Below are 94672 nucleotides of genomic sequence, written 5' to 3'. Positions count from 1 at the left end.
CTGCGGCAGGTCTCGGGTCTGCGGTCTGCCTCGGGTCTGCGAGCTGTCCCGGTCTGCGGCCGGTCTCGGGCCTGCGGCCGGTCTCGGGTCTGCGGCCGGTCCTGGATCTGCGGCGGGTCTCGGGCCTGTGGCCGGTCCCGGGTCTGCGGCCTGACACGGGGCTGCGGCCCGTTCTGGGTCTGCGGCCCACGGCCCGTCCCGGCAGCCCTGCGATCGGCCCTGGCCTGGGCCTACGTCGGCCTGGGTCTCCGGCAGCCCCGGGGCTGTCCCGATGTGGGTCCCGATGTGGGGCGCTTCCTCGGTTGCGTAGGTGGGCGGCCTCGCGGGACGGCTCACTCCCAGGCCGTCGATGTTCGATGGCGCAGTGCGCTGTATGCGGCACGGGAGGGCCCCGCCGCGTCGGGACAGCGGTTTCCGGGGTGTGGCCCGGCCGGGGTTACTCGGGCGAGGAGGCCTGGGGCGGTATGCGGGTCAGGGTGGGGCGGAGGGGTTTGCCGAGCCGGTGGTGTGCGTACGGGGAGTCGTCGAACGGCTCGATCTCCACGTAGCCGCGCCTGGCGTACAACCGCTCGGCCTCCACCAGGTCGCGCCGGGTGTCGGAGCGCACCGCCCGTGCCCCCATGCCGAGCGCCGCGCACTCCGCGGCGGCCACCAGCAGCCCTCCCAGGCCGCCCCGGCGGGCCGCGGGGGCGACCCAGACGCCGCGTATCTCGGCGGTGGCCCGCGCGATCATGAGGACGGCCGCGCAGCCGGCGACGGTGCCGTCGGCCTCGGTGCGGGCCAGCAGGAGGTGTCCGTCGGGTGGCACCAGGCCGTGGCCGGGGTGTTCGGCGAGGGCCGCCGCGATCTCCTGCTCGGTCGCCGGACGCCCTCTGCGGCGGCTCTCCAGTTCGGCGGCGTACGCCCGTAGGGCTGCGACGGCTTCGGGGCTGTCGATGGGTTCGGGTCGGATCGTCCACGTCACGCCGCCCATTGTCGACCGGCGGTCAACCGTCGTGCCGGGCACGTGCGTTGGCGTACCGGGGCGACTGTCGTACCCCGCTGTCAGACTCCCGGCATGAGTGAACAGCGCACCGCAGACGCCGTCCCGGCCCACTTCGCCGCGGCGTGGGAGCAGGACACCCGCACGCCGCTTCCCCTGGAGGGAGACGAACGGGAGCTGCTCACCCGCTACCTGGACCACTACCGCGAGACGCTCCTGCTCAAGTGCACCGGTGTGCCGACCGAGGCCCTGTCGCAACGCGTCGTGCCCCCTTCGGGGTTGAGCCTGCACGGGCTGCTGCGGCACCTGGCCGGCGTGGAGCGCTGGTGGTTCCGCATCCAGCTTGCCGGGGAGAAGCTGCCGTTGCTGTACTACTCCGACGACGACCCCGACCAGGACTTCGACTCCCTCGACGGGGACCCCGCCGAGGCGCTGGCCGTGTGGCGGGCCGAGTGCGCGCGCTCCCGCGAGATCGTCGCCTCCATGGAGCTGGACGCCGCGGGGGTGCATGCCCGCACGGGCCGCCCCGTCACCTGTCGCCGGGTCCTGATCGGCCTGATCGCGGAGTACGCACAGCACTGCGGACACGCGGACCTGCTGCGGGAGCGGATCGACGGGGCGGTGGGCCGCTGAGAGCTGCGCATGGCCCGGGGCGACCTGCGACACTGAAGCGGTGAACGATGCTCCACGGACCCGCGCCTCCACCCCCGTGCCCGCGGCCTCGGACCGGGGCCCGGCCGCCGGCGCGAGGGCGTCCGCCCGCGTGCAGGACGTGGACGCAGCGGCGGCGGTGGAAGCGGCAGGGGTGCGGGGGCGGGCCGAGATCGACCTGGCTGCCGTACGGGACAACGTGCGCACGCTGCGTGGGTACGCGCCGCGCGCCGAGCTGATGGCGGTGGTGAAGGCGGACGGCTACGGGCACGGCGCGCTGCCGTGTGCCCGCGCCGCACGCGAGGCGGGTGCCGGCTGGCTCGGCACCGCCACCCCCCAGGAGGCGTTCGCCCTGCGGGACGCCGGTGACCGGGGCCGCCTCCTGTGCTGGCTGTGGACACCGGGCGGGCCCTGGCAGGACGCCCTCGTCCGCGACATCGACGTCTCGGCGAGCGGTCTGTGGGCGCTGGAGGAGATCGTGGCCGCAGCCCGTGCGACCGGGCGGACGGCCCGCGTCCACCTCAAGGCGGACACCGGGCTGGGCCGCAACGGCTGCCAGCCCGCCGACTGGCCCCGCCTCGTAGCGGCTGCCCGCGCGGCCGAGGCGGAGGGCGCGGTCAAGGTGACCGGCGTCTGGTCCCACTTCGCCTGCGCCGACGAACCGGGCCACCCGGCCAACGCGGCCCAGCTCGCCGCCTTCCGCGAGGCCCTCGCCGTCGCGGAGCGGGCCGGGCTCGACCCGGAGGTACGGCACCACGCCAATTCGCCGGCGACGCTCACACTTCCCGACTCCCACTTCGACCTGGTACGGCCGGGCGTCTCCGTCTACGGCCTCTCCCCGTCCCCCGAGGTCGGCACCGCCCAGGAGCTCGGGCTGCGCCCGGCCATGACGCTGAGCGCCTCGCTCGCCCTGGTGAAGCGGGTGCCGGGCGGTCACGGTGTCAGCTACGGGCACACCTACACCACGCCGGGCGAGACCACCCTCGGGCTCGTCCCGCTCGGCTACGGCGACGGCCTGCCCCGGCACGCCTCCGGCGCCGGCCCGGTCCTGGTGGCCGGGAAGTGGCGGACGGTCGCGGGGCGCGTGGCGATGGACCAGTTCGTCGTCGACCTCGGCGGGGACGGCGCGGCGGCCGGTGACCGCGCCGTCCTCTTCGGCCCCGGTGACCGGGGCGAGCCGACCGCGGAGGGCTGGGCCCGTGCAGCCGGCACCATCTCCTACGAGATCGTCACCCGCATCAGCGCACGGGTCCCGCGGGTATACGCCCACGAGGACGTGCGGCGGGCGGACGGGTAGGCGAGCCACCGGCGGCAGCACACATCGCGCAGCACCGGACACGGGTGAGGCACGGGTACGGGCGACGGACGGGGGCCGGGAGATGAGCGGAGTGCGGGGTACAGCCACGGCCGCGGGCAGGGGCGGGAGCGTGCGCGGCGGCACGTGCCGAGGGGTGACCGAGGCGGTCGGGGAGGTGGCCTGGTGACGGACGACGGTGACGTGGCGGGCCGCGCCGCGCGGGAGGTCGCCGCGCTCGGGACACCGACGGGGACGCAGGACGCGGCCGAGGCCGTGGCCGCCGCGCGGCGCGCGTGGCGCACGGCGGCGGCAACCGCGGCGGGTGCCCGTACGCCTGCGGGGACGCCGTCCGTCCCGGCGGGGCCCGGCGGCGGGGCGGGCTGGTCGCGCCGGGCGGGGCTCGCCGGAGCCGCCATAGGCGTCGTCGCGGCGGGGGTGGCTCTCGAACGCCTGACGGTGCACCGCGCCGTCCGCCGCAAGGCGCGGCTCGCTCTCGACGCCACCGCGCCGTACGGCTCCCTGCGCGGTACGCCCGGCCGGGTGGCGGCCGAGGACGGCACGGAGCTGTACTTCGAGACCGAGGAACCGGAGGACTTCGAGGAGGACCACCCGGACCCGGCCCGGACACCGGCACCGCAGGAGCAGGAGCAGGAGCAGGAGCAGGAGCAGGAGCAGGAGCAGGCCCCCCGGGCCCGGGCTCAGGTGGGCGGGCCTCCGCTGACCGTGGTCTTCTCGCACGGGTACTGCCTCAACCAGGACGTGTGGCACTTCCAGCGAGCCGCGCTGCGCGGCCGGGTCCGGTGCGTGTACTGGGACCAGCGCAGCCACGGCCGCTCGGGGCGCGGTCCGGCGGGGGAGCGGGTCTCCATCGACCTGTTGGGCCGGGATCTGAAGGCCGTGCTCGACGCCGCCGCGCCGCAGGGTCCCGTGCTGCTGGTGGGTCACTCGATGGGCGGGATGACGCTGATGGCGCTGGCCGCCCAGTACCCGGAGTACGTCGAGGAGCGCGTCGCGGGCGTCGCCCTGCTCGGTACCAGCGCGGGCGGCCTCGCGGAGGAGAACCACGGCCTTCCGGCGGCCGGCGCGCGGGCGGTACGCCGGGTGGTGCCCGGGGTGCTGCGGGCGCTGGCCGCGCGTGCGGAACTGGTGGAGCGCGGGCGACGGGCGAGCGCGGACCTGTTCGCGGGGCTGGTGAAGCGGTACTCGTTCGGCAGCCCCCGGGAAGTGGATCCCGGGGTGGCACGGTTCGCCGAGCAGCTGATCGAGTCGGTGCCGGTGGACGTGGTCGCGGACTTCTATCCCGCCTTCGTGGAGCACGAGAAGAGCGCGGCGCTGACCGCCTTCGACGGGGCGCGGGGACCGCACGTCCTGGTCCTGGCGGGGGACCGCGATCTGATGACCCCGAGCGTGCACAGCGAGCGCATCGTGGCGGCTCTGCCGCGCGCCGCCTTCGTGCTGCTGGAGGCGACGGGACACCTGCTGATGCTGGAGCGTCCCGAGGAGGTCGGCGCCCACCTGGACGCGTTGCTGGCGCGTACCATCCGGACGCATGGAAGCACCGCACGACCAGCATCACGCGCCGCCCCCGCAGACCGCCAGGGCAGGCCGCCCTGCCCCTGACGGCGCCCCGTCCGACGCCTCGGCAGGCGAGCCCGCCGCCGCCCGGAACGAGGTGAGGGTCACCGTGCCCGCCGCGGAGGACATGCGGGCGCTCGGTGTACGCCTCGCGGGGCTGCTCAGGGCCGGTGACCTCGTCATGCTCACGGGTGAACTCGGGGCGGGCAAGACGACGTTGACGCGGGGCCTGGGCGAGGGCCTGGGGGTGCGCGGCGCCGTGACCTCTCCCACGTTCGTCATCGCCCGGGTCCACCCCTCCCTGACGGACGGTCCGCCGCTGGTCCACGTGGACGCCTACCGGCTCGGCGGCGGGCTGGAGGAGATGGAGGACCTGGACCTGGACGTCTCGCTGCCCGAGTCGGTGGTCGTCGTGGAGTGGGGTGAGGGCAAGGTCGAGGAGCTGACGGAGGAGCGGCTGCACGTCGTCATCTCCCGGGCGATGGGGGAGGACGGCGGCGAGGCCGACGACGTGCGGACCGTCACCCTGGCCGGGGTGGGGGAGCGCTGGGCGGCGGAGAACCTCCGGGCCCTCGGCTGAGCGGACCGGGCCCGGCGCGGTGCCCACCGTGCCGACAGCGTGTCGGCAAGATGTTGCGCGGTCGACGGGGGGCGTGGTCCCATGGGAGCTGAGAGCACGGTTAGGTATACCTAAGTGCCACCGTGTCGATGCCCCTGGAGGAGCCATGACCGCACAGCATCCCGGGCAGCGGCCTGAGCGGGACGAAGCGGTGCCCGCTGACGGAAGGGCACCGGTGCCCGACACTCCGCCCATGAGCGAGCTGCTCGCGTCCTGTGCTGCCGCGGCTGCCGTGTCGAGCCCTCCGTCGCGTGCGGAGTCCACCGACGGAGCCGGGCAGCACCCGGGCCCGGACCGCCGCTGAGGCGACCGTCGGCACGCCGCCGCCGGACGCCCCGGGCGCGAAGCCCTCGCCGGACCACGCCCGCCCGGGTCCGCCCGGTTCGCTCGAGGTCCGGCCGCGGCAGGCGCCGGCGTCCAGCACCCGCGAGCGGCGGGCGCCTGCCGCGGGTGATGCACCGGTGACATCCGTGAACGCTGACCGCCGAGCCTGCCGGGAAACGACCAGCGCCGAGTGCCCGGTCATGGTCAGCGTCGGGCCGTTCGCGAGCGACCGGCGCCGAGTGCCCGGGAACGACCGGCGCAGGGGAACGCTCAGGGCCGAGTGCGCGAACGAGCCGAGTGCGCGAACGACCAGCGCCCGCCGACGGACGGCGGGCCGGCGCGGGCCTACCGTCAGCGGACCACCACGACGGGGGTGCCGATGGTGGCGTGCAGCCACATGGCCTCGCCGTCGGCCCGCTTCTCGCGGATGCCGCCGGTCTTGCGGGAGGCGCCCGGGTCCGGGGTGGACCCGTCCAGCGAGGCGCTGAACCCGATGGTGACGCCGCCGACGTCGGCGAACCGTACGACGTTCTCCACGGGCACCCCGTCGGAGCCCTTCACATGGGAGGAGCGCGAGGTGACCTTGTAGGTACCCGGGCGGGGGTCGACCGAGCTGGGCGCCACCTCGAAGGCGCGGGACGTCCTGCCGTCCTTGCCGACCAGCCAGACCTGGTGCCGCTCCAGGGCGTAGACGACGCGGCGCCCTTGGCCGGAGCCGGACGGCGGCGCGGTCCTCTGGGCGGACGGAGCGCGCCTCTTGGCGTCCCCGCCCTTGCCCTCGCCGCCGGGGGAGGGCTTTCCCGTGCCGGCCGAGGAGGGCCGGTCGACGCGGTCCTGGGCGGCCGAGGCCTGGTAGGCGAAGAATCCGATCACGGCGAGGGCTGCCGCCGTCAGCCCGGCCACGACCACTCCCGCGCTGCCGCCGCTGCTGCGTGCCACCGTGCGCCGCCACCTCTCCTGCGAGCCTCGGCGAACCCCTTCGCCGTCCGCCGTCGACGGTAGCAGCAGGCGCGGCACGGGCGCCGTGGCGAGACCGGTCGTGGCCGTCGGGTGACCGAAGAGGGAACTTGGAGTAACGCCCGTGCTTGTGTTCGCATGTGGCGATGACCCCCCACGGATCATCGCCACACTCCACAACTCCCATACCGAAAATCCCCACCCCCGGCGAGGGGGAGCCCCACGCCCCCCGCCGTCCGGCCAACCCCTACGAGGAGCTGGCGGCGCTCGCCGACGACCCGGGCGGCTCGCATCCGGGCGACGGGGCGTACGACAGTGCGGCGTACGACGGGGGCTACGACGGCGGTCTGCGCGGGTTCGGTATCGGGGTGCGTTCGGAGTACGACGAGCCGGCCTACGAGGACCGGATGCCCTACCTGCGGGCCGTCCGGCGGCGGCGCCGCTCCCGGGTGCGGCGGACCGTGAAGCTGGCGATCCTGTGCTGCACACTCCTGGCCTTCCTCGCGGTCGGAGACCGCTGGGCCGCCCTGTACGCGGAGGGCAAGGCCGCGGAGAAGGTGCAGCAGTCGCTGCACCTGCACGCCCGCCCCGAGGTGCACATCGAGGGCTTCCCGTTCCTCACCCAGGTGGCGCGCGGTCGCCTCGACCACGTCGAGACGAAGATCCCGGACGTGCCCGCGGGCCGCGTCTCCGTCGCCCAGGTCAGCGGCGACGTCGACGACGTGAAGATCGTGGGGGACGCGCCGTCCGCCATCAAGGGCGCGGTGCTGGGCCGGATGAAGGGGGACGTCCTGCTCGACTTCGACGACCTCGACCGCGAGCTGGGCACCTCGCAGGTCGCGTTCACCGCGGGGGGCCGCCACACGGTGCACGCCGCGGGCGAGCTGCCCGTCGGCGGCACGGTGGTCAAGGTCCGCGCCCGCGCCCATCTGCAGCGCACCGGCGACCACGGGGTGGGCACCACGGTGGACGAGATGCGGCTGGTGGTCCCCAAGCTGTTCAGCTTCACGCCGGGCACCGGCAAGGAAGCCGGCCTGCGGCTCTCCCGCCCGCTGGCCGAGCGCATCCAGCGCGACGCGGCCAAGGCACGGGCGCTGTTCGGGGTGCGGTCGATCGCGCACCGGTTCGGCCTCACCCCCGAGCGGGCGCAGCGGGTACGGCACAGCGAGCGCGAGCTGCACCGGCTGACGGGAGCGCCGCGGTTCGTGGACAAGGTCATGCGGCTCAACATGCTGGACGTCGTCGTCGCCCACCCCGAGCTGCTGGAGAAGGTCGGCATCGACCCGTCGCTGGTGGCGGCGCTCCGCAAGATCGAGGAGCCGAAGCTCGCCGACAAGCTGGCGCTCCACCTGACCCTGCCGGACCTGCCCGGGGACGTGCGGCTGCGCGGCGTCTCCGTGGCCAAGGAGGGCATCCGCGCCGAGCTGACGGGCTCCGACATCCCGTTCGGCAAGGCCGCCGTCGGCCAGGGCGGCGCCCGCAACGGGTGAGGCAGCCGCCTCCCGGAACGGGTGAGAAAAGGGACGAGGGGCCAGGGGCGGGGCGCGGGAGCCGTAGGCTGGTCGGGTGTTGATGCTCGCCCTGGATACCGCCACCCCCGCCGTGACCGTCGCCCTCCACGACGCCGACGGCGACCGCACCCTCGCCGCCGCCCACCAGGTGGACGCCCGCCGGCACGGCGAGCTGCTGCTGCCCTGCGTGCAGCGGGTGCTGGAGGAGGCAGGGCGGAAGCCGGCCGAGGTCACCGACCTCGTCGTCGGTGTCGGCCCCGGCCCCTACACCGGGCTGCGGGTCGGCCTGGCCACCGCCGAGGCGTTCGCGGCGGCGCTCGGGCAGCGGGTGCACGGGCTGTGCTCGCTGGACGGCATCGCCTACGCCTCCGGGCTCGCGGAGCCCTTCGTCGTGGCCACCGATGCGCGCCGCAAGGAGGTCTACTGGGCGCGGTACGCCGACGCCCGGACGCGGACCGGCGACCCGGCCGTGGACCGGCCCGCCGACCTCGACGACCTCACCGATGCCGCGGCCGCCGACGGAAAGGTCACCGGGCTGCCGGCCGTCGGCGCGGGGGCGGTGCTGTACGAGTCCGTCTTCCGCGGCGTACGCCGGGACCTGCCCACCGACCAGTCCGCCGCGGCGCTGGCCCGGCTCGCCGCCGAGCGGCTGGCACGCGGCGAGCAACTGCTGCCGCCCCGCCCGCTGTACCTGCGGCGGCCCGACGCCCAGGTGCCCGCGGGCTACAAGGTGGTCACCCCGCGGTGAGCTCCCCCGAGGCGGCCGGCAGCGAGGTCACGCTCCGCGAGATGCGGTGGTGGGACATCGAACCGGTACTGGAGCTGGAGGGCGCGCTCTTCCCGGAGGACGCCTGGTCGGCGGGGATGTTCTGGTCGGAGCTGGCGCATGCGCGCGGCCCCGCGGCGACCCGCCGCTACCTGGTGGCCGAGGCGCCGGACGGTGCCCTCGTCGGGTACGGCGGGCTGGCGGCGGTCGGCGGCACCGGCGATGTCCAGACCATCGGCGTGCTGCCCGGGTACCGCGGCACCGGCCTCGGCTCCCGGCTGCTGCGCGCCCTGCTGCGGGCGGCGACCGACTTCGAGTGCGCCGAGGTGCTGTTGGAGGTGCGGGTCGACAACGCGCCCGCGCAGCGGCTCTACGAGCGCTTCGGTTTCGTCCCCGTCGGGGTGCGGCGCGGCTACTACCAGCCGGCGAACGTCGACGCGCTCGTGATGCGGCTCGCCGACCCCGCCTCGTACGCCGCCGCTGCCGACGCCTCCGGCGACCTGCCGGCCAACGCCCTGCACGACGCGCCCCGCGACGGCCCTGCGTCCGGCCCTGCGGACCCGCGTCCCGCCACCTCCGTGCCGACCACTCCGACCACTCCGACCGCGCACCAAGGAACGAACACCCATGGCTGACGAACCGCTCGTTCTCGGCATCGAGACCTCCTGCGACGAGACCGGCGTCGGAATCGTGCGCGGCCGCACGCTGCTGGCCGACGCCGTCGCCTCCAGCGTCGACACGCACGCGCGGTTCGGCGGCGTCGTCCCGGAGATCGCCAGCCGGGCGCACCTGGAGGCGATGGTGCCGACCATCCAGCGCGCGCTGGACCAGGCCGGTGTCGCCGCCACCGACCTCGACGGCATCGCCGTCACCGCGGGCCCCGGCCTCGCCGGCGCCCTGCTGGTCGGCGTCTCCGCCGCGAAGGCCTACGCCTACGCGCTGGGCAAGCCCCTCTACGGCGTCAACCACCTGGCCTCGCACATCTGCGTCGACCAGCTCGAACACGGCGCCCTGCCCGAGCCGACCATGGCGCTGCTGGTCAGCGGCGGCCACTCCTCGCTGCTGCTCGCCCCCGACATCACCGCCGACGTCCGCCCGCTCGGCTCCACCATCGACGACGCGGCGGGCGAGGCCTTCGACAAGGTGGCCCGCATCCTGAACCTGGGCTTCCCCGGCGGCCCCGTCATCGACAAGTACGCCAAGGAGGGCGACCCGGCCGCCATCGCCTTCCCGCGCGGTCTGACCGGACCCCGCGACGCGCCGTACGACTTCTCCTTCTCGGGCCTCAAGACGGCTGTCGCCCGCTGGATCGAGGCCAGGCGCAGCGCCGGCGAGGAGGTGCCCGTCGCCGACGTGTCGGCCTCCTTCCAGGAAGCCGTCACGGACGTGTTGACCCGCAAGGCCGTGCGCGCCTGCCGCGACGAGGGCGTCGACCACCTGATGATCGGCGGCGGTGTCGCGGCCAACTCGCGGCTGCGGGCCATGGCGGAGGAACGCTGCACCGCCGCGGGCATCACGCTGCGGGTGCCGCGCCCCAAGCTGTGCACCGACAACGGCGCCATGGTGGCCGCGCTCGGCGCCGAGATGGTCGCCCGCGACCGGGCCGCCTCCGCCTGGGACCTGCCCGCCGACTCCTCCCTCCCGGTGACCGAGCCCCACGTCCCGGCCCCCTCCCGCGACGGCCACGACCGCGGGCACACCCACTCCCACGACCACGTGCACGAGGTCAGCCGGAAGAACCTCTACGCCTGATGCCGACGACAGCCCTCATGTGGGAGGCCAAGGCCGCCCCCGGTGCCGCCCCCGCTCTTGTGGAGTGGGCCCGCGCCGCCGAGTTGGCCCCGCCGCCCGCCCGCCGCGAACACTTCACCGCCCCCGGCGACCGGGTCCTCGTCATCACCTGGTGGCCGCGCCCCTACGACGCCGAGATCCCCGAACTGCCGGACCCGCCCGAGGAGCTGACGGCCCGTCCGGTGCACCGGTGGCGGTTCGAGCAGGTGTGAGCGCGCACGGCGGGCAGCGCCGCGGCCGGGTCAGCGGGGCAGCGGGTGGCCCAGCAGCATGCTGGGGGCGCCGGCGACGCGGGTGAGGAAGACGGTGCACGACCCGGGTGCCGTCTTCGGGTCGAGCTTCAGCTTCCGGCGCAGCTCCTCCGGTTCGACGGCCGAGCCGCGCTTCTTGACCGTCACGGCGCCGACCCCGCGTTCCCTCAGCAGGGCGCGCAACTTCTTGAGGTGGAAGGGGAGGACGTCGGTCAGCTCGTACCCGGTGGCGTACGGGGTCGGCCGCGGCGGCCCGTCCGCCGTCACATAGGCGATCGTCGGGTCGATCAGACGCCCGTCCACCCGTGCCGCCACCTCGGCGACCAGGTGGGCGCGGATCACGGCGCCGTCCGGCTCGTAGAGGTAGCGGCCCACCGGGCCGGGCTCCGGATCGGGCAGCCCTTGCCCCACCAGGGTGTCGCCGCGCGGCAGCAGCGTGGCCCGTACCCCTCCCGCACCGCCGCTCTCGCCGGTGAACCACAGGACGGCTTCCTTGACGTCGCCGCCGTAGGAGATCCACTCCGCCCCGGCCTCCTCCGGCACCGCCTCGTGCGGGATGCCAGGCGCCACCTTCAAGGCGGCCACCGGCGCGGCGCGAGCCCGCTCCACGGCCCAGCTCAGCGGCGGGGAGTACGCCTCCGGGTCGAAGATCCGGCCGCGGCCGCCCCGCCGGGCGGGGTCGGCGAAGAGCGCGTCGTAGCCCTCGGCCGCCACCTCCCGCACGTCGGCGCAGCGCACCTCGACACGGTCGGCGACGCCGAACGCTGCCGCGTTGGCGCGCGCGACCGCGCAGGTCAGCGGGTCGCGGTCGACGGCCAGCACGCGGATGCCCGCACGGGCGAGGGCGAGCGCGTCCGCGCCGACACCGCAGCACAGGTCCACAGCGCTACGGGCGCCGAGTGCGGCGAAGCGGCGGGCCCGGTGGTCGGCCACCGCCGTGCGGGTGGCCTGTTCGAGCCCGTCGGGCGTGAAGTACAAGGTGTGGGCCTGCTCCGCGCCGAACTTCGGCTCGGCGCGGGTACGCAGCCGGTTCTGGGTGAGCGCCGCGGACACCAGCGCGGGCGCGTACCGCTGCCGCAACCGCGTGGCCACGGCCAGCTCCTCGCCCGGGGCCACCCCCCGCACCTGACGCAGCAGATCCTGCCCCTCGTCGGACAGCAACCCGGCGAACACCTCGACATCCACCCCGCCATTCTCCCGTGCCGACCGGAGGGCCGCGCCGTTAGGGTGGGGGCGTGAAGTGAGGGACTCCGCGCGCCGCCGCACCTGTGACACGCCGAGCGAGCCCCGCCAGGGGCCCCGGCGCCGATGCGGCGCGCCCTACCGCCCGCCTTCACTTCGTCGATCGGACACTCCGTGCCTGACACCCGCTCCCTGACCGACGTGGCATTCCTCGGCCATGTCGCCGACCGGCTCGCCGGTCTGCCCGCCGTGCACGCCGTCGCTCTCGGCGGCTCCCGCGCCGAGGACACCCGCACCCCCGACCCCGGAAGTCCGCACGGCGAGGACGAGCGGGACTGGGACTTCGCCGTCTACTACCGCGGCGCCTTCGACCCCGCCGACCTGCGCGCCCTCGGCTGGGAGGGCGAGGTGTCCGCACTCGGCGCGTGGGGCGGGGGCGTCTTCAACGGCGGGGCCTGGCTGACCGTCGACGGGCGGCACGTGGACGTCCACTACCGGGACCTCGACATCGTCGAGCACGAGCTGGCCGAGGCCCGCGCGGGACGGTTCCACTGGGAGCCGCTGATGTTCCACCTCGCCGGCATCCCCAGCTACCTCCTGGTGGCCGAACTCGCCGTCAACCGGGTGCTCCACGGCACACTGGAGCGGCCCCGCTACCCGGAGGCCCTGCGCGCCGCCGCCCCGCCGGTGTGGCGGGACCGCGCGGCGCTGACCCTCGGGTACGCGAAGGGGGCCTACGCGCGGCGCGGGCGGCCCACCGAGGTCGCGGGTGCGCTGGCGACGGCCGCCATGGAGACCGCCCACGCCGTACTCGCGGCCCGCGGCGAGTGGATCACCAACGAAAAGCGGCTCCTTCGGCGGGTGGGGCTGGACACCGTGGACGCCCTGCTGCCGGGGCTCCGCCCGGACCCCGAGGCGCTTGAAAACGTGCTGGTCGAGGCGGAGGCACTCTTCGAGGGTGCGACCTGAGACGGCCTGTGCCGACCCCGGCACGGGTGGCCGGAAGGCGCGCTTCCCGGGGCGGGAAAGCGCCCCTCCGGGGGCGGCGCGCGCCGGTGTGGCTAGCACTCGGCTTGACCGAGTGCTAGCGCCGCAATAATCTCAACCTTGGCACTCTCCCCGTGGGAGTGCCAGCAGTACGCGACGGGCAGATCCGGCACCCGCGACGGCGGATCCACCTGGTCGCCACCCCAGACATAAGACCCCATTTGAGATCTCCGAAGGGGGAGGTCGGATCGTGACGACCGCCAGTTCCAAGGTTGCCATCAAGCCGCTCGAGGACCGCATCGTGGTCCAGCCGCTCGACGCCGAGGAGACCACGGCCTCGGGCCTGGTCATTCCGGACACCGCCAAGGAGAAGCCGCAGGAGGGCACCGTCCTGGCCGTCGGCCCGGGCCGCTTCGAGGACGGCAACCGCCTGCCGCTCGACGTCCAGGTCGGTGACATCGTGCTGTACAGCAAGTACGGCGGCACCGAGGTGAAGTACAGCGGCGAGGAGTACCTCGTGCTCTCGGCCCGCGACGTCCTCGCGATCGTCGAGAAGTGACGCAGCCGCAGCAGCCGTAGCAGTTTGCAGCGAACCGCGCCCTGGTGCCCGCTCCCGATGAGGTAGCAGGGGCCAGGGCGCAGCTCGTACGAGTCGTGCGAGACGTGTGAGAGGACACAACAGCTTCCATGGCGAAGATCCTGAAGTTCGACGAGGACGCCCGTCGCGCCCTCGAGCGCGGCGTCAACAACCTGGCCGACACCGTCAAGGTGACCATCGGCCCCAAGGGCCGCAACGTCGTCATCGACAAGAAGTTCGGCGCCCCGACCATCACCAACGACGGCGTCACCATCGCCCGTGAGGTCGAGGTCGAGGACGCGTACGAGAACCTGGGCGCGCAGCTCCTCAAGGAGGTGGCGACCAAGACCAACGACATCGCGGGTGACGGCACCACCACCGCCACGGTGCTGGCCCAGGCGCTGGTCCGCGAGGGCCTGCGCAACGTCGCCGCGGGTGCCTCCCCGGCGGCCCTGAAGAAGGGCATCGACGCCGCGGTCGCCGCCGTCTCCGACGAGCTGATCAAGACCGCCTCGCCGATCGACTCCAAGGAGGACATCGCTTCCGTCGCCGGGCTGTCCGCGCAGGACAAGCAGGTCGGTGAGCTGATCGCCGAGGCGATGGACAAGGTCGGCAAGGACGGTGTCATCACCGTCGAGGAGTCCCAGACCTTCGGCCTGGAGCTGGACTTCACCGAGGGCATGGCCTTCGACAAGGGCTACCTGTCCCCGTACTTCGTCACCGACCAGGAGCGTATGGAGGCCGTCCTCGACGACCCGTACATCCTGATCCACCAGGGCAAGATCAGCTCCATCCAGGACCTGCTGCCGCTGCTGGAGAAGGTCATGCAGGCCGGCGGCTCCAAGCCCCTGCTGATCATCGCCGAGGACGTGGAGGGCGAGGCCCTCTCCACCCTCGTCGTCAACAAGATCCGCGGCACCTTCAACGCGGTGGCCGTCAAGGCTCCCGGCTTCGGTGACCGCCGCAAGGCGATGCTCGGCGACATGGCGACGCTGACCGGCGCCACCGTCATCGCCGAGGAGGTCGGCCTCAAGCTCGACCAGGCCGGTCTCGACGTACTGGGCAGCGCCCGCCGCGTGACCGTCACCAAGGACGACACCACCATCGTCGACGGCGCCGGCAAGGGCGAGGACGTGCAGGGCCGCGTCGCCCAGATCAAGGCGGAGATCGAGACCACCGACTCCGACTGGGACCGCGAGAAGCTCCAGGAGCGCCTCGCCAAGCTGGCCGGCGGCGTCTGCGTCATCCGCGTCGGTGCGGCCACCGAGGTGGAGCTCAAGGAGAAGAAGCACCGCCTGGAGGACGCGATCTCCGCGACCCGCGCGGCCGTCGAGGAGGGCATCGTCTCCGGCGGTGGCTCGGCCCTCGTGCACGCCGTCAAGGTGCTGGAGGGCAACCTCGGCAAGAGCGACGACGAGGCCACCGGTGTCGCCACCGTGCGCCGCGCCGCCGTCGAGCCGCTGCGCTGGATCGCCGAGAACGCGGGCCTGGAGGGGTACGTCATCACCTCCAAGGTCGCCGAGCTGGAGGCCGGTCAGGGCTTCAACGCCGCCACCGGCGAGTACGGCGACCTGGTGAAGGCCGGTGTCATCGACCCGGTGAAGGTGACCCGCTCCGCGCTGGAGAACGCCGCGTCCATCGCCTCGCTGCTGCTGACGACCGAGACGCTGGTCGTCGAGAAGCCGGCCGAGGAGGACGAGGCCCCCGCCGGTCACGGCCACGGCCACGCCCACTGAGGCGTTCCGCCACCACGAAAGGGCGCACCCCGCACGGGGTGCGCCCTTTTCGCGCGCCGGAGGCCCGGTGCGGGCTCCTGCCGTCGGGCTCCGCGGACTGCGCGCGCGGGCTCTACTGGGGGCCGAATGTGCGCCCCGTCGTCGAGGACACCCGGCCCAGCATCCCCTGCGGGATGAGGCGGGAGGCGCCCAGCAGTGCCTTGTAGCGGGGGTCGGGGATGGACAGCGACCGGCCCCGTGCCAGGTCGTGGAGAGCGGTCTCCACCACCTTGTCGGCGTCCAGCCACATCCAGCGGGGGATGTTCCCGGTGCCCATGCCGGCCCGCTCGTGGAACTCGGTGCGGACGAACCCGGGGCACAGCGCGAGCAGCCGCACGCCCTGACCCGCCAGATCCTTGGCCGCGCCCTGGGTGAACTGGGTGACCCACGCCTTGGAGGCGCCGTACGTCCCGCGGGGGAAGAACGCGGCGACCGAGGCGACGTTGATGACACCGCCGCGCCCCCGCTCGCACATCGAGGCGGTGGCGGCGCTGGTGAGCCGCAGCACCGCCTCGCAGTGCACCTTGAGCATCGTCAGCTCGTCGGCCAGCGGGACGTCGAGGTAGCGGCCCTTGTTGCCGAACCCGGCGTTGTTGACCAGGAGATCGACGGGGTGCGCGGTGTCGCCCAGCCGCTCCTCGACGGCCGCGATGCCCTCGTCCGTCGACAGGTCGGTGGTGATGACGTCGGCCTCCACCCCGTGCCGGTCGTGCAGCTCGGTCGCCTCGCGCCACAGGCGGTCGGTGTCGCGCGCGGCGAGCACCAGGTGGTAGCCGCTGGAGGCGAGCCGGCGCGCGAAAGCCGCGCCGATCCCGGCGGTGGCTCCCGTAATCAGTGCAGTCGTCATGCGGTCACGCTATCGGCCCGGCTCCGTGGGCCCGGCCCCAGGCGACGGCGCCCTGACATGGTGTCAGGCCCCGGTGCGCCGCAGCGCCCGCTCCCGCGCCTCGGGGTCCAGCGGCTCGCCCGCCGCCAGGATGCGGGGCAGCAGCTCCGGCTCGCCCGTCAGGGACCGGAAGAGGAAACTGACGGTGACCTCGTGGTCGGGACGGTGCACGACGGTGACCGCGTCCCCCACCTGCAGGCGGCCCGGGTCGAGCACCCGGAGGTAGGCGCCGGGGCGCCGGCGCGCGGTGAAGCGGTGCAGCCACCTCTCCTCGGCCAGCCGGCCCGCGAAGGTGCGGCAGGGGAGCCGCATGGAGCACACCTCCAGCAGCGGTCCCGTACCGGGAGCCCCGATCTGCCAGCGTTCGCCGATGCGCGCCCCGTCCACGTCGACGCCCACGGTGGTGAGGTTCTCACCGAAGAAGCCGTTGGCCAGCGTGCGGCCCAACTCGCCCTCCCAGTGGTCGAGTTCCTCCCGGGAGTAGGCGTAGACGGCCTGCTCGTCGCCGCCGTGGTGCCGCTTGTTCCCGATGGTGTCCCCGGCCAGCGCGCTGCCGCCGGTGCCGCGGGGGCCGGGCGCGGAGACGGCGACCGGCTCCGTGGTGGGCTGCTTGTCGATGCCGGTCCGCTTGTCCGGGGCGTCGCTGTACTCGGCCCTGTAGGGCTTGGCCAGGTTCACGGAGAGCAGCTTCATGGCCCGAGGCTAGCCGTGCCCCACCCAAGCCGCGAACACGTTTCCCCGCTGCTCCCCAAGGTGTCCTTATGGGACGGACGTATGCTCGAAGCATGATCGAGGCACGACATCTGCGGGTGCTGCGCACGGTCGCCACCACCGGATCCTTCTCCGCCGCGGCGCGCGACCTGGGCTGCACCCAGCCCGCCGTCAGCCAGCAGATGAAGGCGCTGGAGTCCGCCGCGGGCACCCCGCTGCTGGTGCGGACGGGCCGCGAGACGCGGCTCACCGAGGCGGGCGAGGCGCTGGTACGGCACGCCGCGGGCATCCTCGCCGGGCTGACGGCCGCCGAGGAGGAGGTCGCAGCACTGGCCGGGCTGCGCGCGGGTCGGGTACGCCTGGTCTCCTTCCCCAGCGGCAGCTCCACGCTGGTGCCGACGGCGGTGGCGGCGATGCGCACCGACCATCCGGGCACCCGGATCTCCCTGGTGGAGGCCGAGCCGCCGCGCTCCGTGGAGATGCTGCGCGCCGGCGACTGCGAGATCGCGCTGGCCTTCCGCTACGGCGCCGCCCCCGAGTGGGACGACCTGGTGGAGTACCCGCTGCTCACCGACCGGCTGGTCGGCCTGGTTCCGGAGGGGCACCCCTTCGCGGACGCCGAGGAGGTCGGCATCGGCACCCTGGCGGAGGAGCCGTGGATCGCCGGCTGCCCCCGCTGCCGACGGCACCTGGTCGAGGTGTGCGAGGGGGCCGGCTTCACGCCGCGGATCGACTTCGCGACCGACGACTACCCGGCGGTGGTCGGCCTGGTCGGCGCGGGCCTGGGCGTGGCCGTCCTCCCGGAACTGGCCGTGGAGTCCGTACGTCCCCGAGGCACCCGTGCGGTACGGGTCAGCCCCGCCGTGCAGCGCGAGGTGGTGGCCCTCACCCTGCCCGACCTCGCCCGGGTCCCCGCCGTCGACGCGATGCTGCAACGCCTGACCACCGCGGGCCGCCGCTGAGACGGCGCCGGGCCGGTGGCGACGCGGGGTGGGCGCTCCCGGGCCGGGCACCCTGTCGGGGCCCCACGCGGGGGAGGAGCGCGGCTGGCCGTGGCGGCCTCTCAGAACTCGCCGACCCTCTCGGGCACCTCCAGCCCCTCTTCCGGGACCGGACTCCCGGCTCTGTCGACTCCTTCGCAACCCCCGGCTCTCTCGGGACTCCCGGCCCTTCCGGGACTCTCGCCGTTCTCGGGGGCCTGCGCGGCGCGGGGTGCGCCCTCGTCCTCGTGGCCGTCCAGGACCTCGGCACCGCGGCCCCACGGATGCCCGTGGCCCCCAGGTGCAGCGGGGGTCGGCCGGTTCCGGGCCCGGCCCAGCAGTTCCTCGCGCTCGTCCTCGGTGAGCCCGCCCCACACGCCGTAGGGCTCGCGCACCTGGAGGGCGTGCGCCGCGCACTCCGCGCGCACCGGGCAGCGCATGCACACCTCCTTGGCGGACGCCTCCCGCGCACTGCGGGCCGCGCCGCGCTCCCCCTCGGGGTGGAAGAACAGCGAACTGTCCACCCCCCGGCAGGCGGCCAGAAGCTGCCAGTCCCACAGATCCGCGTTGGGTCCAGGAAGGCGGGAGAAGTCTGCCATCGCGTCTCTCCTGAGTGCTGCTGGGGGTGATCTGTCACTCGTGCGTAAATATGACTCTTTCGCGAATCTAGCGACCGATCCCGCAAAACGGAAGAAATGCAGCTAAATAGGGCACTGCGGGAGAGAAGGTGTGGCTGCCACTGCAATGCCGGGATGTTGCTGCTCTGTGCACGGTTGCTCACGTAGAGTGCTGAGAGCGGTGCCGGGAAGCCGTAACTCTTTCGGGTGACCGTCGTTGAGACAGCGAAAGCGATTGACGCGGAACCGGCCGGGGCGCGCACGTGCCACGCACCTCCGAGACCGCCGATCGCGCAGGTGACGATTCTTCCCAAGCAGCCTGGAGGCTCAAGGTGATGCGCATCAGCAGCGGAGGGCGGTCATGACATCCGTCCTCGTATGCGACGACTCCCCGCTCGCCCGAGAGGCCCTGCGCCGCGCGGTGGCGACCGTGCCCGGCGTCGAGCGTGTGACGACGGCGGCCAACGGCGAGGAAGTCCTCCGCCGCTGGGGCGCCGACCGGTCCGATCTGATCCTGATGGACGTCCGGATGCCCGGCCTGGGCGGAGTGGAGACCGTGCGACGGCTGCTCTCCGCCGACCCCGGGGCCCGCATCATCATGCTGACGGTCGCCGAGGACCTCGACGGCGTGGCCCTGGCCGTCGCCGCGGGTGCGCGCGGCTACCTGCACAAGGACGCGTCCCGCGCCGAGCTGCGCGCGACCGTCACCCAGGCGCTGGCCGACCCCACCTGGCGGCTCGCCCCCAGGCGGCTGCGCTCGGCGGAGATGGGTGCCGCGCCGACCCTGACCGCGCGGGAGATCCAGGTGCTGGAGGGCATGAGCCACGGCCGCTCGAACGCGGAGATCGGGCGCGAGCTGTTCCTGTCCGAGGACACGGTCAAGACGCACGCGAGGCGGCTCTTCAAGAAGCTCGGCGCCTCCGACCGGGCGCACGCGGTGGCACTCGGCTTCCGCTGGGGCCTCGTCCGCTAGGTCCGCCGGCACCCCGCACGGCCGGGACCCGCACCCCTTCCCGGCGACGGGCACTGCGGCGCCCCGTCCGGCGCGGAACCCCGACCGGCGCGGGCACCCCGGCCGCGGTGCCGTCCGACCGCCGCCGGCGCCGTGGTGCGCGGACCTCCCGGACCGTCCGCCCCCGCCTCCCGGCTGTCAGCGCGCCGGCCGGGACGGCACCCTGGAACGCGGCGCTGTTACCGCGGGTTCTCCCGCGCCTCCGGGAAATCTCGCGCGTGACGCATGCTTGTTGTATGGAGTTCCTCGGGAACCGGTCGGTCAGGCGTGAGGGGAGGGCGTGGACATGAGGGCCAGTGCGCCTGCTCATAACGCTTCGGCTCACATCCACGGGCGCGGTGCGGCGGACGGCGCGGCGCCGGTGCACCATGGACCGATGCGCGACGACGAGAACGGGCCGCCGCCCGGGGCCGCGACCGGCCCGGGGCCCGTCGTCGCAGACGCCGACACGGCGGCCTCCGCCGCCGAACCCGCCGCGGAGCCCGCCGAACGTGGCGAGGCGGCCCGGGTCGCGCGGATCAGCCAGCTCGTCCAGCGCGCCGTCGAGGGGGACCGGCAGGCCACCCACGATCTGCTCGCTCAGGTGCACCCGCTGGCCCTGCGCTACTGCCGTACGCGGCTGACGCGGCTGCCCGGTGACGCCCGCCACTTCGTGGACGACCTCGCACAGGAGGTCTGCATCGCGGTGCTCTGCGCGCTGCCGCGCTACCGCGACACCGGCAAGCCGTTCGAGGCGTTCGTGGTCGCCATCGCCCAGCACAAGGTGGCCGACCTCCAGCGTGCGGCCATGCGCGGGCCGGGTTCGACGGCCGTGCCCTCGGACGAGATGCCCGAGCGTCCCGACGACTCCCTGGGCCCGGAGGAGCGGGCGCTGTTGAGCAGCGACGCCGAGTGGGCCAAGAAGCTGCTCGCCGCCCTGCCGGAGCACCAGCGCGAGCTGGTGCTGCTGCGGGTCGCCGTCGGGCTGACCGCGGAGGAGACCGGGCAGATGCTGGGCATGTCACCGGGGGCCGTGCGCGTCGCCCAGCACCGGGCACTCAGCAGGCTGCGCGCGCTGGCGGAGCAGTAGCCTCCGGCGTCCGCGAGAGGTTTTCCACAGGCGGTCCGGTCACTCCCGCCGGGCCGATAGCATGGACGGTGCGGCTGGACAAGCAGCGTCTCCGCTCGCGCGGGGGTGATCCGGGAAACCGATCCGGGAAAGGTGTCATGACTGAAAACGTCGACGGGGTGCCCGCCAAATTCGCCACTCTGGGCCTGACATACGACGACGTCCTGCTGCTGCCGGGCGAGTCCGACATGGCCCCTCATGACATCGACACCGCGTCGCACGTCTCGCGCAACGTCCGCGTCAACGTGCCCCTGCTGTCCGCCGCCATGGACAAGGTCACCGAGGCCCGGATGGCCATCGCCATGGCCCGCCAGGGCGGCGTCGGCGTCCTGCACCGCAACCTGTCGATCGAGGCCCAGGCCAACCAGGTCGACCAGGTCAAGCGGTCCGAGTCCGGCATGGTCGCCGACCCGATCACCATCCGGCCCGACGCCACGCTGGAGGAGGCCGACGCGCTGTGCGGCCGCTTCCGCATCAGCGGCGTCCCGGTCACCGACGCCGGGGGCAAGCTGCTGGGCATCGTCACCAACCGCGACATGGCCTTCGAGCTGGACCGCAGCCGCCAGGTGCGTGACGTCATGACGCCGATGCCGCTGGTCACCGGGCAGGTCGGCATCTCGCGCGCGGAGGCGATGGAGCTGCTGCGCCGCCACAAGATCGAGAAGCTGCCGCTGGTCAACGGCGAGGGCACGCTCAAGGGCCTCATCACGGTCAAGGACTTCGTCAAGGCCGAGCAGTACCCGAACGCCGCCAAGGACGGCGAGGGCCGCCTGGTGGTCGGCGCCGCGGTGGGGGTCGCCGGTGACGCGTACGACCGGGCGCAGGCCCTCATCGAGGCGGGCGTCGACTTCGTCGTCGTCGACACCGCGCACGGCCACTCCCGGATGGTCGGTGACATGGTCGCCAAGATCAAGTCCAACCATCCGGGCGTCGACGTCGTCGGCGGCAACATCGCCACCCGGGACGGCGCCAAGGCGCTCATCGACTCCGGGGTGGACGGCGTCAAGGTCGGCGTCGGCCCCGGTTCGATCTGCACCACCCGCGTCGTCGCGGGTATCGGCGTTCCGCAGGTCACCGCCATCTACGAGGCGTCGCTGGCCGCCCAGGAGGCCGGTGTCCCGGTCATCGGCGACGGCGGCCTCCAGTACAGCGGGGACATCGCCAAGGCGATCGTCGCCGGTGCCGACACGGTGATGCTGGGCAGCCTGCTGGCGGGCTGCGAGGAGTCGCCGGGTGAGCTGCTGTTCATCAACGGCAAGCAGTTCAAGTCCTACCGAGGCATGGGCTCCCTCGCCGCGATGCAGACCCGCGGCGACAGCAAGTCCTACTCCAAGGACCGCTACTTCCAGGAAGGGGTCAGCGGGGACGACAAGCTGATCCCGGAGGGCGTCGAGGGACAGGTCGCCTACCGCGGCCCGCTCGGCGCCGTCGTCCACCAACTCATCGGCGGCCTCAAGCAGTCGATGTTCTACGTCGGCGGGCGTACCGTCCCCGAGATGAAGGACCGCGGCCGCTTCGTCCGCATCACCGCGGCCGGCCTCAAGGAGAGCCATCCGCACGACATCCAGATGACGACCGAGGCGCCGAACTACGCGCGGCGTTGAGGGTTTCGGCCGGGGGCCGGGGGTTGTCTCCCGGGAGGTGGGGCCAGATGACGACCGAGGCACCGCATGACGCGCGGCGTTGAGGGTTTCGGCCGGGGTTCGGGAGTTTGTCCCCCGGGTCGTGGGCCGGAGCACGACCGAGGCGCCGAACCACGCGCGCGGGGCACCCAGCCCGTATGCCCTGAGTGAGAGGGTGCCGGGCTGGGGCCCGCCCGGGGGACCGGGGATACTGGGCGCGGCATACGCAAGTGAGAGGCAGTAGACGTGACTGAGATCGAGATCGGGCGCGGCAAGCGCGGGCGGCAGGCGTACGCCTTCGACGACATCGCCGTGGTGCCCAGCAGGCGCACCCGCGATCCGAAGGAGGTCTCGATCGCCTGGCAGATCGACGCCTACCGCTTCGAGCTGCCGTTCCTCGCCGCCCCCATGGACTCGGTCGTCTCGCCGCGCACCGCCATCCGCATCGGCGAGCTCGGCGGCCTCGGCGTCCTCAACCTGGAGGGCCTGTGGACCCGGTACGAGGACCCCGAGCCGCTGCTCGCGGAGCTCGCGGAGCTGGACGAGGCCGCGGCGAGCCGCCGGATGCAGGAGATCTACGCCGCGCCCATCAAGGAGGAGCTGATCGGGCAGCGGATCAAGGAGGTCCGTGACTCCGGTGTCGTGACGGCCGCGGCCCTCTCTCCGGGCCGTACCGCCCAGTTCTCCAAGGCCGTCGTGGACGCGGGCGTCGACCTGTTCGTGATCCGCGGTACGACGGTCTCCGCCGAGCACGTCTCCGGTGCGGCCGAGCCGCTGAACCTCAAGCAGTTCATCTACGAGCTGGACGTGCCGGTCATCGTCGGCGGCTGCGCCACCTACACCGCCGCCCTCCACCTGATGCGGACCGGCGCCGCCGGTGTGCTGGTCGGCTTCGGCGGCGGTGCCGCACACACCACGCGCAACGTGCTGGGCATCCAGGTGCCGATGGCGACCGCGGTCGCGGACGTCGCCGCGGCCCGCCGGGACTACATGGACGAGTCCGGTGGCCGCTACGTGCACGTCATCGCCGACGGCGGCGTCGGCTGGTCCGGCGACCTGCCCAAGGCGATCGCCTGCGGCGCGGACGCCGTCATGATGGGCTCGCCGCTGGCCCGCGCCACGGACGCCCCCGGGCAGGGACACCACTGGGGCATGGAGGCCGTCCACGCGGACGTCCCCCGGGGCCGCCGCGTGGACCTCGGTGCGGTCGGCACTCTGGAAGAGGTGCTGTTGGGCCCCTCCCACACCCCGGACGGTTCCATGAACTTCTTCGGCGCCCTCCGGCGGGCCATGGCCACCACGGGTTACTCCGACCTGAAGGAGTTCCAACGCGTCGAGGTCACGGTCTCCCCCTCCCGTTGACGCCCGGTCTCCCATGGACGTCTTGACCCGCGCGAGAGCCACCGGCCGAACCGAGGTGCTCCGCCCCGGGGCGTCCCCGCGCAGTGGACGAGCGGGAGTTCTTGCGGAAGGGGGCTCCCAGGGGGCGAAGCCCCCCACCCGTGAGAGGGTGCCCCCTCACAGCCGGTGCGCCGCACCAGTGGGACTGACCCCCCGGGTATCGAGCAGCAGCTGTGCCTTCGCGGCAAGCCCTTGCAAGTCGTACACCCGATGGTTCTGCAACAGCAGCGTGAGGTCGGCCGCCGCCGCAGCCTCGTACAGCGAGTCGGCCCGCGGCACGGGTTGCCCGGCGACCCGCCACTGCGACACGTACGGATCGTGGTAGCTCAACTGCGCGCCGAGCTCTTTCAAGCGCCCGGCGACCTCCCGGGCAGGGGCCCCCTCCTGGCTGGCGAGGTCGGGCTTGTAGGTGACCCCCAGCAGCAGCACCCGCGCCCCCCGCGCGGACTTGCCGTGCTCGTTCAAAAGCGCAGCGGCCCGCTGCGAGACGTACCGCGGCATGCGGTCGTTGACCTCCTGGGCGAGCTCCACCATCCGCAGCGGATAGCCCGGTGAACGCCGGTGGAAGGCGAGGTAGTTGGGGTCCACGGGGATCCCGGGCCCCCCGACGCCGGGCCCCGGCCGGAACGCCTGGAAGCCGAACGGCTTCGTCTCGGCGCACCGCACCACGTCCCACAGGTCGATGCCCAGGTCGTGGCAGAAGACGGCCATCTCGTTCATCAGCGCGATGTTGATGTGCCGGTAGTTGGTCTCCAGCAGCTTGCTGGTCTCGGCCTCGCGCGGGCCGCGGGCGCGGACGACCTTGTCGGTGAGCCGCCCGTAGAACGCGGCGGCCGCCTCCGTGCAGGCGGGGGTGAGTCCGCCGATGACCTTGGGGATGGCGGCATAGCCGTATCCGCGGTTGCCCGGGTCGAGCCGGCTGGGGGAGCAGGCGAGGTGGAAGTCGCGTCCGGCGCGCAGCCCGGAGCCCTCTTCCAGCAGGGGGCGCACGACGTCCTCGGTGCACCCCGGGTAGACGCTGGATTCGACGATCACGGTGGTGCGGGGCCGCAGCCGTGCGGCCAGGGTGCGTGCGGCGGTGCGCACGGCGCTCATGTCGGGCGCGCGGTGGGCGCCGAGCGCGGTGGGGGCGCAGATGACGGCCGTGCGGACCCGGCCGAGGACGGCCGGGTCGGTGCTGGCGCGGAACCCCTTGGCGAGCATCCGCCGCACTTCTGCGGCGCTGAGCGGGGCGTCGTGGGGCGGGCGGCCCGCGCCGATGTCGGCGACGGTGGCGTCGTCGGGGTCGTAGCCGAGGGTGCCGATTCCGTTCGCCGTGGCGGCCTGGGCGAGCGGCAGCCCCGAATGGGTGAGTCCCAGCACGGCGAGATCTGCGGGCATGACAGCGGTCTTCCCTTCCCCTGGTCGTCCCGGTCCGGTCCCCGGGCAGCACCGGCCCGGGCGGCACCGGGAGTGGCGAGCGGCGCACATTAAGGTTAAGAGCCCATATGACAGACAAGTCGGATTGCGCGCTCAGCGGGGCCGGGGCCCGGCCAAAGTCGCGGGAATGGGGGACCATCGACAGGGGGACCACGGGGGGCGGTGGCCGAGGACCGACGCGAGCAGCATGGGAGGCAGCAGTGAGGACAGCGGCACTGGGACCGGAACAGCGCGCAGGGGTGCTCGGGAGGATGGCCGAGGCCGAGCTCGACGTGCTGGTGATCGGCGGCGGCATCGTCGGCGCGGGCACGGCGCTGGACGCGGTCACCCGCGGCCTGTCCACCGGCATCGTGGAGGCCCGGGACTGGGCCTCGGGCACCTCCAGCCGCTCCAGCAAGCTCATCCACGGCGGGCTGCGCTATCTGGAGATGCTGGACTTCGCACTGGTGCGGGAAGCGCTCAAGGAGCGCGGGTTGCTGCTGGGGCGGCTCGCGCCCCACCTCGTCAAGCCCGTGCCCTTCCTCTATCCGCTCCAGCACCGCGCCTGGGAACGGCTGTACGCGGGCACGGGTGTGGCGATGTACGACGTCATGTCCGTCTCCTCCGGCCACGGCCGTGGCCTGCCGAGGCACCGTCACCTCTCCCGCCGTCACGCCCTGCGCGTCTCCCCGGCGTTGCGCAAGGACGCGCTGGTGGGTGCCTTGCAGTACTACGACGCACAGGTGGACGACGCCCGCTTCGTGGCCACCCTGGTGCGCACCGCCGCCGAGTACGGGGCGCATGCGGCCAACCGTGCGCGGGTGGTCGGCTTCCTGCGGGAGGGCGAGCGGGTCGTCGGGGCGCGCATCGAGGATCTGGAGCTGGGCGGCGTCCACGAGGTGCGGGCCCGTCAGGTCGTCAACGCGACCGGCGTGTGGACGGACGACACCCAGGGGCTGATCGCCGAGCGCGGCCAGTTCCACGTCCGCGCTTCCAAGGGCATCCACCTGGTGGTGCCCAAGGACCGCATCAATTCCTCCACGGGCCTCATCCTGCGCACCGAGAAGAGCGTGCTGTTCGTCATCCCCTGGGGGCGGCACTGGATCGTCGGCACCACCGACACCGACTGGGACCTGGACAAGGCGCACCCGGCGGCCTCCAGCGCCGACATCGACTACCTGCTCGACCACGTCAACACGGTGCTGGCGGTGCCGCTGACCCGGGACGACGTGGAGGGCGTCTACGCGGGCCTGCGCCCGCTGCTGGCCGGGGAGTCGGAGGCCACCAGCAAGCTGTCGCGCGAGCACACGGTCGCCCACCCGGTTCCGGGCCTGGTGGTCATCGCCGGTGGCAAGTACACGACGTACCGGGTGATGGCCGAGGACGCGGTGGACGAGGCCGTGCACGGGCTCGACCACCGGGTGGCGGACTGCGTCACCGAGGAGGTGCGGCTGGCGGGTGCCGAGGGCTATCACGCGCTGTGGAACGGCCGGGCCCGGCTCGCGGAGAAGGCAGGACTGCATGTGGCACGGGTGGAGCATCTGCTGGGCCGCTACGGCTCGATGGTGCAGGAGGTCCTCGACCTGATCGCCCGTGACCCCGCGCTGGGCGAACCGCTGCCGGCCGCCGACGATTACCTGAAGGCGGAGGTCGTCTACGCGTGCACGCACGAGGGCGCCCGCCATCTGGACGACGTCCTCACGCGCCGTACCCGCATCTCGATCGAGACGTTCGACCGGGGGGCGCTGAGCGCCCGCGAGTGCGCGGAGCTGATGGCGCCGGTGCTCGGCTGGGACAGCGACCAGGTCGACCGTGAGGTCGAACACTACGAGAAGCGGGTCGAGGCCGAACGCGAGTCGCAGTTGCAGCCCGACGACCAGACGGCGGACGCCGCGCGGCTGGGGGCGCCCGACATCGCTCCGGTGTAGTTCCGTAGGGCCCGCGCGCGGGTCTGTGCGAGTCTGTCCCGCACGGGGGATCCGGCTTCCGGGTCCCCCGTTGGACTGGTCGTTCCCACAAGGGCTGTTGAGCGTGTGAACCCCGGTGAGAAGTGGTGGGGCTGTGGTGTAACCGTGCTGCCCCCGTACACGTCTTGTCAGGGCGATGGTTCACAATGAAGGCTCTGCCGGGGGCGGGCTCTCACGCAGAGGGGACACAAGGGGATTCATGAGCGAGGACGCGGGACGGCTGGTAGGCGGGCGCTATCGGCTCGGGGATGTCCTCGGGCGTGGCGGCATGGGCACCGTCTGGCGCGGCGAGGACGAAATCCTGGGCCGCCGCGTCGCGGTGAAGGAGCTTCGGTTCCCCTCCAGCGTCGACGAGGAGGAGAAGAAGCGACTCATCACCCGGACCCTGCGTGAGGCCAAGGCCACCGCCAGGATCCGCAGCAGCAGCGCCGTCACCGTCTTCGATGTCGTCAACGAGGACAGCAGGCCCTGGATCGTCATGGAGCTGGTCGAGGGCCGCTCGCTGGCCGACCACATCAAGAAGGAAGGCCCGCTGGAGCCGCAGCGCGCGGCCGAGGTCGGTCTCGCCATCCTCGACGTGCTGCGCGCGGCCCACCGCGAGGGCATCCTGCACCGCGACGTCAAACCCTCCAACGTGCTGCTGGAGGACGGCACGGGGCGGGTGGTCCTCACCGACTTCGGCATCGCCAAGGTCGAGGGCGACCCGTCGGTCACCTCCACCGGCATGCTGGTGGGCGCCCCCTCCTACATCTCTCCCGAACGCGCCCGCGGCAAGCCGCCGGGTCCGCCCGCCGACCTGTGGTCGCTGGGCGGCCTGCTGTTCGCGGCCGTGGAGGGCCGCCCGCCCTACGACAAGGGCTCCGCCATCTCCACGCTCACCGCCGTGATGACCGAGCCCGTCCCCGTCCCCGAACACGCGGTCGAGCTGCGGGAGGTCATCGCCGGGCTGCTGGTGAAGGACCCGGACAAGCGGCTCGACGTCAACGGGGCCCGGCTGCTCCTGGAGCCCGTCGCCCAGGGCCTGAAAAGTCCGCTGAGCCGCGGCGACTCCGACCCGACCCGCACCTCGCTGCTGCCCCAGGTGCAGGCGCCGTCTTCGCCGTCCTCGCCCTCTGCGCCGTCCTCGGCCTCCCCGGCTCCGCCGTCCTCCGGCAAGGGCGGGACGCGGTCCGGCGGCCCCGCCTACAGCCCCGGGACGACCGGCGGCAGACGTAAGCGGCGCTCCGAGGGCACCAGTTCGGGCGAGCGGCTGCGCGGCGCGTTCAAGTCGGTACGGAACGCCGCCGGGGCCGTCGGTGCCGGTGGCGCCGCGGCGGGCACGAGCGGTTCCGGGCGAGGTACGGAGCCCGGCGCCGATTCCGGCTCGCCGCGTTCCGGCGGCAGGCGTGGCGGACCGGCCGGCCACGGGGCGCCCACGGCCTCGGCGGGCGGCTCCCCCGTGCCGCCCGCACCGTCGACCCCGCCACCGTCGGCCCCCACCACGCCTCCGCGGCCCACCGCGCCGCCCGCCAAGCCCTTGAACCCGCCGTCCTCGGCCACGCCTTCGTCCTCCCCACCCGCCAAGGGCAGCGGCGCGGGCACGCGTGCAACGGGGTCCTCCACGGCCACGGGAAGCGGGGCCGGTACCGCCTCCGGCACCGGCTCCCGGGCCGGGTCGGGCAAGGGGACCGGCGCCGACTCCGGCACGGGCTCCGGTGCTGCCTCGTCGGCGGGCGGTGCCTCCGGTTCCGGCAGCACCTCCGGGGCCGGGAAGGGGAAGAAGCCCGGTCAGGACGCCGGTGCGGCGTCGCCCGGAACCGGGGCCGGTACGGCTTCGCCTTCCTCGACGGGGACCGGCGGCCCGGCGGAGCCCGGAACCGCGGGCGCCAAGACGGGTAAGGACTCCAAGAGCGGGGCGGGTTCCCGGCCGGGTGCGGGCTCGGGCGGCAGTGCGACGGCCGGTGCGCGTACCGGCCGTACGGGCCCCGACGCGGCCGACAGCGGTGCGGGGGCCCGCAACGGGGCCGGGGCGGCAGCCGGTTCCGCCGGGAGCGCAGGCACCAGCACCCGCAGCGGTGCCGACACCACCGGCAGCGGCACCCGAGCAGGCTCAGGCGCCGGGACGGGTACCGGTGCCGCCGAGACGGGAGCCGGAACCGGGTCCGGTACCGGAGCGGGTGCCGGTGCTGCCGGGGCGGGCCCGTTGCCGGGCGCCGGGAGCGGCAGCCGGGCGTTGCCGCCCGAGAGCGGGGGCAGCGACGCCATCACCTCGCTGCGCGACCTGCGGGACCTTCCGGAGCTCCGCAAGGGCCTCCCACGCCGGACACTGGCGCTCGTGGCGGCGGCCGTGGTCGCTGTCGTCGTGATCATCGTGCTGCTCGTGGTGAACCTGGGCGGCGGCAAGGACGACGACGCCGGAAAGCCCGACTCCGTCTCCACCGGTGCCGACCAGGGCAGTGGCGCCGAGAAGGGCGGGGAGACCGCTTCCGACGCCGACCGGGACGAGGAACCCGCGAAGGGCGAGAAGGATCCCAAGAGCGACGGCGACGGTGGCGACAAGGACAAGAGCAAGGACAAGGGCGGCGACAAGGGCGAGTCGGCCGGCTCGGGGCTGCCGGACGGCTACACCGAGGTGAAGGACGACCGTTTCCACTTCTCCGTGGCGATGCCCGAGGGCTGGAAGCGGTACGCCATAGCCGGCGCCGACTCGGGCGGCAAGTACGCGGCCGGGAAGGGCGCGTACCCGAGGATCCAGATCGACCACACCGGCAAGCCGGGCTCCGACGCGGCCAGGTCCTGGCGGCAGTTGGAGCCCGCGACCAGGAGCCAGAGCCAGGGCTACAAGTCGCTGGGCATCAAGTCGGTCGAGTGGCGCGGATATCCGTCCGTCGCCGACTGGCATTTCCTCCGTAAGGAGGACGGCAAGAAGGTCCATGTCCTCAACCGGGGCTTCAAGGCCGACGGCAAGAACGGCTACGCGGTACTCATCACGTGCGAGGCCGACGCCTGGCAGGACACCGAGTGCCGGACGCTCCGCGAGACGGCGTTCAAGACGTTCAAGCCGCTCTGATCCCCGTCCCCGCCGCCGCGTCCCCGGACCGACGCGGCGCGGAGCCGCGGTGACGCCGACGGTTCCCGGACGTATCGTGAGAGACGCAGACCGTCATCGTCCGCACAGGGGCGGTAAGAAAACGGAGTTGGCGGTCTCGCGCACGGTTGGGGAGGCGTCGTGGCGGAGTACGCGGGATACGCGGGACAGCTCTTGGCCGGTCGCTACCGCCTGCCCCAGCCCCCTGCGGACGCGTACGAACTCGCCGAGACCCTGGCCTGGGACACCGCCAGCCGGCAGGAAGTGCTGATCCGGCAGGTGCCGTTGCCCGAAGTGGTCGAGGCCGAGGTCGTGGAGGAAGCGGTCGGCCGCGGCGGCGCCCCCGGACGGGCCCGTGGCCGGACGAATGCCGAAGGCGCGCAGGGCGGCCGGGCGACGCGGAGCCCCGCCGATCCGGTGGTGCGCCGCGCTCTGGAGGCCGCCGTGGCAGCCGCCCAGCTACCGGACCACCCGCGGCTGGACCAGGTCTTCGACATCTTCGTCGAGGGCGACGGGCTGTGGATCGTGAGCGAGTCGGTGCCCGGCCGGTCCCTCGCCACGCTGCTGGCCGAACGGCCGCTGGGCGCCCACCGCGCCGCCGAGATCGCCGCCGACCTGCTGGCGGCGTTGCGGATCGTGCACGCCCACGGGTGGGTGCACCGCAACGTCACCGCCCGTACCGTGCTCATCTGCGAGGACGGGCGGGCGCTGCTCACCGGGCTCGCCGCGGGGGCCGCGGAGGAGGCCCTGTGCGGGTACGATCCGCTGCCCGAAGCGGAGGCCGACCCGGAGACCGCGCCCTCCTCCGAGGCGTCGGCTCCTGCGCCGCCCGCCCCAGGGAGAAGTGGCAGGGAATCCGGGGGGAGAAGCGGCCAGGAGGAGGCGTCCGTGGCGGGCGCGCCCGCCACGGACGCCGTCGCACAAGACGAGGGCCGCGCCCCCCGCTCCGGAGAGGGCGCCGGGCACAGCCCCGCGACCTGGACGGGACACCGGCTCCCCGAGGGGTTCGCCGCCCGCGAGGACGACGCCTACCGGCCGCACGGGGCCTCCCCGCAGGACGGCCCGGGGCACACGCTGGGCGGCGACGCGGCCGGGCGCGGCATCTTCGGCTTCGAGGAGATCGAGCCGGAGGAGGAGCTGTCCGCGCGGGCGGCGCGGCGTGGCGGTGCGATCGCGGCCTACCGGGCGGGTGCCCAGCGCGCGGCGGCCGACGCGCGGGACGCCCACCGCCGCTCCCGCGACCAGGGCGCCGCCCCCGGCGACGCCCGGCACCGCGACGGCGACGAGTGCGGCACCGGTGGCGAGGGCGAGCCACGGCAGGCGCCCGACTGGTGGTCCACCGCGCCGGGCAGCGCGTCGGGCGGCTCCGGCGACCTGGGCCTGGACGACGACGTGCGCTGGCTGCCGTCCGACGAGGACGAGGTACGGCCAGAGGCGTGGAACGACACGGCGAGACACGGCCCGGCGTGGCACGCCGGTGAGGAGTACCCGGTCGAACGGGGCGGTCCGGGTGGCGGGGAAGAGGTCTACGGTCCGCGTGCGGCGGGCCCCTACGGTGCGGGCCCGCACGCAACCGCCCCGCCGCGCGGAGCGCACGGGACGCCGGGCGGCGCGGTCGGGGACGCCGGGGGTTCCGACGGCACGGAGGGCCACGACGGTCCCGAGACCACCGGCGACAGGCGCCGCCATCTGCGCGGACTCCCCGCGCCGACGGTCCCGTACGGAGAGGCGGGACCCGCTTCGTACGGGGACGCCCCACCGGCCGTGCCCCGCGCCGGGGAACCCGCCCGTGCCGGAGAGGCGGATCGGGCCGAGCCCGTGCACCGGGCCGGGGCCACGGATGTGACCGGGGCCGCGCAGGGGGGCGGTCCCGCGCGTGGGCGCGGTCCCGCGGGTCCGGCCGGGGACGCGTATCCGGCTCGCTCCGGCGCCGAGCCGGAGGACGGAGGCTGGGCCGAGGGCAGGCCCGGCGCCCGGAGCTGGACCGGAAACGCGCACACGGCCCCGGACGAGGGGTTCGGTCCCACTCCCGCCCCGCATCACGGACACAGCCCCATCCCGCACCACGGGCGCGGCACCGCTCCCACCCCGAATGATGGGCATGCCCCCACCCCGAACCACGGGCACGCCCCCGCGCCCGCCCCGTACGACGAGTACGCACCCTCGCCGGACCGGAGCCCGGCGGGGCAGCCGCCCGGCGAGCCGGGCGGCTCCGCGGCGGGGGGCGCCTGGGGCGGGGGAGAGGACGTCCAGGGCCGCTTCCGCGGCCCGGGCACCGCGCTGGCGGCCGAACGGGCGCGGCACGCCCGGATGACGCTCGTCGGCCCGGTCACCGAGCGGTGGGCTCCCGAGCAGGCGGGGCCCGTGTACGAGAACTGGCAGCTCGCGCCGCCGGTCGGCCCGGAAGCCGACCTGTGGGCGCTGGGCGTCCTGCTCTTCCGTTCTGTACAGGGGCACGCGCCCTACCCCGAGGACAGCACGGCCGAGCTGGTGCAGATGGTGTGCGCGGAGCCGCCCGCGTTCGCGGAGGACTGCGGACCGCTGCGGCCGGTGGTCGAGTCGCTGATGCGACAGGACCCCACCGAGCGGCCCGACTTCGAGGAGCTGCGGGGCTGGCTGCGGTCACTCGTCCGTTCGGCACCCGAGCCGGATGTCGGGCTGCGGACGGTGACGGCCCCCGCGCTGCCCGGCGACGCGTCCGACCCGCGCAGGCTGCCGATCGTGCGGCGGCGGGGCGAACTGGTGCGCCGGAAGCGCCGTACCCGGCGGGACGGCGACCGGCATCGCCGCGCCCGCGAGGAGCGCCGCGCCGCCGCTGCGGCGGGGTCCGCCACCGCGCCCGTGCCCGAGCGGAACGACGCCCGTGCACCCGGCCCCGGGTCCCGGTCCGGTGCCGGGGCCGGGTCTGCCGCGCGGCCGGAGCCGCGCGACGCAGGCGGTTCGGACACCGGCGGGAGGCCGTCGTCGGGGGCCGGTCCGCGCCGGCTCGGCGTGCTGGTGCTCGGCCTGGTGCTGGTGGGCCTGGCGGCCGCGGTGGCGTTCGTCATGTGGTTCCTCCCGGACAAGGGGGAGGGTCAGGGCAATCAGAAGGGCTCCGTGGTCGTACCGGAGCAGCAGGACAAGCACCCCACGGAGCACGAGGGCGACAGCACAGGCGGCACCAGCACGGGCAGCAAGGGCAGCAAGGACCACCAGGGCGGCAAGGGCGGCAAGGACGGCAAGGGCGGCGAGGGCGACTCCGCGACATCCGGGAAGTCCGGTGACGCCGGTGCCCCGAAGGCGCCCAAGGGGTACAGGACCAGCCGTGACCCCGCCGGGTTCGAGGTGGCCGTGCCCAAGGCGTGGGACCGGCGTTCCACCAACGGGCGCGGCCAGGTCCACTACAGCGGCGGTCAGGTGGAGATGGTCGTCGTCAACGGGCGGGACACCACGGCGAAGCACGGCGAGGACCCGATGGCGTACCAGAGCGAGGACGAACCGGAGCTGGCCGCCTACCGGGCCGCGGACTGGGCGAGTACGGGCGGGCTGCGGCGGATCGACGTGGGGGAGACGGCCATGGCCGAGGGCACGTTCTCGTGGCGTGAGGGCGGCGGCCGCCAGGTGTACGCGCGCAATCGGGCCATGATCCTGGACGGCCGCTATCACGTGCTGCTCGTGCTCGGCTCCAAAAGCCACAAGGCGGAGATCGACCGTCACTTCGAGGCGGTTGCCGACACCTACCGTGTCACGGCGGTCCGTTGACGGTCACAGGTCTGTGAAGTCGGTGGCGCTCGTGAATCCGGTCGGTACAGGGTGGAGGGCATGACGAACTCGGGGGAGCAGGGACACCAGTTGGACGAGTCGACCAGCTACGGGCTGCGCCCGCCTGCCCAGGCGAGCCACGACGACCCCTCGCCCTCCCCGTCCTCGCAGCCTTCCCGTCCTTTCCAGCCTTCCCAGCCTGTCCAGCCCTTCCAGGCGGCCCCGCAGGGCGGCCATCAGGACCCGCAGACCCCCGGGGACTCCCCGAGCCCCCGGCACGCCGAGGGCCCTCGACCGCCGCGCGACCCGCGGGCGTACGAGCCGACGCAGGCCGCCGTGCCCACGCCCCGGGCCGAGCCCGCCGAGGGCCCCTCTTCCTCACCGTCGCTGTCCGACTCGGTGCCCGGCCCGTCGCCCGTGGCCGGGGCCGATCCGGGGGCGGGGCGGCTGGTCGGCGGCCGGTACCGCCTCGCCGAGCGCCTCGGCCACGGCGGCATGGGCACGGTGTGGCGGGCCCGGGACGAGGTCGTGGAGCGGGACGTGGCGGTCAAGGAACCGCGGCTGCCGGAGAACCTCTCGCAGCGTGAACGGGAGAACGTGTACACGCGGATGCGTCGCGAGGCGCGTACCGCGGCGCGGATCGACCACCCCTCCGTCGTCACCATCCACGATGTGGTGATCGAGGACGACCAGCCGTGGATCGTCATGGAGCTGGTGCAGGGCCGTTCGCTGGCCGACGTGCTGCACGAGGGCACCCTCGACACCCGCGAGGCGGCCCGGATCGGGCTCGCGGTGGCGGGCGCGCTGGACGCCGCGCACGAGAAGGGTGTGCTGCACCGCGATGTGAAGCCGGACAACGTGCTGCTGGGCCGGTACGACCGGGTGGTCCTCACCGACTTCGGTATCGCACAGGTGCAGGGCGAGCAGGGGCTGACGGAGACCGGCGCGTTCGTCGGCTCACCCGAGTTCACCGCGCCCGAGCGGGTGCTGGGCCGCCGGCCCGGGCCCGAGTCGGACCTGTGGTCGCTGGGCGTGGTGCTGTACGCGGCGACCGAGGGTGTCTCGCCGTTCCGCCGCTCCAACAGCCCCGCCACGCTCCAGGCGGTGCTCTCCTCCGAGCCGCAGCGGCCCGCGCGGGCGCTGAGCGAGTCCGGCGCCTTGGGGATGCTGCTCACGCGGTTGCTGGCCAAGGAGCCGGCGCTGCGCCCGGATGCGACGGAGGTCCGGCAGACGCTCCAGGACGTGGCCCGGCCCCCGCAGCGCTCCCCGCGCCCGGTGCCCGGGCCGGACGGTGGGAGTGCGCCGGCCCGCGTGCTGCGCGGCTTCTTCGGCAAGCTCCGTACCGAGCGCCGCTGGCAGCTGGGCACGGGCGGCGTGGTGGTCGCGCTCGCGGCGGCGCTCACCCTGTTCTTCGTCCTCACCGCCGACCGGGCGCCGGACGGCTGGCACACGCGGAACGAGGACAAACGGGTGCGGGCCTCCCTGGCCGTGCCGGACGACTACAAGCGCAGCGCGAACGAGCAGTCGCTGACCTTCACCGACCCGGGGAAGGTCGTCTCGATGGAGCTGAGCCGCTCCACGAAGGGCGTCAAGGACACGGCTCTCAAGGAGGCCAACTCCTGGAAGGAGAGCTATGAGGGCAACGAGGGCAGTTACGACGCCACGATGAAGAGCGTGGACTCGCGGGTGACGGAGGCCGAGCAGCAGGGCAAGGAGGCTGCCGAGGTCGCCACCAGCTACCAGCCGATCGACAACCTGGGCGATCCCGACGGTCCCAAGCAGTTCCGGCACGAGCTGATCTACGTCAACGACGACGGCGTGCGCTGGCGGCTCGAAGTGGAGATGCCCGCCAAGGGCAAGTCCCACGAGGACGGTGAGCGGGTCTACCAGGAGGCGAAGAAGTCCTTGGAGATCCATGACCTGTGACCGTCCGGCCGCCCCGGCGCGGTCTTGCCAGCAATCACTGGCAGATTCCGTGAAAAGCGGTTACCGCTGGGTATACGACCGGGTGCCCCGAGTCGTACGCTCGGGCGCATGACGGACTCGCTGGACAGCAACCCCTCAGCCGCCGCCCCTCCCGCCGACGGCAACCCGGTGGCTCCCGCGCCCGCGGGCGTGCGGACGGCAGCGGACGTGGTCACCCCGGCCCTCGTCGCGGGGCTGGTCCGCGGCGTGGCGGGCAGCGGCAGGACCGTCTCGCGATGCCCGTTCACCGGCGAGGTGCTGGCCGAGCTGCCCGAGTCCACACCCGAGGACGTCGCCACCGCCTTCGAGACGGCCCGCGCGGCGCAGCGGGACTGGGCGGCCCGCCCGGTGCGGCAGCGGGCCGCCGTGCTGCTGCGCTTCCACGACCTGGTGCTGGCCCGCCAGTCCGAGGTGCTCGACCTCATCCAGCTGGAGACCGGCAAGGCCCGGCTGCACGCGCACGAGGAGGTGCAGGCGGTCGCCGTCGCCGCCCGCCACTACGGGCGCAAGGCCGCCTCCTATCTGCGGCCCAAGCGGCACACCGGGGCGATCCCGGCGCTGACGAAGGTCACCGAACTGCGCCATCCGCGCGGCGTCGTCGGGCAGATAGCACCGTGGAACTACCCCTTCGAGCTGTCCGTCGGTGACGCGCTGCCGGCCTTCGCGGCCGGCAACGCGGTCGTGATGAAGCCGGACACCCAGACGGCGCTGACCGCCCTGTGGGCCCGCGATCTGCTGATCGAGGCCGGGCTGCCGCAGGACGTGTGGCAGGTCGTCGTCGGGGACGGCCCGGTGATCGGCCCGGAGGTCGCCGACCGCGGCGACTACGTCTCCTTCACCGGCTCCACCCGCACCGGCCGGGAGGTCGCCCAGCGCGCCGCCGCGCGTCTGGTGGGCTGCTCGCTGGAGCTGGGCGGCAAGAACGCGATGCTCGTACTGGAGGACGCCGACCTCGACAAGGCGGCGGCGGGCGCGGCGCGCGGCGCCTTCTCCTCGGCCGGGCAGTTGTGCATCTCCATCGAGCGCCTGTACGTGCACGAGTCGGTCGCCGACGCCTTCCTGGAGCGCTTCGTGGCCCGTACCCGCGCCATGCGGCTGGGCTGCGCGCTCGGATACGGCGCCGAGATGGGCTCCCTCGTCTCCGAGCGCCAGTTGGAGACCGTCGAGCGGCACGTGGGGGACGCCGTCGCCAAGGGTGCGACGGTCCTCACCGGCGGCAGGGCCCGCCCGGACATCGGTCCGCTGTTCTACGAGCCGACGGTGCTGGAGGGCGTCGAGCCGGCCATGGCGGTCTGCGGCGAGGAGACCTTCGGCCCCGTCGTCTCCGTCTACCGCTTCGGCGACGTGGACGAGGCCGTCGAGCTCGCCAACCGCACCGCGTACGGCCTCAACTCGTCCGTGTGGGGCGGCAACGGGCGCCGGGCCCGCAAGGTCGCGGCCCGGCTCCGCACCGGCACCGTCAACGTCAACGAGGGGTACGCCTCCGCCTACGGCAGCGCCCAGGCCCCCATGGGCGGCATGGGCGACTCGGGGCTGGGCCGGCGGCACGGCTCCGAGGGCATCCTCAAGTACACCGAGCCGCAGACGGTGGCACACCAGCGGGTCCTGCCCATGGCGCCCTCGCTGGGCATGAGCGACGAGGCGTACGCGGCGTTCATGTCGCGCTCCCTCAAGGCGCTCAAGACCCTCCGCTTCCGCTGAAGCGGACCCGGCCCACCGTCTCCACCGCACCGTCCGCACCGTCACCGCAGAACCGGAGGTACTCGTGTCCCTACCCGACGCTGCCCGAAAGCAGGCGGACGCAGACCCGTTCGACTACGACGTGCTGATCGTCGGCTCCGGTTTCGGTGGCTCCGTCTCGGCGCTCCGGCTGTCCGAGAAGGGGTACCGGGTCTGCGTCCTGGAGGCCGGCCGGCGGTTCACCCGGGAGGAACTGCCCAAGAACTCCTGGGACCTGAAGAACTTCCTGTGGGCGCCGTCCCTGGGCCTGTACGGGATCCAGCGCATCCACCTGCTGGCGAATGTCATGATCCTGGCAGGCGCGGGGGTGGGGGGCGGCTCCCTCAACTACGCCAACACCCTCTACGTACCGCCGAAACAGTTCTTCGAGGACTCCCAGTGGGGCCACATCACCGACTGGCAGGCCGAGCTGGCGCCCTACTACGACCAGGCCAAGCGCATGCTCGGCGTCCGTCTCAACCCCACCACCACGCCCTCCGACGTCCATCTGAAGGCCGCCGCCGCGCGCATGGGCTACGGCGAGACCTTCCACCTCGCTCCCGTCGGCGTCTTCTTCGGTGACGGCGAGGACGGCGACGGCACCGCCCGCACGGCGCCTGGCCGGGCGGTCCCCGACCCCTACTTCGGCGGTGCCGGGCCCGAGCGGACCGCCTGCGTCGAGTGCGGCGAGTGCATGACCGGCTGCCGCCGCGGCGCCAAGAACACCCTCAACGAGAACTACCTGCACCTCGCCGAACGGGCCGGAGCCGAGATCCGCCCCCTCTCCACCGTCGCCGGCCTCCGCGAGCGCACCCTGGGCAACGACGAGGACGGCTACGAGGTGGCCGTCCTCCGTACCGACAAGCGCCGCGCCACCCCGCGCGTCCTGCGGGCCCGCCATGTCGTGCTGGCCGCCGGCACGTACGGCACGCAGAAGCTGCTGCACCGCGTCAGGGACGCCGGCACCCTGCCACGGCTCTCCCCGAGGCTGGGCGAGCTGACCCGCACCAACTCCGAGGCGCTGGTGGGCGCCCAGACCGTTCCCCGCCGCTACCGCGCCAAGTGGGGCAAGGACGCCGAGCTGGACTTCACCAAGGGCGTGGCCATCACCTCGTCCGTCCACCCCGACGCCCACACCCACATCGAGCCCGTCCGCTACGGCAAGGGCTCCAACGCGATGAGCGCCCTGACCACCCTCCAGGTGCGGCAGCACACGGTGCTGCCCGGCGCCCTGGCCCACGTGCTGACCTGCCTGCGGCATCCCGCGCTGTTCGCCCGCTCGTTGTCGGCCCGCAAGTGGTCCGAGCGCATCATCATCGGGCTCGTCATGCAGACCCTCGACAACTCGCTGACCACCTACCGCAAGGACAAGGGCATCGGAAAGGGCATGCTCACCGCCCGGCAGGGGCACGGCGCCCCCAACCCGGTGCACATCCCCGAGGGGGCCGAGGCGGCGAGCGCCCTCGCACAGGAGATCAACGGTTTCGCCGGGACCAACGTCGGCGAGCTGATGGGCACTCCGCTCACCGCGCACTTCCTGGGCGGCTGCCCCATCGGGGAGACGGCCGAGCACGGCGTCGTCGACCCGTACCACCGGCTGCACGGGCACCCCGGGATCTCCGTCGTCGACGGGTCGGCCGTCTCCGCGAACCTCGGCGTCAACCCGTCGCTGACGATCACCGCGCAGGCCGAGCGCGCCATGGCGTTCTGGCCGAACAAGGGCGAGGACGATCCACGGCCCGCCCAGGACGCCGCCTACCGGCGCCTGGCCCCCGTCGCCCCGGTGGCGCCGGCCGTGCCCGAGAGCGCTTTCGGGGCGCTGAAGCTGCCGCTGCTGCCCGTGCCGGAGGTGCCGGCACGCGACTGAGGACGGAACGCGGGTCTGCCCGCACGTGACGAAGGGCCCCGTGGCGCCGGCCGGGTGGGTGGCGGCAGCCGCGGGGCCCTGTGATCAGCACCGGCGTCAGGGCAGCGCCCGTGCTGAGGCGCGGCGCCGGGGGGAAGCGCCGCCGGATTGGTCGAACCAATGGCAGCTCGCCGCCATGGATCCACCCGAGGTCTCGTCGGTGAAGGGAGCGTGCGGTCGACCCGCTCTCGCATGGTCCTGGATGCGGCTCGCCTTGCGCAACCGTTTCGACGAAGCGGATGCGCGGCCGGTGGTGGCGCGGGAAGATCCGCGGAGCGGCCGGCCCAGAGCGTCCCCGGGACCGGCCGCTGTCGTGACCGGGCTGCTGTCCCCTGCCGTCCGGTCACAGCACCGGAACGAGGTCCCACGACGCCCGGCGTCTCCCCTTCCGGGGAGGACGGACGTCTCATCGCTCCGGTGACGCCGCCCCGCTCGCCGCCGGGCGCCCGGCGGAGATCAGGGACACCGGGATCAACGAAGCCCCTCCTGGCCGGTCACGCGCCGTACGGGTGAGCAGCCCGCACCCGGCATGACCCGCCCGCCCTCCTTGCAGCGGCGCCCTGGTGCCCTAGTGGCCGCGGCACAGCCGGAGCAGTGTCATGGCCAGGTCGCGTCCCGCGCTGCCGAGCGTGCTGCTGTAGTGGTCGAGGATCTTCATCTCGCGGGCCAGGTGCACCCGGCGGCCGCCCGAGGTGACGCGGACCTGCTGGATCGTCTCCGAGACCTCCATCCGGTCCCGGATCAGCGCCACGATGCGGGCGTCCAGCGCGTCGATGCGGGCGCGTTCCGCGGCGATCACCGCCTCGGGGCTGTCCGGGACGGCGGGGGCAGCGGTGTGGGCGCGGGTACCGGTGTGCGTACCCGTACCGGTACCGGTGTGCGTGCCGGTGTCGGGGGCGGCGTCACCGGCGGTGGAAACAGTGCTCTGCTGCATGGGGCCAGCTCCTTGGCTCGCTCAGCCCGCGGACTGCGGCGGCCCGGGAGCCGACACACACCGACGCCCCGGGCCTGACCGGCCCGAGGCGCCTGGGGAATTCGTGTGTCGTCTCGCTCACACAGAACGTCGCCCATGGCAGCCGGCCGGGCCGGTGCCATAGGTAAACCAGAAGGTGTTCTGCGTCAGCACGCGGCCAGTATGTCACGCGGAGCGCGGCCGGTGGCACGGCCGGCGGCCGGGGCCGGTCGGCCGGACCCGCCCCAGGACCGGCCCCGACCGAGCGTCGTGGGCCCTTCGCGCGCATCGGTATCATCGGTGGTGGACCCCCTTCACCGCCGAAAGGCATCAGCTTCGTGGCTTCCAACCCGTCCGAGAGCAGCGCCCCGGACACCGTGCTCGTCGTCGACTTCGGCGCGCAGTATGCCCAGCTCATCGCGCGTCGGGTGCGCGAGGCACGGGTCTACAGCGAGATCGTGCCCTCGACCATGTCGGCCGCCGAGATGCTCGCCAAGAATCCGAAGGCGATCATTCTCTCCGGCGGTCCCTCCTCGGTGTACGCGGAGGGCGCCCCCTCTCTCGACCGCGAGGTCTTCGAGGCGGGTGTCCCGGTGCTGGGCATCTGCTACGGCTTCCAGTTGATGGCGACGACGCTGGGCGGCACCGTCGACAACACGGGCAGCCGGGAGTACGGCGCCACCCCGCTGAGCGTCATCAGGTCGGCGTCCACCCTGTTCGAGGGCACCCCGGACGAGCAGCAGGTGTGGATGTCGCACGGGGACGCCTGCTCGGCGGCGCCGGAGGGCTTCGCCGTCACAGCGTCGACGGACCTGGTGCCGGTCGCGGCGTTCGAGAACGACGAGCGGAAGCTGTACGGCGTCCAGCACCACTGCGAGGTGATGCACTCCACCTACGGCCAGCAGGTGCTGGAGCACTTCCTGTACCGGGGCGCGGGGCTGACCCCGTCGTGGACGACGGAGAGCATCGTCGACGAGCAGGTCGAGGCGATCCGCGCGCAGGTCGGCAGCAGGCGCGCGATCTGCGGGCTGTCCGGCGGTGTGGACTCGGCGGTCGCGGCGGCGCTCGTGCAGCGGGCCGTCGGCGAGCAGCTCACCTGCGTCTATGTCGACCACGGGCTGATGCGCAAGGGCGAGACCGAGCAGGTCGAGAAGGACTTCGTGGCGGCGACCGGCGTGCAGCTCAAGGTGGTGGAGGCCGCCGACCGCTTCCTGGACGCGCTGGCCGGGGTCGCCGACCCGGAGCAGAAGCGCAAGATCATCGGCCGGGAGTTCATTCGCGTCTTCGAGGCGGCGCAGGCCGAGATCGTCGCCGAGGCGCCGAGCGACGAGCCGGTCGCCTTCCTGGTGCAGGGCACGCTCTACCCGGACGTGGTGGAGTCGGGCGGCGGCACGGGCGCGGCCAACATCAAGTCGCACCACAACGTGGGCGGGCTCCCCGAGGACCTGGAATTCGAGCTGGTGGAGCCGCTGCGCAAGCTGTTCAAGGACGAGGTGCGGCAGGTCGGCCAGGAGCTGGGGCTGCCGGAGGAGATCGTCCAGCGGCAGCCGTTCCCCGGCCCGGGGCTGGGCATCCGCATCGTCGGCGCCGTGACCCGTGAGCGGCTGGACGTGCTGCGCGAGGCGGACGCCATCGCCCGCGAGGAGCTGACGGCGGCGGGCCTGGACCGCGAGATCTGGCAGTGCCCCGTGGTGCTGCTCGCGGACGTGCGCAGCGTCGGCGTCCAGGGCGACGCCCGCACCTACGGCCACCCCGTGGTGCTGCGCCCGGTCTCCTCCGAGGACGCGATGACCGCCGACTGGTCGCGGCTGCCCTACGACGTGCTGGCCCGGATCTCGACGCGGATCACCAACGAGGTCGCCGAGGTCAACCGCGTCACCCTCGACGTGACGAGCAAGCCCCCGGGGACGATCGAGTGGGAGTGAGCCCTCGCTGAGCGGCCCGGACCGCCGGGTGCCCCCACGCCGCTGCGCCGCGGTACGGGGGCACACGTGTGTTCGGGGCTGGGATACGGTTCCTCGGTGTCGGACGCGCAGGAGCCGGAGCGGCAGGACGAGAAGGAAGAGCCGGGGAAGTCGGGGCTCTTGGTCTACTCGGACCAGGAACGGGAGCGGTGGCGCATCCTGCGGGAGCAGAGCGACCGCCGACGGCGCCGCAGAAGGATCGTCACCTGGTGCGCCGTGGGCGCGGTGGTGCTCGGCCTGGCGGGGTGGGCGGCCACGCCGAGCGTGAAGGACATGATGATCACCTCCGGTGCCTGCGACGGTGCGCTTCCCGAGGGCAGCATGGACACCCTGCGCTCCGCCACCGGTGACCCCGGGGCGCATCTGACCGAGTCGAGAACGGACACCCGCGGCGAACTCGGCCGCTACTCCTGCGAGGTGCGCAGCGAGAGCGAGCGGGTCCTGGAGGTGGAGGTCTACAGCCGCCGCGACTCCGTCGACCGTGAGCTGGTCCGGCAGTTCGAGGACCACGGTGGGCACCCGGAGTCGGCGCTGCCGGAAGGGCTGCCCGGGTTCGAGGCCAGGCTGGCGGGCGTCATGCTGATGCCCCGGTGTCCTGGGCGGGGCAAGGACGCGGCGGGTCATCAGGGGCAGTTGCTCGTGGACGTCCTGGGCGGCAGCGCAGCGCAGCCGCACCATCTGCTCCGTGCCGGTGTCGCCGTCGCCAACGAAGCCGCCGAGAAGCTGGGTTGCCGGACGAAGCCGTTGCCCGTACCGGGCAAGGAGACGCGACCGAAGGCCGTGCGGCCCGCCGCCGCGGCGGGCACCTCCTGCGCGGCACTCGCCGACGGACCGCTCCAGGGCTCCGGCTGGAGTGCGGAACTGCGCATCCCGAACGGCCCGGCGCCGATGACCAGTTGCACGGTACGGCCCTCCGGCACCGACGGGAACGGCGACCCGCACGAGCCGGTACTGCGCCTGCACGGCTGGTACGGCGACTGGTCGCAGCGGATGATGCTCCGCGCGGCCGGAGTGCACAAGGCGGGCACGGACCGGGTGCGGACCCGCCCGTGGCTCACCGAGGACAACGGCTGGGCCATGGCCCGGTGCGACGGGCAGGCGGCCGGGTTCGAGATCGACGTGTCGCGGCCCGAGGGCCGGACGGCGTCTGCGGAGCACCGGACGGTGAGCCGCGGGCGGCTGAGTGGGAAGACGATGGGGGCGATGCTCGCGTCGTTCGCGAAGAAGGAGAGCGCCGAGCGGGGCTGCGACGCCCTGCGGCTGCCCGGGGCGGGCGGCCACCGGTAGGGCACCAGGGCCGGGGCGGGCTAGAGCAGGTTCAGGGCCTGTACGTACCGCGAGTCCATCTCCACCCGCAGCTTCTCGGCACGCCCCGCAGGGATGTCGCGTGCCTTCGCCCAGGCGTCGAACACCGCGAAGAGTTGCACCCTGCCGTCCATCAGCCGCGTCACGTCTCGCCTGCCGGTGCCCGCCCGGGCGTCGGGGCGGCGCTGGGACACGGTGGCCACGGAGGGGCGGGAGCGCACCTGGTGGCCGGCGGCGTGGTAGAGGCCCCGGGTGTGGTGCGCCACCGTACGGTCGAACCGGCCGAGGGAGGGCACGAGTTCGTCGGCCACGGCCCTCGTGCGGGAGGCCATGAGCTCGGCGACCACCGTGGCGCTGCGGTCGAGTTCCGTCTCGACGGACAGCTGGCTGTCCTCGGCCTTCTCGCCCGGCTCCTGCGGGGCGTCGGTGAGCCGTTCCAGGTAGTACGCGAAGCGGGCGCGTTCGGCGTCGTACAGGGTGGCGAACGCGCGGGGTGAGGCCGCTGCCCGCCGCACCACCTTCTGCGCACGGTCGTTTGCCGGGAAGACGACGTGGACGTCGTGGCCGCTCGGGAACGGGGTGGCCCAGTTCCCGCTGCCGTCCGCGTACTCGGCCTGCGCGTCGGTGACGGTCCGGCGGCCCTCCTCCTCGGGGGGCGGCGAGGAGGTCGCCGCGGATCCGGTGTCCTCGATGTAGGAGGCGAACATCCGGGCGAGGTACGGGCTCAGCCCGAGGGGGAAGTCGGGCCGGTAGTGCCGGGCGCCCTCGCCGAGCAGCAGCACCGCGGCGTGGGCGATGCGCGCCGAGCGCGCGGTGTGCGGGGCCGCGGGCTCGTCCTGGCGGTCGGCCGTGCGGCCGGTCGTGGCGGCGACGAGGGCGCGGCCTGCGAGTGCGGTGCCCTCGGGTCCCTCGCACAGCGGGGCGCCCGTGGTGCGCAGGAGCCGCCTGAGCGGGCCGGTTCCGGTGTGCGAGAAGGCCGTACCCGGATCCAAAGCCCTGGCCGCGCGTTCCGGGTCGCCTGCCAGGGCGCGGGCCGAGAAGGGGGCCTGGCGGCACTTACCGCCCTGCTCGCCGGGCAGCAGGACGGGCACCAGGACGGCGACCAGGGCCAGGAGGAGAACGCCGCCGAGCACGAGGTACCGGGCGCGCCGGGGGACGGCACGTATGCGGGCGAGGACAGGCACCGGGTGAGCGTACCCGGCGTGTTCGTTCAGGCGTGCGGTACCAGTCGGCCGGCGGCCGCCAGCGCGGCCGCGCGCGCCCATGCGGTGTCGGCGTCCTGTCGGGCCAGCAGCACACGGGTGCTCAACCCGTCGAGCAGCGCGAGGAGTTCGAAGGCGCGGGCCTCGATCTCCGCCTCCGGGACGGCGAACCGTCCCTGGGCGACGCCCTTGGCGATCAGTGTGGCCAGGTCCCGCTGCCAGTCGCGGTCGAGCGCGTCCTGGGCCTCCCGCAGCTCCGCGTTCTGGGCGGTGCGGGCCCACAGTTCGATCCACAGCGTCCAGCGCGGGTCGCGCGGTCCGCTGGGCAGGTAGAGGCCGACGAACAGTTCCAGCTTGCGGTGGGCGGTGACCCGTCGGGTCAGCAGCGCGGCGCGTTCCTCGGTCAGCAGGGACTCGCTCCAGCGCAGCGCTTCGGCGAGCAGCCGGTCCTTGCTGCCGAAGTAGTAGAGGATGTGGCCGCCGCTGGTCCCGAGCCGGCGGGCGAGGGCCGACATGGTGAGGGAGGCCAGGCCGCTCTCGGCGATCGCCGTCATCGCCTCCTGGAGCATCCGCTCCCGCGTGACCTGCCCGCCGTGCCGCCGCGCCGCGGCCCCGGCTCCTCGCCCCGCCTCTGCCACCCGTGTCACCTCTCGCCGCCCGCGGGCTCCCGGCTTCCTGTCTCCACCCGCTGTCCCGGCGAGCCTATGACAACGCCGGTGGTGCCGATCCGGCCAGGTGCCCGGGGGTATTGACGGCGGCCGGGTGCACGGTCCACCTTGAATGGCGTTCAAAAAATTAGAACGTCATTCAAGGTGGGGAGTCGGCGTGGCACCAGAGGCGGAGCACTCCGCGGATCAGGCCTTCCGCGTGGAGACCCACGGCATCGATCCGATCCCCGACGCCGAGCGGCACGGCAGCGCGCGGGACATCTTCTGGGTCTGGTTCGGCTCCAACCTCACCTTCACCTACGTCATCAACGGCGCCCTCGCCGTCCTCTACGGGCTCTCCTTCTGGCAGGCCACCGGCGTCGTCGTCCTCGGCGGGCTGACCTTCTTCGTGATCAGCGCGGCCGGCCTGTCCGGCGTCCGCACCGGCACGGCCACCCTGGTCGTCTCCCGCGCCCCCTTCGGCGTGCGCGGCAACCTGCCCGCCGGGGTGCTCAACTGGATCGTCAGCATCGGCTACACGATCATCAACACCGTCGTGGGCGCCCAGGCGCTGGAGGCCTTCTTCGCCGACCTCGGATGGCACGGCACGGCCGCGCGGGTGCTCGCGCTGCTGGTCACCCTGGCCCTGACGTTCTCCATCGCCACCTGGGGGCACGCCACCGTGCAGCTCGCCGAACGCTGGTGCGCCTACGTGCTGGCGGCCGGCTTCGCCGTCCTGCTCGTCCTGCTGCTGCCCGGCAGCGACTTCGCGGGCCACGGCGGCGCGGATGCGGGCCCGGGGGTCGCCGGGTGGAGCCTGGCGCTGGTCGTCACGTTCGCCGGGCCCTTCTCCTACCTGCCGATGCCCGCCGACTACACCCGCTACCTGCCGCACACCACCTCGCTGCGCTCTTTGACCTGGTGCGGCGCGCTGGGCGGGTTCGTCTCCTCCGTCGCGCTGGGCGTCGCCGGGGTCGCCGCCGCCACCCGCACCGACATGACCGACGCGGTCGCCGGCACGGAGAAGCTGCTGCCGGGCTGGTTCCAGACGCTGTTCCTCGTCCTGGTGCTCGGCGGCTCCGTCACCAACTCGATCCTCACCCTCTACTCCTCCAGCCTCAACCTGCAGGTGCTCGGCATCCCGTGGAGCCGGGCGAAGGCGCTGGTCATCAGCATCGTCGTGACGGCCGCCGGATCGATCGGCGCGCTCTTCCTCGCGGACTTCACCGCCTCGCTGACCAGCTTCCTCTCCCTCCTGATCATCGTGTTCGCGCCGTGGTCGGGCGTCTTCCTCGCCGACATGCTGCTGCGCCGCTGCCGGTACGACACCGGGGCGCTGCACGCCGGGCGCCAGGGCGGCTACTGGTACCGCGCCGGCTACCACCCGGCGGGGATGACCGCCCTGCTGGCCGGGCTCGTCTTCGCCGCGCTCACCTGCGACTCGGAGCTGTGGACCGGCCCGCTGGTGGCCCCGCTCGGCGGCGCCGACCTCACGATCCTCAGCGCGCTCGTCTCCGGGCTGGCGTACGCACTTCTCGCGCGCCCGGCCCGCCACGCCGGGTCCTCCCCGCACCGGCCCGCACCCGGAAGCGAGGAGCCCGCGCGCGGTTGTGTACCGGCCGCGCCGCCCGACCGTGCCCGGCCCGCACACGGTGCCGCACCGGCACCCGCCACCGCCCCCGTGTCCGGGCCCGCGCAGCCCCCCGACCACAGCCACAGCTGAGCAACGACAGCACCACCACTGGAGAACCCGCCATGACCAGCACCGCCCCCCAGCCCTCCCACGGCCCCGCCGACCTGGTCGTGCGCGGCGCGCGCCTGTACACCGTCGACCCCGCGCTGCCCGAGGCCGAGGCGCTGGCCGCGCGGGACGGGCGCCTCGTGTGGATCGGTGACGACGCCGGGGCCGCGGCGTGGACGGGGCCCGGCACGCAGGTGATCGACGCGGGCGGGCGCCTCGTGCTGCCCGGTTTCGTCGATGCCCACAACCACGTCCGCCTCGGCTCCGACGACGCCTGCGTGCAGTTGGCGGGGGTACGCACCCTGGAGGGCATCCACGAGGCGGTCCGCGCCTGGCTCGCGGCGCACCCGGACGCGGAGTGGGTCGAGGCGGAGGCGTTCGACTACTCCGCGATCCCCGGCGGCCGGATGCCGCGGGCCGCCGACCTGGACCCGGTGACCGGCGACCTCCCCGCCTTCGTGCTGAGCTACGACGTGCACACCGCCTGGCTCAACACGGCCGCGCTGCGCCGCCTGGGTGTCACCCGCGGGCGCACCAGCCTGCCGTTCGGCGAGGCCGAGGTCGATGCGGAGACCGGCGAACCCACCGGCTTCATCAAGGACTTCGCCGTCAAGGGCCTCTCCAGGGACGGGCACCGGGCGCTGCGCGAGCTGGGGCTGCCGTGGGCGTCGGCCGACCGCCAGTACGGCAGGCTGGCGCGCAGCCTGGACGACGCGATCCGGTTCGGCATCACCACCGTCGTCGAACCGCAGAACTCCCTCGACGACCTCGCCCTCTTCGACCGCGCCCGCCGTGCGGGGCGGCTGCGCTCCCGCCTGGTCGCCGCGCTCTTCCACCCGCGCGGCACCACCGAAGCCGACCTGGACGACTTCGCCGCCGCGATCGACCGGTACGCCGCCGAGGACGCCGAGGGCGGGGACGGCGCACACCTGCGCCTCGGCCCGCTGAAGCTCTACATCGACGATGTCGTCGAGCCCCGCACCGCCGCGCTGCTGCGCCCGTACGCGGGGTGCGCCCAGCACAGCGGCGACACCTTCTACCCGCCGGAGGAGTTCGCCGAGCTGCTCGCCGAGCTGGACGCACGGGGCTTCCAGTGCTTCGTGCACGCCACCGGCGACCGCGGTATCCGTACCGTGCTGGACGCCGTGGAGCACGCCCGTGCGGTCAACGGGCCGCGCGATGCGCGCCACCAGATCGTCCACGTCGAGTGCCTGGACCCGGCCGACGTCTCCCGGTTCGCCGAGCTGGGCGTGGTCGCCTGCATGCAACCCCGGCACTGCGCCCCGGAGATCGCGGGGCCCGGGCAGGACTGGGCCGAGAACGTGGGCCCGGAGCGGTGGGCCAAGGCGTGGCCGATGCGCAGCCTGCACACGGCGGGCGCGACGCTGGCCTTCTCCAGCGACTGGAACGTCGCGGAGATGGACCCCATGATCGGCATCTACACCGCTGTCACCCGCCGCCCGCTGACCGGCGGCGAGCCCTGGCAGCCCGCCGAGACGCTGGACGTGGCCACCGCGGTGCACGGCTACACCATGGGCTCGGCCTACGCCAACTTCCTGGAGGACGACCGGGGTTCGCTGACGGTCGGCAAGCGGGCCGACTTCGTGGTCCTCTCCCGCGACATCCTGCGCGCCGCGCCCGAGGACATCCCCGGCACGGTGGTGGAGCTGGCCGTCGTCGGCGGCGAGCAGGTCCACCGGGCGGACACCCCGGCGGCCGACTGAACCGGGCCGTGCCGGAGGGACCCGGTGACGGCGCCGGGCATCGCCGGGCCCGGCGCCACCCGTCTCGCCGTCGGAGACGAGGTGTTCGGCCGGACGGCCACCGGCGCGTACGCCACGCACGCGCCGGCCGACGCCGACAAGCTGGTGCACCGGCCGCCCACCCTGGGCCGGGCGGCGGCGGCCCTGACGACCGGCACCGAGACGGCCCTGCGCTGCTCCTCCCACCTGGCGCTGGAGCCCGGCGAGACGCTGCTCTGCCACGCGGCGGCCGGCGGGGTCGGCACGCCGGCTCTCCCGCTGGCGGCGGCGCGCGGTACCCGCGTACTCGGCACCGCGAGTGAGCACAACCACGCCTCTGTACGGCAGTTGGGAGCCGAACCCGTCCGCCGCAGGGAAGGGCTGGTGGAACGGGCGCGCGAGAGGGCGCCGCACGGGGTGGACGCGGCCATCGACGCCGCCAGGCGCGGCGGTGCGCTGGAGGCGTCGATCGCGCTGACGGGCGGCACGGAGCGGGTGGTGTCCCTCGTGTCGGGGTGCGGGGCCGAGCAGCACGGTGTCCACTTCTCGGGCGGCGGGGACTGGAGCTTCGCGGAGCCGCTCGCCGAGGCGACGGCCCTGGACCAGTCCGGGGCGGGGCTGCGGATGCCGGTGCACCGGATGTATCCGCTGGCGGAGGCGGCCGAGGCGATGCGGGAGAGCGAGCGCGGCCGTGTGCGGGGGAAGGTCGTGCTGGTCGTCGGCTGACGGCGGCGCAGCCGGTGCGGGCGGCGGCGGTGCCGACAGTGCGGCTGACGATGTTGTGCTCCTGCTCGTTGATGTAGTACTCCTTATACATGAGTGAGCAGGTGCACAACAGGCTGGCGGTCGTGCGGGCGGAACGGAGGGTCTCCCGGCAGGCGCTGGCCACCGCTGTGGGCGCGCACTACCAGACCATCGGCTACATCGAGCGCGGGCAGTACAACCCGAGCCTCGACATGGCACTGCGGATCGCCGCCTACTTCCGGCTCCCGGTGGAGGCCCTCTTCGCGCTGGAGCCGTTCAGCCCGCTCACCGACAAGCTGTACGGCCCGGCCACCGGATCCGGCACCGCCGACGACACGGGGAGGACACCGCGATGAGCACCGGCACCACCGCCACGCGCTACGACAAGTGGCTCTTCAAGACGATGAACGACTCCCGCACCAAGCGTTACCACGCCACCAGGCGGATGCGGCGCCGGATCGTCGTGGCGCACATCGCGGCGACAGCCGTGGGGGCGGCGGGCATGGCGGGCTCCTGCGCCGTGGCCTCCCCGTGGCCCCTGGCCGCCGTGCTGCTCGGACTGGTCGCCTGGATACCGCTGATGGGGCTGATCAACTCCATGAACCGCGGCATGCTGGAGCTGCGCCGGCACCTGCTGGACGAACGGCAGCTCGCGGAGCGCGGCACGGTGCACGTGAGGACCCACCGGATCGTCTCCGCGGTGATGACCGTCGCGGTGTGCGGCTTCTGGGGCGCCTGGGCCGGCGGGAGCACGCTCGACGGTCTCGTCGCGCCGCTGGCCGCCGCCGGGTTCGTCGTCCTGCTGCTGCACTGGATGCTGCCGCACTGGATCGCCGCCCTGCGGGTGCAGGACGAGCCCGAGGACGACGACGTCCGGCCGCGGGGAACGGGCGCGGACGCCCCGGCCCCGTGAGCTCCACGGCCGCTGTCGTGGCACGCCGCCCGCCCTCCCGGTGAGCCGTTCGGGGGGACTTGCCGCGCCCGGGCCGCCGGCTCGCCGGGGTAGGCGGGTGGCGGTGCTAGGCAAGATGCATGCGATCCGATTGTCATATCTTCACGCGAAGGGGTCTGCTGTGCACCGGCCTCGGCGTCGGCACCGCGGCACTGTCGGGCGCCGTCGCGGGAGCGTTCGCATACCACGACGCCGGGAAGAGCGGGCACGCCTCGGCGCCCGCACCGGACCACTCCGCGCCAGGCACCGCCCCCTCGGAGGCGCTCGCCGGCGGCGCGGGCTCCGGGACCCGGCCGGTGCGCCGCGCCCCCGGCCTGGAGGGCACCGGCGCCCCCGACAGCTACCGGCTGCGTCCGCTCGCCGGGGAGACGTCGATGGGCGCCCCCACCATGCATCCGCCCGTGCGTACGCAGGCCGAGATGACGCTGCCCGCAACCCCGGGGCGCCGCGTCGTCGCCCTCACCTTCGACGACGGCCCGCACCCCGTGCACACCCCGGCACTGCTGCGGGTGCTGAGGCGGCACGGCGTGCAGGCCACGTTCTTCGTCGTCGGCGAGAACGCCCAGGCGTTCCCCGACCTGCTGCACGACATCGCCGCCGACGGTCACGTCATCGGCAACCACTCCTGGCACCACCGCCAGTTGACGAGGCTGCGCCCCAAGGACATCGACGGCGAACTCTCCCGCACCAGCGAACTGGTCGACCGCGTCATCGGCGCCCCGCCCACCTGGTGCCGCGCCCCCTACGGGGACTGGCACGGTCCCTCGCTCAAGGTCTGCGCACGGCTCGGCATGGAACCCGTGGGCTGGTCCCTGGACACCCGCGACTGGTCCCGGCCCGGAACGGGCGCAATCGTCCGCTCCGTCCTGGACGACGTCGCCCCCGGCGCCATCATCCTGCAACACGACGGCGGCGGCCCCCGCCGGCAGACCGTCCAGGCCGTCGACCGCTACCTCCCCGTCCTGCGGGAAGCGGGCTACACGTGCGTACGGCCCGAGGCGTGACCCGCGGGCCGCGGGCTGCCGGAACGGGGCCGAGGGGCCGCGCCGGTCGGGGCGGCGGCACACGCAGGCCCCGCGGTATACCGCGGGGCCTTTTGGACGCCGTGCCGAGCAGTTGCCGTCCTACCGAACGGCCTTGATCAGCTCTCCGTCCGGGGTGTCACCGCTCAGCTCCCACAGGAAGGTGCCGCCCAGCTTCTGCTTCTTGCCCCAGTCGACCTTGCCGCGCAGGGTCTCCGGGGTGTCGTAGCTCCACCACTCGTCGCCGCAGTGTGCGTAGGCGGTGCCCCCGACCTTGCCGGTGGCCGGGCAGCGGGTCTTGAGCACCTTGTAGTCCTCGACGCCCTGCTCGTACGTGCCGGGAGCCGGGCCCGTCGCCTTCCCACCGGGCGCGTCCTGCGTCACCCCGGTCCAGCCGCGGCCGTAGAAGCCCAGACCCATCAGGACCTTCTCGGGAGGCACCCCGCCGAAGATGAGGGAGGCGATGGACGACTTGGTGTCGAACAGCTTCTTGGGGATGCCGTCGTAGGTCTCCAGTGCCGAATGCGGCGCCGTGGGCCCCTCCTTGTCGAAGGCACCGAAGTAGTCGTACGTCATCGGCAGGTACCAGTCGACGTACTGCGCCGCCGTCCGGTAGTCGGTGGCCTGCATCTTGCCGCCCTCGGAGGCGTCACCGGTGACCGCCGCGGTCACCAGCTTGTCGCCGAACTTGCCGCGCAGCGCCTTCATCAGGTTCGTGAAGGCGTCCCGGCCGCTGGTGTCGCACCCGAGGCCGCAGGCGTTCGGGTACTCCCAGTCGATGTCGATTCCGTCGAAGAGGCCCTTCCAGCGCGGGTCCTCCAGCAGGCTCAGGCAGGAGTCGGCGAAGGCCTCCGGGTTCTTGGCCGCCTCGGAGAAGCCCTGGGACCAGCTCCAGCCACCGAACGACCACAGCACCTTCAGGTTCGGGTGCTTCTTCTTGAGCTTGATGAGCTGGTTGAAGTTGCCGCGCAGCGGCTGGTCCCAGGTGTCGGCCTTGCCGTCGACGCTCTGGTCGGCGGTGTAGGCCTTCTCGTAGTCGGCGTAGCTGTCGCCCGCGGTGCACTTGCCGCCCTGGACGTTGCCGAAGGCGTAGTTGATGTGGGTGAGCCGGTCCGCCGAACCGGATGTCTCGATGTTCTTGACGTGGTAATTGCGCTGGTAGACGCCCCAGTCGGCGAAGTAGCCGACGGTCTTGTCCCCGCCCGGCGAGTCCGCGGCCGCGGCCATTTTCGGCTGCTCACCGCCGTCCCCGCCGGAGGTGTTGACCGCGAGCAGTGTCGCGGCCACGGCCGCGGCGCACAGTGCGCCGATCAAGGCGAAGAGCCCGCGGCGGCGGAAGCCTCCCGCGGGGTAGTGATCCTGTCTGCTGTCCGATCCGAGCATGGTCACCTCGCGTGTGGATGCGGGAAGGTGCCCGTCGTCCCCCCGAGGGACTCAGGAGGACCGGATCGGTCCCTCGATGATGCGGAACAATCCCTTATCACCGGCACCGCCCGCAGACACGGGGGCGACCACCGTTCGGTTCATTTCCGTGACGCGAGGGGGCCGGTTCCCTCCCCGGCGACGGCGCCTACACCAGCCGCCGGGCCGTCGCCCAGCGTGTCAGCTCGTGGCGGTTGGACAGTTGCAGCTTGCGCAGCACCGCGGAGACGTGCGACTCGACCGTCTTGACGGAGATGAAGAGCTGCTTGCCGACCTCCTTGTAGGCGTAGCCGCGGGCGATCAGGCGCAGGACCTCGCGCTCGCGCTGGGTGAGGCGGTCGAGGTCCTCGTCGACGGGCGGGGCGTCGGTGGAGGCGAAGGCGTCCAGCACGAAGCCCGCCAGGCGCGGGGAGAAGACGGCGTCGCCGTCCGCCACCCGGAAGATGGCGCCGACCAGGTCGTCGCCGGTGATGGTCTTGGTGACGTAGCCGCGCGCGCCGCCGCGGATGACGCCGATGACGTCCTCGGCGGCGTCGGAGACCGACAGGGCGAGGAAGCGCACCGGCGTCTCGGGGTCGCCCATCAGGGGCGCGCCACGGCGCAGGACCTCCACCCCGCCGCCGCCCGGCAGGTGGACGTCGAGCAGGACGACGTCGGGACGGGTGGCCTGGATGACGGTCACCGCCTGGTCGACGTCGCCCGCCTCGCCGACCACGTCGACGCCCGTCTCCTCGGTGCGGCCGATCTCCGCCTGCACACCCGCGCGGAACATGCGGTGGTCGTCCACCAGGACCACCCGCACCCGGCGCCGGCCCTCACCGGCCTCCGGCGAGCCGGCGCCCAAGCCCGACGGGCCCTCTCCCGCGCGCCCCGCCGGGCCCCCGGCCGCCTGGACCGCCTCGTCGTTCCCCGTCGTGCCGTCGTCCGTCACGATTCCGCCGCCCTCTCCATCTCCAGCTCGACCTCGGTCCCCTCGCCGGGTGCGGTGCGCAGCCGCGCCGTGCCGCCGTTGCGCCGCATCCGGCCGAGGATGGACTCGCGCACGCCCATCCTGTCCCGGGGCACGGCGTCCGGGTCGAAGCCCGGGCCCCTGTCCCGTACGGAGATGAAGACGGTACGCCCCTCCACCTCGGCGAAGACCTGGACGGCGCCGCCCTCGCCACCGTACTTGGCGGCGTTGACCATCGCCTCGCGCGCGGCCTGGAGCTGGGCGCCCAGTGCCTCGTCCAGCGGGCAGTCGCCGACGCAGACGACCTCGACGGGCACCCCGTGGTGGTCCTCGACCTCGGCCGCCGCCGCCTTCACCCCCTCGGCCAGGGTCTGCGGCTCTTCCTCCTCCTCGACGGGACGGGTCTTGCCGGTGGCGTCGGTCGGCTTGTACAGCCAGGCGCGCAGCTCGCGTTCCTGGGCGCGGGCCAGCCGGGCGACCTCCCGGGGCTTCTCGGCGTTGCGCTGGATGAGGGTGAGCGTGTGCAGCACCGAGTCGTGGACGTGCGCGGCCACCTCGGCCCGCTCCTGGGCGCGGATCCGCATCAGCCGTTCCTCGGACAGGTCCTGCATCATCCGCACCAGGTACGGGCCCGCCATCAGCGCGATGCCCACCAGCACCGCCAGCGCCGCCTGGAGGACCGAGCCGAGGTGGCTGACCGAACCCTGCACGACGACGATGCCCGTCACACCGACGGCCACCAGCGCGACCCCGGCCGCGCTGCGGACCAATGGCAGCAGCCGGGTACGCCGCCCGACCTCCACCCAGTGCGCCCGGCGGGAGTTGTCCGCCTGGCGCCACACCAGAGCGACACCGATGCCGATGAAGACGACGGGCCACAGATAGGTGTTGGCCGCCCCGAACTGGAGGTTGTCCGCCGTCACGAACAGGGCGACGACCAGCGCCAGGAGAGCGACGAGCTGTCCCTTGTCCGGCTTGTGGAACAGCCTCCGCAGCTCCCTGCGCTCGGCGATGGCCTCCGTCAGCCCCGCCGCACCGGTGCGGCGGCCGGCCCCCACGCCACCGGTGCCCAGCGGTACGACGCACCAGAACGCCGCGTACAGCAGCACCCCCAGCCCGTTGGCGAGCGCCAGCGCGATGAGGACGATCCGCACCCAGGAGACGGGCAGCCCCAGGTGGCCCGCCAGCCCGCGGGCCACCCCGCCCAGCATCCGCCCCTCCGCACTGCGGTAGAGCTTGCGCAGGGGCGGCTCTTCGGCGGAGGCGTCCGAGGAGGAGCCGCCCTGCGCGGGCGCTTCCACGGTGGGGGCGGCGGACGGTGTCATGCTCCGATCGTCACATGGCGCGCGCGCCCGTACATCAGGGTCGGCCCCTGATGCTCCCCCGAGGCGGTCCGGGCGCCGTACGCGCCGGGCCGCCGCGAGATCTCAGGGATCGCTCCGGGTGGGGCCCCGATGCCCGACCGCGACGGGGGCGCCACCATAGGCGTATGAGTGAGGACGAGCAGCGCCCGGAACGCGCCCAGGGCGCGGACCGCACGCCGCACGGGGACCCTGGAGGCTCCGCCTCCGCGAGCGCCGCCTCCGCGGACGGGGCCTCGCACAAGCGCGGGACCTCGCAGGGGCGTGACGCCGCGGAGGGCGAGGCTCCTTCGTGGGGGGCGCACAATGCGCCGCCGCACGCCGCGAAGGGCCGGCAGCTTCGGCGCAGCCGTACCCACAAGATCGCGGGCGGGGTGTGCGGGGGCCTGGGCCGGTACTTCGACCTCGACCCGGTGCTCTTCCGGGTACCGCTGGTCGTGCTGTCGGTGGTCGGCGGGTTCGGCCTCATCTTCTACGGGTTCGCCTGGCTGCTCATCCCGGCCGAGGGAGAGACGCAGAACGAGGGGCGGCGCCTGCTGTCGGGCCGCGTCGAGGGCGCCTCGCTCTCCGCGATCCTGGTGGCACTCGTCGGCTGCGGCCTCTTCCTCGCCTCTCTGGGCAGCCGCAGTGTGCCCTTCTCCGTCCTGCTGATCGGTGCGGTGGCGGGGGCGGCGTACTGGTCGCAGCACCGCAAGCGGGCCGAGGCGGCCGGCGCGCAGGTCGATCCGACGACGGCGCATGCGGTGGCCGACGCGCCCCCCGAGGCACAGGCCCCTCCCGTCCCGGCGCCCGCCTCCTGGTGGCGCGAGCCGCTCACCAAGGACGGGGGACAGGCGGACCCGGTGCACGGCAGCCCGTGGGGCAGGGCGGGCGCAGCCACCGGCTACCTGTGGGGACCGCACGAGGCGTTGCCGTACGCGGCGCCGCCCAGCGCGCACGAGCGGCCCTGGACGCCCCCCAGCGCGTACGCCGGGCCGCAGGGCCCGCAGGCGGGCCGCCCGCCCGCACGGCCGGGCGGCGCGGGCACCCCGGCGGCCTCGGGCAGCGGCTCGCTCGGCGGGCTCACCTTCCTGGCGGCGCTGCTGGTGGGCGGCACCACCGCCGCCGTCTCCTGGGACACCCGGCCGCTGGCCACCACACTCGTGATCGGGCTGAGCTGTGCGCTGGCGGTGTTCGGCCTCGGCCTGGGCGTCAGCGCGTTCGTCGGCCGGATGGGTCCCGGCACCCTCTTCTGTCTGGTCCTGACGGCCGGGCTGCTGGCCGGCGCCGCCGCGCTGCCCCGCGACATCTCGGCACACTTCCGGGAGACCCACTGGGCGCCGGCCGGTGTGCAGGAGGTCAAGCCCCGCTACGCGCTCGGCAGCGGCTCGGGCGAACTCGACCTGCGCGAGACACGGTTGAAGGGCGGCCAGCGCGTGCGCAGCGAGGTCCGGGTCGGGGCCGGGCAACTCAAGGTGGTCGTCCCCGAGGACGCGGTCGTCGAGGTGAAGGCGGACGTGGGGGCGGGGGCGACGCGGTTCCCCCGGTCCGTGGACGGCGACGGGGAGGCCGTCTTCGACAGCTCTGGCGGCCTGGGCACGACCCGCAGCATGACGCTGCGCCCCTTCGACGGAGCGGACCCCGCGGGGACGGTCCGGCTCGACCTGAGCGTCGGCCTCGGCAGCGTCGAGGTCGTACGGGAGCTTCCCTCCGGCGAGCGCTCCGACCGGCAGGGCGGTCCGTCCGGCGGCGCGGCAACCGATCCGGCGGCCCCGACGCCCGGCTCCTCCGCTCCTCCTCCGTCCGCACCGTCGCCGCCGCACGAGCAGACCGAACGAGAGGGGACGACCCGATGAGGCACCGCTTCGAGCCCTCCCGGCTGCTGCTCGGCCTCGCCATGATCGTCATGGCGGTGCTCCACCTGCTGGACGCGGCGGGAGAAGTGACCATGCCCTTCTGGGCGATGCTCGTGGCCCTGCCCGTCGCGCTGGTACTGGCCGGCTGCACCGCGCTGGCGACCTTCCTGGTACGGCGGGCGCTGATGCGGCGCCGGGAGACGAGCGAGTGACCTCGGGGGCGGTCCGCAGGGAGAGCCTGTGGAGGCTACCCGAAGATGTGCCGCCCCCGGCGCCGGCGCCGTAGCGCCCGCAGTGCGTCCAGCGAGAACATCGGCGCCCCGGCCATCACCAAGGGCAACCAGGCCATCAGGTACGGCAGATCGTTGCCGTAGTAGTACGGCTCGCTCGCCCAACTGACCGTCAGCCACAGGCAGAGGGAAAGCAACGCACCGCCGGCCGCCGCCACGCGTGCCCACAGTCCGCACAGCGTGCCGGCCCCCACGGCGATCTCCACCGCGGCGATCGCCGTGCCGAACCCCTGCGGGCTGTGCTGCGCGAGCTCCACCATCCACGGCGCCGCGGCGGAGTCGTGCACGGCCCGCAGCGTTCCGGCGAACGACCCGTGGCCGCTGCTGTTCAGGAAGGAGCCGTCGGTCAGCTTGTCGATGCCCGCGTACAGGAAGGTGATGCCCAGGAAGAGCCGCAGCGGCAGCAGCGCGTACCGCGAGGCGAGCCCTCTCGCGCTGACCGGTGCCCCGGCCACCGGCCCGTGGAACGCGTTGACCGTCCTGGCGTCCTCGCCGTCCTCGCCGCCCGTCGGTCCGGTCACAGACATCAGCGCGCTCCCGCCTTCCGTGGACGTGTTCCGGTACGTGCGGGGGCGATTCTTCCCACGCCGACCGGCTGTGTCGATGCGCCCGCGCCCGCACCCGGATGTGACCTGGGCCCGAAGCAGAGTGACCCGTTTCGCTCGGCGGTGACCGGGACAGGCGCTCGGTGCGGGGGTGTCAGCAAGCACCAGCCGGACGTCGGACGGAGGAGATGTGTCGCGCGGAGCGCGGAACGGAAGCGGCCCCGGACAGCCGAGCGGAAGCCGCCCCGGACACGGGCGCAGCGGCGAGGGCGACGGGCACGGCGGGTACGACGGGCGGAGCGCAGGCGGGACGGGGCCGTCGGAGCGGCCGTCGAGCCGCCGGTACGTGCTGGCGGCGTCCGCCGCGGCCGGGCTCGGCCTTGTCAGCGCGGCGTGCGGCGGCAGCGACTCGTCCTCGCAGCCCGTCTCCGGCAAGGACAACGGCACGGGCGGCCACACCAGGTCGCCGTCCCGGAGCGCCTCCCGGTCACCGTCCCCCGGACAGTCGTCCGGGGCGGGCAAGGCCACTCGGCAAAAGGAGCTTCCCCGCGGAGGCACGGAGCTGTTCCCCCGGTACCGTCTCGTCGGCTACTGCGGGCTCCCCAAGGCCACCGCACTCGGACGGCTGGGCACCGGCGACCTCGACCAGAGGGCGCAGGAGATCGAGAAGAAGAGCCGCCCCTACGCCGACGGGCGTGAGCCCCTTCCGGTGCTGGAACTCCTCGCCGTGGTCGCCAGCGAGGGCGCCGGGCCGGACGGCAAGTACCGCACGCGGACGTCCTCGGACACCGTCGACCGCTTCCACGACGCGGCCCGCAAGCACAAGGCGCTGCTGCTGCTCAACATCCAGCCGGGCCGCGCGAAGGCGCTCGACGAGGTCAAGGCACTGCGCGACTGGCTCGTCCACCCGGACGTCGGGATAGCCCTGGACCCCGAGTGGGACATGGGTCCGGCCGAGGTGCCGGGCAAGAAGTACGGCCACACCAGCGGCGGCGAGATAGCGGACGTGGCGTCCTACCTCTCGGGTCTCGTGCGCGACCACGGACTGCCGCAGAAGCCGCTGGTCTTCCACCAGGTCGCCCCCTCCGTCGTCTCGGACGAGAAGGCGCTGCGCCCCACCCCCGGCGTCGTCCTGATCAAGAGCGCGGACGGGATCGGCTCGGCGGACCTGAAACGGGCCACCTGGAAGAAGCTGGTCGAGGACCTGCCCAAGGGCGTGCACACCGGCTTCAAGCTCTTTTACGAGGAGGACACCGAGGGCAGCAGCAGCCTGATGAAGCCGAGCGAGGTACTGGCCCTGGACCCGAAGCCCGAGTACGTCATGTACGAGTGAACGGGCGGCGGGCGGGAAGGCGCGGCCGGTCCCCGGCGGAGCGGCTCACTCCACCACGTCGATCGGGTACCGGTTCGTCTCGACACCTCCCGCCGTCACCACCTGGACCTCCACCCGTCCCGGCTCGACCTCCACCGGGACCGGCACGGTCAGCGCCGTGTCGGCGGGGCTCGCGAAGCCGCCGCGCACCGGGATGAGCGGGGCGTGGACGTGGACGGTGCCGATGCGGACGACCACGCGGGAGAGCCGGTCGGGCGCGGTGGCACCGACGGGCACGAAACCCGCTCCGCGGATCTCGATGTCGTCCCCCGTGCGGATCGGGGCGTGCAGATCACCCATCTCGCGTGCGCGGACGACCGACAGCACCACCGGGCGGGTGCCCTCGGCGTACTTGCCCGCCAGATACGTCGCCGTCGAGACGACGACCAGCAGCGCCAGCCCCCAGGGCAGGTCGGGAAGCTGGGCGGGCTGCCGGGCCAGCCGCACCCCCGAGAACACCAGCGCCACCGCGCTGATCAGCACGTACTGCACATCGGAGAACGCACCGCGGCCCGCGTCGTCCGTGAGCAGGTCCGCCGCGCGCGGGCGGTTCGAAGGCACCTTCTGCAGCCGCCTGCCCTGCACCCGTACGGTCACCGCGCGGCGCACCACGACGGCGACCGCGCAGGTGAGTGCCAGCACCGTGACCACCCCGGCGCCGCGTTCCAGTCCGAGCCCCGCCAGCAGCGCGCCGCGCTCGCGGGGGCCGTCGCAGGAGGCCAGTTGTACGGCCAGCACGAGGACGGCGAAGACGGACAGCAGCACCCACGCCGCGGCCACCGCACGCGAGGTCGACAGCCGGTTGTCCTCACCGACGAGAGGGGCCAGCACACCGCCGCGCGCCCGGTGCAGCCACGCGGCGGCCGTCAGCAGCGCGGCCGAGACGAGTGCCGCCAGCAGCCCGGCCGTCCGCCCTGACGACCAGCCGGCCCCGACTGCGGTGAGCAGCTCCACCAGCAGCAGCGCGCCGACCGCCGCCCACACGGCGACGACGGTGCGCCGCCACAGCCGCGCCACCCACGCCTCGCCCTCCGCACGCCCCCGCTCCGCGACGTCCCGCGCCGCCCGGGTCAGTTCGTCGGAGATCCACTGCCGGGAAGCGCCCGCCGAATGCGCCAGCCCGACGGGCACTCCCTCGCCCGCCGCCAGCTCGTCCCGCTGCCGTGCAAAGGCGGCCACCGCCTTCCGGTGCTCCTCGCGGGCGCTGCTCGGGCAGTTCTCGCACTGGCACGGAGCACCGGCCCACGTCCCGGCCGGGTGCGGATCGGAGGGGGAGGGCGGGGCGGAGGGAGGTGGCGGGGCCTGTGCGGGGGCGGCCGGTGACGGTGCCGGTGTCTGCGTCGGACCGGCCGGGGGCGTCGCGGCAGCGGGCGACGCCTTCGCGGGGGACGACGGCGCCGCGGCGGAACCGGCGGGCGCCCGCAGCGGACTGTCCAGACGGTCACCGACGCGGCCGGGACGGGAGGGAGCACCGGTGCGTGGGGCGGCCGAGGGGGTGCCGGGGCCGGTGCGCGCGGGATCGGCGGGGCTCCCGGGGCGGGAGGCGGGACTGGGGGGCCCGCCGGGACGCGTGGGGTCGGTGGGGGTGCCGGAGCGGGCGCGGCCGGAGGGGGTACCGCTGGGGGTTGTGCCGGAGGGGCTGCCGGTGCGGGGGGTGTCGGTGGGACTCGGGCGGGCGCCCGGCACGCGGGCGGCGCGGCTGCTGTCCGCGGGGGAATCCGCGGGAGAACCGGGAGAAGCGGGAGAAGGGGCGCCCGCGCCTGGCGGACGGCCGCTCCTGGAGGGGGAGCCCGCGCCGGGAGCAGCGGCCCCCTTGTCGTCCGGGCCGGCCGTCGCGCCTGCCCGCTTGCGAGGGGGCGAGGCCGTCTCGGAAGCGCCGCCGGCGCCCGGGCGCGTGCGCGCGTCAGGGGCCGGTCCGGCACCCGGGGGAGGGCCCGAGCGCCGATGGGAGGGGGAACCCGCGTCCGCGGCCGGGCCCGCGTCCGCGGCCGGGCCCGCGTCCGCGGCCGGGCCCGCGTCCGAGGACGAGCCCGTGCCGGAGGGCGAGCCCGTTCCCGTCGGGCTGTCCGCGCCGCCGCGTGCGCCGCCGCGGCCGTCCTCGTCGTCCGGGTCCTTCGAGCCGTCCTGAGCCGTGTCCACGGCCACTGTGCCACCCCGCCTCTCAACTTCCATGTGATGGAAGGGGATTGTGCCTCACCTGAGTCCTCGGTGTTTCCGGTGTCCAGGCGCCGGGCGGGTGATCCTGGTGACGAGAGGCTGATAGGTGCGTCACACGATGCCCGTACGGGCGACCTCGGTCAGCGCCGCTTTGACGCCCGGCCTGCTCCGAGCGGAGCGGTGGCTGTCCGGTACCGGCCCCGGAGCCGCACTGGCGACGACCGGGCCGCACCCGGCCCCGTGGCCCGTCCGGGCCCGCCGCCACGTCCCGCCGTCACAACGGCCGCGCTATCCCGGCGACCCGCTGTCGGGGTGGCCGCGCCGACCGGCGGGGCGCGGCCACCTGGCGAGGACGCTATGCGCGGCCACGGCGTCCGGGCACGGGAATGCCCGCAACTGATCTCTTCCGGTGCGGGCCTGTCCACGTCTGTCCTCGCCCGCCCGCCTGTCGGCACCCTGCCGGACGGCGTCTGCCCGGAACCGACCGACGCCGTGTCGGCCTCGACGGCGAAGGTGGGGGTGTGCTAAAGGCGCCGGAAACGCCCGGATACGCTCCCCGGCATGGACGTACTCATCAATGTCTTCGTCGGCCTGCACATCATCGGCATCGCCGCCCTCCTGGGCGGCTTCTTCACGCAGATGAAGGCGATGGGCAAGGGTGAGGCCCGGATCGTGCCCGGGATGCTCCACGGGGCTTTGACCATGCTGGTCACCGGCGTCGCCATGATCGGCCTGCACCAGGCCGACGACAGCCCGGTGAACAACATCAAGATGGGGGTGAAGCTCGCCCTGCTCGTCGTCGTCCTCGGCATCACCTATGTGAAGCGCGACGACGAGCGCGTGAGCGCCCCGCTGTTCGGCGCCGTCGGGCTGCTGACGACGGTGAACATCTTCATCGCCGTCCTGTGGGTGTGAGCCCGTCCCGGTGCGCGCGGCCCGCTGCGGGCCCGGGCCGGGGACGGGTTTCCCCAAGGGCGTGAAGCGTGTCGGTGCGGCGTCCTAGACTCGTACGACGATGAGCAGCCTCTTCGACGACAGCTTCCTGGCGGACCTCGACGGCACGAGCCCCGAGGCGGACGCGCCCCCGCCGCCCGAGGACCCTGACGGTCCGGCCCACCGGGGCCCGGAGGAAGAGATCCCGGACGATCTCTTCCAGGGCACCTTCACGGGCCGGGGCGCGGGCCCGGGCGCCGCCGTGGGCGCGGGACGTGACGCGTACCACCGGGACGGCGCCCCCCGCTCCGTCGTCGACCCCGCCGCGCTGCTGGAGGGGATGAACGAGCAGCAGCGGGACGCCGTGCTGCACGCGGGCTCCCCGCTGCTCATCGTCGCGGGTGCCGGCTCGGGCAAGACCCGGGTGCTCACGCACCGCATCGCGTACCTGCTGGGTGCGCGGAACGTCCATCCGGGGCAGATCCTCGCCATCACCTTCACCAACAAGGCGGCCGGCGAGATGAAGGAGCGCGTCGCCGAACTGATGGGGCCGCGTGCCCAGTCGATGTGGGTGTCCACCTTCCACAGCGCGTGTGTGCGCATCCTGCGGCGTGAGAGCAAGAAGCTGGGCTTCACCTCGTCGTTCTCGATCTACGACGCGGCCGACTCCAAGCGCCTGATGGCCCTGGTCTGCCGCGACCTGGACCTGGACCCCAAGCGTTTCCCGCCCAAGGCGTTCAGCGCGAAGGTCTCCAACCTCAAGAACGAGCTGATCGACGAGGAGGACTTCCAGCGCCAGGCCGCCGGGGGTACCTCCCTGGGGGCACCGCCCGGCCGAAGGCCGGGGGAGGAGTCCGGGGGAGACTTCGAGAAGACCCTCGCCGAGGCGTACACGATGTACCAGGCGCGGCTGCGCGAGGCCAATGCGCTGGACTTCGACGACCTGATCATGACGACGGTCCACCTGCTCCAGGCGTTCCCCGACGTCGCCGAGCACTACCGCCGCCGCTTCCGCCACGTCCTCGTCGACGAGTACCAGGACACCAACCACGCCCAGTACCAGCTCGTGCGCGAGCTCGTGGGCCCGGCGGAGGACCAGGCCGAGCTGTGTGTCGTCGGCGACGCCGACCAGTCGATCTACGCCTTCCGCGGCGCCACCATCCGCAACATCCTCCAGTTCGAGGAGGACTACCCGGACGCGACGACGATCCTGCTGGAGCAGAACTACCGTTCCACGCAGACGATCCTGTCCGCCGCGAACGCCGTCATCGAGCGCAACGCCGACCGCCGCCCCAAGAACCTGTGGACCAGGGCGGGCACGGGTCCCCGCATCACCGGGTACGTCGCCGACACCGAGCACGACGAGGCCCAGTTCGTCGCCGAGGAGATCGACCGCCTCGCGGACGGGGAGGCGGCGGAGGGCGAGCCGGCCCCGGAGAAGGTCCGCGCCGGAGACATCGCCGTCTTCTACCGCACCAACGCGCAGTCCCGCGTCTTCGAAGAGATCTTCATCCGCGTCGGACTGCCCTACAAGGTCGTCGGCGGCGTGCGCTTCTACGAGCGCCGCGAGGTCCGCGACATACTGGCCTACCTGCGCGTCCTGGCCAACCCGGAGGACGCGGTGCCGCTGCGCCGCATCCTCAACGTGCCCAAGCGCGGCATCGGCGAGCGCGCCGAAGCCATGATCGAGGCACTGGCGCTCCGCGAGAAGATCACCTTCCCGCAGGCGCTGGCCCGCGTCGACGAGGCGTACGGCATGGCGGCCCGCTCCGCGAACGCCGTCAAACGCTTCAACGTGCTGATGGAGGAGCTGCGCACCGTCGTCGAGTCCGGCGCCGGGCCGGCGACCGTGCTGGAGGCCGTCCTGGAGCAGACGGGCTACCTGGCCGAACTCCAGTCCTCCACCGACCCGCAGGACGAGACCCGGATCGAGAACCTCCAGGAACTCGCCGCCGTCGCCCTGGAGTTCGAGCAGGAACGCGGTGAGGAGGAGTCCGGCGGCACGCTGGCCGACTTCCTCGAACAGGTCGCACTCGTCGCCGACTCCGACCAGATCCCCGAAGAGGGCGAGGACGAGGGCGTCGTCACGCTGATGACCCTGCACACCGCCAAGGGCCTGGAATTCCCCGTCGTCTTCCTGACCGGCATGGAGGACGGCGTCTTCCCGCACATGCGCGCCCTCGGCCAGACCAAGGAGCTGGAGGAGGAGCGGCGGCTCGCCTACGTGGGCATCACCCGCGCCCAGGAACGGCTCTACCTCACCCGCGCCGCCATGCGCAGCGCCTGGGGCCAGCCCTCCTACAACCCGCCCTCCCGCTTCCTGGAGGAGATCCCGGGCGAGTTCCTCGACTGGAAGCGGACCGGTGCCGGCAGCGGCCCCGCCGGGGCGCCGTCGAGCATCGCCGCCTCCCTCTCCTCGTCCGCCGGTGCCTCGTCCCGACGGGGCGGCCCCTCGGGCTTCGCCACCCGGCGCACGGGCGACCGGCCGGTCGTCTCCCTCCAGGTCGGCGACCGCGTCACTCACGACAGCTTCGGCCTGGGCACGGTGCAGGCGGTCAAGGGGAGCGGCGACAACGCCGAAGCCACCATCGACTTCGGCGGCGAGAAGCCCAAGCGGCTGCTGCTGCGGTACGCGCCGGTCGAGAAGCTGTAGCGCCCGCCCCGGGGGCCTTGCCGGGGCGGGCGTCCGCCTGCTCGGCTCCCGCCCGGTTGCTGCTCAGCCGGGCGGTCCGCCGCGGCCGGGTGGTCGGGGACGAGCAGTCAGCTGATGTGGAGGCCCTTGTCCTGGAGCCACGGGATCGGGTCCACCGCCGAGCCGCCGCCCGGGCGGACCTCGAAGTGCAGGTGCGGACCCGTGGAGTTGCCGGAGCTGCCCGAGTAGGCGATCACGTCACCGGCCTTGACGTGCCCCGAGCGGACCTTGTTGCTGCTCAGGTGGCAGTACCAGGTCTCGGTGCCGTCCTTGGCGGTCACGATGGCCATGTTGCCGTACGACGTGTCGTACTGCGTGGAGACCGTGCCGTCGGTGGCGGCCGACACCGGAGTGCCGTAGCTGACGGGGAAATCGATGCCGGTGTGGACCGACATCCAGTTGACGCCCGCCTGCCCGAAGTGGGCACTGAGCGTGTGGTCCTTGACCGGAAGGACGAACTTGGGGCGCATCGCCTCTTTACGCGCCGCCTCCTTGGCCTTGCGCTCCTTCTCGGCCACCTGGCGCTGCTTGAGGTCGATGCGTTCCTGGGTACGGCTGGCGCGGTCGGCGAAGTCGTCGGCGTCGGCCGACAGCCCGGCGAGCTGGGTGTCGAGCTTGCTGTTGGCGCTCGACGGCTTCACCGGCGCCGCGTCGGGAGCCGCGACGGTCGTGCTGCTGTCCTTGCCGCTGTCGTCGCCCATCACGCTGGCCGCGGCGGCACCCGCCACACCCATGACGGCGACGGACGGCACCGCCACGGTGATCAGCGCCCGGCGCCGGGGGCGGGGCTTGGGCGAGCGGCGCCGCCCCCGCCCATGGGGGCCGCCGACCGCGCCGAGGGCCACGGGCGCCGGGTCCGGCTCCGGATCCGCATCAGGCTCCAGGTCGTCATCAGGCTCCAGGCCCGCGCCCGCGTGCGGTCCCGCTTCCGGACCGGGGTCGGTCGGGTCGGCTCCCCACCGGGCGTCCCACTGCGCGGTGACGTCGAGCGCCCCCGGCCCCTCCTGCCCGTGCTGCTGTCCCGGCACCTGTTCCTGATCGGGACCCGGGGCCAGGTCCGGCTGCTCGTCCAGGGGGTGGCCCTGCTCCGGGACCCGGTACTGCTGCGGGTGCTGGTCATGGCCGTAGCCGTAACCCTCCGAGCCGCCGTACGCGTCGTACCCGTACTCGTACGCCGCGCCGTGGCTCGCCGTGTCGGTGTCCCAGGTGCCCGTCTCCCAGGCGTCCGCGCCCCAGTTCGTGGCGTCCCACCCGGTGGTGCCCCACTCGCCGCCGTTCCAGGACGGCGTGTCCCACGCGGGAGCAGTGTCCCAGGCGACGGTTTCCTGCTGCATGCCGTCGTGCAAGACGTCCTGCACGCCGTTCTGGATGCCGTCGTGGGTGCCTTCCGGCACGCCGAACGACCACTGGCCCGTCCCGGTCACGGTCCCGGCGTCGGCCACGGGGTAGCCGAGATCGGGGTACTCGGAAGCGGGTGCGCCCGGGACACCGGCGCTTCCCGCAGGCCGGCCGTCGTAACCGTGGGCGTCCCAGCCGTAGGCGGCCGAGGGGTCGGGGGCGGCCTGCCAGTTGCCGCTCGGGTAGGTGCCCGTGTCGGTTCCGGGCAGGGAGCCGAAGAGGGGGTCGTCGTCGCCGTAGCCGGTCCACGAGCCGGTGGGGGCGCCGTAGGCGTCGGGGGAGTACCCGCCGTGCGCGTCGGCCGTGTAGGCGGACGCACCGTACGCGCCGTAGGCCGACTGTCCGTAGTCGCCGCCGTAGGGCTCGTACGAGAAGCCGGAACCGGAGTCGTCGGGACTCGGGACTCCCGACGGATGACGGTCGTTCACCACCAACTTCTCTTTCGCCTCGGCGACAGGGGCGGAGCAGTGCCGCGACTGTACCCGGCGGTATGCGACGGCGACAATCTTCGGGGGGTTTCAGCGGCGCAGGAAAAGGGCAATCGGACGTCTTTCGGCGGACTACGGGCGGGTAGTAGACGGTGAGTTCGAAATCTGTTCGAAAAGCTGGACGGCTTTTCCGCTCTCCGTGCCGGGCCCCGCTCGGCCCCCTTCCGTCTCTTCTCCCCGTTCTCAACTCCGCACGGACACGGGCAGAAACGCCTCAGTCAACCGGAATCCGAAGCGACGGGGGCGAGACGGCCCGGCGTGTGATTTCTCCCTCGCTTCCGAGCGCGGAACGGACGGCTGCGGGATGCTGGGGATAACGTGCGTTCACACCCCCGAGGCCCCACCCGGCCGGGAGGTCGTGGAGGTCGTCCAACAGGAGGCAGTGATGGTTGTGTCCGGTCCCATCCGCGTGGTCGTCGCCAAACCGGGCCTCGACGGCCACGACCGGGGTGCCAAGGTCATCGCCCGCGCCCTGCGCGACGCCGGCATGGAGGTCGTCTACACGGGTCTGCACCAGACGCCGGAGCAGATCGTCGACACCGCCATCCAGGAGGACGCCGACGCCGTCGGGCTCTCCATCCTCTCCGGCGCCCACAACACCCTCTTCGCACGCGTGCTGGAACTGCTGCGTGAGCGGGACGCCGCCGACATCAAGGTGTTCGGCGGCGGGATCATCCCCGAGGACGACATCCCGCTGCTGAAGGAGCAGGGCGTCGCCGCGATCTTCACCCCGGGCTCCACCACGAACGAGATCGTCGAGTGGATCCGTACCCACGTGGGGCCCGTGGCCGCCTGACCTCCCGTACCGGTGGGGCGCTGGTTCCGATCCGGTGGCGCCCTGCGGTTCCGGTCACTCCGCGCCGTGCAGCTCCGCAAGCATCGTCGCGCGGAGCCGCAGTGTGCTGACGAGCCGTTGGAACGACTCCGCCCAGTAGGCGCCGGCCCCCGGCGACTCCCCCTCCCGCTCGTCGGGGACGGCGGCGAGCGGGGCGAGCCGCTCGGCGTCGACAGGGTCGAGGCAGCGTTCGGCCAGTCCCATCACCCCGCTGAAGCTCCACGGGTAGCTCCCCGCCTCCCGGGCGATCTCCAGCGCGTCCACCACCGCCCGCCCCAGCGGCAAGGTCCACGGCATCCCGCACACGCCCAGGATGCGGAAGGCCTCCGACAACCCGTGGGCGGCGATGAAGCGGGCCGCCCATGCGCCCCGCTCCTCCTCGGGCAGCACCGACAGCAGCTTCGCCGGATCGCCGGGCCCCTCCGCGAACGGCTCGGTGGGCTCCCCGATCAGCGCGCGCGCCCACTCGGCGTTCCGCTGCCGGACAGCAGCCCCGCACCAGGCCGCGTGCAGGTCGTCGCGCCAGTTGTCGGCGACCGGCAGTGCGGCGATCCGTTCGGGGGACAGCCCGCCCAGCCGCTCCGGCCATACGTCCAACGGCGTCGCCTCCACCAACTGCGACAGCCACCACGCCCGTTCCCCCCGGCCGGTCGGCGGCTTGGCCACCACGCCGTCCCGCTGCATGCCGGCATCGCACTCGTGCGGCGCCTCGACCACGATGCCGCCACCGCCCACCCGGTCCAGCGAGACACAGGCACGCGCCCGCTCCGCCATCCGCGCCGCCAGTGCGGAACCGGGCAGTGCCACCAGCAGTTCGGCCGCCGTCGCCCGCACGGTGCGGCTCCGGTCCGTCAACGCCCTCTCCAGGAACGGCTCGTCCGAGGCGTCCAGCCCCTGGCGCAGCGAGTCCAGGAACATCAGCCGGTCCTCTGCGCGTTCGGTCTGCCACGTGGAGGCCAGGAGCGCGAGCCCCGCCGCGGGGTCTCTGCGCCGCAACGTCGACAAGAGCGCCACCCGCTCGGCGAACAGCCCCTCCTGCCACAGCCGCTCGGCTGCCTCGGGCTCCGCCTCCGGTACCTGCCGCCGAGCCCCGTCCCGCAGGGCGAACTTCCAGTCCGCGTTGTGCCGCGCCAGCCACAGGGCCCGCGGCCCGGCGAACGCCAGTGTCCCGGCCCGCAGATCGGTGCGCGCCCGGGCCGCGTCCAGCAGGGCGGGCAGCAGATGGGCGGGCGCACGGTAGCCGAGCGCATTGGCCTCCGCGAGCCACTGCGGCAACAGCTCGGCCAGGTCGGGCCCCGCACCGCGGCGCCCGTTGCCCGCGCCCACCGGGTTCCCGCCGCCGCCCGCCCGGTCCGCGAGCAGTGCAGCCAGTCGCCGCTCGACTGCGGTGGACAGGGGCACGCGCGGATCGTCCGGTGCGGGCCGCGGCCGGGACCGGGGCACGGCAGGCTGCGCGCCGGCCCGACGACGTACGGTGGCGGCGGCCGCCGCGTCCAGCAGAGCCGTCACGCTTCCGCCCGGTGGTCGCCGTCGCTCCGCGCCCAACAGCGCGGCGGCAACCAGTTCGCCCCACGCCTCACCGCCCGGGGCGTCCCCGCCACGTCCCGGGTCCCGGCCCTCGTCACCGGTGACCAGCGCCGTCGGTCCGTCCTCCACCTGTGCTCCCCCTCCCGTTGTGGTGGCCCCTCCTGTTGCAGCGGCCTCTCCTCCTGTTGCAGCGGCCGCTGCGGTTGTTGTCGCCGCTGCGGTGGGCGTTGGCGTCGGCGCTGTTGTCGGCGTTGCTGTCGTCGCTGGTGCGGGTGTCGTCGGTTCCGTCTCCCTTCCTGACCTCGAACACGTTTCCCTCGTCGCCACCGACATCTCAGTCAGCTCCCGTCCACTGCCGCTGCTGCCGCTTCCGTCTGGTACCGCTGCCGACGGCCGCCGCTTGCTGCCGCCGTTGAGGGCTGGGCCCACTCCCTCCCTGCTGCTGTTGTCTCTGCCGAGCGGCGGCTGCTGTCGCCCGCCGCCGCTGTCGGCTGCACTTGCCCCCTGCCCGCTACCGCTGTTGACGGCGGCGTCCCTCTCCCAACTGACGACTGCCCGCCGCCTGCTGCGCCCCCACTTGCCGTCGGCTGCACCTGCCCTCCCCCCCCGCCGACTTGCTGCCGCCAATCCGGCTGCACCTGCCCTTCCCTGCCGCTGCCCGCTGCCCGCCGCCGCTGCCCGTTGTCGTTGACGGCTGGGCCTGCCCCCTCTCTCTGCTGACGGCTGCCTGTCCGCTGCTGCCGCGTGCGGTTGCCTGCCGTCCGAGCTGGTCGGCGGTGCCCCGCCCGGCTCCTGGTGCCCGTACCTGCCAGTGGCCGCATCCGGTGCCCGGGCCTGCGCCCGGGTACCCGTGGTGCTTTCGGCGCGCGTCGGGGAGGTGATGCAGGCGGGACGACGGTCGAGTTGGCTGCTCGGCCCCTGCCCGGCAGGCCGCTTGACCTGCCGTGCGGGGGTCGGCCACTCACAGGGTGATGAGCGTGCCCGCGCTCCACGCCGCACGGGGGGTGAAGCCGCGGTGGCCGCATTCGCCGAAGACGGTGAGGGGGCCGTCGGCGGACATGGCCAGCAGTCTCCACAGGGGCGCCGTACTGGTGCCGGGGGCGACGGGGAGGGCGAGCTCGTCCGTCGCGGAGGCGAGTTGCCAGTCCGTGGCCGGCCGGGGGCCGACGGGACGCCTCGCGGATGCCTCCTCCTCCGGCGGCGGCACCGGAACCACTTCCCGCAGCACGTACGGCCAGCTCTCCAGCCACGGGTCGCCGCGGAGTGCGCGGGCGTGGGCCGCCAGGGCGTCCGGAATGCTGCCGCCGGGCGGCAGAAAACCCGGCTGCGGTGTTCCGTGACGCTCACCGAGGGCGGCCCGCAGCGGACTGCCCCCGGGGTAGTAGGCCAGCTCGGCGTCCAGTACCGCGCCCACCGGAAGCGCGAGCTCGGGCGCCCGTCCGCCTGCTCCGAAGGAGAGCAGCACCGCGTGCCGCCCCGTGTGCCGGCCGTGCAGCCAGATGCGGCGAGCCGTCAGGCGGCCCTCTTCTATGTCGTGCTGGGTGAGGACCAGCCACTCGTCCCGTATCAATGCCTGTTGCTCCGCCAGGAGTTCCGACGTCTCCAGCGTCAGCCCCACCCGTGTCCGTACCGTCTCCGCCAGCGGTTCGGGCAGCGTGTCGAGCCCTGTCCAGCCTCGGGCGAGCAGATGCAGCAGTGCGCACTCGGCCAGCAGCCTCCCCGGCCAGCCCTCCCCGGATCCGGCCACGGCGCCGAGCTCCCGTACCCGTGCGGCGAGCCCGGGAGCCTGGGAGTCGACCATGCGGGCCGCCATCTCCTCCCACGGCGCGTACCCGGTCTGCCCGGCGGACGCGAGTCCGCCGCGCAGCAGGTCCGCCAGCCGCTGCTCCAACTCCTCGGTGCCGGCGGAGATCCGGGCCGCGCGTCGAGCGGCGCGACGGCGGGCGGACTCCGCGCGGGAGCGGGCCGGTGAACTGCCCGTGCCGTCCCCCTCACCGGGTGCGCCGGAGGGGTCCGCCGCGTCGGAGGCACGCCCCCTCGTTCCCCTGTCGCCGGAGGCGTCCCCACTCCCACCGCCTTCCTCGCCCGAGGCGTACCCGTCGCTCCCGTCCCGGCTCGCCGACCTCGCCAGGCCCGCCCGTCGCCTGCGGCCGCTCAGCCACTCCTCGGCCCACTCGGGTGGTGCGCACCCGTCGGCGACGGCCGTCTCGTCCTCCGCCCGAAGCAGGAGCAGAGCGACCGCGTGCTTGCAGGGGAACTTGCGGCTCGGGCAGGAGCACCTGTAGCCCGGACCACGGCCCCCGTTCAGGTCCACCACCGTCTGATACGGCTTCTTGCCACTGCCCTTGCACAGCCCCCAGACCGCGTTGCCGTCCGACCCCGCTTCCGTCCAGGAACCGGGCACCGCGAGCTTGCTCCCCGCGCGACGTGACGCCTCATCAGGTGCCAACGCCCCTACCTGCTCCGCCGTCCAGCGGACCGCCTGTCCACCCATGCAGAAAACGGTAGGCGCCGGCACTGACAACGCCCCCTCAACTCCTCGTCGTCGCAGGTGGAAGCTGCCTCGGGGCCGATTGTCAGTGGCGGGATGCACAGTGGTTCACGGAGCGGTCGAAGCGCTGCGGCGCGGACTTCGCCGTTGGCCGCCCCATGCCTTTTTCTGCCGTGTTCCGAAGTCGATTTCCGTACCCGAGCCCTGCGTCGAGGGGGAGTTGTGATCGAGAGCCATCACGCGGAACAAGCCGTGCTGCGGCCCCACGCCGAGGACGCGTTCGCGGACGAGCTGGCGGCCCTCGCCGAGGTCGACGACAGGCCGCGGCCCGCCCGGTGGCGGCTGTCGCCGTGGGCCGTCGCCACCTATCTCCTCGGCGGCGAGCTGCCGGGAGGCACGGTCGTCACACCGAAGTACGTGGGCCCGCGCCGCATCGTCGAGGTCGCGGTCTCCACGCTGGCCACCGACCGGGCGCTGCTGCTGCTCGGCGTCCCGGGCACGGCCAAGACATGGGTGTCCGAACACCTGGCCGCAGCCGTCAGCGGAGACTCCACGCTGCTGGTCCAGGGCACGGCCGGCACGGCGGAGGAGGCGATCCGCTACGGCTGGAACTACGCGCAGTTGCTCGCCCAAGGCCCCAGCCGGGAGGCGCTGGTCCCCAGTCCGGTGATGCGGGCGATGGCCGAGGGCATGACGGCGCGGGTCGAGGAGCTGACGCGTATCCCCGCCGACGTGCAGGACACGCTGATCACCGTCCTGTCCGAGAAGACCTTGCCGATCCCCGAGCTGGGGCAGGAGGTGCAGGCGGTCAGCGGGTTCAACCTGATCGCGACGGCCAACGACCGGGACAGGGGGGTCAACGAGCTCTCCAGCGCCCTGCGCCGCCGCTTCAACACGGTGGTCCTGCCGCTCCCTGAGACGGCCGAGGCCGAGGTGGAGATCGTGGCGCGCCGTGTGGGGCAGCTCGGCCGCTCCCTGGAACTGCCGCCCGCCCCCGAGGGATACGACGAGATCCGCCGGGTGGTCACCGTCTTCCGCGAGCTGCGCGACGGCGTCACCGAGGACGGCCGTACGAAGGTGAAGTCACCCTCGGGCACGCTCTCCACCGCCGAGGCGATCTCCGTCGTCACGGGCGGGCTTGCGCTGGCCGCACACTTCGGTGACGGCGTCCTGCGCGCCGGTGACGTGGCCGCCGGCATCCTGGGCGCCGTCGTCCGCGACCCGGCGTCGGACCAGGTGGTGTGGCAGGAGTACCTCGAAGCGGTCGTCCGCGAACGCGACGGCTGGAAGGACTTCTACCGCGCCTGCCGAGAGGTGTCCGCATGACAGGTGCGCACGAGGCGGACGCCGCCGCTACGACGGTCACCAGGCAGAAGGACGCGCGGGCAGGGCGGGGTGTGCCCGGACCCCTGCTGCTCGGGGTGCGGCATCACGGTCCGGGCTCGGCCCGTGCGGTCCAGGCCACGCTGGAGACCTACCGGCCGCGCGTCGTTCTGATAGAGGGCCCACCGGAGGGGGACACGGTGGCCCGACTGGCGGCGGCCGAGACGATGGTGCCGCCGGTGGCGCTGCTGGCGCATGCCGCCGACGAACCGGGGAAGGCGGCGTTCTGGCCGCTGGCGGAGTTCTCGCCGGAATGGGTGGCCATCCGTTGGGCCGTGCGGCGCGGGGTCCCGGTGCGCTTCATCGACCTGCCCGCGGCCCACACCCTCGCGATGACCGACGCGGACGACGAGCCGCAGCCGGAGGGACCAGAGGGACCAGAGGGAGCAGGGGAAGCAGGACAAGGGGGAGAAGAGACGGTCCCTGGCGGCCCCCACGGGGGTGGAGCCGCCGGGGACGACGCACCCGGCCAGGTGCCGGACGTCCCGGCGGCGGGGCCTTCCGTCGCGCCGCCGTCGGGCGCGGATCGGCAGGATGTGCGCCTCGATCCGCTGGCAGCTCTCGCCGAGGCTGCCGGGTACGACGACCCGGAACGGTGGTGGGAGGACGCCGTGGAACACCGGCGGAGCGACCGGCCGCGCCGACGGTCGCCCGGCGCCACCACCACGCCACCCGGCGCCGTCGACGCCTCCGGTCCTGACGCCTCCGGTCCCGAGGCCGCCCTCGGCGCCGAAGGCGCCTCCGGGCCGGTCGACCCTTCCGGCCGAGACGACGCCTCCGACCCCTATGTGCCGTTCGCCGCCCTGGGGGAGGCCATGGCGGAGGTGCGGGCGGTGCACGGGGACGGCGGCCACCGCCGGGACCTGATCCGTGAGGCCCACATGCGGCTGCAACTGCGAGCGGCGGTCAAGGAGTTCGGCGAGGCGGCGGTGGCCGTCGTCTGCGGCGCCTGGCACCTGCCCGCACTCGCCGAGCGGACGACGGCGACCGCCGACCGTCGGCTGCTCAGGGGGCTGCCGAAGGTGAAGGCGGAGATCACCTGGGTGCCCTGGACGCACCGCCGCCTGGCTCGCCGGTCCGGATACGGCGCGGGGATCGACTCGCCCGGCTGGTACAGCCATCTGTTCTCGGCGCCGGACCGGCCGGTCGAACGGTGGATGACGAAGGTGGCCCGGCTGCTGCGGGAGGAGGACTACTCCGTCTCGTCCGCGCATGTGATCGAGGCGGTACGGCTGGCGGAGACTCTGGCGGTCGTCCGGGGCCGCCCCCTGGCCGGGCTGACCGAGACGACCGACGCGGTACGGGCCGTGCTGTGCGAGGGTTCGGACGTGCCGCTGGGGCTGATACGGGACCGGCTGGTGGTCGGCGACGTCCTGGGCGAGGTGCCCGCAGACGCACCGGCCGTCCCCCTCCAACGCGACCTGGAGCGCCGGCAGCGAGCCGTCCGGCTCAAGCCGTCCGCCACCGAGCGCGACCTCGACCTCGACCTGCGCAAGGACACCGACGCTGCCCGCAGCCGCCTGTTGCACCGGCTGCGTCTGCTCGGCGTCGACTGGGGCGTCCCCGCACACTCCCGCACCGGTAGCACCGGAACGTTCCGCGAGACGTGGCAGGTGCGCTGGGAACCGGAGCTGTCCGTGCGGGTGGCCGAGGCCGGCACCTGGGGCACGACCGTGTACGAGGCGGCTACGGCCAAGGCCCGCGCCCGGGCCACGGACCCGGGCGACGGAGCGGCCACGCTCGCGGACGTGACGGCGTCGGCCGAGCTCTGCCTGCTGGCCGACCTGCCCGACGCGCTGCCCGTGGTGATGCGGGTGCTGACGGACCGCGCCGCGCTGGAGGCCGACGTCGGTCACCTCGCACAGGCGCTCCCCGCCCTGGTGCGGAGCCTCCGCTACGGGGATGTGCGGGGCACCGACGCCGGAGCCCTCGCCGAGGTGGCCGGGGGCATGGCGGAGCGCGTGTGCGTCGGACTCCCGCCCGCCTGCGCCGGGCTCGACGGCGACGCCGCCCACGACATGAGGGGCCACCTCGACGCGGCGCACCAGGCGGTACACCTGCTGACCCGCGCCGGGCAGCCCTCCGGCGTCGGCCCCGGCCTGCTGGACAGGTGGCGGGGGGTGCTGCGCACGCTCGCCGAGCGCGACCGGATACCCGGACTGCTGCGCGGACGGTGCGCCCGACTGCTGCTCGACGACGGCCAGTTGCCGGACGAGGAGGCGGAGCGGCTGATGAGCCTCGCCCTCTCGCCGGGTACGCCGCCCGGTGAGGCGGCCGCCTGGATCGAGGGTTTCCTCGCGGGCGGCGGGATGCTCCTCGCCCACGACGAGCGGCTGTTGAGGCTGGTGGACGGATGGCTGACGGACGTTCCCGGGGAGGCGTTCACGGACGTGCTGCCGCTGCTGCGCAGAACCTTCGCCGAGTTCGAGGCGGGCGTGCGGCGGACCGTGGGCGAGCTGGTGCGGCGCGGAGGGACGGAAGAGCGCGTCGCGGGGGTGTCGGACCCCGGGGAGGGGCTGCCCGGATTCGGCCCCGGCCTCGACACGGAGCGGGCCGACGCCGCACTGCAAACGGTACGGCTGCTGCTCACCGGCACCACCAGCGCCACCGGGATCGCCGGTGGCAAAGGGGCCTCCGGGGCCATCGAGCCCACCGGGACGACCGAGGCCACCAGAACCGGCGGGACCACTGGGGCCACCGGGGCTGACAGGGCCGCCGGAATCACCGGGACTACCAGGGCCGCCGAGACGGACAGGGCCGGTGGGTCCACCGGCTCTTCCAGATCCGGCGGGAGCACCGGGACGGACAGGACCGGCGAGGCAACCGGCGCCACCAGCGCCACCAGCGCCACTGGTACCACCGGCGCCACCGGACCCGTCCGGACGAGCCGGTCCACCCGGTCCGCCGGGGCGGTGTGAACCCGGACGTCCGGTGCGGTCCGAGAGACCGCGGTGCGAGCGGGAGCGGAGCAGTTGCGTGAGGCGGGCGAGCGGCACGGACATGAGAGAGGAGGCGCAGACATGACGGGACGTCAGGACGAGGCAGGGGCGTCTGCCGGCACGCCGGAGCCGGAACGGCTGCGGCGCTGGCGCATGGTGCTCGGGGGCGGCGAGGCGGACGGCACCGGCTGCACGCTGGGCGCCGCGGACAGCGGCATGGACCGCGCGCTGGAGGCCGTCTACGGCGGCGGCTCCGGCACAGACGGCCACGGCAGCGGCCCCGGCGGAAGCGGCCGGTCGGGCGGCAGCGGTGGGCTCGGGGGGTCCGCCCCGCACGTGTCGCGCTGGCTGGGCGACATCCGTACCTACTTCCCCAGCTCCGTGGTGCAGGTCATGCAGCGGGACGCCATCGACCGGCTGGGCCTGTCCTCGCTGCTGCTGGAGCCGGAGATGCTGGAGGCCGTCGAACCGGACGTCCATCTGGTGGGCACGCTGCTGTCGCTCAACAAGGCGATGCCGGAGACCAGCCGGGAGGCCGCCCGCGCGGTGGTCCGCAAGGTCGTGGCGGAGCTGGAGAAGCGGCTGGCAGCCCGTACGCGTTCGACGCTCACGGGGGCGCTGGACCGCTCGGCCAAGGTCAACCGCCCCCGGCACCGGGACATCGACTGGGACCGCACCATCCGGGCGAACCTCAAGAACTACCTGCCGGAGTACCGCACGGTCGTCCCGGAGCGGCTGGTCGGTCACGGGCGGGCCGCGCAGTCGGTCAAGAAGGACGTGATCCTGTGCATCGACCAGTCCGGCTCGATGGCGTCGTCGGTCGTCTACGCGTCGGTCTTCGGTGCGGTGCTGGCGTCGATGCGCACGCTGGACACGCGGCTCGTCGTGTTCGACACGAGTGTCGTGGACCTGACCGACGAGCTGGACGATCCGGTGGACGTGCTGTTCGGCACCCAGCTCGGCGGCGGCACGGACATCAACCGGGCGCTGGCCTACTGCCAGTCGCGGATCAGCCGGCCGACGGAGACGGTGGTCGTGCTGATCAGTGACCTGTACGAGGGCGGGATACGCCAGGAGATGCTGAAGCGGGTGGCCGCGATGAAGGGGGCGGGTGTTCAGTTCGTCACGCTGCTCGCCCTCTCCGACGAGGGCGCGCCGTCCTACGACAGGGACCACGCGGCGGCGCTCGCCGCACTGGGCGCACCCGCCTTCGCCTGCACGCCCGACCACTTCCCGGAGGTGATGGCGGCGGCGATCGAGAAGCGCCCCCTGCCGGTGCCGGACTAGGCCCTGCCCGGAGCGCCTCGCGTGCCCCGGACGGGGGCGTGCTTGCCGGACCTGCGACTCCGGCGGCGACCTCTCGGGCTCGGCAGGGGACAGGCACCCCGTGAGGGGCCGTGGGGGACTGCGCGGTCAGGCACGACGCACCCGCCCGCAGTCCGTGAGCTTGGGGCAGGGGCATCCCCTCACCGGCACAACGGGGTGGCGCACCGGAACAACGGGGCAGCCGCGCCCGCACAGGGCGACCCCCGTGCTGTGACCGTTGTCACCGCGTATGTGTGAGGTGCGATTTAGGCAGCGCACGCACGCAGAGCTAACCTGCAAGGCGGACATGCCGCGCGACCCGTGGACGCCGCGGCCCTGCGGCACGCCCACGCTGACAACGACCGCGAGACCACTGATTAAGGGGACGGACGCGCGTGGACCTGTTCGAGTACCAGGCGAGGGACATCTTCGCCAAGCATGACGTACCGGTGCTGGCCGGTGAAGTCATCGAGACACCAGAGGCGGCGCGCGAGGTGACCGAGCGGCTCGGCGGCCGGGCGGTCGTCAAGGCGCAGGTGAAGACCGGCGGTCGCGGCAAGGCGGGCGGCGTCAAGCTGGCCTCGGACCCGGCGGACGCGGTCGAGAAGGCCGGGCAGATTTTGGGCATGGACATCAAGGGCCACACGGTCCACAAGGTGATGCTGGCCCAGACCGCGGACATCGCGGAGGAGTACTACGTCTCCTTCCTGCTGGACCGCACCAACCGCACCTTCCTGGCCATGGCGTCGGTCGAGGGCGGCGTGGAGATCGAGGAGGTCGCCGCCACCAAGCCGGAGGCGCTGGCCAAGATCCCGGTGGACGCCATCGAGGGCGTCACCGAGGCGAAGGCCCGCGAGATCGCCGAAGCGGCGAAGTTCCCGGCCGAGCTGGTCGACCAGGTCGCGCAGGTGCTGATCAAGCTGTGGGACGTGTTCGTCAAGGAGGACGCCCTCCTCGTCGAGGTCAACCCGCTGGTCAAGACGGGCGACGGCAAGGTCATCGCGCTGGACGGCAAGGTGTCGCTGGACGCCAACGCCGACTTCCGGCAGCCCGACCACGAGGCCCTGGAGGACAAGGCCGCCGCCAACCCGCTGGAGGCCGCGGCCAAGGCCAAGGGCCTCAACTATGTGAAGCTCGACGGTCAGGTCGGCATCATCGGCAACGGCGCGGGCCTGGTCATGTCCACCCTCGACGTCGTCGCCTACGCGGGCGAGGCGCACAACGACGTCAAGCCGGCCAACTTCCTCGACATCGGTGGCGGAGCCTCCGCCGAGATCATGGCGAACGGCCTGGAGATCATCCTCGGTGACCCCGACGTCAAGTCGGTCTTCGTGAACGTCTTCGGCGGCATCACGGCCTGTGACGCGGTCGCCAACGGCATCGTGCAGGCGCTGGAGCTGCTCAAGTCCAAGGGCGAGGACGTCAACAAGCCGCTGGTCGTGCGCCTCGACGGCAACAACGCCGAGCTGGGCCGCAAGATCCTGACCGACGCGGCGCACCCGCTGGTGCAGCAGGTCGACACCATGGACGGCGCGGCCGACAAGGCCGCCGAGCTGGCCGCCAAGTAAGCCCGGACGAGACCGAACGAGGACACCGACAACACCATGGCTATCTTCCTCACCAAGGAGAGCAAGGTCATCGTCCAAGGGATGACCGGCTCGGAGGGCCAGAAGCACACCAAGCGGATGCTGGCTTCGGGCACCACCATCGTCGGCGGCGTGAACCCGCGCAAGGCGGGCACGAACGTCGACTTCGACGGCACCGAGGTGCCGGTCTTCGGCGGCGTCAAGGAGGCGATGGAGAAGACCGGTGCGGACGTCACCGTCATCTTCGTCCCGCCGAAGTTCGCCAAGGACGCCGTCGTCGAGGCGGTCGACGCGGGCATCGGCCTGGCCGTCGTGATCACCGAGGGCATCGCCGTCCACGACACCGCCTACTTCTGGGACTACGCCTCCCAGAAGGGCAACAGGACGCGGATCGTCGGCCCGAACTGCCCGGGTCTGATCACCCCCGGCCAGTCGAACGCCGGCATCATCCCGTCCGACATCACCAACAGCGGCCGCATCGGCCTGGTCTCCAAGTCGGGCACGCTGACGTACCAGATGATGTACGAGCTGCGGGACATCGGCTTCTCCACCTGCGTCGGCATCGGCGGCGACCCGGTCATCGGCACCACGCACATCGACGCCCTCAAGGCGTTCGAGGCCGACCCGGACACCGACCTGATCGTCATGATCGGTGAGATCGGCGGCGACGCGGAGGAGCGCGCGGCGGACTTCATCAAGGAGAACGTGACCAAGCCGGTCGTCGGCTACGTCGCGGGCTTCACCGCCCCGGAGGGCAAGACCATGGGCCACGCCGGCGCCATCGTCTCCGGCTCCTCCGGCACCGCGCAGGCCAAGAAGGAGGCCCTGGAGGCCGCGGGCGTGAAGGTCGGCAAGACCCCGTCCGAGACCGCCCGCCTGGCGCGGGAGCGCCTCAGCGCGTGAGCATCCGACGGCGCCCCGGCACCGGCGACCGGTGACCGGCGCCGGCCGGCGGTGACTGCTTGACGGGCCCGCACCCCGCGAGGGTGCGGGCCCGTCAGCTTCTCCAGCCGCTCTGCTCCACGCCGCCGCTCTCCATGCCCGCCGCCGTCTCCCGCCCTGTCTCCGTCTCCGTTTCCGCTCCCGGTTGCCGCTGCGGGGTGGTTTGCTGCCGGTGGTCGCGCAGGTGCACGCGCTCGTTGGCGGAGCGGAGTTGGGGCAGGTAGGCGTGGGTGGTGGGCACGGGCGGCGTCCTCCTGGCGCGGTCCCGGCGGCCCGGTTCGCTCGGCCGCGCGGCATCGGATGCGGCCCGGCCGGGGAGGAAGGCCGGGGCGAACGTACGGGGCGGCACCTGTCCCGGCTCTTCCGCGGCCCGGCCCGTGTCCGTCGTCAGCAGGGTGAAGACCGTCGCCGCCGCCACGGTCGCCGTCAGTCCGACCGAAGCCCGCGTCCACAACCGCGTCGTACGGAGGCTGCCGTGCCGCACGAGGCGGGGCGGCAGCGGGTGTACCGGCTGGGCGACGGCCAGTTGACGCAGTGCGGCCGCAAGGACGGCGCCGCGCCGACGGCGGGGCGTCTCCCGCAGCAGCGGCCAGACCTCCTCCAGCGCCGCCCGCCCGTGGGTCACGCGCCCGGCGGCCGCCTCGGTGCTGCACTCCACCTCCGCGGCGGTCTCCGGCAGCGTGAGGCCCAGCCCGTAGTGCAGCAGCAGCGCCGCCCGGTAGCTGCGCGGCAGCCCCAGGAACATCTCCAGCACCGCCCGCTCCCCGGGCGGCCCCGCATACGCCTGCGGGGCACGGCGACGCGGGTGGAACTGGTGCCAGGGGGAGAGCGCGTACTCGTACACCGTCGTGCGCACCGTGCGCGTCGGATCGCCTGCCGCCAGCACCCTGGGCCAGCGCTGCCAGGCCTGGTGGAACGCCCACCGCACCGCCCGCTCGGCCACCCGCCGGTGCCCCGAGAGCAGGAACGCCTGACGGGTGAGGGCGCGTGCCTGCCACAGGTACAGCTCGTCGAACGCCTCCACCGGGTCCGACGGCAGCGGGTGGGACAGCACCGCTGTCGCCACGAAGTCGTCGACGGGTTCCGACACCGTCGAGGTCACCGCGACGCGCGGTTCCGGTTCGCTGTGCGGGGTGGGCGACGGAACCCGCGGTGCCGCCGCCTTCGGCTTGAGCTCGCTCCGCGGAGTAGGCGCTGTGGGCCCCGTCTCCGCTGCGCTCTCACCCGCTTCGAGGGACGGCAAAGCCGCGGCCTCGCTCGCGTCGGAAGGTCTCCCGGCCGCGGCGGCCTCTCCCTCGCCGTCCTCGCCGTCCTCGCCGTCCTCGCCGTCCTCTTCCTTGTCCTCGTCGCGGACCTCCTCCAGCCCGACGGGCCCCACCTGCTCGGAAGCCTTTTCCGTCTCGGCCGACTCAGCCCCGACACAGCCTTCTTCGGGACCGGGGCTCTCCTTCGCGTCGGACGGCTCCGCCTGCGGCTTCGCCCCCTGCGCCGCTCCTGGCGCACCGGCCCCCTCCGCGAGACCCGGTGCGCCCACGGTCTCAGGGGCACTGTCGGCCGCGGACCCGTCGGCTTCCGCCGCCCCCGCGGGCTCCGTCAGCTCGGCTCGGGAGTCGTCGGGGAGCTGTTGCCGCCGGGGGGTGGAGGGCTTGCCTCGCCGGTTCTTCCTCCGCCTCTTCCGCCCGCCGCGCCTCTCGGCCACCTTGCCCCCGGGGGCGGCGACGGGTGACGGCTCGTCGGACGCTTCCGGACGGGGGCGGGTGCGCGGGTGCGACGACGCGCCGGTGGCCGCGGCCGCCTCCGTGGGCGCGGCCGCAGGGGTCGAGGGAAGATGCATGCCCCTAGCTTGTGCGACACAGCGACAAAATGCCCGCTACCAGGGCAAAACGGGTGTTGTTGGCAGCATGGCGGTGTGAGCCAATTGACGCACCGCGGTCCCTCGTTGTCCTCGGGCCGTGGCCACCCCCGCTCCCTGCCCCTGACCAGCGGCTGGCTGCTGGGCGGCGCCGTGGCGGCGGCGATCGGCCTCGGCGCCTTCGCCGTGGTCGTCCTGCTGCTGTGGACCGTTTCGCCGTACCCGGACAGCGACGCCGGCGCCGCCCTGCGTACCGCGGCGAACCTGTGGCTGCTCGCGCACGGGGTGCATCTCGTACGGCACGAAACGCTCTCCGGTGCCGCGGCACCCATCGGGGTGATGCCGCTGATGCTGACGGCCGTACCCGTGTGGCTGCTGTGGCGCGCCACGCGTGAGGGCCTCGACACGCGGATGGCGGCGGCCACCGGGGCCACCGGGTACGGGCTCGGGCGTGCGCGCGGAGACGCGCACGCGCAGGGCTACGGGACGGCCGCCGTCGCCGGCTGGGTGGCGGGCGGCTACCTTCTCGTCACCGCGGGCGCCGTCGCCTACGCCTCCGGCGGACCGGTCGAAGCGGAGGCCACCAGCACGGGATGGCGCCTTCCGCTGTTCGTCGTCGCGGTGACGGGCTTGTGCGCGGTCCTCCACGCCCAGCGCCGTGCGGTCGCCTCCGCGTGGACGGCGCTCTCCGCGCAGCTGCCCGAGACCCCGCGGGTCCAGGTGTCGGGCCTGCTGCGGCTGCTCACCCGCGAGCGGCTGATCGTCGCGGTCCAGGCGGGCGGCGCCGCCACGGTGGTGCTGTGCGGCGGGGGAGCGTTCTTGCTGGCTGCGTCCCTGGTGTGGGACCTGCGAGCCGTCTGCGCCGCCTTCCCCCAGCTCACCGACACCGTCTCCGGACAGTTCGCGATCCTCGTGCTGGCCGTCGCGCTGCTGCCCAACGCCGTGCTCTGGGCCACTTCGTACGGGCTCGGTCCCGGCTTCACGCTCGGCGGCGGCAGCCTCGTGTCTCCGCTGGCCACCACCGGCGCGCCGCACCTGCCGCCGTTCCCGTTGCTGTCCGTCGTACCGGCGGAGGGCTCCGGCGGTGTGCTGGAGTGCTGCCTGGCGGGGACGGTCCCGCTGCTGGGCGGACTGATGTGCGGGTGGTGGGTGGGCCGTTCGCATGTGGCGGTCGGGCGGCGGGAGACCGCCGACGCCGCACCGGCGAGCGGCGAGCCGGGCGCGGAGTCGGGGGCCGGGCAGCAGGCCGCCCCGGGCGTCGGCTGGCGGGCCGTCATGGTGACGGTGCCGCTCGCCGCCCTTCTGTGCGGTACCGCCCTCGCGCTGTGCGCGGCCTCCGCGAGCGGGGCCCTCGGCAACGCCGCCCTCGCGCACGTGGGCCCGACCTGGTGGCAGACGGGCGGGGCCGCCTGCGGATGGATGGTCCTCGTCGGGCTGCCGACGGCGCTGACGGTGCGGTGGTGGACGCGGTTCACCGGCCGCAGGGCGGCAGCGGCGGCGGCACGCGCGGTGGAGGCCGCCGCCAAGGCGGCGGCCGGGTACGGCCCGGATGCCGCCTGGCACGCGGACGACGTCCGCCGCCTGCGCTGGACCGCCATGCGGGAGGCCTCCGGCGGGCTGATGGCCCCTTTCGAGCCGGTCGTCTCCCCAGGGCACGCGTTCCTCGCCCGGTCCGACGAGGACAGGGGCGGGGCCGACGGCGACAAGGCGACCGACGGGGCCGACGATGCGAAGGGCGGGGCCGACGCGGCGAGGGGCGGGGGCCACAAGGGCGAGGGCGTTCCCGGCCACGAGGCGTGCGACGGCCCCGCCCACCCGGCGACCACCCCCGAGCCGCAGCCCGCACCCGACCCGGATACCACCACTGCCCCCGACCCGGGCACTGCCTCGGTACCCGAACCGGGCACCGCCCCCGGTCCCGATGCCGGCCCCGCCGTCGACCCCGTCACCGGCAAGGTGTGAGCGCTCAGCGCCTCACGGCGTGCGCCTCACGGCGTGCGCCTCACGGCGTGCGCCTCACCTCGCGTGTCCTTTCTCTCTGACGCGGCGGGCGTCTCACCTGTTCTCCAGAAGGGGCCGCAGCTCCTCCGGAAGGAGCCGCTTGCAGTCCTCGCGGGAGGACTGGGTCAGTGCGTCGCTCTGACAGGTGTAGAAGTCGTCGTAGGTGAACTGGAACGCGTACGAGGCCGCGACGATCACCAGCGTCAGACCGGCGGTGACCAGCCCGCTGACGGCCGCAGTCCGCTTGGCCTTGGCCGCCTGCGCCGGGGTGACGGCGAGCGGCACCGACGCCCGTCCGCCGTCCGGACCGCCTGCACCGGCCGGACCGTCGGCCCGCCCCGTACCGGTGTCGTCCAAAGAGGGCCCGCCCGCGGCGCCGTCCCTTCCGTGGCCCTCGGCCTGGCGGTCCGTACCGGCGACGTCCTCCGCCGTCGCGCGCACTCCGCGGTGGCGCTTGCCGCCCTTGCTGTCGCTCTTGCCGCCGCGCTTGTCCGCGTCGGCCTGCGGCAGCTTGCCGCGCAGCGCGCTGACGCCCCAGTAGACGGAGAGGGCCCCCAGCAGCAGGGCGACCTGGACCACGCCGAGCAGGGCGAAGAAGAGGCCCCAGATGCCGGAGTGCAGGGCGTAGCGGGCGTGCCGCTGGAGCGGGTCGGTCGGATCCCAGCGCATGCCGCGCCCACCGCCGGGGCCACCCGGGCCGCCGCCGGGCCCGCCCGGTCCGCGACCGTCGTCGTCCTGCCGGTCGCCGCCGCCGGGCCGTGCCGGGCCGCCGCCGAAGCTGCCGCCCGTCCGCCCCGGCTGTCGGCTGCTCCACCTGCTGCCCCACGCCGGCGGCTGCCCCTCGCCCCCTTCGGACGACCCGGAACCGGAACCCGGGTCCGCGTCAGGACCGGAATCCGCGTCCGGCCCGGAATCCGGTCCTGATCCGTCGTCCGCGCCGTGGGAGTGCCGCTCCGGCTCCCGCTCACGCGGCTGCCACGGCTGGTCCGGCTGCCCCTCCGGCGGTGGCGCGAAGGGGTTGTCCTCGCGGGAGGTGCTGTCGGCGGCGGCCGCACGGCGGCGTCGGTCGGTCATCTGGTGTGTGTCTTCCTCATCGCTTCCGCGTCGCTTCCACGGCCCTGCGGGCCTCCGAGCCCCGCGGGAGCCCGAGGAGACCGCGTCCCTGACGCTACCTTCCGGTTGCGCCCCCGTCCCGTGGGGGCCGTTCCGAGGGCCGGTATGGTTGCCGACGGTCGGACGCTTCGTAGAGTTCCCCGGAATCGGTGGGTCCACGTACTTGTGCGACCACACAATTCCTTCCGATCGCCTCGTTCGCCCCGCCCGTCTCGCCTGAGAGCCCGCCCGTTTCCCGAGAGAGAGCACCGTCGTGGACGCGCACTCCTTCCGTCCCGCCGGCCCCGTGCGTCTCGTCGTCCTGGTGTCCGGTTCCGGCACGAACCTCCAGGCGCTGCTCGATGCCGTGGCCGACCCGGCCGTCGACACCCCGTTCGAGATCGTCGCCGTGGGCGCCGACCGCGCCGGCGTCGAGGGACTCACGCGGGCCGAGCGGGCGGGGGTGCCCACCTTCGTCCGCCGGCTCAGGGACTTCGCCACCCGCGAGGAGTGGGACGCCGCGCTCGCGGAGGCCACGGAGGCCCACGAGCCGGACCTGGTGGTCTCGGCGGGCTTCATGAAGGTGGTGGGTCCGCGGTTCCTGGCGCGCTACGGCGGCCGGTTCCTCAACACGCACCCCGCGCTGCTCCCCAGCTTTCCCGGTGCCCACGGTGTACGTGACGCGCTCGCGTACGGCGTGAAGGTCACCGGGTGCACCGTCCATCTTGTCGACGACGGCGTCGACACCGGGCCCGTGATCGCGCAGCGCGCCGTCGAGGTCCGGGACGAGGACCACACCGACGAGGGTGCCGCTCTGCACGAGCGGATCAAACAGGTCGAGCGACGGCTGCTCGTCGAGGTCGTGGGGCGCATCGCCCGTGACGGCTACACCTTCGAGGGGCCGAACAGAAGAAGGGTACGACTGGGTCATGAGTGAGACTGCTGCCGCCGCAGGCGCCAAGCGGCCGATCCGCCGCGCGCTGGTCAGCGTGTACGACAAGACGGGGCTGGAGGAGCTGGCGCGCGGGCTGCACGCGGCCGGGGTGCAGCTCGTCTCGACCGGTTCGACGGCGAAGCGGATCGCGGAGACCGGGGTGCCGGTCACCCCGGTCGAGGAGCTGACCGGGTTCCCCGAGTGCCTGGACGGACGGGTCAAGACCCTGCACCCCCGTGTGCACGCGGGCATCCTCGCCGACCAGCGTCTGGAAGCGCACCGCGAGCAGTTGGGCGAGCTGGGCGTCGAGCCGTTCGAGCTGGTCGTCGTCAACCTGTACCCGTTCGCCGACACCGTCGCCTCCGGCGCCTCGGACGACGCGTGCGTGGAGCAGATCGACATCGGCGGCCCCTCGATGGTCCGCGCCGCGGCCAAGAACCACCCGTCCGTGGCGGTCGTCGTCAACCCGGACCGGTACGACGACGTCCTCGCTGCGGTCGGGGACGGCGGCTTCGACCTGGCGGCGCGCAAGCAGCTGGCGGGCGAGGCGTTCCGGCACACGGCCGCCTACGACGTGGCGGTGGCGGGCTGGTTCGCCGAGTACACCGCCGAGTACACCGACGAGGAAGGGGCAGCACCCGCGGCTCCTCCCGAGTTCCTCGGCGTCACCTACGAGCGCAAGAACGTGCTGCGCTACGGCGAGAACCCGCACCAGCCCGCGGCGCTCTACGTCTCCCGGGGCGGCTCCGCCGCGGGCGGCGGTCTGGCAGAGGCCGAACAGCTCCACGGCAAGGAGATGTCGTACAACAACTACGTCGACACCGAGGCCGCGCGCCGCGCCGCCTACGACCACGACGAGCCGTGCGTGGCGGTCATCAAGCACACCAACCCCTGCGGCATCGCGGTCGGCGCCGATGTCGCCGAGGCGCACCGCAAGGCGCACGCCTGCGACCCGCTGTCCGCCTACGGCGGCGTCATCGCCGTCAACCGTCCGGTGTCCCGGGCGATGGCGGAGCAGGTCGCGGAGATCTTCACCGAGGTCGTCGTCGCGCCCGGCTACGAGGACGGTGCGCTGGACGCCCTCACCCGGAAGAAGAACATCCGCGTGCTGCGCTGCCCGGAGGCGCCGGCTGCCACCGTCGAGTTCCGGCCCATCGACGGCGGCGGTCTCGCGCAGGCCAAGGACGCCTTCCAGGCCGAGGGCGACGACCCGGCGACCTGGACCCTGGCGGCGGGTGAGGCGCTGGGCGCCGACGAACTGGCCGAACTGGCCTTCGCCTGGCGGGCGTGCCGTGCGGTCAAGTCGAACGCGATCCTGCTGGGCAAGGACCGCGCGACGGTGGGCGTCGGCATGGGCCAGGTCAACCGCGTCGACTCGGCCCGGCTCGCCGTCCAGCGCGCGGGCGAAGAGCGTGCGCGGGGCGCGTACGCCGCCTCCGACGCGTTCTTCCCGTTCCCCGACGGTCTGGAGGTGCTGGCCGAGGCGGGCGTACGCGCCGTTGTGCAGCCGGGCGGTTCGGTCCGGGACGAGCAGGTCGTCGAGGCCGCGAACAAGGCGGGCGTCACGATGTACGTGACGGGAACACGGCACTTCTTCCACTGAGCCCTTCCCCAGCCCCTGCCCTTCCCCGGCACCTCCGGGGTACCTGAACGAGTCGGGCCCCTCTCCGGGAAGACCACGGAGAGGGGCCCGACCCGTCGGTGCGGAAGCCCGGCGTCGGCAGCAGCCGCATCCGCCTCAGTACCGGGGCCGGTTGAACCACTGGCCCGCGGCGCCCAGCGAACAGAACACGATGGTGAGCACGGCGGTGGCCAGCCACAGGAGGTACAGGAAGAGGGGCCCCGCCATGTCCTTGCTGCTGCCCAGCGAGCCGAGGACACCGAGCAGCGGCAGCAGGGCGTTGACCGAGGCTGCGATGATCGCGGTGACCCGCGTGCCGATGCGCCCCTTGCCGAACATGGAAGCGGGCACGATGTGCAGGGCTGCCAGCCCGCCGAAGAACAGGAAGAACAGGAGCGCCACACCGAGAGCGGCGCCCCCCACCGAATCGGCGACGGGCACATCGTCGAGAGCGTCGTTGGCCGCCAGGCCGAAGATCAGGATGCAGACGGCGGAGAGCCCCCACAGGCAACCCGCGACGAAGAGCAGCACGCGTGCCGTGACGACCACGCCGGGCATGCTGACGACCGGCTGCATGGGGCCGCCCGGGTAGCCCGGCATACCGCCCGGGTAGCCGTACTGGAGCTGCACCGCGCCCTGTTGCGGGTAGCCGTACGGCGCGCCCTGCTGCGGTGGTGGCGGCTGCTGCGGCGCCGAGTAGGGGTTGGGGCTCTGCCCTGGGGGCGGCGGATAGCTCACGGGCTGTTCCTCCGACGGTGTTGAGGGAGCGGATCGGGCCGTGGGGACTCCGGAGAACCACGGCCTGCCCTCAGCAATGTCGCCTCCCCCGGCCGGGCGCCGCACCGCCGGCCCATCCTCCAACTGCTCGGCGCCGATCCATCATGGTGCTGGTCGGAGTATCGGACTGTCCAGCCGCGTTGCTGTCCTGTGGCGAATCCGCAACGCGCCGTCAGGACCAGGCCGCGTTCCGCCAGGAAGGCCTGCTCAGACCAACTGCCGCTCCAGCAGCCCCAGGTGCCTTTCCTGCACCAGGTCGAACCTGAGCGCGAACCGCGCCAGGGACGCGTGCGCCGCCCCCGCGTCCTCCGCGGTGCGCAGCCGCAGCTTGACCCGCAGATAGTCGAGGTTCCAGGTCACGGCCGCGGGCGTCACCTCCGGCCACGCGCCGCGCAGCCGTGCGGTCAGTTGCGCGACCGAGGGTGTCGGCGCCGCGGCGTCACCGGAGCGCAAACCTTCCTCACACAGGGCGGCCAGTACGAGGAAGTAGCGGCAGCCGTGGTCCAGGGGGTAGGGGCGGGGAAAGGGGTCGGAGAGCCAGGCGGTCTGCGGCTCGACGGCCACCCCGGGCACGTCGGCCCCGGTCGCCGCCGTCAGGTAGTCGTGGCGCGGCGCCAGGACGTCGAAGCCGCAGCCGGGCCGCGCCTCGTGGGGCGGGCACAGCCGCACCCGTGCGAACTCGAACGGCACCGGTGCGTCGGCCCGGCCCGGTGCGACCCTGATGCGCTCCCCGGCGCCCTCCGGGTTCTCGACGACGTAGGTCTGGTCGCGGCTGAAATTGGTCAGTGTCCAAAAGGCGCCGGTCGCCGTGAGCTCCCCGGCCGCACACGCGACGCGGGGATGGGACAGGGACAGGCCGCCTCCCGTCGGCGCCGCGCGGCCGAACCGCAGCGTGTGGCCCGGCTCCAGTCTGTGCTGTTCCTGCGGGCCCCGGCATCCGTCCGGCACGATGATCACGCTGAACACTCCCGGCACGCTACTGACTCTCCGTACCCGGCCACAACGGAGCGTAGGGAGAGCTGGGCGGCGCATGAACCGACCTTTGCCGTCCCGTTGCCGAGGGGGCGCCGGGCGGGTGAACCGGTCGCACAGGTGGCCGGACGGCTCGCACGGTCACCTGAGTGGAGAGCGGGGGTCCGGATCCGCGAGTATGGGCGTATGACCGCCCAGATTCTCGATGGCAAGGCCACCGCCGCCGCGATCAAATCCGACCTCACCGCGCGCGTCGAGGCGCTCCAGGCGAAGGGCGTCACGCCCGGCCTCGGCACCCTTCTCGTCGGGGACGACATCGGCTCGCAGAAGTACGTCGCGGGCAAGCACCGCGACAGCCGGCAGATCGGCATCAACTCCCTCCAGCGCGAGCTGCCCGCCACCGCGTCGCAGGAGGAGATCGAGGCGGTCGTCCGCGAGCTGAACGGGGACCCCTCCTGCACCGGTTACATCGTCCAGCTCCCGCTCCCCAAGGGCATCGACGTGAACCGGGTGCTCGAACTCATGGACCCGGCCAAGGACGCCGACGGACTGCACCCCACCAACCTGGGCCGGCTGGTCCTCAACAAGACCGCGCCCCTGCCCTGCACCCCCCAGGGCATGCTCGTGCTGCTGCGCCGCTACGGCGTCGAACTGAACGGCGCCCACGTCGTGGTCGTCGGCCGCGGCGTCACCGCCGGGCGTCCGCTGCCGCTGCTGCTGACCCGGCGCAGCGAGAACGCGACGGTGACCCAGTGCCACACCGGCACCCGGGACCTGCCCGGGCTGCTGCGCCAGGCCGACATCGTCGTCGCCGCCGCGGGCGTGCCGCACCTGATCAAGCCGGAGCACGTGCGGGAGGGCGCGGCCGTCCTGGACGTCGGCGTCAGCCGCGACGAGAGCGGCAAGATCGTCGGTGACGTGCACCCCGGGGTCGCCGAGGTGGCCGGCTGGCTCTCCCCCAACCCGGGCGGGGTCGGCCCGATGACGCGGGCCCAGCTGCTCGTCAACGTGGTGGAAGCGGCCGAGGCCGAGGCGGCCGGACCGGCAGCGCGCTGAGGGCGTCATGAGCGACGAGAACGAGCCGAGGACGCAGGGCGGGAACCGGACGGGCGCGAAGGGCGGGCGCGGGACGAGCACGGAGGACCGGAACAGGAACGGGAAAGGGACGCGGGCGGCGCACGGGGCCGACGCGCGGGCGGACGAAGGCATCCCGAACGGAACGCAGGCGAGCGCGAGCAGGACGGGCGAGGCGAACGCGAACGGGACGGACGACGGGAGCGCGAGTGCGACCGGGGGCGGGGACGGAGAGCAGCCGTCCGGTCCGTCGTCGGGCCGCAGGTCGCGCCGCTTCCCGGTGCTGACCCGGGACACCGCCCGGCCCGAGGGCGGCGGACGCGTCGTCGGCGCCCACCGTCCGGCGCCGTACCGGCAGTGGCCGCTGCTGGCGGTGTGCGTGGGCGTGCTGATCGGACTGCTGGTGACCGTGGCCGAGTTCCGCGTCGGCACGCTGATCATCGGCCTGTCCCTGCTGGGTGGTGCGGCGCTGCGTTGGGCCATACCGTCCGTCGGCATGCTGGCTGTCCGCTCCCGCTTCACCGATCTGGTCCTCTACGGCGTACTGGGCCTGACCATCGTCCTGTTGGCTCTGATGGCCCAGCCGGATCCCAAATTGAGGCTCCCGTTCCTCGACACCATCGTGCATTTCACGGTCCGTTGAGACGCTGCCGACGGCGGAAGATGCGGAGGCCACTCGTGTGAGTGGTGCGTGAGGGACATAACGGTGCGGGTCGGGACCGGCTGGCAGACTAGGGGGCGTACGCGTGGACATGGGGGTGTGTGCGGGCACGGGTCCCGGCCCGTGACGGCCCCGTACGCCCCTGCTCCCGGAGCCGTCGTTCCGGCTGCCTGCATCCCCCCTGGGCAGCTTGTACGCACCCCGGGGCCGCGGCGCACGCGGGGGAGAGGAAGGTACACGGCGCAGTCGGGGGACGAGGGGGAGGCCATGCCTCGTTGGAGGTCGCTACCGGAGGATCTGGACCCCCAGATCCGGGAGTTCGCGAACCAGTTGCGACGGCTCGTCGACCGCAGCGGTCTGAGCGTGGCCGGTATCGCCGACCGCACCGGCTACAGCAAGTCGTCCTGGGAGCGCTACCTCAGCGGCCGGCTGCTGCCGCCCCGCGGGGCCACCCAGGCCCTGGCCGAGGTGACGGGCACCGACGTACGCCACCTCGGCACCATGTGGGAGCTGGCCGAACGGGCCTGGAGCCGCAGCGAGATGCGGCACGACACCACGCTGGAGGCCATCCGGATCGCGCAGGCCCGCGCCGCGCTGGACGTGGCCGAGGAGGCGCCCACCAGGAGCCGCAGACGGCGCAAGGACACCTCGCGCCCCGCGAGCGGCCCCGCGGGCACCGGAGCGAGTGGGCCCCGGGTGCCGGGGCCCCGTGGCCGCGCCGACGGCGAAGCAGCAGCCGTCCCCGGCGCATTCCCCGCGTCCCCGCCGCCCCCCGGCCCAGGGGCACCCGCAGCAGACGTGTCCTGCGCCCGCGCCCCCGGCACCGACGTACCCGGCGCCGGTATCCCTGGTACCGACGTGCCCGGAGCGGGCGCACCTGGCGTGGGCGCACCCGGCGACGGAGCTGGTTTCCCGGAGCGGGAGCCCGGGAGACCGGAGCGCGGCGGCGGGGGCCGGCGCAAGGTCACCGTGCTGCTGGCCGCACTCGTCGCCGTGCTCGTCCTCGTTGCGGGAGCGGTGCTCTTCTTCGACCTCGGCAGCGGGGAGAAGGAGAGTGCCGAGCCGAAGCCCTCTCCCACCACGACGGCCCGAAGCCTCCCCGCAGGGGTCGAGTGCGCCGGTAAGAGCTGCTCGGGCAAGGACCCGGAAGCCATGGGCTGCGGCGGTCAGCACGCCGCGACCGTCAGCTCGGCCCGCGTCGGCGGCACCCTCGTCGAGGTGCGCTACAGCGACGTCTGCAAGGCGGCATGGGGCCGGATCAGCTCCGCGCAGAGCCACGACGCGCTGCGGATCACCGGCCCGGGCGGCCAGCGGGAGAGCGACACGGTCACCTCGACGAACGACGCGTACACCGCCATGGTCTCCGCGCCCACGGACAAGGACGCCCGCGCCTGCGCGACGCCGGCCGCGGGCGGCGAGGGCTGCACCACCCCGGGCAGGATGGCGCGGTGACCGGCACACGCGCGCGGCGGCGCACGGCCGGGGGCCGGGCGACCCCGCTCCGGCCCGCCCGGGTGCGCTCGGGGACGGCCCGGGGGTCCGGCGGGTAAGGGGTCGGATAGCCTGGCCGACGGGTCTCTTGATGTAGAGAGACCTCCGGCCACCTGCCAGCCACGTCAAGCACTACGGAGAACGCATGACCCGCACTCCCGTGAACGTCACTGTCACCGGCGCCGCAGGCCAGATCGGCTACGCGCTCCTCTTCCGTATCGCCTCCGGCCAACTGCTGGGCGCCGACGTGCCGGTCAGGCTGCGCCTGCTGGAGATCACCCCCGCGCTCAAGGCCGCCGAGGGCACCGCGATGGAACTGGACGACTGCGCCTTCCCGCTGCTCCAGGGCATCGACATCACCGACGACCCGAACGTCGCCTTCGACGGCACCAACGTGGGCCTGCTCGTCGGCGCCCGCCCCCGCACCAAGGGCATGGAGCGAGGTGACCTGCTGGAGGCCAACGGCGGCATCTTCAAGCCGCAGGGCAAGGCGATCAACGACCGCGCGGCGGACGACGTCAAGGTCCTCGTCGTCGGCAACCCGGCCAACACCAACGCGCTGATCGCCCAGGCGGCGGCCCCGGACGTGCCGGCCGAGCGGTTCACCGCCATGACCCGCCTCGACCACAACCGCGCGCTCACCCAGCTCGCCAAGAAGACCGGCTCCACCGTCGCCGACATCAAGAAGCTGACGATCTGGGGCAACCACTCCGCGACCCAGTACCCGGACATCTTCCACGCGGAGATCTCCGGCAAGAACGCCGCCCAGGTCGTGAACGACGAGAAGTGGCTGGCCGACGAGTTCATCCCGACCGTCGCCAAGCGCGGTGCCGCGATCATCGAGGCGCGCGGCGCCTCCTCGGCCGCCTCCGCCGCCAACGCCGCCGTCGACCACGTGCACACCTGGGTCAACGGCACCTCCGACGGCGACTGGACCTCCATGGGCATCCCCTCGGACGGCTCCTACGGCGTGCCGGAGGGCATCATCTCCTCCTTCCCGGTCACCACGAAGGACGGGCAGTACGAGATCGTCCAGGGCCTGGAGATCAACGAGTTCTCCCGTACCCGCATCGACGCCTCCGTCAAGGAGCTGACCGACGAGCGCGACGCGGTGCGCGGTCTCGGCCTCCTCTGAGCAGCCGCACAGCCGCACAGCCGCCGCCCGGGCGTGCGACCCCGGGCGCGCGCCCGAGCAAGCGCCATGAGAGCGCAGCCGGTAGCGCCATGAGAGCGCGGCGGCCGAGGAAGCCGCGCCGAGGCAGCCCCAGGGCGTCTTCCGGCACGAGGGCCCGCGTGGATCCCAGCAGATCCGCGCGGGCCCTCGCCCGTTCCTGCGGGGAGGCGGGCGGTCAGGCGCCGGGACCGCTGCCGCCCTCGTCGTCCTCCGCGGACATGGCGTCCTCGTACGCCCGCAGAGTGGTCACGACCAGGGCGCGCTCGGCCGGGGAGAGGGTGGTGAGCGCCTGGCGCCAGGCCCCGGCGCCCCGCGCGAGCCACCCGGAGATGGTGGAGCGCTTGTCGGGAGCGATGCTCACGATGCGCCGGCGCCGGTCGTTCTCGTCCTCGCGCCGCTCCAGCACCCCCTTACGGCTCAGCTCACCCACCAGCAGGCTGGCCGTGGTGGGGGCGACGTCCAGCCGGGTGGCCAGCTCGTTGACGGTCATCGGGCCGTCGAACAGGAGGAAGGAGAGCAGCGACAGGTGCCGTGGCGCCAGTGCGAGGGACTGCAGCTCGTCGGGGACGGGGATGCGCTTGGCCCGGCCGACGAGGCGGGGCATCAGCTGGAGCAGGGCCCGCACCGCCTCGTCCTCCGCCAGGCCACCCGGGGTGGCGGGGCGGCCGGTGCCCTCCAGCCGGCCGGCCGTCCGGTGGTCGGGCGGGTGGTCCTCGTCCTGGTCTTCCCTTCTGTGCCCGTCCGTTGACATCGAGCTGGCCTCCCATTAGCTTTGCAACCAAAGATGTTTTGCCACCAAAGAGGAATCGCGGCTTTCGCATGCTAGCCGCCTGATTCCTCGCCTTGCCGACGGGGGAGAGGCCATGCCGCACTGCGAGGTGCAGATTCACGAGGAGGCACTGGGAGGGGCTCTTCCACCACCCCGACCACGTCGGCGCTCCCGTGGAGTTGGTGGCC

71 protein-coding genes and 1 pseudogene are annotated in these 94672 nt (G+C 73.6%); 49 read left to right on the top strand and 23 right to left on the bottom strand.

Going from position 1 to position 94672, the window contains the following annotated elements; translation table 11 throughout:
• Positions 1–436: 436 nt before the first annotated feature.
• Positions 437–973 (bottom strand): GNAT family N-acetyltransferase, encoded by a 537-nt coding sequence (locus H297_RS0104445; RefSeq protein WP_027736066.1) that lies wholly within the window; start codon positions 971–973, stop codon positions 437–439.
• 84 nt (positions 974–1057) lie between these two features.
• Between H297_RS0104445 and H297_RS0104440 the strand changes: the two genes are divergently transcribed.
• From H297_RS0104440 to tsaE, 4 genes are all read left to right on the top strand, one after another.
• Entirely contained in the window at positions 1058–1615 is a 558-nt protein-coding gene (locus tag H297_RS0104440) for a DinB family protein (protein ID WP_027736065.1), read from the top strand.
• Positions 1616–1772: 157 nt separating this feature from the next.
• A complete protein-coding gene (gene alr / locus H297_RS0104435; RefSeq protein WP_027736064.1) occupies positions 1773–2930 on the top strand; it encodes an alanine racemase in 1158 nt (385 codons plus the stop codon).
• Positions 2931–3203: 273 nt separating this feature from the next.
• The gene (locus H297_RS34440; RefSeq protein WP_051351521.1) at positions 3204–4550 is read left to right on the top strand and encodes an alpha/beta hydrolase; all 1347 of its coding nucleotides are present in this window, start codon (positions 3204–3206) and stop codon (positions 4548–4550) included.
• Positions 4480–5085 carry a tRNA (adenosine(37)-N6)-threonylcarbamoyltransferase complex ATPase subunit type 1 TsaE gene (gene tsaE / locus H297_RS34435; RefSeq protein WP_027736063.1) on the top strand — a complete coding sequence of 202 codons (606 nt, stop codon included), beginning with the start codon at positions 4480–4482 and terminating at the stop codon, positions 5083–5085. Before H297_RS34440 ends, tsaE begins: the two co-directional genes overlap by 71 nt.
• A gap of 714 nt (positions 5086–5799) precedes the next feature.
• On the opposite strand, the gene H297_RS0104420 is transcribed toward tsaE, so the two are convergent.
• Positions 5800–6387: a hypothetical protein gene (locus H297_RS0104420; protein WP_027736062.1), complete on the bottom strand. Its 588-nt coding sequence runs from the start codon at positions 6385–6387 to the stop codon at positions 5800–5802.
• A gap of 164 nt (positions 6388–6551) precedes the next feature.
• Here H297_RS0104420 and H297_RS0104415 point away from each other — a divergent pair, with 164 nt between their 5' ends.
• From H297_RS0104415 to H297_RS0104395, 5 genes are all read left to right on the top strand, one after another.
• A complete protein-coding gene (locus tag H297_RS0104415) occupies positions 6552–7895 on the top strand; it encodes an LmeA family phospholipid-binding protein (RefSeq protein ID WP_027736061.1) in 1344 nt (447 codons plus the stop codon).
• Between the two features lie 76 nt (positions 7896–7971).
• Positions 7972–8664 carry a tRNA (adenosine(37)-N6)-threonylcarbamoyltransferase complex dimerization subunit type 1 TsaB gene (gene tsaB, locus H297_RS0104410; protein ID WP_027736060.1) on the top strand — a complete coding sequence of 231 codons (693 nt, stop codon included), beginning with the start codon at positions 7972–7974 and terminating at the stop codon, positions 8662–8664.
• Positions 8661–9317: a ribosomal protein S18-alanine N-acetyltransferase gene (gene rimI / locus H297_RS0104405; RefSeq protein WP_027736059.1), complete on the top strand. Its 657-nt coding sequence runs from the start codon at positions 8661–8663 to the stop codon at positions 9315–9317. The genes tsaB and rimI overlap by 4 nt, the downstream gene beginning before the upstream one ends.
• A complete protein-coding gene (tsaD, locus tag H297_RS0104400; RefSeq protein WP_027736058.1) occupies positions 9310–10434 on the top strand; it encodes a tRNA (adenosine(37)-N6)-threonylcarbamoyltransferase complex transferase subunit TsaD in 1125 nt (374 codons plus the stop codon). Before rimI ends, tsaD begins: the two co-directional genes overlap by 8 nt.
• Positions 10434–10685 (top strand): hypothetical protein, encoded by a 252-nt coding sequence (locus H297_RS0104395; protein ID WP_027736057.1) that lies wholly within the window; start codon positions 10434–10436, stop codon positions 10683–10685. The genes tsaD and H297_RS0104395 overlap by 1 nt, the downstream gene beginning before the upstream one ends.
• 30 nt (positions 10686–10715) lie before the next feature.
• On the opposite strand, the gene H297_RS0104390 is transcribed toward H297_RS0104395, so the two are convergent.
• On the bottom strand, positions 10716–11909 hold the full coding sequence (locus H297_RS0104390; protein WP_027736056.1) for a THUMP-like domain-containing protein: 1194 nt from the start codon (positions 11907–11909) through the stop codon (positions 10716–10718).
• Positions 11910–12032: 123 nt separating this feature from the next.
• Here H297_RS0104390 and H297_RS0104385 point away from each other — a divergent pair, with 123 nt between their 5' ends.
• From H297_RS0104385 to groL, 3 genes are all read left to right on the top strand, one after another.
• Positions 12033–12875: a nucleotidyltransferase domain-containing protein gene (locus H297_RS0104385; protein ID WP_486589394.1), complete on the top strand. Its 843-nt coding sequence runs from the start codon at positions 12033–12035 to the stop codon at positions 12873–12875.
• Positions 12876–13143: 268 nt separating this feature from the next.
• Positions 13144–13452 carry a co-chaperone GroES gene (groES, locus tag H297_RS0104380; RefSeq protein ID WP_027736054.1) on the top strand — a complete coding sequence of 103 codons (309 nt, stop codon included), beginning with the start codon at positions 13144–13146 and terminating at the stop codon, positions 13450–13452.
• 128 nt (positions 13453–13580) lie between these two features.
• Entirely contained in the window at positions 13581–15206 is a 1626-nt protein-coding gene (gene groL, locus H297_RS0104375) for a chaperonin GroEL (protein WP_027736053.1), read from the top strand.
• A 112-nt stretch (positions 15207–15318) separates the two neighbouring features.
• Here the strand turns inward: groL and H297_RS0104370 are convergent, their stop codons facing one another.
• Both H297_RS0104370 and H297_RS0104365 read right to left on the bottom strand, forming a co-directional pair.
• Positions 15319–16092, bottom strand: a complete 774-nt coding sequence (locus H297_RS0104370; RefSeq protein WP_027736052.1) for an SDR family NAD(P)-dependent oxidoreductase — start codon at positions 16090–16092, stop codon at positions 15319–15321.
• Between the two features lie 63 nt (positions 16093–16155).
• Positions 16156–16824: an MOSC domain-containing protein gene (locus tag H297_RS0104365; protein WP_027736051.1), complete on the bottom strand. Its 669-nt coding sequence runs from the start codon at positions 16822–16824 to the stop codon at positions 16156–16158.
• 92 nt (positions 16825–16916) lie between these two features.
• Here H297_RS0104365 and H297_RS0104360 point away from each other — a divergent pair, with 92 nt between their 5' ends.
• A complete protein-coding gene (locus tag H297_RS0104360) occupies positions 16917–17804 on the top strand; it encodes a LysR family transcriptional regulator (protein ID WP_027736050.1) in 888 nt (295 codons plus the stop codon).
• Between the two features lie 305 nt (positions 17805–18109).
• Here the strand turns inward: H297_RS0104360 and H297_RS43995 are convergent.
• A pseudogene (locus tag H297_RS43995) lies at positions 18110–18421 on the bottom strand (WhiB family transcriptional regulator); the annotation flags it as partial.
• A gap of 379 nt (positions 18422–18800) precedes the next feature.
• Between H297_RS43995 and H297_RS0104350 the strand changes: the two are divergent.
• The 4 genes from H297_RS0104350 (at position 18801) to H297_RS0104335 (ending at position 23543) form a co-directional block, all read left to right on the top strand.
• Positions 18801–19412 carry a response regulator transcription factor gene (locus H297_RS0104350; RefSeq protein WP_003948568.1) on the top strand — a complete coding sequence of 204 codons (612 nt, stop codon included), beginning with the start codon at positions 18801–18803 and terminating at the stop codon, positions 19410–19412.
• A gap of 415 nt (positions 19413–19827) precedes the next feature.
• Positions 19828–20520, top strand: coding sequence for a sigma-70 family RNA polymerase sigma factor (locus tag H297_RS0104345; protein ID WP_078513716.1), 693 nt, complete (start codon positions 19828–19830; stop codon positions 20518–20520).
• Between the two features lie 137 nt (positions 20521–20657).
• Complete coding sequence (guaB, locus tag H297_RS0104340; protein ID WP_027736048.1) at positions 20658–22163, top strand: IMP dehydrogenase; 1506 nt, start codon at positions 20658–20660, stop codon at positions 22161–22163.
• A 264-nt stretch (positions 22164–22427) separates the two neighbouring features.
• Positions 22428–23543, top strand: coding sequence for a GuaB3 family IMP dehydrogenase-related protein (locus H297_RS0104335; RefSeq protein WP_027736047.1), 1116 nt, complete (start codon positions 22428–22430; stop codon positions 23541–23543).
• A gap of 156 nt (positions 23544–23699) precedes the next feature.
• Here H297_RS0104335 and H297_RS0104330 read toward each other — a convergent pair whose 3' ends face one another.
• Positions 23700–24962 (bottom strand): nucleotide sugar dehydrogenase, encoded by a 1263-nt coding sequence (locus H297_RS0104330; RefSeq protein ID WP_027736046.1) that lies wholly within the window; start codon positions 24960–24962, stop codon positions 23700–23702.
• A 239-nt stretch (positions 24963–25201) separates the two neighbouring features.
• On the opposite strand from H297_RS0104330, the gene H297_RS0104325 reads away from it, so the two are divergent.
• The 6 genes from H297_RS0104325 to H297_RS0104300 all read left to right on the top strand — a co-directional run bounded on the left by H297_RS0104325 (position 25202) and on the right by H297_RS0104300 (position 39306).
• On the top strand, positions 25202–26908 hold the full coding sequence (locus tag H297_RS0104325) for a glycerol-3-phosphate dehydrogenase/oxidase (protein ID WP_027736045.1): 1707 nt from the start codon (positions 25202–25204) through the stop codon (positions 26906–26908).
• 238 nt (positions 26909–27146) lie between these two features.
• Positions 27147–29996 (top strand): protein kinase domain-containing protein, encoded by a 2850-nt coding sequence (locus H297_RS41145; RefSeq protein WP_037792595.1) that lies wholly within the window; start codon positions 27147–27149, stop codon positions 29994–29996.
• 159 nt (positions 29997–30155) lie between these two features.
• Positions 30156–33755 (top strand): protein kinase, encoded by a 3600-nt coding sequence (locus tag H297_RS0104315; protein ID WP_027736044.1) that lies wholly within the window; start codon positions 30156–30158, stop codon positions 33753–33755.
• A 60-nt stretch (positions 33756–33815) separates the two neighbouring features.
• Complete coding sequence (locus H297_RS0104310) at positions 33816–35681, top strand: serine/threonine-protein kinase (protein WP_027736043.1); 1866 nt, start codon at positions 33816–33818, stop codon at positions 35679–35681.
• Between the two features lie 108 nt (positions 35682–35789).
• Positions 35790–37421 (top strand): succinic semialdehyde dehydrogenase, encoded by a 1632-nt coding sequence (locus H297_RS0104305; protein WP_027736042.1) that lies wholly within the window; start codon positions 35790–35792, stop codon positions 37419–37421.
• A gap of 64 nt (positions 37422–37485) precedes the next feature.
• Positions 37486–39306 (top strand): GMC family oxidoreductase, encoded by a 1821-nt coding sequence (locus tag H297_RS0104300; RefSeq protein ID WP_027736041.1) that lies wholly within the window; start codon positions 37486–37488, stop codon positions 39304–39306.
• 607 nt (positions 39307–39913) lie between these two features.
• Here the strand turns inward: H297_RS0104300 and H297_RS41140 are convergent.
• Positions 39914–40279 carry a chorismate mutase gene (locus H297_RS41140; RefSeq protein WP_078513715.1) on the bottom strand — a complete coding sequence of 122 codons (366 nt, stop codon included), beginning with the start codon at positions 40277–40279 and terminating at the stop codon, positions 39914–39916.
• A 356-nt stretch (positions 40280–40635) separates the two neighbouring features.
• Here H297_RS41140 and guaA point away from each other — a divergent pair, with 356 nt between their 5' ends.
• On the top strand, positions 40636–42222 hold the full coding sequence (gene guaA / locus H297_RS0104285) for a glutamine-hydrolyzing GMP synthase (protein ID WP_027736039.1): 1587 nt from the start codon (positions 40636–40638) through the stop codon (positions 42220–42222).
• Positions 42223–42318: 96 nt separating this feature from the next.
• Complete coding sequence (locus H297_RS0104280) at positions 42319–43548, top strand: hypothetical protein (protein ID WP_027736038.1); 1230 nt, start codon at positions 42319–42321, stop codon at positions 43546–43548.
• A gap of 20 nt (positions 43549–43568) precedes the next feature.
• On the opposite strand, the gene H297_RS0104275 is transcribed toward H297_RS0104280, so the two are convergent.
• Together H297_RS0104275 and H297_RS0104270 are read right to left on the bottom strand one after the other, a co-directional pair.
• Entirely contained in the window at positions 43569–44750 is a 1182-nt protein-coding gene (locus H297_RS0104275; protein ID WP_037792895.1) for a hypothetical protein, read from the bottom strand.
• A 26-nt stretch (positions 44751–44776) separates the two neighbouring features.
• Positions 44777–45337 carry a TetR/AcrR family transcriptional regulator gene (locus H297_RS0104270; protein WP_051351473.1) on the bottom strand — a complete coding sequence of 187 codons (561 nt, stop codon included), beginning with the start codon at positions 45335–45337 and terminating at the stop codon, positions 44777–44779.
• A 256-nt stretch (positions 45338–45593) separates the two neighbouring features.
• Here H297_RS0104270 and H297_RS34415 point away from each other — a divergent pair, with 256 nt between their 5' ends.
• From H297_RS34415 to H297_RS34405, 6 genes are all read left to right on the top strand, one after another.
• Positions 45594–47138, top strand: a complete 1545-nt coding sequence (locus H297_RS34415) for a purine-cytosine permease family protein (RefSeq protein WP_486589393.1) — start codon at positions 45594–45596, stop codon at positions 47136–47138.
• A gap of 32 nt (positions 47139–47170) precedes the next feature.
• Positions 47171–48880 (top strand): amidohydrolase, encoded by a 1710-nt coding sequence (locus H297_RS0104260; protein WP_027736035.1) that lies wholly within the window; start codon positions 47171–47173, stop codon positions 48878–48880.
• Between the two features lie 24 nt (positions 48881–48904).
• Entirely contained in the window at positions 48905–49624 is a 720-nt protein-coding gene (locus H297_RS34410) for a zinc-binding dehydrogenase (protein WP_051351472.1), read from the top strand.
• Between the two features lie 89 nt (positions 49625–49713).
• Positions 49714–49998, top strand: a complete 285-nt coding sequence (locus H297_RS0104250) for a helix-turn-helix transcriptional regulator (RefSeq protein ID WP_027736034.1) — start codon at positions 49714–49716, stop codon at positions 49996–49998.
• On the top strand, positions 49995–50555 hold the full coding sequence (locus H297_RS0104245) for a hypothetical protein (protein WP_027736033.1): 561 nt from the start codon (positions 49995–49997) through the stop codon (positions 50553–50555). Before H297_RS0104250 ends, H297_RS0104245 begins: the two co-directional genes overlap by 4 nt.
• A 119-nt stretch (positions 50556–50674) precedes the next feature.
• Positions 50675–51598 carry a polysaccharide deacetylase family protein gene (locus H297_RS34405; protein ID WP_037792588.1) on the top strand — a complete coding sequence of 308 codons (924 nt, stop codon included), beginning with the start codon at positions 50675–50677 and terminating at the stop codon, positions 51596–51598.
• A gap of 120 nt (positions 51599–51718) precedes the next feature.
• Here H297_RS34405 and H297_RS0104235 read toward each other — a convergent pair whose 3' ends face one another.
• The 3 genes from H297_RS0104235 to H297_RS0104225 all read right to left on the bottom strand — a co-directional run bounded on the left by H297_RS0104235 (position 51719) and on the right by H297_RS0104225 (position 55312).
• Positions 51719–52999, bottom strand: coding sequence for a glycoside hydrolase family 18 protein (locus H297_RS0104235; protein ID WP_051351471.1), 1281 nt, complete (start codon positions 52997–52999; stop codon positions 51719–51721).
• Between the two features lie 187 nt (positions 53000–53186).
• Complete coding sequence (locus H297_RS0104230) at positions 53187–53882, bottom strand: response regulator transcription factor (protein WP_027736031.1); 696 nt, start codon at positions 53880–53882, stop codon at positions 53187–53189.
• A gap of 83 nt (positions 53883–53965) precedes the next feature.
• Entirely contained in the window at positions 53966–55312 is a 1347-nt protein-coding gene (locus H297_RS0104225) for an ATP-binding protein (RefSeq protein WP_027736030.1), read from the bottom strand.
• A gap of 164 nt (positions 55313–55476) precedes the next feature.
• Here H297_RS0104225 and H297_RS34400 point away from each other — a divergent pair, with 164 nt between their 5' ends.
• Complete coding sequence (locus H297_RS34400; RefSeq protein ID WP_051351470.1) at positions 55477–57183, top strand: PspC domain-containing protein; 1707 nt, start codon at positions 55477–55479, stop codon at positions 57181–57183.
• Positions 57180–57395 (top strand): hypothetical protein, encoded by a 216-nt coding sequence (locus H297_RS0104215; RefSeq protein WP_027736029.1) that lies wholly within the window; start codon positions 57180–57182, stop codon positions 57393–57395. The genes H297_RS34400 and H297_RS0104215 overlap by 4 nt, the downstream gene beginning before the upstream one ends.
• Positions 57396–57430: 35 nt before the next feature.
• Here H297_RS0104215 and H297_RS0104210 read toward each other — a convergent pair whose 3' ends face one another.
• Positions 57431–58000 carry a DoxX family protein gene (locus H297_RS0104210; protein ID WP_051351469.1) on the bottom strand — a complete coding sequence of 190 codons (570 nt, stop codon included), beginning with the start codon at positions 57998–58000 and terminating at the stop codon, positions 57431–57433.
• A gap of 208 nt (positions 58001–58208) precedes the next feature.
• On the opposite strand from H297_RS0104210, the gene H297_RS0104205 reads away from it, so the two are divergent.
• Positions 58209–59351 (top strand): hypothetical protein, encoded by a 1143-nt coding sequence (locus tag H297_RS0104205; RefSeq protein WP_486589392.1) that lies wholly within the window; start codon positions 58209–58211, stop codon positions 59349–59351.
• Between the two features lie 45 nt (positions 59352–59396).
• On the opposite strand, the gene H297_RS0104200 is transcribed toward H297_RS0104205, so the two are convergent.
• Positions 59397–60569 (bottom strand): hypothetical protein, encoded by a 1173-nt coding sequence (locus H297_RS0104200; RefSeq protein ID WP_027736026.1) that lies wholly within the window; start codon positions 60567–60569, stop codon positions 59397–59399.
• Positions 60570–62108: 1539 nt separating this feature from the next.
• Between H297_RS0104200 and H297_RS0104190 the strand changes: the two genes are divergently transcribed.
• Positions 62109–62462: a hypothetical protein gene (locus tag H297_RS0104190; RefSeq protein ID WP_027736025.1), complete on the top strand. Its 354-nt coding sequence runs from the start codon at positions 62109–62111 to the stop codon at positions 62460–62462.
• Between the two features lie 100 nt (positions 62463–62562).
• Entirely contained in the window at positions 62563–65133 is a 2571-nt protein-coding gene (gene pcrA, locus H297_RS0104185) for a DNA helicase PcrA (protein WP_027736024.1), read from the top strand.
• Positions 65134–65240: 107 nt separating this feature from the next.
• On the opposite strand, the gene H297_RS0104180 is transcribed toward pcrA, so the two are convergent.
• Positions 65241–66998 carry a M23 family metallopeptidase gene (locus H297_RS0104180; RefSeq protein ID WP_051351468.1) on the bottom strand — a complete coding sequence of 586 codons (1758 nt, stop codon included), beginning with the start codon at positions 66996–66998 and terminating at the stop codon, positions 65241–65243.
• 445 nt (positions 66999–67443) lie between these two features.
• On the opposite strand from H297_RS0104180, the gene icmB reads away from it, so the two are divergent.
• Entirely contained in the window at positions 67444–67854 is a 411-nt protein-coding gene (gene icmB / locus H297_RS0104175) for a coenzyme B12-dependent isobutyryl CoA mutase small subunit (protein ID WP_027736022.1), read from the top strand.
• 54 nt (positions 67855–67908) lie between these two features.
• Here the strand turns inward: icmB and H297_RS0104170 are convergent, their stop codons facing one another.
• Together H297_RS0104170 and H297_RS34395 are read right to left on the bottom strand one after the other, a co-directional pair.
• Positions 67909–69549 carry a DUF5691 domain-containing protein gene (locus H297_RS0104170; protein WP_486589391.1) on the bottom strand — a complete coding sequence of 547 codons (1641 nt, stop codon included), beginning with the start codon at positions 69547–69549 and terminating at the stop codon, positions 67909–67911.
• Positions 69550–70381: 832 nt separating this feature from the next.
• A complete protein-coding gene (locus tag H297_RS34395; protein ID WP_037792584.1) occupies positions 70382–71914 on the bottom strand; it encodes an SWIM zinc finger family protein in 1533 nt (510 codons plus the stop codon).
• Between the two features lie 219 nt (positions 71915–72133).
• Here H297_RS34395 and H297_RS0104160 point away from each other — a divergent pair, with 219 nt between their 5' ends.
• The 5 genes from H297_RS0104160 to sucD all read left to right on the top strand — a co-directional run bounded on the left by H297_RS0104160 (position 72134) and on the right by sucD (position 80027).
• Entirely contained in the window at positions 72134–73237 is a 1104-nt protein-coding gene (locus H297_RS0104160) for an ATP-binding protein (RefSeq protein ID WP_027736020.1), read from the top strand.
• The gene (locus tag H297_RS34390) at positions 73234–76212 is read left to right on the top strand and encodes a DUF5682 family protein (RefSeq protein WP_486589390.1); all 2979 of its coding nucleotides are present in this window, start codon (positions 73234–73236) and stop codon (positions 76210–76212) included. The genes H297_RS0104160 and H297_RS34390 overlap by 4 nt, the downstream gene beginning before the upstream one ends.
• 102 nt (positions 76213–76314) lie before the next feature.
• Positions 76315–77520 (top strand): VWA domain-containing protein, encoded by a 1206-nt coding sequence (locus H297_RS0104150; protein WP_027736019.1) that lies wholly within the window; start codon positions 76315–76317, stop codon positions 77518–77520.
• 413 nt (positions 77521–77933) lie between these two features.
• Complete coding sequence (gene sucC / locus H297_RS0104145) at positions 77934–79106, top strand: ADP-forming succinate--CoA ligase subunit beta (protein ID WP_027736018.1); 1173 nt, start codon at positions 77934–77936, stop codon at positions 79104–79106.
• Positions 79107–79142: 36 nt separating this feature from the next.
• Entirely contained in the window at positions 79143–80027 is an 885-nt protein-coding gene (sucD, locus tag H297_RS0104140) for a succinate--CoA ligase subunit alpha (RefSeq protein ID WP_027736017.1), read from the top strand.
• 94 nt (positions 80028–80121) lie between these two features.
• Here the strand turns inward: sucD and H297_RS40135 are convergent, their stop codons facing one another.
• Positions 80122–81900 (bottom strand): sigma factor-like helix-turn-helix DNA-binding protein, encoded by a 1779-nt coding sequence (locus tag H297_RS40135; protein ID WP_051351467.1) that lies wholly within the window; start codon positions 81898–81900, stop codon positions 80122–80124.
• A 75-nt stretch (positions 81901–81975) separates the two neighbouring features.
• On the opposite strand from H297_RS40135, the gene H297_RS34380 reads away from it, so the two are divergent.
• Positions 81976–83880 (top strand): cell division protein PerM, encoded by a 1905-nt coding sequence (locus H297_RS34380; RefSeq protein WP_199787133.1) that lies wholly within the window; start codon positions 81976–81978, stop codon positions 83878–83880.
• Positions 83881–83973: 93 nt separating this feature from the next.
• Here the strand turns inward: H297_RS34380 and H297_RS0104125 are convergent, their stop codons facing one another.
• Positions 83974–84993: a hypothetical protein gene (locus H297_RS0104125; RefSeq protein WP_027736016.1), complete on the bottom strand. Its 1020-nt coding sequence runs from the start codon at positions 84991–84993 to the stop codon at positions 83974–83976.
• A gap of 292 nt (positions 84994–85285) precedes the next feature.
• Between H297_RS0104125 and purN the strand changes: the two genes are divergently transcribed.
• Positions 85286–85948 carry a phosphoribosylglycinamide formyltransferase gene (gene purN, locus H297_RS0104120; protein ID WP_051351465.1) on the top strand — a complete coding sequence of 221 codons (663 nt, stop codon included), beginning with the start codon at positions 85286–85288 and terminating at the stop codon, positions 85946–85948.
• Entirely contained in the window at positions 85941–87548 is a 1608-nt protein-coding gene (gene purH / locus H297_RS0104115) for a bifunctional phosphoribosylaminoimidazolecarboxamide formyltransferase/IMP cyclohydrolase (RefSeq protein WP_027736014.1), read from the top strand. Before purN ends, purH begins: the two co-directional genes overlap by 8 nt.
• Positions 87549–87683: 135 nt before the next feature.
• Here purH and H297_RS0104110 read toward each other — a convergent pair whose 3' ends face one another.
• Positions 87684–88304 (bottom strand): hypothetical protein, encoded by a 621-nt coding sequence (locus H297_RS0104110; protein WP_027736013.1) that lies wholly within the window; start codon positions 88302–88304, stop codon positions 87684–87686.
• A 246-nt stretch (positions 88305–88550) separates the two neighbouring features.
• Positions 88551–89309, bottom strand: a complete 759-nt coding sequence (locus H297_RS0104105) for a hypothetical protein (RefSeq protein ID WP_027736012.1) — start codon at positions 89307–89309, stop codon at positions 88551–88553.
• A 192-nt stretch (positions 89310–89501) separates the two neighbouring features.
• On the opposite strand from H297_RS0104105, the gene H297_RS0104100 reads away from it, so the two are divergent.
• The 4 genes from H297_RS0104100 (at position 89502) to H297_RS0104085 (ending at position 93676) form a co-directional block, all read left to right on the top strand.
• Entirely contained in the window at positions 89502–90371 is an 870-nt protein-coding gene (locus H297_RS0104100; RefSeq protein WP_027736011.1) for a bifunctional methylenetetrahydrofolate dehydrogenase/methenyltetrahydrofolate cyclohydrolase, read from the top strand.
• A gap of 7 nt (positions 90372–90378) precedes the next feature.
• A complete protein-coding gene (locus tag H297_RS34375) occupies positions 90379–91032 on the top strand; it encodes a DUF3017 domain-containing protein (RefSeq protein ID WP_078513711.1) in 654 nt (217 codons plus the stop codon).
• A 285-nt stretch (positions 91033–91317) separates the two neighbouring features.
• Positions 91318–92502 (top strand): helix-turn-helix domain-containing protein, encoded by a 1185-nt coding sequence (locus H297_RS0104090; RefSeq protein WP_027736010.1) that lies wholly within the window; start codon positions 91318–91320, stop codon positions 92500–92502.
• Positions 92503–92686: 184 nt separating this feature from the next.
• Positions 92687–93676 carry a malate dehydrogenase gene (locus tag H297_RS0104085; protein WP_027736009.1) on the top strand — a complete coding sequence of 330 codons (990 nt, stop codon included), beginning with the start codon at positions 92687–92689 and terminating at the stop codon, positions 93674–93676.
• A 214-nt stretch (positions 93677–93890) separates the two neighbouring features.
• On the opposite strand, the gene H297_RS0104080 is transcribed toward H297_RS0104085, so the two are convergent.
• Complete coding sequence (locus H297_RS0104080) at positions 93891–94319, bottom strand: MarR family transcriptional regulator (protein ID WP_051351517.1); 429 nt, start codon at positions 94317–94319, stop codon at positions 93891–93893.
• Positions 94320–94672 lie beyond the last annotated feature (353 nt).

The organism is Streptomyces sp. CNT360, assembly GCF_000424785.1.
The sequence above is the reverse complement of the archived record's forward strand: the minus strand, read 5'-3'. Positions and strand labels throughout refer to the sequence as shown.

What these genes read in the sequence shown, in the direction of transcription:
- H297_RS0104345 (WP_078513716.1), top strand. Translation starts at nt 19,828, where the DNA reads ATGCGCGACGACGAGAACGGGCCGCCGCCCGGGGCCGCGACCGGCCCG.
- pcrA (WP_027736024.1), top strand. Translation starts at nt 62,563, where the DNA reads ATGAGCAGCCTCTTCGACGACAGCTTCCTGGCGGACCTCGACGGCACG.
- H297_RS34400 (WP_051351470.1), top strand. Translation starts at nt 55,477, where the DNA reads ATGAGTGAGGACGAGCAGCGCCCGGAACGCGCCCAGGGCGCGGACCGC.
- H297_RS0104370 (WP_027736052.1), bottom strand. Translation starts at nt 16,092, where the DNA reads ATGACGACTGCACTGATTACGGGAGCCACCGCCGGGATCGGCGCGGCT.
- H297_RS0104365 (WP_027736051.1), bottom strand. Translation starts at nt 16,824, where the DNA reads ATGAAGCTGCTCTCCGTGAACCTGGCCAAGCCCTACAGGGCCGAGTAC.
- H297_RS0104210 (WP_051351469.1), bottom strand. Translation starts at nt 58,000, where the DNA reads ATGTCTGTGACCGGACCGACGGGCGGCGAGGACGGCGAGGACGCCAGG.
- groL (WP_027736053.1), top strand. Translation starts at nt 13,581, where the DNA reads ATGGCGAAGATCCTGAAGTTCGACGAGGACGCCCGTCGCGCCCTCGAG.
- H297_RS34405 (WP_037792588.1), top strand. Translation starts at nt 50,675, where the DNA reads ATGCGATCCGATTGTCATATCTTCACGCGAAGGGGTCTGCTGTGCACC.
- H297_RS0104080 (WP_051351517.1), bottom strand. Translation starts at nt 94,319, where the DNA reads ATGCCCCGCCTCGTCGGCCGGGCCAAGCGCATCCCCGTCCCCGACGAG.
- H297_RS0104445 (WP_027736066.1), bottom strand. Translation starts at nt 973, where the DNA reads ATGGGCGGCGTGACGTGGACGATCCGACCCGAACCCATCGACAGCCCC.
- H297_RS34395 (WP_037792584.1), bottom strand. Translation starts at nt 71,914, where the DNA reads ATGGGTGGACAGGCGGTCCGCTGGACGGCGGAGCAGGTAGGGGCGTTG.
- H297_RS0104385 (WP_486589394.1), top strand. Translation starts at nt 12,033, where the DNA reads ATGCGGCGCGCCCTACCGCCCGCCTTCACTTCGTCGATCGGACACTCC.
- tsaE (WP_027736063.1), top strand. Translation starts at nt 4,480, where the DNA reads ATGGAAGCACCGCACGACCAGCATCACGCGCCGCCCCCGCAGACCGCC.
- sucD (WP_027736017.1), top strand. Translation starts at nt 79,143, where the DNA reads ATGGCTATCTTCCTCACCAAGGAGAGCAAGGTCATCGTCCAAGGGATG.
- H297_RS0104235 (WP_051351471.1), bottom strand. Translation starts at nt 52,999, where the DNA reads ATGCTCGGATCGGACAGCAGACAGGATCACTACCCCGCGGGAGGCTTC.
- H297_RS34375 (WP_078513711.1), top strand. Translation starts at nt 90,379, where the DNA reads ATGAGCGACGAGAACGAGCCGAGGACGCAGGGCGGGAACCGGACGGGC.
- H297_RS0104085 (WP_027736009.1), top strand. Translation starts at nt 92,687, where the DNA reads ATGACCCGCACTCCCGTGAACGTCACTGTCACCGGCGCCGCAGGCCAG.
- H297_RS41140 (WP_078513715.1), bottom strand. Translation starts at nt 40,279, where the DNA reads ATGCAGCAGAGCACTGTTTCCACCGCCGGTGACGCCGCCCCCGACACC.
- tsaD (WP_027736058.1), top strand. Translation starts at nt 9,310, where the DNA reads ATGGCTGACGAACCGCTCGTTCTCGGCATCGAGACCTCCTGCGACGAG.
- H297_RS0104090 (WP_027736010.1), top strand. Translation starts at nt 91,318, where the DNA reads ATGCCTCGTTGGAGGTCGCTACCGGAGGATCTGGACCCCCAGATCCGG.
- H297_RS0104270 (WP_051351473.1), bottom strand. Translation starts at nt 45,337, where the DNA reads ATGCTCCAGGAGGCGATGACGGCGATCGCCGAGAGCGGCCTGGCCTCC.
- H297_RS0104360 (WP_027736050.1), top strand. Translation starts at nt 16,917, where the DNA reads ATGATCGAGGCACGACATCTGCGGGTGCTGCGCACGGTCGCCACCACC.
- H297_RS0104310 (WP_027736043.1), top strand. Translation starts at nt 33,816, where the DNA reads ATGACGAACTCGGGGGAGCAGGGACACCAGTTGGACGAGTCGACCAGC.
- H297_RS0104190 (WP_027736025.1), top strand. Translation starts at nt 62,109, where the DNA reads ATGGACGTACTCATCAATGTCTTCGTCGGCCTGCACATCATCGGCATC.
- H297_RS0104350 (WP_003948568.1), top strand. Translation starts at nt 18,801, where the DNA reads ATGACATCCGTCCTCGTATGCGACGACTCCCCGCTCGCCCGAGAGGCC.
- H297_RS0104225 (WP_027736030.1), bottom strand. Translation starts at nt 55,312, where the DNA reads ATGACACCGTCCGCCGCCCCCACCGTGGAAGCGCCCGCGCAGGGCGGC.
- H297_RS34390 (WP_486589390.1), top strand. Translation starts at nt 73,234, where the DNA reads ATGACAGGTGCGCACGAGGCGGACGCCGCCGCTACGACGGTCACCAGG.
- H297_RS41145 (WP_037792595.1), top strand. Translation starts at nt 27,147, where the DNA reads ATGAGCGAGGACGCGGGACGGCTGGTAGGCGGGCGCTATCGGCTCGGG.
- H297_RS0104215 (WP_027736029.1), top strand. Translation starts at nt 57,180, where the DNA reads ATGAGGCACCGCTTCGAGCCCTCCCGGCTGCTGCTCGGCCTCGCCATG.
- H297_RS0104150 (WP_027736019.1), top strand. Translation starts at nt 76,315, where the DNA reads ATGACGGGACGTCAGGACGAGGCAGGGGCGTCTGCCGGCACGCCGGAG.
- guaB (WP_027736048.1), top strand. Translation starts at nt 20,658, where the DNA reads ATGACTGAAAACGTCGACGGGGTGCCCGCCAAATTCGCCACTCTGGGC.
- H297_RS0104440 (WP_027736065.1), top strand. Translation starts at nt 1,058, where the DNA reads ATGAGTGAACAGCGCACCGCAGACGCCGTCCCGGCCCACTTCGCCGCG.
- H297_RS0104250 (WP_027736034.1), top strand. Translation starts at nt 49,714, where the DNA reads ATGAGTGAGCAGGTGCACAACAGGCTGGCGGTCGTGCGGGCGGAACGG.
- H297_RS0104260 (WP_027736035.1), top strand. Translation starts at nt 47,171, where the DNA reads ATGACCAGCACCGCCCCCCAGCCCTCCCACGGCCCCGCCGACCTGGTC.
- H297_RS0104415 (WP_027736061.1), top strand. Translation starts at nt 6,552, where the DNA reads ATGACCCCCCACGGATCATCGCCACACTCCACAACTCCCATACCGAAA.
- icmB (WP_027736022.1), top strand. Translation starts at nt 67,444, where the DNA reads ATGGTTGTGTCCGGTCCCATCCGCGTGGTCGTCGCCAAACCGGGCCTC.
- H297_RS40135 (WP_051351467.1), bottom strand. Translation starts at nt 81,900, where the DNA reads ATGCATCTTCCCTCGACCCCTGCGGCCGCGCCCACGGAGGCGGCCGCG.
- H297_RS0104100 (WP_027736011.1), top strand. Translation starts at nt 89,502, where the DNA reads ATGACCGCCCAGATTCTCGATGGCAAGGCCACCGCCGCCGCGATCAAA.
- H297_RS0104330 (WP_027736046.1), bottom strand. Translation starts at nt 24,962, where the DNA reads ATGCCCGCAGATCTCGCCGTGCTGGGACTCACCCATTCGGGGCTGCCG.
- H297_RS0104305 (WP_027736042.1), top strand. Translation starts at nt 35,790, where the DNA reads ATGACGGACTCGCTGGACAGCAACCCCTCAGCCGCCGCCCCTCCCGCC.
- purH (WP_027736014.1), top strand. Translation starts at nt 85,941, where the DNA reads ATGAGTGAGACTGCTGCCGCCGCAGGCGCCAAGCGGCCGATCCGCCGC.
- H297_RS0104125 (WP_027736016.1), bottom strand. Translation starts at nt 84,993, where the DNA reads ATGACCGACCGACGCCGCCGTGCGGCCGCCGCCGACAGCACCTCCCGC.
- H297_RS0104245 (WP_027736033.1), top strand. Translation starts at nt 49,995, where the DNA reads ATGAGCACCGGCACCACCGCCACGCGCTACGACAAGTGGCTCTTCAAG.
- H297_RS0104395 (WP_027736057.1), top strand. Translation starts at nt 10,434, where the DNA reads ATGCCGACGACAGCCCTCATGTGGGAGGCCAAGGCCGCCCCCGGTGCC.